Origin of the sequence: Polynucleobacter sp. AP-Reno-20A-A9, from assembly GCF_018882085.1 — a bacterium.
Taxonomy (GTDB): Bacteria; Pseudomonadota; Gammaproteobacteria; order Burkholderiales; family Burkholderiaceae; genus Polynucleobacter.
In genome coordinates this window covers 177,768-288,381 of the sequence record NZ_JACVPB010000002.1, presented here as the reverse complement: position 1 = coordinate 288,381, position 110,614 = coordinate 177,768, and the positions used below count along the sequence as shown (strand labels likewise).

Sequence of the window (110,614 nt, the reverse complement as noted above, 5' to 3'; positions counted from 1 at the left end):
CACTAGATAGAAGGGTTATAGGGGCTCGGGCCATTATCTGGGCGATTTTTAAAGCGCTTATGAACCCAGTAGTATTCGGCCGGCCGCAGACGAATTTCTTTCTCAAAGTATTGATTAAGGCGTGCAGTGTCAGACTTGGGGTCTGCCCCAGGAAAATTCTCTAAAGGCTTGCTGATTTCGCAAAGATAACCTGATTCATCCGCTTTTAATGTGGTGGTCATCAGGCATACGTCAGCGCCAGTAATTTTTGCTAAGCGAGAAATGGTGGTGATGGTGTTTGTTTGAATTCCAAAAAACGGTACAAATTCAGAATCCTTGAGGCCTAAATCAAGATCCGGTGCAATGATGATGAAGTCTCCATTGCGAATTTCTCGGATGATCGCCTTTGCATTGCCTTGGCGATCAATTGAGTTTCCGCCAAAACGATTGCGCCATTCCACAATCCTTTTATTAAAAAAAGGATTCTTCATTCTCTGAAAAAATCCCGAGGTGCGCGGCCAATGCTTTTCTTTGGAGAGCGCACTCAAAATAATGCTGCCCTCAATTCCCGTGAAATGCATGTTTACTAGGATGCGTGGTTTTTTGCTGGAGAGATCAACCGCTGACTTCACCTCAATCATATTGCTCAGTTGCTTAGAGCTGCCGCACCAGATAATGCTTTTCTCTACCAGGCTACGCCCAAGTAATCGCCAGTGCTCTTTAGCAAGACTATCAACTTCAGCTGGACTTAATTTTGGAAAGCATAAGTGGAGATTTGTTTTTACTACTCGATTTCTATCGCTTGGAACACGAGCTGCAATATATCCAAGGCCGTAACCCACCGCAACCAGGAGCCTATAAGGCAGGAGGGCAAGAAGCTTGAGTAGAACGACGACTACTTGGTTGGAAAAAGACTTCAGCAAATTAGTTTTGCTCTGATTCGTAACGCTTTATGGATTTGGCATAGCGCTCAGTCATTTCTTCAATGGAGCTGCTCGACATTCCTAAATCATTTACTAGGCCAGTTTCAAGGCGATATGCCCAGCCATGAACGGTGAGGTCTTGCCCGCGTGCCCAAGCATCTTGCACGATGGTTGTTTCGCATACGTTAACCACCTGCTCAATGACGTTGAGTTCGCAAAGTCGATCTTGTCGTTTAGGGGTTGGAATAGTATCGCCCAAATAACGCTCATGTTTTTGATGTACATCCTTAACGTGGCGCAACCAATTGTCTGCTAAACCAACTCGTCTATCGGTTAGTGCTGCATGGACACCAGAGCAGCCATAGTGACCTACAACTAATATGTGCTTTACCTTAAGCAAATCAATCGCAAATTGAATAACAGACAAGCAATTCAAATCAGTATGAACCACTACGTTTGCAACATTTCGGTGAACGAATAATTCACCAGGAAGTAAGTTCACAATGTCATTCGCCGGCACTCGACTATCAGAGCAACCAATCCACAGATATTCAGGGGCTTGCTGAGAAACGAGGCGTTTAAAGAAATTGGCATCCTCTGCCACCATGCTTTCGGCCCAGGTGCGATTATTGGCAAATAGCTGTTCTAGAGCTTGAGAATTCTTCATCGTCATGCTTTCAGTTTAAAGTACTTTAATGACGCCTATTTGGTTAAAACAAACCCCCGCCGGAATTACCTTAAATTTGCATTGTCAGCCAGGAGCCAAGGTGACTAAGGTCGTTGGCCTGCATGACGGCTGTTTAAAAATTTCTTTACAGGCACCTGCCCTTGAAAATAAAGCGAACGAGCTCTTATTGGCTTGGCTTTCTAAGCAATTAAGGGTGCCTCAAAAACAAATTCAGTTTGTTTCTGGTCAAAATAGCCGCAAGAAACGAGTGGAAATTTGGGGCCCCATCAGTCCCGAGCAAATTGTTCAGTTACTAAGCCCGCAAAAATAAAGTTTGGTTTACCAGAAAATGGCCCACAAAATTCCTAAAATAAGCACCCACTTGCCGATGTAATAAACCGAGCGATGTTTTGCTTTGAGCTTTTTGGCTTGCGCACGAAGATGGTAGAAATAGGTGAACAAAATATTTACGAAGCCCAATTTTTCACCTTCAACATTTTGAGAAGATGCGGCACTCATGACATAGCGCCCAAACCAGCGATTAAATAGAGCAACTGCCCGAGTGTGAACTGGGCGCTCGACATCACAAAATAAGATGATTCTTTGCTGATCGGTTTCGTTGGCTGCGAAATGAATGTAAGTTTCATCAAACATGACCGCTTCGCCATCTTTCCAGAAATAACGCTCTCCATCCACATCAATAAAGCATTTGGGGTCGTTGGGAGTGCTTAGACCAATGTGATAGCGCAAGGAGCCTGCATAGGGGTCACGGTGGCGCACCAGCGTTGCTCCGGGCGGGAGAGACGCGAACATGGCCGCCTTGACTGAGGGGATTGATTTGAGCAGCGCAACCGTTTTGGGGCATCCCGCTTGGGCCGAGGGCACTTCTTTTCCATACCAGCAGAGGTGAAAACGTTTCCACCCAGTGCGAAAGAAAGAGTTAAAGCCAATATCGTTATATCCGGTTGCCGCCGCAATAGAGCCACCTTCTTGCAGTGAAAGCGCTTCTTGCCGAATCATTTCCCAGTTATCTTGAATGGGCTGCATTTCAGGAAATTGATTTACTGGAATAAAAGCACCAGGCTTCACTTTTGAAAATAAATACAAAAGTGCATTTACGGGCGCCAAAAGCACTTGGTAGTCTGTAAGAGATCTAACAATCCCAAAACGAACCTTTCCTCTGAAATAGACATAAACAGCGGATGCTATAAAAATAAAAAAGATGATGTGGCGAATTTCCATAAGCTTTGTCTAGGTGAGGTAATTGTTCATATTTTAATTTGTATGTCAGCCCCAAATTGACTATTTCTTATGCTCGGATGCTCATATACTTAAAACAGAAGGTGTAAAAACCTGCTTAGGGTTTATGTGGAGTTTTGCTAAGGAAGATCTTATGAATAGCTTTATAAAGTGGCTCTTAAGCCTTGTTTTAATTGGGTTAGTAGGGATTTCAGTCTATACGTGGGGGATGCTAACTTGGAGCTATGGAAGTGGGGAGCGCGCAGGATATGTGCAGAAATTCTCAAATCGCGGCTATATATGCAAAACCTGGGAAGGCGAATTAGCCATGGTTTCTATGCCAGGCACGATGTCAGAAAAATTCCTCTTTACGGTGCGTGAAGATGCTGTGGCGCAAAAAATAAATGCTAATTTGGGGAAAAAGGTTGCCCTAAAGTATGAGCAACACATTGGTTTGCCAACTACCTGTTTTGGCGATACCGAGTATTTTGTTTCTGATATCACCGTTTTGGATGAGTAATTTGTAGTCGCAGTAAAAAATTGCTGTAACGCAACTTTATTTTTGTAATTTTTTGTGGTTAAAATCATGTAAGCGTAATGTGCGCTGACATCAATATCTATAAGGAGCTTCACTTGAATAAAGCCGAACTAATCGCAGCGATTGCTGACGACGCGGAGATTTCTAAAGCCAAAGCTGAATTCGCATTGAATTCTGCAATCGACACAATCATCAAGGCTGTTACTAAAGGTGATTCAGTACAACTGATCGGCTTTGGTACTTTTGCTTCAGGCAAACGTGCTGCACGTATGGGTCGTAACCCAAAAACTGGCGAGCCACTCAAAATTGCTGCTGCAAAAACTGTTAAGTTTTCTGCTGGTAAGGCATTTAAAGATTCAGTTAACAAGCGTAAGAAGTAATTCTTCCTTTGTTGATAAAAAAGCCCGGCATGCCGGGCTTTTTTATTTCTGCAAGAATCTCAATCAATCAAACGCATCACCGCGCCGAGTTAACTTTGCACTAATCGACGGTGACGATGGATGCTCATTAATATTCCCGCGCCAAATCCAAGCGTTACCAATGCAGTGCCACCATAACTGATAAATGGAAGCGGCACACCAACTACCGGCAAGAGACCACTCACCATGCCAATGTTGACAAATGCATAGGTAAAGAAAATTAAAGTCACTGAGGCACCTAACAAGCGTGTAAATAAGTTGGGCCCGCTCGCTGAGATTGCTAAACCTCTTTTAATGAGTGCGAAGAACAAAGCAATCAATATCAGGTTGCCTAATAAACCAAATTCCTCAGAGAACACTGCAAAGACAAAGTCAGTATGCTTTTCTGGAATAAATTCTAGGTGGGCTTGCGTTCCTTGAAACCAGCCTTTACCAAAGAATCCGCCGGAGCCAATTGCAATCATAGATTGAATGGTATGAAAGCCTTTGCCAAGTGGGTCACTGGTTGGGTCTAGTAGGGTACATATACGATGCTTTTGATAGTCGTGTACAAATGGCCACACTACATCGTGCGCACAAATAGTGCCGCCAAAAATAATAATTAACAAAATGCCAATAACACCCAAACCTACAAATGGCAGTATCCATTTCCACGGCAGGCCTGCCAAGATGATGACGTATAGTCCTGCTGCAAAAACAAGGAGCGCAGTTCCCAGGTCTGGTTGGCGTGCTATTAAAAAAACCGGTATGGCCAAAATCACCGCAGCAACACCATAGTCCCAAGATTTTTGAATGCCTTCCCGCTTTTGAAAGTACCAAGCAAGCATGAGTGGCATTGCAATCTTCATGATCTCAGATGGCTGAATAACAACTCCAATATTGAGCCAGCGACGAGCCCCTTTTTTAATTAGTCCAAATGCAGCGACTGCAATTAAAAGGGCAATACCAAATCCATAAATCCACACTGCGCCCATCTCCAACCACTTTGGTGGAATGCGTGAGACGATCCACATTACTAAAAATGAGAGCGCAAGATTGCGCAACTCATCTGCAATTTGTACAGGAGTATTTTGACTTGCAGATAAAAAAGTAAAAAAGCCAACGGCCGCTAAGCCAAGCAGAATAAGGCCTAGCTGGCGGTCTAGCCCAGAAAAGATACCGGAGAAAAATCCTTTAACTTTAATTAAGGGGCTCTTTTCCATTCAGGAACCTCCTTGGGCCACTTGCCCTCTATGTAGTAGTCCAGTGCTTTCCGTGCGATCGGAGCGGCATACTGTGCGCCGAAGCCTGCGTTCTCTACAACCATCGCAATCACAATAGTTGGTTTCTCCGCTGGAGCAAAAGCAATATATAAAGCATGGTCACGCAAAAATTCTGCTGTTGCGCCATGTTTATATTCTTTGGAGTTCAAACTAAAGACCTGTGCGGTCCCGGTCTTTCCACCCACTTGATATCCAGTTCCTTTAAACGCTGCAGCAGATGTTCCGGAATTGTTTACCTCGACCATTGCCTTCTTAATCACCTCAATATTCTCAGCATTGAGATCGATGCGATAACTTTCTTTTGGAGTTGTCAGCACTCGGTTGCGAGTAAATGGATCTTCAATGGCTTTGACTAGGTGGGGCTTCATCACAATGCCGTTATTGGCAACGTTTGCCATTGCGTGAGCTAATTGCAAAATAGTGAAAGCGTTATAGCCCTGGCCAATGCCTAAAGAAATAGTTTCACCTTCGTACCATTTTTGCTGCTCAGGTTTTTTGAAGGTATTTTTCTTCCACTCTGTGGATGGCAGAACGCCTCTTGCTTCGCCTTGTAAATCGATACCCGTAATTTGACCAAAGCCCAAAGGCTTCATGAAATCCGCGATCATGTTTACACCCATATCACGCGCCAGCATGTAGTAATACGTGTCACAAGATTCAACAATCGACTTTTGCATGTCGACAATTCCATGCCCACCCTTTTTGTCATCGCGGAAAGTGTGATTGCCAAAGTCAAAGTAGCCAGGATCCGAAATCGTTTGTGATGGCGTGCGCTTTTTATTTTCTAAAGCTGCCAATGCCATGAAAGGCTTGTAAGTTGATCCGGGTGGATAGATGCCTTTCAGTGGGCGGTTATAGAGCGGCTTCTGTGGGGAGTCATTCAGCTCTTTCCAGGTCACCGAATCAATACCCTCAACAAAATCATTTGGATTGAAGTTGGGCTTAGAGACAAAAGCCAATACGTCACCTGTCTCTGGTTCAATCGCAACAAATGCTCCTCGGAAATTTCCATACAGTTGTTCAACTAAATACTGCAGCTTGATATCAACTGATAGAACAACGTTTTTTCCGGGAACTGATGGAGCGCTAGAAAGTGTGCGTACTGGTTTGCCACCCGCAGTAATTTCTACTTGATCGTAGCCAGGTACACCGCGTAAGACAGTTTCATAGCTTTGCTCTAAACCAATCTTGCCAACGTACTGAATGCCGGGTAAAAAAGAGGCTTGCAACGCATCAGGATCATCCGCTTTAGCGCCCTCAATTTCAGTCTGCATCCGCTCTTTGTCGCGCTGCGAAACCCGGCCAATATAGCCAATCAAATGTGAGGCTAATTCGTTATATGGGTACTCCCGAAAGCTCCTAGCCCGGATTTCTACCCCAGGAAAGCGGTAGCGATTGGCCATAAAACGGGCAGTTTCGGTCTCATTGAGCATGGAGCGCAGGGGAAAAGTGCCCATATTGCGGGAATCCTCTAGGGAGCGCTTGAAATTTCGACGATCCCGAGGCGAAATAGCAACGATTTCAGAAAGATCGTTGATGAGCTGATCTACATTCCCTTTGACTTCTTCAGCATTCACATCTAGCGTGAGGGCAGAATAATTTCGGCCAATGACGATGCCATTACGATCAATGATGAGTCCGCGATTTGCCGGGGCTGGAACCAAGGCAATGCGATTACTTTCAGCTAGCAGAGCGTATTTTCCGTGGCTCACTAGTTGAAGCCATACAAGACGAGTGATGAGCAGTAAAAAGCAAAACGTGACAAATAGAGTCGCAATATGAATGCGCTCTTGAAAAGAGTCGAGATCCGGTTTTTTAAAAGAAACCATGCCGCTTCTTAGAGAGGTCGATTGTGATCAACATCTATAGGGCGACGTTGCGGCGCAAGCAAGATGCGGGTGGCTAGTGGCCAAAGTATTGCCTCAATTAAAGCCTGGATCGCACCTGTTAGCGCCCACCAATAGAGCTCACCGCTGAGTAGCCAATGGGCCAACACGGGAAATAGCGATACTAATAAGAAAATAGGAAGCAGGTGCAGGGCCTGCGACAAAACGGTGAGAGCCACAATGCGCCTATGCCATGAGATGGCGAGGTAGGCCACTAGAGAGTAACTAAAGGCATGCAATCCCAATAAATCGGAATTATGTACATCCATCATCAAGCCCAAAATGAAGGCGGTGATGACGCTGACATAACGATGCTGGTGAATGTTCCAAAACACAATGCATAGGATTAACCAGTCTGGCACCCAACCGTAATTACCAATGGGCAATAGGTTTAACAGCAGCGCACAAAATAGGCTGAAATAAATGAAGACCGGGTTTACCGGGCGCAGAATATAGCCGCTCTGGAAATCGATCATTGCATTCCTCGCGTGCGAGTTTGGCGTCTGCCAGGCGTATTGGTTGGTGGTGCACCAGAAGCGGATTTGTTATTCACAGTCGCTGCCTTGGCGTCGAGCTGCGGATCATATAAAAGTGCAAGCGCTTGACGGTAGCGATTTACTGCTGCAACGGGAACGCAAAATACGTTGGAAGAGTTTTTATCGACATTGCGCTCGATTTTGCTAATCACTGCCACTGCGAATCCTGGGGGATAAACACCATCAATGCCCGATGTCAGCAAAATATCTCCGACTTCCAAATCGCTGGCTACCGGTAAATAGCGAAGTTCTAGTGGATTGCCACGCCCTGCGCCAAATACAGCTGCACGAAGGCCGTTGCGAGCCACTTGGACTGGAACCGCAAAATCACGGTCCTCCAGTAGGGAAACCTCAGCAGAGCGCTCATAGAGACGGACCACTTGGCCCAAAATCCCGGAATCATTGGCAATCGGGTTGCCAAGCTTTAGGCCGTCATTACTGCCGCGATTGATCACGATGCGCTGTGAAATTGGATTGGGCGGGTTAAATAAAATTTCTACTGGCAATGTTTTGAACGGAACCTGTTTTTGCAAAGTCATGAGTTCGCGCAGGTTTTGGTTTTCCACCATCAGAAATTCCGACTGATTAGCCAGCAATGAAAGCTCTGCTTGACGCACTTTCATCACTTGGTTTTCTTGATCAAGAGTTGATCGAGTAGTGAAATATTCTGATGTTGCTTCGAAGGCATTACGCGGCGCCATCATGACGTATTCAAGTGGACGCAAAATCCAATTGACGTTATTACGAATGGGGTCGAGTGCTTTGAAACGAAAATCGATCAGCATCAGTGCGATGCTGATCGACAGACAGACAATCAGTTTAAGTAAGGCCGGAATGCCCTGTCTGAAAAGTGGTGGAGCGCTATGTTGCAATTCCCTGGTCGACGTGTATGTCGCTTACTCGTGCGAGAACACTCCGCCTAACTTATCCATGCGCTCTAGTGCGATACCGCAACCACGAGCCACGCAAGTTAATGGATCTTCTGCCACATGAATTGGCAAACCAGTTTCTTCTAGCAAGAGACGATCGAGGTCGCGCAATAAAGCTCCGCCGCCAGTAAGCATCATGCCGCGTTCAGCAATATCGGATGCTAACTCAGGTGGAATCTGCTCAAGAGCTGCTTTTACAGCAGTCACGATTTGATTCAATGGATCAGTCAATGCTTCCAAAATTTCGTTACTTGTAACGGTGAAGCTACGAGGAATACCTTCAGAAAGATTGCGACCCTTAACTTCCATCTCGCGCACTTCAGCGCCAGGGAAAGCGGAACCAATTGTTTTCTTAATCAGCTCAGCAGTTTGCTCGCCAATCAACATGCCGTAGTTACGACGAATGTAATTAGTAATGGCTTCATCAAACTTATCACCACCAACACGAACAGAACCTTTGTAAACCATGCCGCCTAATGACATCACACCAACCTCAGTTGTACCGCCACCGATATCAACAACCATCGAACCAGCAGCTTCTGAAACCGGGAGGCCAGAACCAATTGCAGCTGCCATTGGTTCTTCAATGAGGAATACTTGCGATGCGCCAGCACCCAACGCAGATTCGCGAATCGCGCGACGTTCAACTTGGGTAGAACCACAAGGAACGCAAATGATGATGCGTGGGCTAGGCTTTAGTAATTTGCTTTCATGCACAAGCTTGATAAATTGCTTGAGCATTTGTTCGGTAATGGTGAAGTCGGCAATCACGCCATCTTTCATTGGGCGAATGGCCTCAATATTCCCTGGAACGCGACCCAACATCGCCTTTGCCTCTTTCCCGACGGCCAAAATGGTCTTTTTGCCGTTTGGACCACCTTCTTGGCGAATTGCCACAACAGAAGGTTCATCGAGGACAATACCCCGCTCACGCATATAAATTAAGGTGTTGGCGGTTCCTAGGTCGATGGCTAGGTCATTGGAAAAGTAGCTGCGGAAAAAACCGAACATGATGTAGTGGGAAAATAGAAAGTGTTAATGAAAATATATAGGAATGATACTCTCGTCCCATGAAACTTGATGATGTCCAGCGCATTGCGCACCTATCTAGGCTTGAGTTAAATCAGGCAGAAGCCGAGGCAGTTTTGCCTCAATTGCAGGCCATTTTTTCCTTGGTTGAGGAAATGCAGGCCGTTGATACAAGTGGTCTTGAGCCTTTGGCACACCCAATCCTCTTTTTGCGGGATTTGGCCCAACCCATGCGCGTTGATCAAGTTACCGAGTCAGACCATCGGGCCGAAAACATGCAAACAGCCCCTGCTCAGCATGAGGGCTATTTCTTAGTGCCAAGGGTGATCGAATGAGTTGGCACAACACCCCTATCGCCTTAATGGCAAAAGCACTTGCTGCAAAAGAGGTATCCAGTACAGAGCTAACCCAGTACTTCTTAGACCGTATTGAGGCCGGAAAACAGTGGAATGCCTATCTTGATGTGAATGCTCACTTAAGTTTAGAGCAAGCAAATAAGGCAGATCAACTGATTTCCTCTGGCAATGCTGGAAAGTTAACGGGCATCCCCGTTGCGCACAAAGATGTCTTTGTAACGCGTGGTTGGAAGTCGACAGCTGCCTCCAAAATCTTGGCTGGGTATCAGAGTCCTTTTGATGCCACGGTGGTGGCTAATTTGGGAATTCCCAATGAAAGCAACCCCCATGGTGCTGGCATGGTTTGCCTGGGCAAAACCAATATGGACGAGTTTGCGATGGGCTCCTCCAATGAAAACTCTGCCTTTGGGCCGGTATTAAACCCTTGGAATGCTGCTCACGTAGCGGGAGGCTCGTCCGGTGGCTCTGCTGCAGCTGTAGCAGCGGGCTTGGCTCCGATTGCAACTGGCACAGATACGGGTGGCTCAATTCGCCAGCCAGCAGCATTTTGTGGATTAACCGGCATTAAGCCTAGTTATGGGCGCGTTTCACGCTACGGCATGATTGCCTATGCCTCTTCGCTTGATCAGGCTGGCCCAATGGGTAAGACTGCAGAAGACTGCGCTTTGTTGCTTTCTGCAATGTCTTCACACGATCCGCGTGACTCGACTTCTTTAGCCGATTCTGGAGAGGATTACGGTCGTTACCTCAATCAACATTGGAAAGAGGGCAGTGCCAACTCCTCAAAACCATTGGAAGGTTTACGTGTTGGTTTGCCAAAAGAATTCTTTGCTGAAGGTTTAGCGAGCGATGTTGCTAAATCCGTTAATGAGGCAGCCAAGCTTTTAGAAAATTTAGGCGCTACATTGATTGAAGTGAGTTTGCCAAAAACCAAACTTTCTATTCCGGTGTATTACGTTTTGGCACCAGCGGAAGCGTCAAGTAATTTGAGTCGCTTTGATGGCGTGCGTTATGGATATCGCGCCAATGAGTATCGTGATCTCAATGATATGTATGCCAAGTCACGTACCGAAGGTTTTGGTGCAGAAGTAAAGCGCCGCATCATGATTGGAACTTACGTTCTTTGTCATGGTTACTACGATGCTTACTATCTTCAGGCACAAAAAATTCGTCGCATTATTGCGGCAGATTTTCAAGCGGCATTTAATCAATGCGATGTCATTCTGGGGCCTGTTGCCCCTGATGTTGCTTGGCGTTTGGGCGAAAAATCAAAAGATCCAGTGCAAATGTATCTAGAGGATATCTATACGCTTTCTACAAACTTAGCGGGTTTGCCGGCGATGAGTGTCCCATGTGGGTTTAATGGAATTAATCTACCCATTGGTATGCAACTCATCGGTAATTATTTTTCTGAAGCACGCTTGTTGCAAGTGGCTCATCAATATCAGCAAGCCACTGATTGGCATTTGCGTCCAGCAAGTGAGGTGGCATGATGCAATGGGAAGTCGTTATTGGTCTAGAGACCCACGCGCAGTTACAAACACAATCCAAAATTTTTAGCGGTGCAAGCACCCGCTTTGGCGCAGCCCCAAACACTCAAGCATGCGCAGTTGATTTAGCGCTGCCTGGTGTTTTGCCAGTGCTTAATCGCCAGGCTGTTGAACATGCTATTCGTTTTGGTTTGGCCGTAAATGCGAAGATTTCGCCGGCGAGTATCTTTTCGCGCAAAAACTATTTCTACCCCGATCTGCCTAAGGGTTATCAAATCAGCCAGATGGAGATTCCGGTGGTTGTCGGCGGGCATCTAGAGATCTTGGTGGGTGATGAAATAAAGGTAGTTGAACTCACTCGCGCTCACATGGAAGAGGATGCTGGTAAATCAGTCCATGAAGAAGGCTTTACAGGCCCTCATGGCGAGCCCTCTAGCGGTATTGATCTGAACCGCGCCGGCACACCACTCCTCGAGATCGTGACCGAGCCAGTCATGCGCAGCGCCGCTGAGGCCGTTGCCTATGCCAAGGCTTTGCATGGCTTGGTGGTGTGGCTCGGAGTTTGTGACGGCAATATGCAAGAAGGCTCTTTCCGTTGTGATGCGAACGTATCGGTTCGCCCCATCGGTCAAGTCGAGTTTGGCACCCGTTGCGAAATTAAAAACTTGAACTCCTTCCGTTTTTTGGAAGAGGCCATTCAATACGAAGTGCGTCGTCAAATTGAGTTGATTGAGGATGGCGGTACAGTTGTTCAAGAAACCCGTTTATACGATCCTGATCGTGGCGAAACGCGCAGCATGCGTAGCAAAGAAGATGCTAACGACTATCGCTATTTTCCGGATCCTGATTTGCTGCCAGTAGTGATCGACGATGCTTGGATTGCGGATGTGCGCAGCAAGATGCCGGCATTGCCTGCTCAATTGCGCGAGCAGTGGCAAAGCGAATTTGGTTTAAGTGCATATGATGCGCAACTACTTACGCAGGACCGTGACACTGCAAAAGTATTTGAAGAGCTATTGGCTCTTGTAGGTAAGCCATTAGCAAAAGCAGCCGCCAATTTAATTGCTGGTGAATTTGCCTCGTCCTTAAATCGTGCAGGCATTGTTGCAGCTGATGCGCCATTAAAAGCGGAGCATTTAGCGCCATTACTGACGCGTGTGGCAGATGGCACTATCTCCAATAAGATTGCTAAAGATATCTTCGCTATTCTTTGGGAAGAGGCTGTTGCAGGTAAAGCCATCAGTACGGTTGATCAAGTGATTGATGTCAAAGGCTTGAAGCAAATTAGTGATAGCGGTGCAATTGAGGCCATCATTGATCAGGTGTTGGCGGCTAATCAGAAATCGGTTGAAGAGTTCCGCTCGGGTAAAGAGAAGGCATTTAACGCTCTCGTTGGCCAGATCATGAAAGCCTCTCAAGGCAAAGCAAATCCCGGTCAGGTTAATGAGCTCTTACGTAAAAAACTAAGTTAAGAAAGAAATACATGAGTGCAATTGATCCAAAGCAAGCCGAGCAAGAAGAGTTAGTTGCTGAGTGGTTACGTGTAACCCCAGGCTTCTTTGAGCGTTACGCTGATCTCTTTAATGAGATTCGGATTAAGCATCCACATGAGGATCGTGCGATCTCTTTGCAAGAGCGTCAAATGACGGTATTGCGCACACAAAACCAAGAACTCAATCGTCGCTTAAGCGAGATGTTGCACTTTGGTAGTCGTAACGATAAAACCCAACAAAGTTTGGTTGCTTGGTTATTGCGTTTAATGAGGGCTAACAATAGGGGTGATGTGGAAGCCGCAATTACCTCGGGTTTGGCAGAGGTATTTGAAGTGGAGTCAGCGCAACTGCTTTCACCTAATTCTGCATTTGGCCCTTGGGTTGATGCACCTCTATGCGGCTCTGCCAAGGAGTTGGCAGCAGCTAGCGTAGATTTATTAGCAACCCAGACAACGATTGATCCCGAATGGCAAAGCCTGGTGGCCATTGGCCTTCCTTTGGGCAAGAGTGTTGGCGCCACTCAATCGCCTGCGGCATTGCTATTGGCCAGTAAGGATGAATCCCGCTTTACGGCAGATATGGGTGCTTTCTATTTGCGCCAGATTGCTGAATTAACTGCAGCAGCTTTGGATCGTATCCAGGCTTATGAAATTAAAGTCGACTGAACTACATCCCCTCATGCAGGAGTATTTGCATGAGCTACATGTGTTGCGTCAACTCTCGCCGCATACGCTTAAAGCGTACGGAATGGATCTGAGCGATCTCCAAAATTTTTCCTTAGAAGATTCCATTGAATTATTAAAAGTTAGCAACGGCCACGTGCGTCGTTGGGCTGGCCGCTTGCACTCCAAAGGTAAATCCTCAAGAAGCATTGCGAGAGCGCTTTCTGCATGGCGCGGCTGGTATGACTGGCTTACTGAAAAAGATGCCAGGCGTGATGCACGTGCTGGCAAGGTAACGAGCAACTTGGTTGCCAATCCAGTTGATGATGTGAAGGCGCCAAAACGCTTGAAGTCGCTACCTAAAGCGCTATCAGTCGAGCAGGCCCTCTCTCTAGTTAATCAGGCAGTCAAAGAGGCTGAAGAAAAAAAGGATTTGGAATCCATCCGCGATGCTGCCATTATTGATTTGTTGTATTCCTCAGGCTTACGTCTTTCAGAGCTCTTGGGAATTGATGTAATGCAAAGCAAAGACCGTCAGCATGAATCTGCTGGCTGGTTGGACTGGGATGCTGCAGAAGTAACGGTGTTAGGCAAGGGTGGCAAACGACGTTCAGTGCCTGTTGGCGCGCCTGCAATGAAATCACTTGCTGTGTGGCGAGAGCTGCGCGATGCCGGAAATTATTCAGAAGAATCCATCGCCTTGTTTTTGTCGGCAACAGGCAAGCGCTTGTCGCCGCGTACCGTGCAAGCGAGATTAAGGACTTTGGCTATGCGCGCCGGCTTGCCCACCCATGTGCACCCCCATATGATGCGCCATAGTTTTGCGAGCCATGTACTGCAATCCTCGCAAGATTTGCGTGCTGTCCAGGAGATGTTGGGGCATGCCAGCATCGCTAGCACCCAGATTTATACGTCTTTAGATTTTCAGCACCTCGCTCAGGCATACGATAAAGCGCATCCGCGCGCAAAGGCTGGCAAAGGCTGAGGAACTCGGTAAGATAGAAGGTTTCCCGCTTTGGGAATTGTTGGCTTTTAGATTTTGATTGGATCATCCATGGCATTAATTCCGGTAACGATTTTGACAGGCTTCTTGGGAAGCGGCAAAACCACTTTGCTTAAACATATCCTGACCGAGGATCACGGCAAAAAGATTGCCGTGATCGAGAATGAATTCGGCGAAGAGAATATTGATAACGACATCTTGGTTCAAGACAACCAAGAGAACATTGTGCAGATGAGTAATGGTTGCATTTGCTGCACCATTCGCGGCGATCTTGTAGAGGCGCTAAATGAACTTTGGGAGCAACGCAAAGACAAGAAGATTAGTTTTGATCGCGTTGTCATTGAAACCACGGGTGTTGCCAATCCTGGTCCCGTTGCCCAGACATTCTTTATGGATGATGATGTGGCCGACCATTATGTTTTAGACGCTGTGGTGACCCTAGTGGATGCCAAGCATGGTCAGCAACAACTCAGTGAGCACGAAGAAGCTCAGCGACAGGTTGGCTTTGCCGACCAAATCTTTATTACTAAGACCGATTTGGTTACCCCTGCTGAAGTAGATGCCTTGCGTAATCGCCTCATGCATATGAACCCAAGAGCGCCTATTGCGGGGATTTCTAAGGGCGTGGTGCCCTTGAATGCCGTCTTGGACCTCAAGGGATTCAATCTCAACGCCAAGCTGGATATTGACCCTCATTTCTTGGAGCAGGATGATCATGACCATGAGAATTGTGGGCACGACCACGGACATGACCATGATCACAGTACCTGTGGCCACGATCATAGTCACGACCACCAGCACCAGCACCAGCACCACGGCCATGCTGGCCATACCGATCGTATCCAATCCTTTGTTTTTCGTAGTGATAAACCCTTTAATCACAAAAAGCTGGAAGACTTCCTTGGGGGCATTTTGGAGGTCTTTGGCGAGAAGATGTTGCGCTATAAAGGCGTGCTCTATGTGAAGGGAAGTAGCCGAAAAGTGGTGTTCCAGGGCGTTCACCAGATGATGGGCAGCGATTTAGCCGGTCCATGGGGTACAGAACCCAAGCAAACCCGGATGGTCTTCATAGGCATCGATTTGCCCAAGGACACCCTATTGGCTGGGCTTGAGGGCTGTTTGGCCTAGCAAGATTCGGGTACAATCCGCCGCCACGGCCGATATTGATGAATATTAATAAAAGGGCCGTAAAAGTTTGGCAGAATGAGGCAATAATGCTTCAAACGAGGAAAGAACGAGATGACGGTAAAAACAGCAACAAAACCAGCGACTGCTGCAAAAGCTAACAGTAAAGTTGCGAGCACTAAAGTTGTAAAAGGTGCTCCATTAACTGAGGCGGAATTGCTCAAGATGTCCGATAAGGACTACATGAATGCTGCGCAGTTAGATTTTTTCCGTCAAAAACTGCTCACTCTTAAAGACGACATTTTGAAGAATGCGTCCGAAACAACAGAACATCTGCGTGAAAATATTTTGGTTCCTGATCCTGCCGATCGTGCAACGATCGAAGAGGAGCATGCATTGGAATTGCGCACACGTGATCGTGAGCGCAAGCTACTCAAAAAAGTAGAACAAGCATTGGCGCGTATTGAATCCGGCGACTATGGATGGTGCGAAGAAACTGGTGAGCCAATCGGCTTGAACCGTTTAATTGCAAGGCCTACAGCCAATTTATCTCTTGAAGCTCAAGAGCGTCGTGAACTCCGTCAAAAATTATTTGGCGAATAAATTTTTAAGTAGCGATGACTAAGCATTTACCAACTATTAGTGATATCTCTCCTTTATTAAAGGCAGAGATTCTTGCTGAGGCTTTGCCTTATATCCGCGCGTATCACGGCAAGACCATTGTGATTAAGTACGGCGGAAATGCCATGGTGGAAGAGCGCCTCAAAGAAAGTTTTGCGCGCGATGTTATCTTGTTAAAACTCGTCGGCATGAACCCAGTGGTGGTTCACGGCGGAGGCCCACAAATTGATGAGGCCTTAAAGAAGATTGGCAAGACGGGTACTTTTATTCAAGGCATGCGCGTAACCGATGAAGAAACCATGGAAGTGGTGGAATGGGTTCTAGGCGGCGAGGTGCAGCAGGACATTGTGATGTTGATTAACCACTTTGGCGGGCAGGCTGTTGGCTTGACTGGTAAAGACGGTGGATTGATTCATGCTAAAAAAATGATGATCCCGAGCGATACAGAGCCAGGTAAAAAAATAGATATCGGCTTTGTTGGTGAAATTGAGGCAATTAACCCTGCTGTTGTTAAAGCTCTGCAAGATGACGCGTTTATTCCGGTGATTTCTCCTATCGGCTTTAGTGCAGAAGGTCAGGCTTACAACATTAATGCTGACTTAGTGGCTGGCAAGATGGCTGAAATCCTGCATGCAGAGAAGTTGGTCATGATGACTAATATCCCGGGCGTAATGGATAAAGACGGTAAGTTGCTGACAGATTTAACTGCGCGAGAAATTGATGCGCTGTTTGCCGATGGCACTATTTCTGGTGGTATGTTGCCAAAGATTTCTTCTGCATTAGATGCCGCTAAGAGCGGTGTGAATTCAGTGCATATCATTGATGGCCGCATTGAACATTCTTTATTGCTAGAAATTCTGACCGAGCAAGCGTTCGGCACAATGATCCGCTCTAGGTAGGTAGATAACTATGAGCGAGCCCTTAGAGTCAGCAAACATCAACGACAGCAACGCTGATGCAGGTAAGGTTCGTAAGCGCCCTCGCCCAGGTGAGCGCCGTTTACAGATTTTGCAAGTGCTTGCTGAGATGTTGCAAAACCCAAAGGGTGAGCGCGTTACTACCGCAGCATTAGCAGCCAAGATTGAGGTTTCAGAAGCGGCCCTATATCGACACTTCGCCAGTAAAGCGCAGATGTTCGAAGGCCTAATTTCTTTTATTGAGCAAACTGTTTTTGGATTGATTAATCAAATTAATCAAAAAGAAGAATCTGGTCTTGCTCAAGCGCGCGGCATTTTGCAAATGCTTTTATTCTTTGCTGAAAAGAATCCTGGCATGACTCGCGTTTTATTGGGCGATGCTTTATTTCAGGAAGATGATCGTCTTCAAGAGCGCATTACTCAAGTGCTTGATCGCGTCGAAGCATCTCTTAAGCAAGCACTGCGTATTGCCCAAACCCAAGGCGGTAATTGGGCGCAGCTGGGTCAAGAAGAGGTCAGCATTCGTGCGGCCATGTTGATGAGTTTTGTTTTGGGTCGTTGGCATCGCTTTGCCCGTAGCGGATTTAAGAAGCTGCCAACTGAAGCCTCTGATGTTAGTCTGCGCCTTCTCCTGTCAGAATGAGCGAGCTACACCTCTCTAGAAACACTATTCATTTTGCCGAGCCCCTGCCTTTGCAGAGTGGCGCCATCTTGTCTGGCTACGATTTAGTTATTGAAACTTACGGCAAACTCAATGCAGATAAAAGTAATGCTGTTCTTGTTTGCCATGCACTCAATGCATCTCATCACGTAGCTGGCCCAAGTCCAGAAGATCCAAAAGATATCGGTTGGTGGGACAACATGATTGGCCCCGGTAAGCCGGTAGATACCAATCACTTTTTTGTCATAGGCGTTAATAATTTAGGCTCTTGTTTTGGCTCTACTGGGCCTATGAGCATTAATCCAGAAAATGGCAAGCCATATGGCGCTGATTTTCCAGTCATTACAGTTGAGGATTGGGTAAATACTCAGGCCCGCTTGGCAGACAAATTAGGTATTCGGAAGTTTGCTGCTGTGATGGGCGGAAGCTTGGGCGGCATGCAGGCTATGGCTTGGGCCATTCAGTTTCCCAAGCGGATAGACCATTGCGTTGTGGTGGCATCCACCCCAAGGCTGAGCGCACAAAACATTGCTTTTAATGAAGTTGCGCGCAATGCCATTCTGTCGGATCCTGATTTTCATGGGGGCAATTACTATGAGCATGGTGTTGTGCCAAAACGCGGCTTACGTTTGGCGCGCATGGTTGGCCATATTACCTATTTGTCTGATGATGACATGGCAGAAAAATTTGGACGAGAATTGCAGCGCCCCAATGGCGAGTCCAATGACTACCGTTTTAGCTTTGATGTTGAGTTTGAGGTTGAAAGTTATTTGCGTCATCAGGGTGATAAGTTTTCAACCTACTTTGATGCCAATACCTATTTGCTGATTACACGCGCACTGGATTATTTTGATCCTGCGCGTCGTTACGATGGCAGTCTGAATCGCGCTTTAGCGGAAGTGCAGGCCAAGTTTTTGGTTGTGAGCTTTTCAACCGACTGGCGCTTCCCGCCTGATCGCAGCCGTGAGATTGTGCAATCTTTGCTGAGCAATAAGAGTGAAGTGACCTATGCGGAGATCGATGCGCCACATGGGCACGACGCATTCTTATTAGATGATGAGCGTTATCACAATCTTGTAAGGGCTTACTTTAAGCAAATGCGCGAGGTTAAAGCATGAGCAATTTCAATAAGCGTGCCGATTTTGCTGCCATAGCCAATTGGATTGCACCAAACACTCAAGTGCTCGACCTCGGTTGTGGCGATGGTAGTTTCTTGGAGTTTTTGCAGAAACAAAAACCGGTGCACGCTTATGGCGTTGAGATTGATGATTCACGCGTACTCTCTTGCGTACAAAAAGGCTTAAACGTTATTCAGCAAGATTTAGAGGGCGGCTTAGCGCTCTTTGAGGACAGTAGTTTTGACACGGTTGTGCTGTCGCAAACTCTGCAAACCATTCATCAAACTGAAAAGATTTTGCGTGAAGTAGTTCGTGTCGGTAAAGAGTCAGTGATCTCCTTTCCAAACTTCGGTCATTGGTCTCATCGATTGGCTGTGGGTCTAGGCCGTATGCCAATATCTAAGAGCTTGCCTTATCAGTGGTACAACACGCCTAACGTGCGCGTGCTCACTGTTGCTGACTTTGAGAAGTTGGCCTCAAGCCTTGGTCTGAAGGTTCTTGATCAATGCATCTTGCATGAAGGTCGTCAGGTTACCTTGATGCCAAATCTATTTGGCAGCCTCGCTTTATTCCGCATTCGTCGTGCATAGAATAAAGATTCAAAGGTGTTAGCTGCAGTTCAATCTTGGTTAAAAGACTTTCGGGTTTATCTTGAGTGGCCTTGTTTACGCATGCTTTTCTTGGGCTTCTCTGCAGGCCTGCCTTTATTGCTCATTTTGGGAACGCTGAGTTTTTGGTTGCGTGAAGCTGGAATTGATCGCAGCACCATTGGCTATTTAACCTGGGTTGGTTTGATCTACGCTTTTAAATGGGTTTGGGCGCCTCTCGTAGACCGCCTGCAAATCCCTCTCCTCACTAAATTATTTGGTCGTCGTCGTAGCTGGCTGCTCTTTGCGCAAGCGCTCATCATTCTGGGTCTTGTTAGCATGTCGACTTTAGACCCTAAACTTGCACTTAACTCTATTGTTTGGTGTGCGCTATTGGTGGCTTTTGGCTCTGCTACCCAAGATATCGCATTAGATGCTTTTCGTATTGAGTCGGCCAATAGTGATCACCAGGCGGCTTTAGCGGCTACCTATCAAACTGGATATCGGCTTGCCTTGATCTGGGCTGGCGCTGGCGTGCTCTGGCTTGCCGCCCGGGCTGAAACCGGCAGTGGCTATGACGCAACTGCATGGCAATTTGCCTATCTCTGTATGGCGGCCTCTATTGGTGTGGGCGTAATTACTACTCTTTTAAGTAAAGAGCCAGCAAGATACGAATTGGCTAAAGTGCGCACTTCTAAAGCTTGGCTATATCAAACCTTGGTTGAGCCATTTGCAGAGTTTATTACGCGTTATCGCTGGCATGCCATTTTGATTTTGTCTTTAATTGCCATCTATCGTATTAGTGATGTAGTGATGGGCATCATGGCGAATCCGTTTTATGTTGATATGGGCTACACCAAGGATGAGGTTGCCGCTGTAAGCAAAGTGTTTGGGGTTGTGATGACTTTGGTTGGCGCCTTTGTCGGTGGCGTACTCACATTGCGTTTTGGCGTTTTGAGAATTCTCTTCGTGGGCGCAGTTCTCTCAGCGGTGAGTAATTTATTGTTTGCCTGGTTAGCAACTCAAGGCCACGATTTGCATGGCTTGATCTGGGTGATCTCCGCAGACAACCTCAGTTCTGGTATTGCAAGTGCGGCCTTTATTGCTTTCTTGTCCTCACTTACCAATATCCGTTACTCAGCCACTCAGTACGCTTTGTTTAGCTCGATGATGCTACTCTTGCCTAAATGGTTAGCGGGCTTCTCGGGGGTGTTTGTCGACAACTTCGGATATCCAGCATTCTTCTACGGAACTGCCATCATTGGCGCGCCAGTCCTACTTCTCATTTGGGCAACGATGCATTTCAAGATCGTTCAGATCAAAAAAGAAGGGGAGTAAGGGGGGGGTGGAAGTTCCCCTCGCTACTTATTAAATCTTCCAGTCGTAATCCACTGTAAGTGGTGCGTGGTCTGAAAATTTCTCTTCTTTGTACACGGCAGTTTTCTTAGCTGTAGTAGCAATGCCAGGAGTGGTGATGTGATAGTCAATACGCCAGCCAACATTCTTTGCATAAGCTTGACCGCGATTGCTCCACCAGGTGTAGCAAGTCTCAGTGGCCTCTGGTTCAAGCTGCCGATAGACGTCCACGTAGCCTACTTTGTCAAAGAGATTGGTGAGCCATGCACGCTCTTCCGGTAGGAAGCCAGAATTTTTGAGATTGCCTTTCCAATTCTTCAGGTCAATTTCTTGATGGGCAATATTGACATCGCCGCATAAGACGATTTCACGACCCGATTTTTTTAGAGAAATGAGATGTGGCAGAAAGCTGTCGAGATAGCGGTATTTAGCCTCTTGTCGCTCTGGAGAGCTTGAGCCTGAGGGCATATAGACCGAAATAACAGAAAGCCCTTTAAAGCGTGCCTCTACATAGCGCCCCTCTGCATCAAACTCTTCATTGCCATAGCCGTACAAGACCTCATCTGGTTTATGGGGCGTATAAATACCGCAACCGCTGTAGCCCTTTTTCTCGGCATGATGGAAAAAACCATGCATGCCATCAGGATTAAGGATGGCGCCCTCTAGATCATCGCGCTGAGCCTTGAGCTCTTGCATGCAGATGAAGTCAGCCTTTTGCTTTACAGCCCATGGCAGAAAGCCTTTTTTGACTGCGGAACGGATACCGTTGAGGTTCGCGGAAATGATGCGTAACATGTAGGCCTATGAGCTCAAATAATTCAAATCAAGATAACTTTATTCGTTTTGCCTTGGGGGCAAAGGTTTTGTCCTTCGGGGAGTTTAAAACTAAAGCGGGAAGACTCTCGCCTTATTTTTTTAATGCCGGTGAATTTAATGACGGAGCACGTTTGAGTGCCTTAGGCCGTTACTATGCTAAAGCTTTGCAAGAATCCAAGATTCAATTCGACATGCTATATGGCCCCGCTTACAAGGGGATTACCTTGGCGGCTGCTACAGCCATTGCGCTGGCGGATGATGGCATTAACGTTCCTTATGCTTACAACCGCAAAGAAGCAAAAGATCATGGCGAAGGCGGCATGCTAGTTGGTGCGCCAGTAAAGGGTAAGGTTGTCATCATTGATGATGTGATTTCAGCGGGAACGTCAGTAAGAGAGTCTGTTGATCTTATTCGTAAAGCTGGTGCAGAACCTGCCGCAGTATTAATTGCATTAGATCGCATGGAGCGATCGGGTACTGCAACCGAGATTGGGGATAAATCCGCAGTGCAGGCTGTCGAGCAAGAATTTGGTTTGCCGGTAATTGCGATTGCGAACTTGGCTGGCTTGATGTCATTCTTGACAGCATCAAGCGATACCCAGCTAACAAATTATTTGCCTGCAGTTAAAGCTTATCGCGATAAATATGGAATCTAAGGGCAGCAGCCCTTAGATTGTTGTTTCGCCCTCGAAGACGGTAACGGCTGGACCAGTCATGATGACGGGCTGGACTACGCCATCAATCATTCCGCCCCAAGCAATCTGCAAATCTCCACCGCGGGTGTGCACTTTAACTGGCGAATCTAGTAGACCCCTGCGAATGCCTGAAACCACGGCAGCACAAGCGCCAGTACCACAGGCCAAGGTTTCGCCGGCACCTCGTTCGAAGACGCGTAATTTGATTTCATTGCGATTGATCGCCTGTAGGTAACCCACGTTTACTTTTTTAGGAAACGCCGCAAACTTTTCAATTTCTGGACCTTCTTCTAATACCGGCGCACTATCAACATCGCCAACTACTTGCACGGCATGTGGATTGCCCATCGAGAGAACGCCGACCAAGCTGTCATGTGTCGCAGGATGATTTAAGGGGAGCGCGTACAGCGTTTCTTGAAATTCTTGAACGCTCGCCAAACCAGTCGCATTAAATGGAATATGACTATGGTCGAAAATAGGCGCGCCCATATCCACTTCTACCTGACCATCGGCATGAGACTTAAGAGTGAGAACGGTGTGAGCCACCTCTACTCGTAAAGGATTTTTATTGGATAGACCTTGATCCAATACAAAGCGCACAAAGCAGCGTGAGCCATTACCGCATTGCTCAACTTCCCCTCCATCCGAATTAAAAATCCGATAGCGAAAATCAGCATCTGGGCGCGTGGCTTTTTCAACCAGGAGAATTTGATCTGCACCAATACCAAATTGACGATGGGCTAAGGTTTGCCATTGAGCCTTGGTAATGCCACTCAAGTCTTGATCGATGCCGTTGAGCACAATGAAATCATTGCCAGCACCATGCATTTTGGTGAAGCGTAGCTTGCGTACTGGATTGTTGGTGTTGATACTCAAAATGTTTCCGTTTAATCGTAAAGGCTGGGTTCGCCTTCGGGCCTGTGTTTAAAACGCTTATGAACCCAATAGTACTCTGCTGGTCTTTCTCGAACAAGTTCCTCGATATATTGATTTAAGCGAGCGGTATCTTTTTCGACATCATTGCTGGGAAAGCTCGGTAATGGCTCGCTGATATGGCAGGTATAGCCTTTACGGTCTTTGTTCAAGGTGGTCGTCATCAAACATACTTCAGCCCCGCTGAGTTTGGCCAGGCGAGAGACAGAGGTAATGGTGTTGGTCTGTATGCCAAAGAAGGGCACAAAGACGGAGTCGCGTGGGCCCAAGTCAATATCGGGGGCAATAAAAATAAAGTTGCCTGTTTGAATTTCTCTTATGAGATCACGCAGTCGGCTTTGTCTTTCGATGGACTTACCGCCAAAGCGATTCCTCCACTCAATCATTTTTTGATTGAAGAAAGGATTCTTCATATTTTGATAAAGCCCTGCGCCACGTGGCCAGTCATGTTGATTGGCCAGCACTGACAGCGCCATAAAGCCGCCCTCAAGCCCAACAAAGTGTGGATTAATCAGTAGGCGTGGCTTGCGATCTCCTAAGGTGATCGCTGATTCGATGGTGACGATGTCAGTAATTTGTTTGCCGCTACCAAGCCAGATGCGACTTCTCTCCAATACGCTGCGCCCAAATAATTTCCAGTGCTCAATCGCCAGATCATCAAGTTCTTTTTCACTGAGATTGGGAAAACACAAACGTAAATTGGTCTTCACTACATTGGTGCGACCGTTTGGAATATGGGCAGCAAGCCAACCTAGGCCATAGCCCGCATGGACTGTAATCGTATAAGGCAGAAAAGCAAAGAGGCGCAATAGACTGAGCGCCAAGAAATTGAAAAGGTTTTGTAACCAGGCCATTTCAAAAATGATAACGAATTTATTTAATTGCTTGGTGGCAATTCTGCACCGGCGGGATGCTTATAGCGGTTGTATGACCAAATAAATTGCTCTGGCGCAACCAGAACTGCATTTTCAATGGCAACATTGAGTTCTACGGCGGCAACATTAGCATCTGCAGATAAAGGCGCAAGACGAGTCGCTTGCATGAGCCATCCTTGGCCGATGCCTTTGCGCTTGGCAGTAAACATGACTACCGGCGTGTTATTGCGATTAGCAAGACGCGCCGGCAATGGTGTTGTGTATGCAGGGCGCCCAAAGAATGGGACCCAAACGCCTTCGCCACCACTGGGCACTTGATCTGGAAGAATGCCAATCGCTTCGCCGCGGGTGAGGGCTCTAGTCATTTGGCGTACACCATTAAGGTTAGTCGGCACGAAATGCATATTTGGATAGGCGCGACCCTCTTCTACTACTTCATTGAGCCATTCTTGGCGCGAAGGTCGGTAAAGAATCGTTGCTGGAAAGTGCTGTGCGAGTACGCGTGGAATAATCTCAAAACCACCGATGTGAGGGGTCAACATCACTAAGCCGTGCCCTTCGCCGATTGCCGCATCAACTACATCCCAGTTTTGTACTTCAACTAACTTCAGTGCTTTTGCAGGGTTACGCCAAATCCACAGGCTGTCTGAAAACAGCATTCCAGAGGCTCTTACAGCGCTCCAAAGTCTGAAAGAGAGCTCCCGTGCATTAACGACAGCTTCGTATTGGGGTCTGAAGAGCGCACGATATTGTTTGGACCCAACATAAGCCAGCATACCTAAACAAGCCCCAATTACTTGCACTAGGGCAAGGGGAAGTACGGCAATTGTATTAAGGCAGAGCTTGAGAAGGAGTTTTCGCACCCCCTAATGATATTCAATGCCGCTCTACGTGTGTGGATTTCAGGATGTCTTGCTGAATTAGGCGTTTTTCGGATAGAATCCCTTCATCGCTGAGTTAAGGCAACTTGCAGGGCGATTCATAAATTCTGCTAAAGCGTCGCCGTTGTATTTCCTGGCACGTCGAGTTGTCCCAATGATCGTGTTAATTATTAAAGGAATATGCAATGGCAAACGATTACTTCTTTACCTCAGAATCCGTTTCTGAAGGTCACCCCGATAAAGTAGCAGACCAAATCTCTGATTCGATTCTCGATGCCATCTTGGCTCAAGATCCAACAGCACGCGTTGCTGCAGAAACTTTGTGTAACACCGGTTTAGTAGTTTTGGCTGGTGAAATTACTACTAACGCTAACGTTGACTACATCCAAGTTGCACGCAATACCTTGCGTGAAATTGGTTACGACAACACTGATTACGGTATCGATTACAAAGGTTGTGCGGTATTGGTTGCTTATGACAAGCAAAGTCCCGATATCGCTCAAGGCGTTGATAAGGCTCATGATGATGGCTTAGATCAAGGCGCTGGCGACCAAGGCCTCATGTTTGGTTACGCTTGTGATGAAACTGCAGAGCTCATGCCTTTGCCAATTCACTTGTCGCACCGCTTGGTTGAGCGTCAATCACAATTACGTCGCGATGGTCGTTTGAACTGGTTGCGTCCTGATGCGAAGTCACAAGTGACCTTGCGTTATGTCGATGGCAAGCCTGATTCTATTGATACTGTTGTGTTGTCTACTCAACATGATGAAGAAATTTCTCTCGAAAAATTGCGTGAAGCAGTGATCGAAGAAATCATCAAACCAGTATTGCCTAAGCATTTGATCAAGGGCGCCATTAATTTCTTGGTAAACCCAACAGGTCGCTTCGTAATTGGCGGTCCTCAGGGTGATTGCGGTTTAACTGGTCGAAAAATTATTGTGGATACCTACGGTGGTGCAGCCCCTCACGGCGGTGGCGCGTTCTCTGGTAAAGATCCATCTAAGGTTGACCGCTCTGCTGCATACGCTGGCCGATATGTTGCGAAGAACGTGGTTGCTGCTGGCTTGGCAAGCAAGTGCCTGATTCAGATCTCTTACGCGATTGGTGTTGCGAAGCCAACTTCAGTGATGGTGAGCACTTTCGGTACTGGCAAGATTTCGGATGAGAAGATTGCTCAATTGGTTTCTGAGCATTTTGACTTGCGTCCAAAAGGGATTGTGAAGATGTTGAACCTCTTGCGCCCAATTTATCGTAAGACTGCTGCATATGGCCACTTTGGTCGTGAAGAGCCAGAATTTACTTGGGAGCAAACAGACAAAGCGGCTGCATTGCGTGCGGCAGCGGGCCTGTAAGTAGGAAATACGCAGTTTGTAGATGTATTGAGGCGAAATATGCCGTAATTGTTTACAATTACGGCATACCTTCAAGGAGCGTTGCAAGGAATGCTGAGACCCAGCACTTCCCCAGGCTTGAAGGGAGTGGACTCCTAAACGGAGTTTGCTAATTGCAACCGCGCTCGCTAACCCATGATTCAATGGCTAGCGAGTTTCTACTCCAGCATTGGATCGTATTTAGCTGGAGCATTAATGAATACCGTTTCTGATTTAAATAACTTTGTAGCAACTCGTTGCGCAATTGCTGACATCTCTTTGGCTGACTTTGGTCGTAAAGAAATCGCTATTGCTGAAACTGAAATGCCTGGCTTGATCGCCATTCGTGATGAATTTGCTGCACAACAGCCATTGCGTGGCGCACGCATTACTGGCTCATTGCACATGACTATTCAAACAGCAGTATTGATTGAGACCCTTGAGGCGCTTGGTGCTGAAGTGCAATGGGCTTCTTGCAATATTTTCTCCACACAAGACCACGCTGCTGCAGCGATTGCTGCTAACGGCACACCAGTGTTTGCGATTAAAGGCGAAACGCTTGAGCAGTATTGGGACTTTACCCACCGCATTTTTGAGTGGGCTGATGGCGGCTATACCAATATGATTTTGGATGACGGTGGCGACGCAACACTGTTGTTGCACCTCGGTGCACGTGCTGAAAAAGATCAAGCTTGCTTGAATCACCCAACTAGCGAAGAAGAAACTATTTTGTTTGCTGCCATTAAGAAAAAATTGGCGCAAGATCCAACTTGGTATTCAACACGCTTAGAAAAAGTTAAGGGGGTTACAGAAGAAACGACTACTGGCGTACATCGCCTGTATCAAATGTTTGCTAAGGGCGACTTGAAGTTTCCTGCAATCAACGTAAACGACTCTGTTACTAAGAGCAAGTTCGATAACCTCTATGGTTGCCGCGAGTCCTTGGTTGATGCAATTAAGCGTGCTACTGACGTGATGGTGGCCGGTAAGGTTGCAGTAGTTTGTGGTTATGGCGATGTGGGTAAGGGGTCAGCTCAAGCATTGCGTGCCTTATCAGCTCAGGTTTGGGTGACTGAGGTAGATCCAATCTGTGCATTGCAAGCTGCAATGGAAGGCTACCGTGTTGTAACGATGGATTACGCTGCTGATAAAGCAGATATCTTTGTTTCTGCAACAGGAAACTACCATGTGATTACTCATGACCACATGGCTAAGATGAAGAATCAAGCCATCGTTTGTAACATCGGCCACTTTGATAATGAGATTGATGTTGCTGGCATTGAGAAATACAAGTGGGAAGAAATTAAGCCACAAGTTGACCATGTGATTTTCCCGGCCGCCAATGGTAAGCCTGAAAAGCGCATCATCATTTTGGCTAAAGGCCGCTTGGTGAATCTCGGTTGCGGTACAGGACATCCTTCATACGTCATGAGCTCTTCATTTGCAAACCAAGTGATTGCCCAGATTGAATTATGGAATGCAGTAGGTACAGATAAATACCCAGTCGGCGTTTACACCTTGCCTAAGCATTTGGATGAGAAGGTTGCACGTTTACAGCTCAAGACTCTGAATGCAGAGTTAACTGTGTTGTCAGATCAGCAAGCTTCTTACATTGGCGTAACGAAGGAAGGCCCATACAAGGCTGACCACTATCGTTATTAATCCAATCACTGTTCAATAGATATCTAGGCCCAAAATCATGGAATTAAGCGTCGAATTCTTTCCTCCAAAAACACCTGAAGGTGAGAGTAAGTTGCATCTGGTGCGCGAGCGTTTTTCTGAAACGCTCAAGCCCGCTTTTTATTCCGTGACCTTTGGTGCCGGTGGCTCTACTCAGTCTGGCACATTAAAAGTGGTGAGCGATATTCATGCTGCTGGTGCAGCAGTTGCTCCCCACTTATCTTGTGTTGGTAGCTCACGTGAAAGCGTGCTCGAGATGCTCAAGCAATATCAAGCTTTAGGTGTGAAGCGCATTGTGGCTTTGCGCGGTGACTTGCCCTCTGGCATGGGCCAGTATGGCGAGTTTCATCATGCTAATGAATTGGTGGAATTTATTCGTGCAGAAACAGGCGATTGGTTTCATATCGATGTAGCTGCTTATCCAGAAACGCATCCACAGGCAAAATCACCTGCTAGTGATATCGATTTCTTTGTGCAAAAAATGAAGGCGGGCGCAAACTCTGCCGTCACTCAGTATTTTTACAACAGCGATGCTTACTTCCGCTTCGTAGACGAGGCTTATGAATTAGGTGTTACACAGCCGATCATTGCCGGCATTATGCCGATTACCAATAGCAGCCAATTGCTCCGCTTCTCTGATGCCTGTGGTGCCGAGATACCGCGTTGGATTCGTTTACGTCTTCAATCCTACGGTGATGACATCGCGTCTATTCGTGCATTTGGTGAAGAAGTAGTGACCGACTTGTGTGATCAATTGTTAACTGCTGGCGCACCTGGAATCCATTTCTATTCGCTGAACCAAGCTGATGCGGTTTTGGCTATTGCAGACAACTTAGACTTAACGAAGTAAGCCTGACTCGGTTAACAGCATATCCAAGGGCTCGTCATGTGTTTGAGCGGCCCATTGAGAATCATCTAATTTTTGCCAATCAAATCCAATCCCCATACAAATGAGGGTTGGATTGTCTTTTCGCAGCTGCGCTAGAGTTCGGTCAAAATACCCGCCGCCGTAACCAAGTCGCCAGTAGTGTGCTTTACCACTCACAACAGAGCTAGACCAGCCTACACAGGGAATGAGGATGCAATCAGGAGTGAGTTGAGGTCTAGTAGCGTTTTCTGGATTGGGCTCAGGAACACCATGCGCGCTCGGAATTAATGCATCCCCTGCTTGCCACTCGAAAAAATCAAGGTGCTTATCGAGCCGAGCATAGGGCAGCGATAAGCGACGATGAGCGTCATCCTCCGCCCAGCTTAATAAAGTTGGGCGTAAATCAATCTCATCCTGAATGGGCCAATAAAGGGCAATTGAGCGAATGGTTTGGCCTTCATTAGCCAAAAAATGATTGAGACCTCCAATCAAACTGGTTTTTGTAGATGCATAGCCATTCCCAGAAGCAAATTCTTTGCGTTGTTTTAATAAATCTTGGCGAAGAGTTTTTGGTGAATTACCGTGCATATCGACCATTATCAGGCGAAAATTAAAGGATATAGTAATCAAGTACTGCAAGGCCTCTGGCCTTGCAAATAGAGATAGGGTTGGATCGTAAGAATGAAGTTTGTCACATTTAACAGCAGATTCCCCCAATGGGCCAAAATCCTGGTTTTGGGCCTAGTGCTAGGTGTGTCTAATTCCTATGCCGAAAAGCTGAAGAAGCCAAGTCTACCCAAGTCTTATGAAAGCAAGGCAGCCCCTGCGGAAATTACGGATACCGATCGGATGTTCATTGATTTGCGCGAAGCTGCAAAAAAGAATGATGTATTTCGTACTCAGCAACTTTCATCTAATTTAGTCAATTACCCATTTGATGACTATGTAACCTACTTTCGCATTAAGCCGCAATTATTTGATGGTGCTGGTGGGGCGCGCAATGACTATGGTGCAGATGCCCAAGTAGTTGCATTCTTAAATCAATATCAAGGCACAGCATTGGCTGACCGTATGCGTAATGATTGGTTATTGGTATTGGGTAAGCGTAAGGACTGGGCGCGTTTTGATTTGGAGTACGCTAAGTTTGTATTGGATGACGATACACAAGTGAAGTGCTATTCCTTATTGTCTAAATTATCTCAAGGCGAGAACCCAACTAAATTAGCGATTGATTCTCGAGCAGTGTTGCTTGATCCAAGTTATTTTGGACAAGCATGCCAAGAATTAGTTCCGTCTTTAGTTGCCGCAGGTGGTATGTCTCCAAGTGAGGCCAAAGCTATTGGGCGTGCGGCGAGCGAGAGAGGCTTCGACACCATGGCACGACGTCTTGGTGGTGAAGACCCAATTGCGGATATTGTTAAAGCTGTAAAGGCTGACCCAGCAAAGGCCTACCGTGACTTTTCTCAAAATGCTTCACGCTATAGCAAAGAAAACCAAGCCGTTGCTTGGGGTGTGATCGGACAATTTTTAGCCAAGAAATTAGACTCCAATGCAGATGATGCCTACCGCTTGCAACAAGAGCTAGGCTATAACGAACTTCTTTCAGTCGAATCACAAGAATGGAAAGTGCGCGCAGGCTTGCGCGCTAAAGATTGGATCTTAGTTAAAAATGCGATTGATGGCATGAACCCGGCGGTGCGCGCTAAAGATCCTGCGTGGACTTATTGGTATGGTCGTGCGCTCAAGGCTGAAGGTCAAGATTTAAAAGCTAAAGACAGTTTTGAAATGATTGCTGATCAATATAACTTTTATGGCCAGCTTGCGCGCGAAGAATTAGGTAAATCAAATAATGCGCCTTCTAAAACGAAAGTGACCGAGCAGGAGATTGATGCGATGGCTAGCCGCAAGGGCTTTATTCGTGGCGAACGCTTATATGCCATGAATCTTCGCTTTGAAGGTAATCGTGAGTGGAATTGGGAATTACGCAATATGACTGACAAGCAATTGTTGGCGGCTGCGGAGTATGCAAAGCGAATCAATTTATACGACCGCGTCGTCAACACTGCCGATCGTACAAAGCAGGAACACGACTTTAGCTTGCGTTACCCAACTCCATATAAAGAAGAGCTATCTCCAATTGCGCGTCAAATAGATCTCAATCTTGCTTGGGCTTACGGCTTAATTCGTCAAGAGTCACGCTTCATTATGAACGCAGCCTCTTCTGTGGGGGCTTCTGGATTAATGCAGGTGATGCCGAATACTGCAAAGTACGTTGCAAAAAAGATCGGAATGGCGAATTACACCAATGACAAATTGAGTGATACGAATACCAATTTAACTTTAGGCAGTAATTATCTAAATATGGTTTTGATCGATCTAGATGGATCATGGGTTTTGGCTTCTGCAGCCTATAACGCAGGCCCTTCACGCTCAAAGGCTTGGCGGGAAAAATTATCTGGCCCAACAGAGGGCGCTATTTTTGCTGAAACTATTCCGTTTACAGAGACGCGTGTTTATGTGAAGAATGTGCTTTCCAATGCGAATTACTATTCGTCGGTGATAAATGGTCAGCCACAATCTTTAAAACAACGCTTAGGTGTAATTACACCTAAGGCTGCAACTCAATCTGAGCTTCCTTAAATGATTCATTCCTTGGTAAAGAAAGCTTCTTATGAAATATGACATCCTTCTAATCGGGGGCAATGGATTTGTGGGCCGAGTGATTGCTGCGCAACTTCAGTTAGCGGGTTACTCCGTATTGGTCCCAACTGGCCATTTGGGTGCTGCACGCGAATTGCGCATGTTGCCCAAGGTACATGTCGAAGAGGCTGATGTTCATGAGTTTGATGAGCTGCAGAGCCTCTGTGGGCGCATTAAGCCGAATGGCGCTGTGATCAATTTGGTCGGCGCGCTACACGATAAGCCTGCCAAACCTTATGGAAAAGTATTTAAGGCTGCCCATGTGGAGCTTCCGAAAAACATTATTACGGCAATGCAGTTGCATGGATTAAGGCGTTATTTACATATGAGTGCATTGGGCGCTGACTCTCATGGCCCATCGATGTATCAGCGTAGCAAGGGTGATGGTGAGGCTGCAGTGAAGGCCAGCGATTTGAATTGGACCATCTTTAGGCCTTCAGTCATCTTTGGTGCCCAAGATCAGTTTATTAATTTGTTTTCGAAATTGACTAAGTTATTTCCAGCCATGCCTTTAGCGAATTCCGAGGCGCAGTTTCAGCCGGTGAGCGTAGATGATGTTGCAAGTGCATTTGTTAAATCCTTATCAATGCCTCAAACGATTCATCAGTCCTATGACTTAGTCGGTCCAGCTGTTTACACTATGAAAGAGATTGTTGAGTTTGCGGCGCGTAGGGCTAAAACCTCATGCCTCATCATTCCTGTACCAGCCTTTGTGGGCTATCTACAAGCATTGGCATTTGAATTTTTACCAGGCCCGACATTGATGTCGCGTGACAACATTGCTTCTATGCAATTGCCTAATACCTTGCTAGTAAATGGTGTTGATGCATTGACAGAGGTTTTCAAAATCAGTCGTCGCAGCCTTGAGGGCATGCAGTAATGAAAATCTACGCAGTAGGCGGAGCCATCAGGGACACCCTCATGGGTTTACCTGTGCATGATATTGATTATGTTGTGGTGGGCTCCAGCGTAGAGGAGATGATTGCCAAAGGCTTTCGTCCAGTTGGTAAAGATTTTCCGGTGTTTTTACATCCAGAGACGCAGGATGAATATGCGCTTGCGCGTACTGAGCGCAAGACCGGTAAAGGCTATAAAGGTTTTCATTTTTACGCTGATCCTTCCGTTACTCTGGAGCAAGACTTAGAGCGTCGTGATTTAACAATCAATGCGATGGCGCAAGAAGTGGATGCTAATGGAAGGCAATTTGGGCAGATTATTGATCCTTATAACGGTCAAGATGATTTAGCTGCCAAAGTATTTCGTCATGTCTCGGATGCATTTGCAGAGGATCCATTGCGTCTCTTACGTATTGCTCGCTTTGCTGCGCGTTTCCCTGAATTTAGTGTTGCCGATGAAACACTCGGCGCTTTAAGGGCAATCACTCTATCGGGTGAGCTAAATACTTTATCGGCAGAGCGTATTTGGCAGGAGTTAGCCAGGGGCTTAGTTGCTTCTAAGCCGATGCGCTTGTTTCAAGTCTTATTGGATGCTGGCGCAGCCAAAACGATATTGGCGCCTACATTGACTGCCCAGCTGTCTGAGGAGTCATTTCGTGAAGAGCTCATAGCTTACTTTTCCTTAGCTGGAAATAGTATTGAAGAGCGCTGTGCAATTACCTTGATGAATTTGCCTTCTAGTGAAATTCGTTCATGGGCCGAATGCGTACGCATGCCAATTGATGTGCGAGATTTCAGTGAGATATTCAGTGACCTGAGGATCTTGATCAAGAAATATCCCGATACCGCATATCAGGCGGTAGATGTTTTGGCTTGGTTCAACCGCGCAGATGTTTGGCGTAAGCCAGAGAGAGCGCAAGCGCTTTTAAATCTTGCGGAAAAATTGGAAATGCCCGTATTGCCATTGATTAATGCAATGCGCACCGCTCAGACTATCAATACTGCTGAAATTATTGCTGGCCTTGCTGCAGAAGATCGATCCAATGGTGAGCGCATTGGCAGTGCATTTGAGTCTGCCCGGTTGTCTACAATTACTACTGCTCTAGTGGCTTAAAAAACTTCTATAGTCTATTTCTGCCGCGCAGACCTGGCAGATCCTCAAGTACATATCCCGGTAGTAGGCTTTCTAATTTCTTAGAGAATGCAAAGGCCTTAAAGAGTTCACCCATCTCCGCTTCAGACAATAACTTTTGTAAAGAGTTGGATATCGGTAGAAATGTTTCTGGATTACTTGGGTCGCCAATTTCTAAAGCAATGTCACCAATGCCAGCATCAAGCAGATAAGCGGCCTGGTTCGTAAGATATACATCGTCTACATTTTCAGCTAATGCACTGCGAGCAATTTGCGACCATTCAACGTGCGTTGTTAGGTCGCAAAGACCGGGCAGATGAAATGGATCTTGAATTGCATGATGGCGATGATGGGCCATGAGGGTGCCCTCAAGTCTTTGCGGGTGGTAGTACTCGCTCTCGGGAAATCCATAGTCAAAGGTAAGGAACAATCCAGTTTCCAAGTGCTTAGCAACTTGTTGCATCCAGGCATTTGCTTGCGTGTGCAGTTCAGTGACATAACCTTCTGAGAAATTACCACTGAGAAGGCTTTCGGGAAGCAATTTTTGCTCCACCGGCAAACCTGCCTTCCAAACGAGCTTGTCGCTTTCAAATACAACGCCATACCAATGCCAAAATCCATTTTGATAAATGATGGTATCGCAGGGAATGGCATCAATCACTTCATTAGCCAGAATGATGCCTTTGAAATTTTCAGGAAGCCCCGTTAACCAGTTGCATTGCGTATGGAGGCTGAGTTGCCCGACGGTATTTCCAATTCTTTCTTGTTGTCGCTGCGCTAGGTCGGGTGAAATTTCGATGATGTCATAGCGATCCAAATGAAAGTCGAGATCATTGAGGCGGCTGAGTATTGAAGTGGCGAGCTTGCCCGTCCCAGCGCCAAACTCTAAGATTTGAGTGGGAAAACCTTTTGCCTGGAGCCCCTCAAGCACTGGCAAGAGAGTAGAGCAAATGGCTGCGCCAAATAGGGGGCTTAATTCTGGGGCGGTAGTGAAGTCACCGCCAGCCCCAAGTTTGTGAGCGCCGGCGCTGTAATAGCCCATTCCGGGCTCATACAAGGCCATCTCCATATAGCGAGAGAATGGCAGCCAGCCGCCCTTTAAGGCGATTTGAGAGGCTATTTTGGCCTTTAGAAGCGCACTATGCTCCGTTTCAAGGCTGGTCAAGGTAATATCCATAGCTCGCTAGTCTAAGAGAATTTAATTGAACCCTAGTTCAACGCCCCCACCCCAGCAAGGAAAAGCAGTTTTAGTGACTGGCGCCGCAAAGCGTCTGGGTCGAGAAATTGCCTTGCAGTTTGCCCGTCAGGGCTGGGATGTTGCCGTTCATTATGGGCGATCTGAGCAGGAGGCCCAAGAAACCATCAGAGAAATCGAAATGATGGGTGTGAAAGCCCAAGCTTTCCAAGCGGACTTGGCTGATGAGGCTGCCACTAAAGATCTTTTCTTGGCTGCCAGCAATGCATTCCCTAATTTGGCCTGCTTAGTAAATAGCGCGTCTATCTTTGAATATGACCGCGCAAATTCCAGCACCCCATTAAGTGGGAAAAGTTTGCAAGACCACATGCAGATCAATTTAACTGCGCCTATTTTGTTGTCTCAACTCATGTTTGAGTTTCAAAAAAGTAAGCCAAATAAATCCGATGCGATCTCAGCGATTCCAGCAGTAATTCAATTGCTAGATCAAAAGTTAATTAATCCTAATCCAGATTATTTGTCTTACACATTATCTAAGGCGGCGTTACTTTCTTCAGTTGAATTATTGGCCATGGATTTTGCGCCGCATCTGCGAGTAGTTGGATTGGCGCCCGGGATCTCTTTGCCTTCAGGCGAGCAAACGATTGATGGCTTTTCTAAGGCGCATCAAATGACACCGCTAGGAAGATCCTCAACGCCAGCAGATATAGCAATGACAGCGGTATTTCTGGCTAACTCTAGCGCTATCACCGGAACCACTTTATATGTGGACGGTGGGCAACATTTGTTGCCATCATCACGTGATGTGATGTTCAAAACTAATTAAGTATTTTTAAAAAAGCAAATATACATGCACGCTATTCTTTCTCATCCTGCTCTTGTTGACTGTCGCCGTTTATTTCTTCGCGACTATGAGATCTATATCAATATCGGCGTTCATGACTTTGAGAAAAAAGCAGAGCAACGCGTCATCTTGAATGTGGATTTGTACATTCCCTTGGCGATGAATACGCCAAGCCAAGATCAGTTGGATGAGGTTGTTGATTATGATTTCATGCGTGAGACCATTAAGGCTAGGGCCTCTCAGGGCCATATTCACTTGCAGGAAACCTTCTGCGATGACATCGTGACTGCCATGTTGCTTCATTCAAAGGTGTTGGCTGCGCGTGTAAGTACGGCTAAGCCAGATGTCTATCCAGATTGCCACTCGGTGGGCGTTGAAGTATTTCGTATCAAGACTTCTTAAGCGGAATTTAGAAAAGAACTCTTATGGGCGATATTCGTAAAGTTGTCTTCGAAGAAAACAAGCTAGAGAAAAAACTCTGCCGCTTGGTAGGTCAGGCCATTGGTGATTTTGGCATGATTGAAGACGGCGACAAAGTGATGGTGTGTGTATCGGGCGGTAAAGATAGTTACGCCATGCTCGATATTCTGATGAAGCTGCGTGAGCGTGCGCCAATTCATTTTGAAATTATTGCTGTGAACTTGGATCAGAAACAACCTAATTTCCCTGCAGAAATACTGCCTAATTATTTGAAGGGTTTAGGTGTTCAGTATCACATCGAAGAGCAGGATACTTACAGCATTGTGAAGCGTGTGATCCCTGAGGGTAAAACGACTTGTGGGTTGTGCTCGCGCTTGCGTCGTGGAATTTTGTATCGTGTTGCAGATGAGTTGGGTGCAACGAAAATTGCTTTAGGTCATCACCGTGATGACATCCTAGAAACCTTGATGCTCAACATGTTTTATGCGGGTAAGCTTAAAGGTATGCCGCCGAAGTTGCGCTCAGATGATGGCAAACATATTGTGATTCGCCCCCTGGCTTATGTTCCCGAGAAATTGCTTGAACGTTATGCGGCAGATATGAACTTCCCGATTATTCCGTGCGATTTATGCGGAAGTCAGCCCAATTTGCAGCGTCAGGTCATGAAAGAAATGCTGCGCGATTGGGAAAAAAAGCATCCGGGCCGAGTGGAAAACTTATTCCGTTCCATGCATCACATCGTTCCATCCCATTTGATGGACGGCGAAGCCTTTGATTTCAAAAACCTGGAGATTTCCACTGAGTTAGCGGGTATTGCCGCTAGATCTTCTGGCGACAGGGCAATTGACGAGGCTGAATTGGATGAATTAGCCTGTGGAACCATGATTCAGGGGATTTATAATCCCCCTTTATGAATATCGTCATTTTGGCTGCTGGGCAAGGAAAGCGGATGAAATCCGCCCTCCCCAAGGTATTGCAAACGCTCGCAGGTAAACCCCTGCTCCAGCACGTTCTCAATACCGCGCTTTCACTACAAGACAAGAAGGCTAAATCTGGACCCGTTGTAGTGGTTGGTCATGGCGCAGCAGACGTAAAAACATTCTTAGTAGATGCTAGCAAGGAAGAACCAAGCTTTGGCAAAGTAACCACTGCACTGCAGGCCGAACAAAAAGGAACGGGTCACGCGCTATTGCAAGCCTTGCCTAAATTAGATGTTCAAGAGCAAACTTTAGTTTTATATGGCGATGTTCCGCTCACTACAAAAAAGACGCTGGCTAAATTAGCGAAGTTAGCTGATGGTGTTCGTGGTCAAGACAGTGCACTTGCGCTCCTCACGCAAAACCTTGCCAATCCAACTGGATACGGCCGGATTGTTCGTGATGCATATGGTTCTGTGAAAGAGATCGTCGAAGAGAAGGATGCGACGCCTGCACAAAAAGCAATTCAAGAAATTAATACCGGCATCATGGTATTGCCAACAAACTCGTTAAAGAAATGGCTCAAATCTTTGCGTGCCAGCAATGCACAAGGTGAGTATTACTTGACTGACGTAATTGCTATGGCTGTTAAGGATGGTGTGCCGATTCGCACAACACAAGCTGATGATGAGTTCGAGACGGTTGGTGTTAATAGTCGCGATCAACTCGCTGCATTAGAGCGTGTGCATCAACTCAATATTGCCAATCAATTAATGGATGCGGGAGTATCGCTTGCTGATCCTGCACGTATCGATGTACGCGGTACCTTAGAGTGCGGTACTGATGTATCTATTGATGTGGGTTGTGTATTCGAAGGTTGTGTCACTCTAGATGCTGGTACGAAGGTTGGGCCATATTGCGTCATTCGCAATAGCGTGATCGGTAAGGGTGTAGCTATTCATGCATATAGCCATGTGGACGGCGCAAAAGTAGGCAATCAATCATTAATTGGCCCTTATGCTCGTTTGCGTCCTGGCGCAGATTTATCAAATGATGTGCATATTGGTAATTTCGTAGAAGTGAAGAACAGCAAAATTGCCGCTAATAGCAAAGCAAATCATTTGGCTTATGTTGGCGACTCTATTGTTGGTTCACGAGTCAATATTGGTGCCGGCACCATTACTTGTAACTACGATGGTGTTAACAAACACCAGACCATTATTGAGGATGATGTCTTCATTGGCTCAGATACTCAGTTGGTTGCGCCTGTGCGTGTTGGCCGTGGCGCCACATTGGGCGCTGGTACAACCCTGACTAAAGATGCCCCTGCCAATCAACTGACTGTATCCCGAGCAAAACAAATTTCTTTGCAGTGGCAGCGTCCTGTCAAGCAAGAAAAGAAACCGGTGAAAAAAGCGGCAGTTAAAAAAGTTGCTGCCAAGAAAGTAATCCCCAAAAAAGCAGCAGCAAAGACGGCTGTGAAGAAGGCCGTCAAGAAGACGGTTAAGAAAACTGCAAAGGGTAAAAAATAATGTGCGGTATTGTTGGCGCGGCCTCCCATAAAAATATTGTTGATGTTTTAGTTGAAGGTTTACGTCGCCTAGAGTACCGTGGCTATGACTCTTGTGGCTTTGCAGTAATCAATGGTGAGGATGCTAAGCACCCCATCGAAAGAGCTCGAACTACTGCGCGTGTTTCTGAATTGGGCGAGCAAGGTAAAGATTTCTTTGGCTCCTTGGGTATTGCGCACACACGTTGGGCTACCCACGGCAAGCCAGATACCCAAAATGCACACCCACATACTTCAAACGATTTAATTGCAGTCGTACATAACGGCATTATTGAGAACTATGAAGTTCTACGCGCTGATCTAAAAGCGGCTGGATATGTATTTACCTCTGAAACAGATACTGAAGTGATCGCCCATTTAATTCACCAGCAATATGTTGCTAGTGGACAAAAAGATATTGCGGCATCAGTAAGAGCGGTGCTTCCTCAGTTACATGGTGCATACGCTATTGGTGTAATCGCACAAGATAATCCAAGCACTTTAGTAGGCGCTCGTGCTGGATCTCCTCTAGTAGTTGCTATTGGCGATCATGAGCACTTCTTGGCTTCTGATGCTTTGGCATTGGCAGGACGCGCTCATTCCATGATGTATTTGGAAGAGGGCGATGTTGCTGTTCTCAAGGCGGATGGCGTAGAGGTAATTGACCAAGCAGGCCAGCCTGCCCAAAGAGAGTTGAAGCCTATGCCTGCGCAAGCTGACTCAGTTGATCTTGGCCCTTATCAGCATTACATGCAAAAAGAAATCTTTGAGCAGCCTAGGGCAATTGGCGACACGCTTGCCAATATCACTGACTTTGGTCCTGAGCTATTTGAAGCTAAGCCAGAAGATTGGAAAGCTTTTGAGCAGATTTTGATCTTGGCTTGCGGTACCAGTTACTACTCAGCATGCGTCGCTAAATATTGGTTAGAAGATATTGCGGGCATTCCGACTCAAGTAGAGATTGCGAGTGAGTACCGCTATCGCACCACCGTACCTAATCCAAAAACACTCATTGTGGTGGTTTCACAGTCTGGTGAGACAGCAGATACCTTGGCGGCATTGCGACACGCAAAGAGCTTGGGCCATCGGTATACCTTGGCTATCTGCAATGTAGCCAGTAGCGCCATGGTTCGTGAAACTGATTGGCATTTCTTGACTAAGGCTGGCGCTGAAATTGGTGTTGCTTCAACAAAGGCATTTACTACACAGCTATTGGCGCTCTATCTCTTGGCGGTTTCGATTGCTAAGCGCGATGGCAAAATTTCTGCTGAAAAAGAAAAAGAATTGCTTCGTGACTTGCGCCACTTACCGAAAGCGCTTCATGCGGTTCTAGCCCTTGAGCCACAAATCATTGCCTGGAGCGATGCTTTTTCTAAGTGTGAAAATGCGCTATTCCTTGGCCGTGGAATGCACTACCCAATTGCACTTGAGGGCGCACTAAAGCTCAAAGAAATTTCTTATATTCATGCCGAAGCTTATCCAGCAGGCGAGTTAAAGCATGGGCCGCTTGCTTTAGTTACAGACAAGATGCCCGTGGTTACCGTTGCACCTAATGATGTCTTATTAGAAAAGCTTAAATCCAATATGCAGGAAGTCAAAGCGCGTGGTGGCAAGCTATATGTTTTTGCTGATCAAGATACTCATATCTCAAGTAGTGAAGGCATTAATGTCATAAAGCTGCCTGAGCACTACGGTAACCTCTCACCAATACTGCATGTAGTTCCCCTGCAGCTATTGGCTTATCACACAGCCTGCGCACGCGGCACTGATGTTGATAAACCCAGAAATCTAGCAAAGAGCGTTACGGTTGAATAATTTTTCGCCCGTTTGACATTCGCCTAAAGTTGTGGACAAAATTCAGTAGATAAATCAGGGCTTTACGAAGTCCTGATTGCATTTCTGTGGTCAAATAACTCTTGTAAAAGAGGATATTTGTTGCAACCCATGTTTCTGTCGATGCCCCGTCTTTCAGGTTTGAAATTGCTTCCGCTAATTTGTGCGTTAGTTCTCTCTGCGTGCGCAGTTGGGCCAGACTTTAAGCAGCCTGAGGCGCCCAAGACCTCTTCATATACAGAAACCCCATTAACGAAGACGCTCACCACTGCGCCTGGTGTTCCAGGCGGTACAGGCCAAGAGTTTGTTGAAGGCGCAGATATAGAAGCGCAATGGTGGGAGCTGTATAAATCTCCTGAGCTTGATGCCCTTATCAAAAGAGCGCTCGAGCAGAATCCAAATTTAGGTGCAGCTGATGCAGCATTGCGTGCTGCCCAAGAAAATGTCAACGCACAGATTGGTGGCCAGTACTTTCCAGCAATTGGTGTGGGTGCAAATGCCATAAGACAGAAACAGCCCTCAGCCGTCTATGGCATGAACTACGGCTCTGACACTTATAACCTCTACAACGCCACAGTTAATGTGACTTATAAGTTGGATGTGTTTGGTGGGGCTCGTAGAGCGGTTGAAGGTGCGCGCGCGCAAGCAGAGGTTGCACAGTTTCAATTAGAGGGTGCTTATCTTTCGTTAACAGCTAACGTAGTGACGAGCGCTGTTAAAGAGGCCGCACTGCGTGCGCAGATGCAAGCCACAGAAGAAATTCTGAAAGCCCAAACGAATCTTGCTGAAGTCACTGAAAAGCAATTAATCATTGGTACGGTTTCAAGGGTGGATGTCACTTCACAGCGAACTTTAGTATCGAATTCTCAAGTCGATCTCTTTAACTACGAAAGAAACCTCGCATTTGCTCGCAATCAATTAGCAGTGCTAGTGGGAGAGATTCCGAGCAACGCTAATATTGCAAAGTTTGATTTGGCCAATTTGCATTTGCCAGAGAAGCTGCCTCTATCGGTGCCTTCCAGCCTGGTGCGGCAACGTCCTGATGTTCGGGCGGCTGAAGCCCAGTTAAAAGCTCAAAATGCTTTCGTTGGTGTTGCAACGGCGAACTTATTGCCACAATTTAATATCACGGGATCTATTGGTGCAGCCGCACTGACATCTAACGGGCTATTTGGACCGAACTCTGCATTATGGTCCCTTGGTGGCGGTATCTTGCAGCCACTGTTTCAGGGTGGTCAGCTGTTGGCGCAACGTCGTGGAGCCATTGCCAACTATGAGCAAGCTGCATTTCAATATCAGGCAACCGTCTTAAACGCATTCCAAGAAGTAGCCAATGCATTACGCGCACTAGAGACTGGTGCGCAAGCACTCAAAGCAGCATCGGACGCAGAGCGTTATGCCTATGAAACTCTGGACTTAGTGCAGCAACAGTACAAACTCGGTACAGCTAGTTATTTAGCAGTGCTCTATTACCAAAATCAGTATCAGCAAGCAAAAGTGAAATCTGTTGCAGCACAAGCAACTCGCTTCTCAGATACGGCAGCTTTATTTGCAGCATTAGGCGGCGGCTGGTGGAATCGTGAAGGCCCTGCTTTTAAACCAAAAGACATAGCGAACAAAGATCAAAATGAAACTTCTGGAACAAATTAAGAACAAGCTCGTTGCCTTGGTTCTTGCCTTGTGGGTATGGACACAACGTAAAGCAATTGAATGGAAATTGCGTGAGAGAGTAATTGCTCTGTGGGAAAAGGCAAAAGCCTTTTGGGCGCGCATGGGTCAGAAATGGCGTGGTACCAAGGCCCATGAAAAGCTCATGGCAATGGAGCCCTTGCAGCGTCGTATGACCATCATGCTTTGTGGCGTATTTTTATTATTGGGTTTGATCTTCGCTTTCAATCAATTCAAGACTTTCATGATTAAGCATTTCATCGCGGGCATGGGATTGCCTCCTGCAACGGTATCTACCATGGTGATTGCTAATGCAGAATGGCAGCCCAAGTTAACCAGCGTAGGTAATGTCCGTGCATTTAGAGGTGTTGAGCTCAGCACGGAGATTGGCGGCTTGGTTCAGACTGTGCCGATTAAGTCAGGTCAAGACGTTAAAGAGGGTGAACTCCTCATTAAGTTAAATGATGCATCTGATGTAGCTCAGCTGAACTCTTTAAAGGCAATGTCTGATCTCGCAAAAGTCATCAATGAGCGCGATAGACAGCAGTTGGCCATTCAGGCAATTAGTAAGAACGTATTTGATACGAGCGCCGCTGATTCCAAATCAAAACAAGCTCAGGTTGAGCAGCAAACTGCTTTAGTAGCCAAGAAAAATCTCAAAGCGCCATTTAGTGGTCGTGTGGGCATTGTTTCTATTAACCCAGGACAGTATGTAAATCCTGGCGATAAGTTGCTAACACTACAAACCTTGGATCCTATTTTTGTGGATTTCAACTTGCCGCAAAATAATGCCGAGCTCATTCAGGTTGGGCAAGAAGTTGAAGTGACTACCGATGCATTTAAGGATGCGAGCTTTGTAGGAAAGATTACGGCTGTTAGTCCAAAGGTCGATACCAATACACGTAATATTCAAGTTGAAGCGCAGCTCGCTAATCCGGATAAGAAAATTTTGCCGGGCATGTTTGCTAACGTGAATATCAAGCTGGGCGATCAAGTGAAATACTTGACTCTGCCTCAGACGGCAGTTACCTACAACCCGTATGGCTCGACCATCTTTATTGCTAAACCTACCGGCAAGAAAGATAAACAAGGCAATCCAGCTCTTGAGGCCCAACAGGTATTTGTAACTACTGGATTAACTCGCGGTGATCAAGTTGCAATTTTGAAGGGCGTTGATGAAGGCGCAACGGTTGTCACCAGTGGCCAGCTGAAGCTCAAGAATGGCACACCGCTGATTATTAATAACAAGGTGCAGCCAGCAAACTCACCCGATCCAAAGCCGCAGGAATAAATAGCAGATGAATTGGACTGACATATTCATCCGTAGGCCAGTGCTCTCCATGGTGGTGAGTGCCCTGGTACTGATTTTTGGTTTGAAGGCAATTGGTTCTTTGCCTGTCAATCAATATCCACAAACGCAAAATGCGATTGTGACAATCACTACGGCCTACTATGGTGCCGATCCTGAAACGATTGCAGGCTTTATTACTCAGCCTCTTGAGGCATCTATAGCACAGGCTCAGGGCATTGATTATTTATCTTCTGCCAGCGTGAGTGGGGTCTCCACCATTACTGCAACGCTCAAGCTGAACTATGACTCAAACGCAGCATTAACGCAGATACAGACTCAAATTAGTGCTGTAAAGAATCAGTTGCCACCGCAGGCGCAACAACCTATTTTGACAGTGCAGGTAGGGCAATCTACTGCTGCAATGTATATGGGTTTCTATAGCGATGACATCCCCAACAATGCTATTACCGACTATCTATTGCGAGTTGTAAAGCCAAAGCTGGACTCTGTTGAGGGAGTTCAGAACGCAGAGATCACTGGAGGACGTAAATTCGCCTTACGCGCCTGGTTGGATCGAGAGAAGATGGCTGGTCTTGGTGTGGGCGCCGATGATGTTTATAACGCCATGTCAGCAAACAATTACTTGTCTGCAGTTGGAAGCACCAAAGGCGAGATGGTCTCGGTTGACTTAGTTGCTGGCACCGACTTGCATACTCTGGATGAGTTTCGCAAGCTTGTCATTAAAAAAGATGGCGTGAATATTGTGTATTTAGACCAGGTGGCTAATGTCACCATGGGGTCTGAGGACTACAACACGAACGTTGCCTTTAGCGGTAAGAGATCAGTGTTTATTGCTATTAAAGTTGCGCCGCAGGCCAACCTATTGGACGTAGCGCAAAGGGTTCGCGATGTCGTGCCGGATATTCAGAAGCAATTACCCATTGGCATGACGGGCAAGATTGTTTATGACTCAACGAAATTTATTACCAGTTCCATTGATGAAGTGGTTTCTACTTTAATAGAGGCCTTGGTGATTGTGACTGTGGTGATCTACCTCTTCTTGGGTAGCGCTCGTGCAGTTGCTGTTCCAGTGATTGCAATGCCTTTATCGCTCATTGGTACTTTTTTCCTCATGCAAGTGCTGGGCTATTCGATTAACTTGCTTACTCTCTTGGCTTTGGTATTGGCAATTGGATTGGTGGTAGACGACGCCATCATCGTGGTGGAAAACGTTGACCGTCACATGAAAGAAGGCAAGTCTCCGCTGGAGGCGTCTTTAATCGCTGCGCGCGAATTAGGGGGCCCTATTTTGGCAATGACGGTAGTGCTGATTGCTGTGTATATCCCTATTGGCTTTCAGGGGGGCCTAACTGGCGCACTGTTTACTGAGTTTGCCTTTACTTTGGCTAGTGCAGTAGCGGTTTCGGGATTGATTGCTTTGACGCTTTCCCCGATGATGTGTTCTCGAATCTTTACAGAAGAGCAAGAGGCTTCACCTTTTGTACAAAAGATTGATCGTATTTTTGAGAAGGTACATCACAGCTATCAAACCACTTTGCGTGATTTGCTAAGCACTTGGCAGGTCATCATCGTGATGGGAGTCATCTTGCTAGGCGGTGTAGCTTATTTGTACTCAACTGCGCGTGCTGAATTGGCACCAACCGAAGACCAAGGCATTGTTTTGATGCAAGCATCAGGACCTCCTAACAGTACAGTTACACAAATGCAGACTTATGCAGATCAAATCTACGCAATTGCCGCTGCAGAACCAGAATACGAACAGGCTTTCCAGATCACCAGCCCAACTTCGAGCTTTGGTGGTATCTTGCTTAAAGACTGGGGTGAGCGCAGTCGTAATGCAACCAAGTTCCAAGAAGATATGCAGCAAAAGTGGAACTCTATTGCAGGCGCACGCGTTGCTGCCTTCCAATTTCCGGCCTTACCTGGCGCTCAAGGCTTGCCTGTACAGGTTGTTATTAATACAACAGAATCTTATGCGGCGTTAAATGAAGTCTCACAAGCAGTACTTGATAAGGCACGCCGCAGTGGCAATTTCTTCTTCGTGGATTCTGATCTCAAGATTGATAAGCCACAAGATGTTTTAGAGATTGATCGAGAAAAAGTCGCTGCCTTAGGCATGACTCAGCAACAAGTCGGCTCCGCTTTATCTGCTGCTTTAGGTGGTGGATATGTGAATTACTTCTCAGTAGCTGGACGCTCTTATCGTGTGATTCCGCAAGTGAAGCAAGTGGATCGTCTAAATCCAGATCAAATATTGGATTACTATATTCGCACTCCAAGTGGTGCGATGGTCCAGGCGCGCACTATTGCAACGATTAAGCAAAGAGTTGTGCCACAGTCTATCAATCACTTCCAGCAATTGAATTCAGCAACAATCTCGGGTGTAAGCACTCCATTTATTTCACAAGCAGATTTATTAGAGTACATGCGTCAGACTCTGAAAGAGGTTGCGCCAAATGGTTACACCATGGACTATGCAGGCCCGTCACGCCAATTTATGGCTGAATCTGGTGGGTTCCTAGTAACTATGTTTTTTGCGATCTTGATTGTGTTCTTGGTGCTTGCGGCGCAGTTTGAAAGTTTCCGTGATCCGATTGTGATTTTGGTTTCTGTGCCCCTAGCCTTATTCGGCGCCTTGATTTTTATTAATTTGGGATTCACTACCTTAAATGTCTATACCCAGGTTGGCCTAGTCACTCTGATGGGCTTGATTAGTAAGCACGGCATTTTGATTGTGGAGTTTGCGAATGAGCTTCAAGAGGCGGGGCGCAGTAAGCTCGATGCCATCGTTGAAGCGAGTAGCGTCCGTTTGCGGCCTATCTTGATGACGACTGCCGCAATGGTGTTGGGGGTACTGCCTTTGGTGATTGCTTCTGGGGCTGGTGCCGCAGGACGTAAATCCATGGGCATCGTGATTTTCACTGGCCTATCAATTGGTACGCTGTTTACACTCTTCGTAGTACCTGCAATGTACTTATTTATTGGTGCCGATCATCACGCTAAGAAATTTAAGCAGCAGTAAAAAATAAAAGGCAGGAAAACTATTTAACGATATTAAGTTCTTTTTCAGCAATATCGTTAAAGCAAGTTTCTGTCTCTAAGCGCTTCATCCAAGCGTCAATATTCTTAAGGGCTGCACGCTCGCCAGTATGTTGTGGAAAGGTCTGATTTAGAAGAATCCAGCGGCTGACGCAAAGGGCTAGAACAATATCCCCAATCTGAAATTGATTTCCTGCGCAATAGCTTTGCTTGGATAAGGTTTGATCTAGCAATCCAAGTAGCCGATTTGTTTCTTGATATCCCTTGAGAATCGAGTCGTATTTACGTTCTGACTCTAGTGTTCTAGTGAGACCAAGAAATGCAATGCGCAGCGCTGGCCACATCGTGCCTAATTGCCAATCCATCCACTTCTCGGATTCGTATTGAGTCTTAATATCTGCAGTAAAGCGCCCAGCCTGATCATGCTGGCGGGCTAAATAACGCATGATGGTGTTGGATTCCCAAAGCACCACGTCACCATCTTCCAGTGTAGGTACTAAGCCATTTGGGTTGAGCTTTAAAAACTCCGGCGTATTATTTTTTCCAAATTGAAGACCTGCATCGATCCGCTCAAAGTCTTTACCTTCTTTTAATCCAAGCTCAGCAAAACACCACAATACTTTTTGAACGTTAATAGAACTTTTACGACCCCATAAGCGCATCATGGTGTTTCCTTACAAAGATGAATTGGTATTAACTGGCTTTAGTTTCTGTGAAATCGAGGCCAACAAATTGACTGCGCGCAAAAATGAGCGGCTCTCGTTCGGGATCATTTTTTAGGTTAATGACTTTGGCAACAATGATGTTGTGATCGCCGCCAATATGAACACAAACAGTTTCACATTCGTAATAGGCAACGCAATGATCAATTTGCGTTAGTCCGCTAGCTGCTAACTTGTGATCAATTCCCTTGAATTGATCGGTCTTAACAGTGGCGAAATGCATTGCTAAATTCTCTTGCGAGCGTTCTAGAACATGAATCAGATGTTTCTTACCGAGCTCAACCCAGGGCATGAGGCGCGAATGCTTCTTTAAGCTCCAAAGAATGAGTGGCGGTTCGAGCGAGACGGTATTAAAAGAGCTAATCGTAATGCCGTGGGAATTGTTTTCCTCATCGAGGCAGGTGATAACAGTGACCCCGGTTGCAAACGATGCGAAACCTTTGCGCAGCTCTTGTGAGGTAAATGGGGTCATTAGTCTTTGCTTATTTAGCTTCAGCTTTTGCTGTAGCGGTAAGTGTTGTGCCGGGAATAGGATTCAAAATTTCGTTCTCTTCGGCTTTTACACACTTGAAGCGATATTCTTTTCCTGCCTTGGATAGAAAGCTAGCGCCTTCATAGAAATCATCTTTACAGGTCTTGGTGGCGAAATCCATGACATCCTGCGGTGCAGCGCTAGAGGTGATCAGGCGCATATTGCCCATAGACATATTAATTTGGGTGGAATAGCAGCCCGATAGCACCAAGCCAGAAATCGTAGTTAATAGTAGAATTTTTTTCATGGAAACCTCCATAATCAGCAATGCTCGTTAGGATAAACCTATTAAGCAATTGCTGCGGGGAAATACCTCGTTCTAAAAGGAAGAGACATGTTTAAAGCAATATTGGTAAATAAGGATGATCAAGGGTATCGCGCAGAATTAGCCCAAGTGGACGAGGTCAGTCTCCCAGAAGGCGATGTTCGCATTAAGGTTTTATATTCCACCCTCAATTACAAGGATGGCTTGGCTATCACTGGCAAAGGCCCTGTGGTTCGAAGCTTTCCAATGGTGCCAGGAATCGATTTTGCTGGTGAAGTGATGGAAAGCACTAGTCCCGACTTTAAGGCTGGCGATATGGTGCTTCTCAACGGCTGGGGAGTTGGCGAAGGGCATTGGGGTGGCTTGGGTCAGCAGGCTCGGGTAAAGGCTGATTGGTTGATTCCGCTGCCAAAGGGATTCACTGCTAAACAAGCGTTAGCCATTGGTACTGCAGGCTATACCGCCATGCTCTGCGTTATGGCGCTGCAAAAGCATGGGCTTAAGCCAAGTGATGGTGAGGTTTTGGTGACTGGTGCCGCAGGCGGTGTTGGTAGCTTTGCGATCACACTGCTGAGTAAGCTCGGGTTCACTGTTGTCGCCAGCACTGGTCGCATGGCCGAAGCGGATTATCTGAAAAAATTGGGTGCAGCCGAAGTAATCGATCGTGCAACTCTATCTGCTCCAGGTAAGCCATTAGCAAAGGAGCGTTGGGCTGCAGTAGTTGATAGCGTAGGAAGTCATACATTAGCCAACGCATGTGCACAGACCAAGAGCGATGGTGCGGTAGCCGCTTGTGGGCTGGCTCAAGGCATGGATTTTCCTTCAAGTGTTGCGCCATTTATTTTGCGCGGCGTTACCTTGTACGGCATTAATAGCGTGACTGTGCCACGTGCAAAACGTATTGCTGCTTATGAGCAATTGAGCCAGTTAGTGGACCTGAAAACCTTAGATGAAATCTCTCATGAAATTACTCTTGAAGATTCCATTAAATATGCGCATGAGTTAATGGCAGGAAATGTGCGCGGACGTTTGATTGTTGACGTCAATAAATAAAAAAGAAATAAAGAGTTGTTTTACTGTGGTGCTTGAGGTTTGCGACTAGGAAGTTGCGACCAAACCTCAAGCTTCTCAGGATTCGTGAGAACTGACCAATCAGCAATTTCAGTCAGGGTACGATAGCAGCCACGACAGTAACCATTTTCAGGGTTAATGTCACACCAATTAATGCAAGGCGATGGAACTGTTGTCAAAGCAAACCTAGAAGTAAAAAATTAATCAATAACACTAAACCATGAATACTCAAAACAAAGCAAGCGCTGAAGCTGCAGTTCATTATCCCTTAGGAGAGGCTCTTCCGGAAGTGGGTAGCAGCATAGAGGTTGCGCCAGGTGTGCGCTGGATCAGAATGCGCCTGCCCTTTGCTTTGGATCACATCAATCTTTGGCTGTTGCGCGATGAAATAGACGGCGTATTGGGTTGGACGATTGTGGACTGTGGCATTGCTAATGATGAGACAAGAGCCTCTTGGGAGCAGGTGTTTGCTACTCAACTTGAAGGCTTACCAGTCTTGCGCGTGATAGTGACACATATGCATCCTGACCACGTGGGTCTATCGCAATGGCTCTGTGAAAAATGGAATGTCTCCATGTGGATTTCCATGACAGATTATTTAACTGCCCAATGGTTAAGTTGTAAAGAAGGTGGCGCTGCAGTTGGTTCACGTGCTGGTAGTGGTGGTTCTGCGGATCACTTTCAAAGACATGGCTTAACAGGCTCCGAAGATTTAGAAAAAATTCGAGGACGATCCAATTACTATAGCAATATGGTTCCTGGAGTACCACGTCAATATCGCCGCATTATTGATGGTGAATTGATTTTGATTGGTGGTCGTGCGTGGCAAGTCATCATGGGCTATGGGCATGCGCCTGAGCATGCTTCTCTGTTTTGTAAAGAGCTTGGAGTGCTGATCTCCGGGGATATGTTGTTGCCCCGTATCTCCACTAATGTGAGTGTTTATGATGCTGACCCAGATGCGGATCCCCTAGGCTTATATCTCGACTCTATCGAAAAGTATTTGGTGTTGCCTGAAGATGCATTGGTGCTTCCTTCTCATGGCAAGCCATTTACTGGAATCAGGCCGCGTGTTGCACAACTCAAAGCACATCACGATGATCGCTTGGCGGATACTTTGGCCGCATGTAAAAAACCGGCACATGCTCGAGAGATTGTGCCGGTCTTGTTTAAACGTGAATTAGATATTCATCAACTCACGTTTGCGATGGGTGAGGCTATTGCTCATCTGAATTACCTACTTCGTCGAGGAAAGTTGCATCGCCAGCTTTGCGAGGACGGCGTGTTGCGGTTTTCCGTGGCTTAGCGCTAGTTGTTTTAGTCTTAGATTCTTCTTTTGGAGCGCTTGTTGTTGAGCTGGCTGCTGAACTAGCTGCAGATACGGCATCACCAAAGGATTTGAGTGCCATCATGGTGGCGTGCTGAACTTCAAGACCCTGAATCGTTGATTTGAGGATGTTGAGGTTCAAATTGAGCCAGTTTTCAACGCTTTTCAGGTCCTTAATGCGCTTTTCGAGCTCATCCACATCCAAGCCAGGAAAAGCCGAAGCAAAGCCGCCAGCAGCCTTAGAGGCATCTGCCGTGAAGGGGAACTGTCCAGCCTGACCTGCCGCACCCTGTCCCCACATAGTTTTAAACATTTCTAGGCTTTGATTGAATTCTGGAATGGTTCCAAACATAAGGGCTCCGGGGTAAATGAAAAGTGGCTTTTCCAATAGAATAAGGGATTCTAGAGATTAATCCCGGTTTAAAAATGCAATCTAATGGTTTGTCCCAGCCCTATACCCGTGGTCAAGAGCTCCCCGAGCTTTTGAAGCAGCGCATCCTCATTTTGGATGGCGCCATGGGCACCATGATTCAGCAATACAAGTTAACCGAGGCTGACTATCGTGGTTTGCCGGGGAATACCCGTTTTGCTGATCATCCTGGAGATATCAAGGGTAACAATGAACTTTTGGTTTTGACCCAGCCACAAATTATTAGCAAGATTCATGAGCAATATTTGGATGCGGGCGCAGACATTATTGAGACCAATACTTTTGGTGCCACTTCAGTGGCGCAAGAAGATTACAAAATGGCCGGCTTGGCTCGCGAGATGAATGAAGTCTCTGCCAAATTAGCGCGTGCAGCTTGTGAAAAATATAGCACACCAGAAAGACCACGTTTTGCTGCTGGTGCAATTGGACCTACACCAAAGACTGCGAGCATTTCACCGGATGTCAATGATCCTGGCGCACGCAATGTGACCTTTGATGCATTACGCGCCTCGTATCGCGAGCAGATCGAAGGTTTGTTTGCCGGTGGTGTCGATTTATTTTTGGTTGAAACCATTTTCGATACGCTCAATGCCAAAGCAGCATTGTTTGCTCTCGATGAATTTTTTGAAGAGACTGGCGAGCGTTTGCCGGTAATGATTTCTGGAACGGTGACCGATGCATCCGGACGAATTCTCTCTGGTCAAACGGTTGAAGCCTTCTGGAATAGTTTGCGTCACATCAAGCCACTCACCTTTGGTTTGAACTGCGCATTAGGTGCCGCCTTAATGCGCCCTTATATTGCAGAGCTAGCAAGAATCTGCGATGCAGCAGTCTCTTGCTATCCCAATGCAGGCTTACCTAATCCAATGAGTGACACTGGCTTTGATGAGACGCCAGAAATCACCTCTAACCTAGTAGATGGTTTTGCTAAAGATGGCTTAGTAAATTTAGTGGGTGGCTGCTGCGGTACAACACCTGACCATATTCGTGCAATTGCGAATGCCGTTGCTAAGCGTAAGCCACGTGCCTTCTATCGCGAAAATGCGGAGATATCAGCATGAGCAAGATAGAGAAAAAAGTAATGCCAGCGATGAAGCTCTCCGGCCTTGAGCCATTTAACGTAACCTCTGATGTTGGCTTCGTCAACATTGGTGAGCGCACGAACGTCACAGGCTCAAAAGCATTTTCCCGCATGATTTTGAATAATCAATTTGATGAGGCGCTCGTTGTGGCGCGTCAGCAGGTTGAGAATGGCGCACAAGTCATCGACATCAATATGGATGAAGCGATGTTAGATTCTGAGGCGGCGATGACACGCTTCCTCAATCTGATCGCCTCTGAGCCTGATATTGCACGCGTTCCCATCATGATTGACTCCTCAAAGTGGAGTGTCATAGAGGCGGGTTTGAAGTGTATTCAAGGTAAGCCAATTGTTAACTCAATCTCCCTGAAAGAGGGTGAAGAGCCCTTCAGAAAACAAGCACGTTTAATTCGTCGTTATGGTGCTGCTTCTGTAGTGATGGCTTTTGACGAGGTGGGTCAAGCGGATACGTTTAAGCGTAAGACCGAGATCTGTCAGCGTTGCTATGAGATCTTGGTGAATGAAATTGGCTTCCCAGCTGAAGACATTATTTTTGACCCAAATATTTTTGCAATCGCTACTGGTATTGAAGAGCACGACAACTATGCTGTCGACTTTATTAATGCCACTCGCTGGATTAAAGAAAATCTGCCGGGTGCCAAGGTTAGCGGTGGCGTTTCCAACGTGAGCTTCTCTTTCCGCGGCAATGATCGTGTTCGAGAAGCTATTCATACGGTGTTCCTGTATCACGCTATCCAAGCGGGTATGGATATGGGTATTGTGAATGCTGGTCAGTTGGGTGTGTATGCCGATTTGGATGCTGAGCTGCGTGAGCGCGTTGAGGATGTAGTTCTCAATCGTTTTAAAGAAAAAGATGGCAAGACGCCGACTGAGCGTCTCTTAGATATTGCCGATCAATTTAAGGGTGGTGGCGCTAAACAGGTTGAGAACCTGGTATGGCGTGAAGCCCCAGTGCGCGAGCGTTTAACCCATGCTTTAGTGCATGGCATTACTACCTTTATTGAAGAAGATACCGAAGAGTTGCGCGCTGAAATTATGGGCGCTGGCGGCAGACCTATTGAGGTCATTGAAGGCCCCCTGATGGATGGTATGAATGTCGTGGGCGACTTATTTGGTGCCGGCAAGATGTTCTTACCTCAAGTGGTTAAGAGTGCGCGCGTGATGAAGCAAGCAGTTGCCATCTTGATTCCGTACATCGAAGAAGAAAAGCGTCAACATATTGCGGCGGGCGGCGAAGCTAAAGCTAAGGGCAAGATCGTCATGGCCACTGTGAAGGGCGACGTTCACGATATTGGTAAAAATATTGTGACCGTTGTTCTGCAATGTAATAACTTTGAAGTAGCCAATATGGGTGTAATGGTTCCTTGCGCAGAGATTCTCAAGCGTGCCAAAGAAGAGAATGCAGACATTGTTGGTTTATCTGGTCTGATTACACCTTCGCTAGAAGAGATGACTTATGTTGCACAAGAAATGCAACGTGATGATTGGTTCCGCGAGCGCCAAATTCCATTGATGATTGGCGGTGCAACAACTTCACGCGTTCATACAGCAGTGAAGATTGCCCCACACTACGATGGCCCCGTGGTGTATGTGCCTGACGCATCTCGTTCGGTTTCAGTAGCTTCCAGCTTGCTGTCCGATGAAAGTGCCAAGAAATTTATTCAAGATTTACGCGATGACTATGTGCGTATTCGTGAGCAACATGCAAACAAGAAAGCAGCGCCAACAATTTCTTTATCTGCAGCCCGTAAAAATCGCGAGATGATTGACTGGTCTGCATATGTTCCAGAGAAGCCAAAGTTTATTGGTCGTCGTATATTTAAAAACTTTGCGCTGAGCGATATTGCTAAATATATCGATTGGACACCTTTCTTTCAGACTTGGGATTTGGCTGGCAAGTTTCCGGCGATCTTGGATGATGAGGTGGTTGGTGTTGAGGCGCGCAAAGTCTTTGCAGACGCCCAAGACTTGCTTGATAAGTTGATTAAGGGGCAATGGTTGCAAGCCGATGCGGTAGTGGCTTTCTATCCTGCTAATACAGTGGGTGACGATATCGTTTTGTATAGCGACGAAGCTCGAGAACACCCTTTGTTTGTATGGCATAACTTGCGACAGCAGTCTGAACGTCCGGTAGTAGAGGGAGTACGCAGACCTAATCGTTGTTTAGCGGATTACGTAGCGCCAAAAGATTCTGGTATAGCTGATTACCTTGGCTGTTTTGCAGTGACTACTGGTCATGGTGTTGAAAAGAAAGTGGCTGAGTTTCAAGCAAAGCACGATGACTACAGCGCCATTATGTTGAAGGCTTTGGCTGACCGCTTAGCTGAAGCATTTGCTGAGCTCATGCATCATCGTGTTCGCACTGATCTGTGGGGCTATGCAACAGATGAGGTTTTGACCAATGACCAAATGATCAATGAGGAATACCGCGGCATTCGTCCAGCGCCTGGTTATCCAGCCTGTCCTGCGCATGAAGTTAAAGAAGATTTATTGCGAGTCATTGGCTCTGAAGATATTGGCATGACTCTGACCGAGTCGATGGCTATGAATCCAGCTTCTAGTGTGAGTGGTTTTTATTTGGCTCACCCGGATGCGCGCTACTTTAATGTAGGCAAGCTATCGGATGATCAGGTTGAAGACTTGGCTACACGCCGTGGACAAAGCATTGAGGACACCCGTCGTCAGCTAGCGAGCTTGCTAGATTAAACGCCCCACATGACGGGTTCGTCTTTGGCCTTGGACTGCTTCATGAGTTCTAGAAACGGGTAGGCTCGCTGTCCAAGGCGATCGGCTAGCTTAGGCTTCTCAGCACCCTTCTCGGACTCGTCATTTGCTTTGGCTCGCTCCTCAAGATCTTTGAGGATGGCAGTTTCCAGTGCGGTGATGAGGTCTGGGAGTTGCTCAACAGTCAAAATTCCCCGAGGCTCTAGGGGGCGCCCCAAAATATCAAAAATTCGCTTAGTCAGATCCGCCAGCATGATGACATCTGGACCAGCCTTTGAGCGAAATTGATAGATCATTTCGATAGCTTACCACCTGATAAACTCACTAATCTATGTTGTCGACTAATAAAAATCGCTTAATTGAAATGCTGAGTGCTGCGCTTGCAGGCTTGGCTCAGGAACGCGGCCTAGGAGAGCCTTCAGCCCCCCGTCTAGAGCGCCCAAAGGCTGTTGACCATGGGGATGTCGCTTGTAATATCGCTCTCCAGCTTGCTAAAGCTTGGAAACTGAACCCGCGTGAGCTGGCGCAAGCTTTGGTGGAGCGCTTGCAGCAGCAAGCAGGCTTTAATGAGCTGATTGCATCTTGTGAAATCGCTGGCCCTGGCTTTATTAATTTCCGCCTTAGTAATGCCGCTAAGACTGCTGTAGTTCAGGAGATACTTTCTGCTGGCACGCATTTTGGTGAGTCTGTGCAAGCCGGTGAGTCTGTGCCAAACGCCATGATTGAGTTTGTCTCTGCCAATCCAACTGGCCCATTGCATGTTGGCCACGGTAGACAAGCGGCGTTGGGTGATGCCTTAGCCAATTTATTAGCGACCCAAGGAATCAAAGTTCATCGTGAGTTTTATTACAACGATGCCGGTGTTCAGATTGCTAATTTAGCCTTATCTGTTCAAGCTCGTTTACAAGGTCTCAAGCCTGGAGATGCCAAGTGGCCTGAGCAGGCATATAACGGCGAATATATTGCGGAGATTGCTAGCGCATTTAAAGTCTCTCCAGAATTTAAAGATGATCTTGAAGCAATTCGTCAATTCGCAGTTGCTTATTTGCGCAACGAACAAGACATTGATCTAAAAACCTTCGGCGTTAAATTTGATTGCTATTACTTAGAGTCCTCTTTATATACCGATGGTAGCGTTGCACAAATTGTTGGGGATCTGCAAAGCATTGGCAAGACCTACGAATCCGAAGGCGCTCTTTGGTTGAAGAGCACGGATGATGGTGACGACAAAGATCGCGTGATGCGTAAGTCTGATGGTAGCTTTACCTACTTCGTACCTGACGTGGCGTATCACACCAGTAAGTGGAATCGTGGGTTTCAGAAAGTCATTAACGTGCAGGGTAGCGATCACCATGGCACGATTGCTCGGGTGCGCTCAGGCTTACAGGGCGTGGCACAAAAGCGTGGTTGGGATATCCCTAAAACATACCCAGATTATGTTTTGCATAAGATGGTTACCGTCATGCGTCATGGTGAAGAAGTCAAAATTTCTAAGCGTGCTGGTTCATATGTAACCGTGCGTGATTTGGTTGAATGGTCCGGTGGTGTTACTCCGGAGATGACGCCTGAAGAGAGAGAGTTGGCTTTGCAGCGTGGACGTGATGCCGTGCGCTTTTTCTTGATCTCGCGTAAGGCAGATACCGAGTTTGTTTTTGATATTGATTTAGCCTTGCAGCAAAACGATGAGAACCCAGTGTTCTACGTTCAGTATGCGCATGCGCGAATTAATTCAATCTTGCAGCAGTGGGGTGGCCAAATATCGGATTTAGCTAACGCTGATTTATCGCTCCTACAAAGTAAAGCATCTGATCATTTACTGCGTCGTTTGGCGGAATACCCAGAAGTTCTAACATCCGCTGCCGAAGAATTGGCACCGCATGCATTGGCTTTTTACCTGCGTGACTTAGCTGGTGATTTCCATACCTTCTATAACGCGGATCGTGTATTGGTTGACGATCAGAACTTAAAACAAGCGCGTCTTGCATTACTGCTAGCAACCCGCCAGGTTCTGCAAAATGGCTTAAAAGTACTCGGGGTGTCAGCGCCAATAAAGATGTAATGGCGAGCTATGAAGTGAAGATGTAAGATGAGGAAATGATGAAAACACCGAATCAACAGAATTCCCAATACGGCGGCACTATCCTCGGCTTTATTTTGGGTTTGGGCGTCGGTCTTGGAATCGCCTTTGTCATTGCCTTTTATCTTTCTAAAAATACCCCCCAAGAAAGACCGGGGATGCGTGCCCCAAGTCTGCCTTTGATCATTAAGCCTTCTACAGCACCTGCTGAAGGTGAAACGGCTGCTCCTGCTGAGCCGGTTGATTTAAATAAGCCCCTGCAGGGTAAATCAGCTACTCCAGCCTCAACAGATCCGATAGGTGATTTGGTAAACAGCAAGAAAGCTGCTGATAAGCCAGCAGACGTATCTCCTGCAGGTAAATCAGATTCCATTTATTTCTTGCAAGTGGGCGCATTTACAAAGCGTGCCGATGCAGATGCGCAAAAAGCTAATTTGGCCATTCAGGGAATTCAGGCTCAGTTAAGCGAAGTAACAAGCGACGGTAATACCCTCTGGCGCGTTCGTGTAGGTCCATATAACAGCGTTGATGAGAGTAACGCAGTACGAGATAAATTAAGTGGTATTGGCATTAAACCAACTTTAATCAAATCCAGTAAATCATGATTTCATACAGCAAAAGATTCATTACCTTATTAGCACTTCTTTCTTTAAGTGGTTTTGCTAGTGCGCAAGCTCAAAAAATCGAAGAAGGTTTTGATTACCGCATATTGCCTGTTGCGCAGCCTGTAGAAACCAAGGGAAAAGTAGAGGTTATTGAATTCTTTTGGTACGGTTGCCCGCATTGCTATGACTTTGAGCCTGAGCTCAGTAGCTGGGTAAAGCGCCAACCTAAAGACGTTGTCTTTAAAAGAGTTCCCGTAGCTTTCCGTGACGATTTCTTACCCCATAGCCAAATGTATTACGCACTTGAATCGATGGGTAAGGCTGATGCCTTAAATGAAAAAGTCATGTACGCGATGCACAAAGAAAATAAGCGCCTTTTGACTGAGACAGAGATTGCGGATTGGGTTGCGTCCCAGGGTGTTGATCGCAATACCTTCTTGGCAACTTATCGCTCTTTTGCCGTAGTTTCTAAAGCGCGTGCCGCCAAGCAATTGACCGAAGCCTATCGTATTGATGGCGTACCGACTATTGTGATGCAAGGTAAGTACGTTACTTCACCGTCTATTGCTGGGTCTAAAGCTAAAGCAATCGCAGTAATGGATTACTTGGAAGAGAAAATTCGTAAAGATAAGTACAAGCAGTAACTTCAAAAGAAGTGATGCTGTGTACTGTTTTAGCTCGGCTTAAATTTTGACGAAGCGGCGCACAATCCAAAAGTAGATTGGGTAAGGCAAGATTCTCAGAAACTTTAAGAATCTTGTGAATCGCTTAGGGAAGTGAATATCAAACTCCCCAGTCTGAATGCCAGCCAATATTTCGCTAGCTGCCTCTTCGGCACTGATGAGAGCCGGCATTTCAAAATCATTTTTTGCAGTAGCTTCAGTAGCTACGAATCCCGGCGAAATCATATGTACGCTAACTCCGGTTGGCAGTAAGTCGTAATATAAATTCTCGCAAAAGTTAATGATGGCAGCCTTGCTAGGGCCATACGCCAAGGCTTTCGGCAGGCCGCTATAACCCGCAACACTACCAACAATAGCAATATGTCCTGAGTGAGCTTTAAGCATTTCCGGTACCACTAGGGCAACCGCTCTCATGGGCCCTAAAAGGTTTGCATCAATGGTCTTCTCGGCAACCTTGATATCAAAATTGTCTGCGCGTAGTGGTACATACATGCCCGATACAAAAAGGAGGAGATCAACCCCGCCCCAGGCGCTCACAATGGTTTTATAGCCATCTTGTAGCTGGACATCGTCTGTAACATCCAATGGAATAACGAGGGCTTGATCAACTCCTGCAGTAAGGGCAATTTGATTTAACCGTTCGGCTCTTCGACTAGAAAGCGCTACTTTAGCGCCTTGGAGAAGAAGGGCTTTCGCACAAGCTTCGCCAATGCCACTCGATGCGCCGATGACCCAGACTCTTTTGCCTGAGAAGTGATCAATGCCTTGTTGTTTCATGCGCTTAATGCATCAGAAGATGCTGGTGATGGTTGGTGGCTCAATGTAAATTGCACTACATCGATATTACGCTCTGTGAAGCCGGCGGCGCAATACATGAGGTAGAAGTTCCAAAGGCGTACGAACGCTTCATCAAAGCCAAGTTGACGAACTTCTTGCAGTTTTTGATTAAAGCTATCACGCCACAAGCAAAGTGTTCTTGCGTAATCTCCGCCAAAGGCGAATTCGTCATCAATTTGTAATCCAGCTTTAGCAGCGCTTGCTTTAAAGCTTGCTCTGGAAGGCAGCATACCTCCAGGAAATACATACTGCTGAATAAAATCAGTATTGCGTCTGTAGCGATCAAAAAGATCTTCTGCAATCACAATCGTCTGGATGCAAGCTTTGCCACCCGCCTTGAGGCAATGAGCAATCGTTTCAAAATACTCTGGCCAATGCTTTTCTCCAACTGCTTCAAACATTTCGACGGAAGCAATGCCATCAAATTTTTCTTGGCAATCACGATAGTCCTGAAGACGCACTTCAAATTTGGAAGAGTTGGAAGATTGTGTTTGCACTTTTTGCAAACGCTTCTCTGCAAATGCTTTTTGCTCTGTAGACAGAGTTAGGCCAGTAATCGCTCTATTGAGACGAAGAGATTCTTCCATGACCCCGCCCCAGCCACAGCCAATTTCAAGTATGTGATCCCCTGGCGAGGTTTTTAAGGAGTCCAGAATGCGTCCAATCTTTGCTCGCTGTGCATCAGCTAAAGCCTGCTTATCGCCTTCAGAAAACCAGGCACTCGAATAGCTCATCGTTGGGTCAAGCCACAGCGTATAAAAAGCATTACCTAGGTCATAGTGCGCATGGATATTCTTGCGGCTTCCCGCCTTGCTGTTATCTCGCAACCAATGTTTTAGACGATAAAAGATCGAACCATACCAATTGCCGTAGATGGCTTTTTCCAAAATGGTTCGGTTGCGTATAGCTAGCTCAAGCAGCGCTTTGAGGTCCGGAGTATTCCATTTGCCTTGAATGTAGCTCTCGGCAAATCCAATATCTCCGTGGGACATGATCTCTTTAAATACTGACCACTCCAAGATATGGATTTCAGCATGTAATGTATCGCTTTGAATACCAAACTCGCGCTTCTCGCCATTCGGAAGGGTGAGCTTTAAATGACCACTACCCAGCTTAGTCAGGAGCGTTAGGAGTGCCTTAGCCTTAATTTGGTGTTGCGGCGAAGCGTTATCCCGCTCATGTGGGCGAGAAAAATTGAGTCTGGAGAGAAGGGATTGTCCTGGGCGATTCATCTGCTAACTTCAAGTTCTGGTGGTTTAGGCTTTGAGTGAAAGGGTACACCTTTTACCCATAATTTCAATGCTTGCCAATGTATACGGAAAATGACACCCAAGCTCATTAATGGATAACGTAGTAGCGCCAGAATGAGATTAGCCCGACTTAATGGGCGGCTGGTGCCACTAATACTGGTATTAATAAGGGGTTGGCCGTCCTCATGCAGCTCAATGCGACAGACATTGTTTTTGCCGCTACTGCTATCTTGCGGAAATAAGAAGCGGAAATGGTAGTCTCCACGTACCGCACAAAATGGTGAAACATGAAATACCTTTTTGCTACTGAGTGTTTCGCCTGAGTGCAACGCTTCACCCGAATCTTTAGCTAGTAAATAGCAATGACGCTCGCCAAAGGTATTGTTGACCTCAGCCAGTACCGCTTGTACTTTGCCATCAGCACGCGTGCAGATCCAAAAGCTCACCGGATTAAAGACGTAACCTAATACTCTTGGAAAAGTCTGTAGCCAAATTTCCCCATCGATATCTTGTACATGATTATCCGCAAGAATCTTTTCGATCCAGGCAAGGCTATTCGATTCTCCTAGGCCATGGTCCTTATCAAAAAATGCACAGAGGCCCCAGCGGTTATCGCTTAAGCCGTTTTGACTGAGTAAATTTGGATTAACGCTACGTGCGCGCATAGGGATGGAGATAGTAAATACTCCATAACCAAAGGCATTCTTAGCTGGCCTCAAGCGCTGGTGCTTTACTACTCCGAAGTTAATCTTGGCATCGGACATTAATTACACATCTTGTTCGGTTTTGATCGGTTGACGAATGCTTTCAATTAAAGCTTCTGCAACTAATTCACCGGAACGCAAGCCATCCTCATGAAACCCAAATCCGGTCCAGGCACCACAATACCAAATGGATGATGTGCCCTGAATTAAGGGCAACTCTTTCTGCGCCTGTATTGCATTCATATCAAAGACAGGGTGTGAGTAGTGAATCTCTTGATGCACTAGTTTTGGATCCGGCTCTTCCGAGGGATTTAAGCTCACAATAATTTGCGTATCTTGAAGTTGGTCTGGTAGTGGTTGCAGGCGATTAATTAAGTAGTTAACGCTGACATGTTGTTTTGTATTTGGTTTAGCACCGGATTTAGCGGTGTAATTCCAGGCAGCCCAGCAACGTTTTGCATCTGGCAAAAAACGAATATCGGTATGTAATATTGCTCGATTCTTTTGGTATGGAACTGATGCTAGGATATTTCTTGATTGCTGATCAATGCCATGCACTAAATCTAGGGTTTGATCGCTGTGACAGGCCATGATGACTTCATCGAAATAGGCCGAGCCAGCTTGACTAATAACTTCAACTTGCCCGCCATCATGACCCGTATTTACTCGCAGGACACATTCCCTTTTAATGGCCACCCCATGCTTTTCTAGCGCCGCCACAAGTCGCTTTACATACTCACGCGAACCACCTTTGATGGTTAACCATTGAGGGCGGTTTTGGATTTGTAGCAGTCCGTGGTTATGGCAAAAGCGCACCATGGTTTGAATGGGGAACTCTAGCATCTGTTCGACTGAGCAAGACCAGATGGCACCAATCATAGGGAGAAAGTAATTCTCTTTAAAGCTTTGACTAAAGCGATGGCGCTTTAAAAAATCGGCAATTTTTTCATCAGGCTCTTTGTATAGATGACCAGCTTCAATTTGATCATGTGCTAGCTGAGTGGCTAAACGATTAAAGCGCAAGATGTCATAGGCCATTCTCCAAAATGATGGTGAGAGAAGATTGGATCTTTGTCCAAAAAAAGAATTAATGTCATTACCAGCCCACTCAATCTTTTTTCCTGCCCCAGATTTGGCGGCCGTATCAATCGATACTGAAAAGGACATTTCTGATGGAGCTACTGGCGCCTGAATTTCTTCGAATAAACGCACAAGACGTGGATAAGTCTTGCGGTTGAATACCAGGAAACCAGTGTCTACGCCATGTGTGATGTCTTTGCCACCGATGTTGCAAGTGATATCGACTGTATTGCTGTGACCGCCAATGTGATCGCCAGCTTCATATACGGTAATGTCAAATTCAGGATGTTGTCTTAGGGCGTAGGCGCAGCCTAATCCAGAGATGCCTGCGCCAATAATGGCAATTCTTTTTTTACTCACTGAGCTTTTTCTCCTAAAAGCTTTTCAATTTCATTTGTAATGCTGCTGCTAGTAGGTTTGGTGACGCTTCCAAACGAATCAACCACATTACCATTTCGATCGATTAAATATTTATAAAAATTCCATTTTGGAGTTGTGCCAGTTTTAGCAATCAACATCTTAAATAGGGGGTTTGGGTTGTTGCCAGAAACCGTGCTCTTAGCAAACATCGGAAATTTCACGTCATAGGTGTTCTTACAAAAATCGGCAATCTCTTTATTGCTACCGGGCTCTTGTTGTCCGAAGTCATTAGAGGGAAAGCCTAGAATGACAAAGCCCTGATCCTTGTATTTGGCGTAAATCTTCTCAAGACCCTCATATTGGCTCGTAAAGCCGCAAAAGCTGGCCGTATTGACTACCAATATGACTTTCCCTTGATATTGGCAAAGGCTTTGCGGCGCTTCATCCTGCAAGCGAGGAAAAGTGTGTGAGAGCAGGGGGCTACAACTGGACGCAGCATTGGCAAGCTGAAATCCAGATAAGAAAGCAAATAGCCCAAATAGGCAGTTCATTACAAAACGGGGCATATCGCACCTTTTTTATTCACGAGTGAGAGGCCAAGTCTAAGACATTCTGGCTAATATCGCTGGCCTTGCAAGATTGCCATTAATATTGGGCTATGAGTCATTTACCACCCCCCTCATTTGAAGCAAAAGTCTGCTCACCAGAACAGCTTGCCGCTCGCCTCGAAAAGCTTCCTAGGCCATTGGTATTTACTAATGGAGTCTTCGATATCCTGCACCGCGGCCATGCCAGTTATTTGGCTCAGGCCCGTGCTTTGGGGGCTAGCTTGGTGGTGGGTGTAAATTCTGATGCCTCAGTGAAGATGTTGGGTAAAGGCGATGACAGGCCCATTAATTCTGAGGCTGATCGCCAGGCTTTATTGGCTGCGTTGGAGAGCGTGGATATGACTGTGTTGTTTACCGAACAAACCCCGGTCAATTTGATTGAAAAAATTCGTCCTGATATTTACGTCAAGGGCGGTGATTATGAGATCGATACCTTGGCTGAAACCCAGCTGGTAAAAAGTTGGGGTGGTAAAGCAGTTGCGATACCTTTCCTATACGAGCGCTCAACTACAAGTCTCTTGGGTAAGATCCGCTCTTAAAGGTTTTGCAGTAACCATGCCCAGGTACCGCGAAGTACTAATCCTTCAGTTACTTCCACAGCTTGTTTGATTGGCAAATTAGTTCTTGTAATTTCTTGCCCAAGGACTTTGGCATTTCCGCCATCAAGCCAAATTTTTTCGATGGGAATATTTAATTCTTTTGCATGCTGTATGCCATACAGAATTACGCCAATTTGCGCTGCGTCGCAACCCCCAATAATTGCGTCATTGGTAGAGGATCCAAATCCATGATGTTCCGCACGCTTAGCCAGGCCTAACTGTGCAGTATTGGTTGCCAGACTTTCTTGCATCAATCCAAGGCCGGGCAATATCCATCCGCCGTAATGCACGCCATTAGAGCCCAGTAAATCGATAGTAGTGGCAGTGCCGGCATTCACAATCAAGGTGTTTTTATTCGATAGGGCGCGAGCCCCAATCAGCGCGGCCCAGCGGTCAGCGCCGAGCTTGCTGGGATCTTGATAAAGGCTGCGCATTCCTGTGTAGGCGCTATCCCCCTTGAGTTGCTTCCAATCAAGATCACCCCATTGCGGAAACAGTGATTTGAGATTGGTAATCGCTTCTTGGCCAGCAACGCAGGCAAAACCAATGGCTGCAGGCTTCGGTAAGGTTTTAGAAATATAGTCCGCCAACTCAGCTCGATGTTCTGCTGATTGCAAAGACTTACTACTAATAGAGCCTGAGTATGCCCATAACTTTTTTTGTTGAGCACTGGGATTTTGTGTTGACTCCACAGCCGCCCACTTCAGGCGCGTATTACCAACATCAAAAAATAAATAAAGGCTCATGATTGAATCCGTAATGAAACATCACCTGCATGAATGGCGATGGTTTTATTTTCTTGTTCCAATAGTAATGCCCCTGTCTCATCCACGCCTTTTGCAATGCCATGAATGGGATCTTTTCCGGCCCCAGAAATGCACACCGCTTGATCTCGATAGGCATCCCAACTCATCCAACGTTCTTTGCAGGGCTTAAATCCATTTAGGTCAAATTCGGCAAGACTGTGTTCGAGTGAGGCGATCAGTTTGAGCCAGAGATACTCTGTATCAGGAAGTGATTTTGTTAGTTGAGCAAGTGAACCCACTTTCAGGCCAGTATCCAGATTTGCTTCAATTGCTTCTGCATTACGCAAGTTAATGCCAACCCCAATAATCATCCAAGTAGGGTCACCCGCTTTTGATTGGCCGCCTTCAATGAGGATGCCGCCGAGTTTGTTGTTGTTAAGCAATAAGTCGTTAGGCCATTTCAATTGCAGGCCGGCCTGTTTCAGCCCCTCCTCGCTCAGGTTGCAAGCTTGTGCAATACCTGCGATCACCGCGAGACCAACCAATAGGCTTAGCCCGCTGAGTTCAGCGGGAGTTCTTTTAAATGGAAAGGCGAGAGAGAAGCAAAGAGAGTCTTCGGGGTTGGCTAGCCATGTACGGCCTGCCCTGCCTTTGCCGGCAGTTTGTTTGTGGGCAATACGAGCCACTGGATCAATGAGCTCTCCTGCGCGCCAGCGCACCAAAAGATCATCATTGGTTGATTTGGTCTCGGTAACACGCTCAAGGATGCAATTTGCAGTCATTCCGCCATTGTAGAAAGGTCTGACCTAGAATTGTGGGATGGATCAAAAAGATCAACGACCTCGGAAGCTGGTATGGCCACTACAGGCTATGCCCTTAGCGAGAGCTATGAGCTTAAGCTACGTGCTTTTGATTATCTATGTAAGCCTGAATCCCTTTGACTTTGATTTTCAGAATGGGATCTCTGCTTGGGCTTGGTTGGATGCTCCTTTACCTCGTTTTATGACCTTATTTGATGTGTCAGTCAATATCTTGGCTTACATTCCATTTGGATTTTTGGTGATGTTTGCCGCCTATCCTCGTTGGCGTAACTATGTAGCCCTTGGAATTGCTCTTGGCTTAAGTGCCTCCCTGGCGCTCGGTGTAGAAACTTTGCAGTCTTGGCTTCCTACTCGTATACCGAGTCAGATGGACTGGTGGGCCAATATATTAGGAGGACTGTTAGGTGGATTATTGGCGATTCCTCTGGGACCGCAATGGCTTTCTGGAAGTGCAATTCGTCGGCGTTTTGATCAATGGTTCGGCCTTAATTGGGCGGCGTGTGCCCTGTTCTTATTGTTTCCCTGGTCACAAATTTACCCACAAAGCTCTTGGCTTGGTACGGGCGTATGGGGTCATGCCATATTTGGCTCGGTTGATTGGGGTACCGTAGTGATTAATCAGGTCATCCAAGAGGCCGTAATCACCTCGCTATGTTGGCTTGGGGTGGCCTTGTTGCTATCCCTTGGATTGCGTACCAAAGCCCCCCAGTGGCGCATCCTTAATGGCTTACTTGGTCTAACGGTGATGGTGAAAACTTTATTTACCGCCCTTCAATTTGGTGCCGAGTTTAGTTTGATTTGGCTAACCGCCGGGGCCCTTTGGGGAATGGTAATAGGCAGCATCTTATTAAGATGGACTTTAAGGCTAAAGCAAATGATCAAGTTTTGGTTGGCTTTGATTTGTTTGCTGGGCACCACCATTGCGGTCAATGTTTTACCTGACAATCCGTATTTCATTCTGACGCTTAGGCACTGGTATCAAGGGCGTCTATTGCACTTTAATGAGTTGATGCAATGGGTTTCCGTAGTATGGTTACCTCTGGCACTGATTTGGATGGTTCGAAGTGCCGTGGAATTTAAACCAAAACATTAATGAATATCAGTTCTCTATGAGTTTTTCACACCACCTATTTTTTTGTCTCAATCAGCGCGCTAATGGCGAAGATTGTTGTGATCAGCACAATGCCTTTGCCTTATTTGACTATGCCAAGAAAAGAGTAAAAGAGCTTGGTCTTGCAGGCCCAGGAAAAATTAGAGTAAATAAGGCTGGGTGTTTAGACCGCTGTGCTGACGGCCCTGTCATGGTTATATATCCAGAGGGTGTTTGGTACACCATGGTTGACGTGGATGATGTTGAAGAAATTATCCAGTCCCATTTAATCGAAGGGCGTCCTGTAGAGCGCTTGCAATTAGCCTAGTTATTTCAAATTGTTGAAAGTTTTTTATGAATAGTCGTACAAAAATAATTCATATTGAAGGTATTGTCGGATCAATGGAAATGTCTATTGATCTTCCAGATGAATTAAAAAATGATCCTGCATTTGCTGTGCGTGGCTTGGCCCTCGTTGCTCACCCCCATCCTTTGATGGGCGGTACGATGGATAACAAGGTAGCTCAAACCATGGCACGTGCTTTTAACCAATTGGGTTACGTGAGTGTGCGCCCAAACTTTCGCGGTGTAGGTGGAACTGAGGGTGTTCATGATGATGGTGTTGGTGAGTTAGAGGACTTGCTTCATGTAACCGATTGGATGCGTACACCATCTAGTTGGAGTCAATTTGAGGCAACTGCGAATCAATCCTGGTTGGGGGATGCCAATACCTTGCCGCTAGTAGTCTCTGGGTTTTCTTTTGGAAGCTTTGTCGGTAGTCACTTAGTTCAAAGGCTTTCAGATTTGGGCCGTCCAGCTGAGCGCCTAGTGATGGTGGGTAGCGCTGCAGGCAAATGGACTCTGGCCCCGGTTCCAGCAGATACGATCTTGATTCACGGCGAATTAGATGAAACTATTCCATTGATTGACGTTTTAGATTGGGCGCGCCCCCAAGAGTTGACTGTGCAGGTAGTGCCTGGTGCAGATCACTTCTTTCATCGTCGCCTACATTGCATTCGCAATATCATTACTGGCGCCTGGTTGGGTATGCCAGGTCATCGTAAGTAATTAGAAATAGAAAGACTATATGGCCGAAGAAAAATCATTAATCGAGTACCCATCATTATTTCCTATCAAGGTCATGGGTAAAGCAAATCCAGAATACCTTCCAGCGATAGTGCATATTGCTAAACAATTTGATCCTACGTTTGACGAGAGCAAAGTAGAGCAACGCCCTTCTAAGGATGGAAATTATTTGGGCATTACTTTGCCAATTACCGCGACTAGTCGTGAACAGTTGGATGAGCTGTATAGAACCTTATCGACCCATCCATTAGTCAGTGTTGTTCTGTAATTAATTCATGCCGGCTTTAGTAAAACAACTGGGTTTAGCAGATTACGCCTCTACATATGAGGCGATGAAACTTTTTACTAAAGAGCGCACTAGTGAAACGCCCGATGAAATTTGGGTCCTAGAGCATCCTCCGGTTTTCACTTTAGGTTTGGCAGGTGATGCGGGTAACTTGCATACACCCAGCAATCAAATTCCACTCGTGCAAGTAGATCGGGGTGGAGAGATTACGTATCACGGGCCAGGCCAAATCGTGGTTTATCTTTTGCTAGATCTAAAGCGTCTAGGGATCTTTGTAAAAGAATTGGTCTCTCGTATAGAGCAGGCGCTGATAGATACGTTGTCAGATTTTGGGATTAAGGCTGAAAGGCATCCGGGGGCTCCGGGAATTTACATTTCTGAGCAGTCAGGAGTGCCCTCAGAATGGATTGGCGCTAAGGTGGCTGCCTTGGGCCTCAAAGTCTCCAAAAGCTGCTCCTATCATGGCCTAGCCCTGAATGTCGCTACCGATTTAGAGGCCTTTCAGCGTATCCACCCCTGCGGGTATGAGGGTTTAAAGACCGTCGACATGCAAACCCTTGGGATCAAGGACAATATAGACACTATTAGCCAAAGGCTTTTGCAGCATTTACAAAAGCAACTGATGCCATCATGACTACAAATAAGCCTGACACCAAGACACCTATCGAGGCGCGCCAAGACCTCAATTACGACGCATCACGTAAACAAAAATCGAGCGAGAAAACTGCGCGCATTCCGATCAAAATCATTCCTTTGACAGAGGTATTGAAAAAGCCTGACTGGATTCGGGTGAAGGCGGCCTCAAATAACTCCCGCTTTTCTGAAATCAAAAAGATTTTGCGCGAGAACGAGTTAGTTACTGTCTGTGAAGAAGCCAGTTGCCCGAATATTGGTGAATGTTTTGGTAAAGGAACTGCTACATTCATGATTATGGGTGACAAGTGCACGCGTCGCTGCCCTTTCTGTGACGTAGGCCATGGCAGACCAGATCCTCTTGATACAAAAGAGCCTGCTAATTTAGCGCGTACTATTGCTGCGCTCAAACTGAACTATGTGGTGATTACGAGCGTAGATCGTGATGATCTGCGTGATGGCGGTGCAATGCACTATGTTGATTGCATTTCTCAATCACGTGAACTCTCCCCGAATACTCGTATTGAAGTATTGGTCCCAGATTTTCGTGGCCGCCTAGATAAAGCGTTAGATATTTTTGCTGAGCATGCGCCTAGCGGTTTGCCTGATGTGATGAATCACAACCTCGAAACGGTGCCCCGTTTATACAAACAGGCTAGACCGGGTGCAGATTACTTGCATTCGTTGAAGCTCTTGAAAGACTTTAAAGAACGTTTCCCACATGTCCCTACTAAAAGCGGTTTGATGGTTGGCCTTGGTGAAACAGATGAAGAAATCTTAGAAGTGATGCGCGATATGCGTGAGCACAATATCGACATGCTCACTATTGGTCAGTATCTGGCCCCGTCAGGACATCATCTACCTGTTACGCGTTACGTTCATCCCGACGTCTTTAAGATGTTTGAGGAAAAGGCGTATGAAATGGGCTTCTCTCATGCAGCTGTAGGCGCTATGGTGCGCTCAAGTTATCACGCAGATCAACAGGCGCACGGAGCTGGGGTTGTTTAGACGGGTTTCTAAGGCCGCCACCGTACTAGCGGCTTTCATTTTTCTCATTGCATGTAGTCCTAAATTAGATTGGCGTACAGTCCAAGCGCCGCAAGAAAGATATACCGCTTTATTTCCTGGCAAGCCAGATAAATTAGAGCGCCGCATGCCTTATCTCGATCAAGAACTCTTACAGACACTTGAGGCGGTAAAAATTGATGATGATATTTACTCGGTTAGCACCATCCAGTTGCCGGCCAATCAAAGTGCCTCACTAAGTAAGTTACTTTCGCAATTACAGGCTAACTTAATTGACAGGGCAAAAGCATCTGGTGGCGATGTCACTGTTGAGGATGCTTTTTATAAAACAGCAGATCGACAGCGTTTACCGATTAAAGATTATTTTCTGGATTTGAAATCCAACGGTAAATCGCAGCAACTAATGCGCGTTCGTTGGATTAATCGAGTTGCGCCGAATGGCGATAACTGGATTTATCAGATCTCAGTCTTGCATGCAAATCCAGGTGCAGAGAGTGCAAAAACTTTGTTGTCTAAAGAAGAGTACGAAAATTTCTTTAGTGATTTCTCTCCAGAGTAGCCTGAAGAGAAGATCATTTAATTATTGTTTTTCTAGTACGGCAACTTTAGCCTCAAGCGCCTCTAACTTTTCACGCGTCTTAGCAAGTACTTTACTTTGAAGATCAAATTCTTCACGCGTTACCAAGTCCATCTTCTGAAATCCTTGATTCATCATGGCACGTACGTTCTTCTCAATTTCTTGAGCTGGTGAATTGCGGATCGCATCACCAACTTTGTTTTGCATATCGTTTGCGATACGTTGGATTTGATCGAGAATTTCGCCTGGTTTTTGCATGATGAGGGTTCGCAGTTCTATTGAGAGTTGCAGAAAAGATACATATTTGTATTTTAAGTTGTATGCGTAAAACTGCCCAAAAAGGGGTTAAAACCCGAAAAATGCCCCATATTCACTCATTCGGTGCAATATTTAGCACCAAAAAAGGGCAATTGCCTTATTTGGGGGATTTGTGACAAAGCCATGAACCCCCGGGGATTCAATATCACTCCATGCAATAAGCATTCAACCCATTTTTTTATTACAACCAGTAAGGAGTAGTTCATGAAAACTTTGCAAAAGACAGCAATCTCTGCAGCAGCAGTAGCTTTGTTGGCAGGTCTTTCGACTGTAGCATTCGCGGCTGATGAGCCAGCAGCTGAGGTAGAAGTAAGCCCAATTACAGCGAACGTAAGTCTTGTAAGCGACTATCGCTATCGTGGTATTTCTCAGTCAAATTTAAGACCAGCTATTCAAGGTGGATTTGACTACGCACATGAGAGCGGTTTGTACATTGGTAACTGGAATAGCTCCATTACCTGGGTTAATAACCTTAGCCCTTCAGTTTCTTCTGGCATCGAGATGGACTTTTATGCTGGCTTTAAGAAAGAGTTGATTGCAGAAGGTTTTGCTAGCGATATCGGCGTACTGCAATATTACTATCCAACTAGTGGCAACTTCGTAAGCCCTAACGTTAATCCAAATACTACTGAGATCTATGCTGCCCAGAACTATACATTTGGCCCAGTTACTGGTTTCTTGAAATTTTCTTATGCAGTGACCAATACATTCGGATACAACCAAAGTAGCGGATCTTACTATCCTGATTTGACTGCAAACTATGACACAGGAATTTGGGGTCTTGCAGTAAACGCGCACGTTGGCTACCAGAAGATTGCCGGTCAACAAGTTGTTGCTGGTGTCCCAACTGCTAGCTATACAGACTGGAAGTTAGGCCTAACTAAAGACTTCGGCGGCGGTTTATCTTTGGCTGCTGCATATATTGGCACCAATGCAGCCAAGAGCGGAAGCACATACGCTTACTCAAGCCCATCAGGTAAAAACTTGGGTGGCTCAACAGGCGTACTTAACCTTACAAAAACTTTCTAATTTCCACTCTGAACGGAGAAACACATGAAATTAATTACCGCAATCATCAAGCCCTTCAAGCTTGACGAAGTGCGCGAAGCTCTCTCGGAAGTGGGAGTTTCGGGCATTACCGTCACTGAAGTTAAAGGCTTTGGTCGTCAAAAAGGTCACACTGAGTTGTATCGCGGTGCTGAGTATGTTGTCGACTTTTTACCTAAAGTAAAAATTGAAGCTGCTGTTGAAGATGGCATCTTGGAGCGTGCGATTGAAGCAATTGAAAAATCAGCACGTACTGGCAAGATTGGTGATGGCAAGATTTTTGTCTCTCCAGTTGAGCACGTCATTCGTATTCGTACCGGTGAAACCGGCGCGTCAGCACTTTAAAGAGAGGTTCAAAATGTTAACTTGGATGAAACGACTCGTTGCTGGTGGTGCTATGGCCTTGGCCATTGGTGCTACTGGTGTAATGGTTACTTCGCCAGCGCATGCTGATGAAGTTAAGAAGCCAGCTGTAACAGCTCCTGCAGCAACTCCTGCTGCGGCTGAGCCTGCTCCAGTTCTTTGCTCTGAAAAGTGCAATAAAGCAGATATCGCTTGGATGATGGTTTGTACAGCACTAGTGCTGTTGATGACGCTTCCTGGCTTGGCTTTGTTCTACGGCGGCTTAACCCGCAGCAAGAACATTTTGTCTATCTGCATGCAATGTTTCATGGTCTTCTCCTTGATTACAGTGCTATGGGCTATTTATGGCTATAGCTTTGCATTCACGGAAGGCGGAGCATTTATTGGTGGATTAGATCGTCTGTTCTTGGGTGGCATGAATCCAGAATCAGTAGCAGCAACCTTTAGTAAAGGCGTTGTGATTCCTGAGTATGTATTTATGGCGTTCCAAGCAGTGTTCGCAACAATCACTTGCTGTTTGATCATTGGCTCTTTTGCTGAGCGCGCTAAGTTCTCTGCAATCTTGGTATTCATGGTGATTTGGTTCACTTTGAGCTACTTGCCAATCGCCCACATGGTTTGGTTCTGGCCTGGTCCAGATGACATCAAAGATGCTGCATCACTCGAGGCAATTACTGCTCGTGCTGGTTGGTTGTGGCAAAAAGGTGTTCTCGACTTTGCTGGTGGCACTGTTGTGCATATCAATGCTGCGATCGCTGGTTTGGTTGGCTCCTTTGTTATCGGTAAGCGTTTGGGCTACGGTAAAGAAGCAATGAAGCCACATAACTTAGTTTATGTAATGACTGGTGCTGCTCTCTTGTGGTTCGGTTGGTTTGGTTTCAATGCTGGTTCAGCACTTGAAGCAAACGGTACTGCTGGCTTGGCATTCGTGAACACATATTTAGCTACCGCTGCTGCTGTATTAGGCTGGTCAGTTGCTGAATGGGTTCTCAAAGGCAAGCCATCTATGTTGGGCGCTGCATCTGGTTGCGTAGCAGGTTTGGTTGCAATTACTCCTGCAGCTGGATTTGCTGGCCCAATGGGTTCAATCATTATCGGTTTAATCGCTGGTGTAGTTTGCCTCTGGGGTGTTACTGGTCTCAAGAAGATTTTGGGCTCAGATGACAGTTTGGACGTATTTGGTGTTCACGGCGTAGGCGGTATTACTGGTGCATTGTTGACCGGTGTATTTGCTGATCCAGCATTAGGCGGCTCTGGTATTTGGGATTATGTGGCTAACGCTGTTGCTCCTGATTACTCTATTGCTAGCCAATTGTGGATCCAGGCTCAAGGCGTGATTACCACTGTAATTTGGTCTGGCGTAGTTTCTTTCGTAGCCTTCAAATTGATCGATATTGTGATTGGTTTGCGCGTTAAGGAAGAAGAAGAGCGCGAAGGCTTGGATATCAGCTCACACGGTGAGACTGCTTACGAGTCTTAATCAGTAGATTTACCCCTCACTGGGCGGCTCTGGTTGGCTGCCCAGTTTTAAGCGCGGGATCCTCGGATCCCGCGTCTTTCTTTTAATAATCTTACAATGGTGGAATGGTTCCACATCTCATTACTGCACTCACCGGCCCTTTGCTCGAATTAGAGTCAAAGGTTCTAGAAGCGACCCCAACCATTGAGCGTTGGTTCAGGCTGGAGTGGCAGGAACATACCCCGCCTTTCTACTGTTCGGTCGATTTACGCAATTCTGGCTTTAAATTAGCCCCGGTTGATACCAACCTCTTCCCTGGAGGGTTTAATAACCTTTCACCGCAAATGTTGCCGCTTGCTGTCCAAGCTGCTATGGCTGCCATTGAGAAGATTTGTCCTGAAGCTAAAAATTTATTATTAATTCCTGAGAAACATACCCGGAACACTTTCTATTTGCAGAACATCGCCCGTTTGTCTTCGATTTTGCGTCAAGCCGGATTGAATGTTCGACTGGGTACTTTCTCCGAAGAAATTAAGAAGCCAACTTGGATTGATTTACCTGACGGCAATCGTTTGTTAATGGAGCCACTCTCCCGATTGGGTCTGAAGAAGCAACGCCTGGGTTTAAAAGATTTTGATCCTTGCTCGATCCTGTTGAATAACGACTTATCCGCAGGCATTCCTCCGATTCTGGAGAATATCTATGAACAGTACTTGCTGCCAGGCTTGCACGCTGGCTGGCATGTGCGTCGTAAATCAAATCACTTTGCCGCATATGAAGAGGTGGCGAAGAAATTTGCCAAAGTAGTTGACATCGATCCATGGATGATCAATCCATACTTTACCAGTTGCTCCAATATTAATTTCCACGAGCGCAAGGGTGAAGACGAACTTCAAGCTGCTGTAGAACAAGTCTTGAAAAAGACCGCCAAGAAGTATCGTGAATACGGTATTAAAGAGAAGCCTTATGTCGTCGTAAAAGCTGATGCCGGTACTTATGGCATGGGCGTGATGGTGGTCAATGATCCCGCGCAGTTAAAGGGCTTGAATCGTAAAGACCGCAATAAGATGAGCGTGGTCAAGGAAGGTCTTGAAGTTAGCGATGTGCTCATTCAGGAGGGTGTTTATACTTTCGAGAAGGTCAATGAAGCGGTTGCTGAACCGGTGGTGTACATGATTGATCGCTATGTCATTGGTGGCTTCTATCGCGTTCATACTGACCGCGGCCCTGATGAGAATCTCAATGCACCAGGTATGCATTTTGTACCTTTGGCCTTCGAGCAAAACTCAATGCCTGATCTAGGAGCTAAGCCAGGCAGTGCTGCTCCAAATCGCTTCTACCTGTATGGCGTGGTTGCTCGCTTGGCGCTGCTTGCTGCATCATTGGAGCTAGAGCGAACTGATCCTAATGCTGAAGCTGCATAAATAAAATACTAACCTCTCAATAGAAATAATGAACCTTCTTTTTATTGCAGATCCTTTTGAATCTTTCAAGATTCAAAAAGATTCCACGCTCGCAATGATGCGTGCTGCACAAGAAGCGGGGCACCACTTGTGGTTTTGTCAAAGTCGCAATGTTTTGTGGAGAGATAATTTCGTAGTGGCTGATTGCCAGTCTTTGGTGATTAAGCCTAGCTCCACCAACTGGTTTGAGTTGGGTGATCTTGAGTCTCGAACACTTCAATCTTTTTCTGCTGTGCTCATGCGCACAGATCCTCCTTTTGATATTGAATACCTCAATACCACTTGGTTGTTGTCAGCTGCAGTACGTCAGGGCGCGAAAGTATTTAATGAGCCGAGCGCTGTTCGTGATCATTCCGAAAAATTATCTATTACAGAATTTCCAGAGCTTATTCCGCCGACCTTGGTCACGCGTGAATTAGCTGCGGTAGAGCGTTTTCATCAGGAATATCGCGATATCGTGATTAAGCCGTTAGATGGCATGGGCGGCATGGGTGTATTTAGGGTTGGTGCTGATGGCCTTAACTTGGCGAGCATTGTGGAAACGCTTGGTGAGAATGGTGCAAGAACTCTCATGGTTCAACGTTTTCTTCCAGAAATTGCCCAGGGTGATAAACGGGTGCTCTTAATCGGCGGCGAGGTGGTGCCATTTGCGCTGGCTCGTATTCCTCAGGGCAGCGAAATTCGGGGTAATTTAGCGGCAGGTGGTAAAGGCGTAGCGATGCCTTTAACTGAGACTGAAAAAAGGATCGCTGAAAAATTAGCTCCTGTTTTAAATCAGCGTGGATTATTCTTGGTTGGATTGGATTTAATTGGCGGTTATCTCACTGAAATTAATGTGACGAGCCCCACTTGTTTTGTTGAAATTACCGACCAAAGCAACTTTAATGTTGCGCAATTTTGGTTAGCAGCGCTAGAGAAAGCATTGGCATAAATATGGTTGGAATTGTCATCGTTGCTCACACCCCGGTTGCCAGCGCAATGTTGGGGTTTGCTGAGCATACATTTGGTGTATTGCCTGAGCGTGTTCGGGCAGTTGACATCCCTCCTCATGAAGATACCAAGGCAAGCTTTGATCGCGTGATGAAGGCTGCTTATGGTGTGAACACGGGCAACGGCGTACTCATCCTGACGGATGTGATGGGTGCAACCCCCGCTAATGTAGCCTCTAAGTTAGAGGCCTTGGGCCCTTTATCGGGATTGAATGCGCCCGTCATTGTGCTGGCGGGATTAAATCTGCCTATGCTGATGCGTTGTATTTCTCATCGCGGAGAGGGTCTTGAAGAGTTGGCGCAAAAAGCACTCGCTGGTGGACAGCATGGAATTTTGCGCTTGGGTGCAAAAGTAAATCAAGAATAAATAAGGGCCAGCACACTATGCCTTCGGCAGAAATCGAAATCATCAATAAATTAGGTCTGCATGCTCGCGCATCTGCCAAGTTGTCTCAGTTAGCCGCTCAGTTTCCTTGTGAAATATTCTTGTCACGTAATGGGCGTCAAATTAATGCAAAGAGCATTATGGGTGTGATGATGTTAGCGGCCGGTATCGGCAGTACTGTGACCCTTGAGACTGTAGGCGAAAAAGCGGATGAGGCCATGCAGGCACTCACTGCATTAATCAATGACCGATTTGGTGAGGGTGAGTAAATAGTATGACTTTTGCATTGCACGGAATTCCAGTATCGAAAGGCATTGCCATTGGCAAGGCGGTACTGATTTCTCGCGCAGCATTAGAAGTAAGTCATCACCTGATTGAAGCTGGCAAAGAAGAGGTTGAAGCACAAAAGCTATTGGATGCATTTGATCAGGTTCGTTTAGAGCTTGAACAATTGCGCCAAGGATTGCCAAAAGATGCCCCGCAAGAGATGGCGGCATTCTTGGATGTGCACGGCATGATATTGGCTGACCCAGCTTTGGCTGAGAAGCCGATTAAATTAATTCGTACGCAACGATTAAATGCAGCGTGGGCTTTAACTACTGAGCTCAATGATCTTCTGGAGCAATTTGCAGATATTGAGGACGCGTATTTAAAGGAGCGTGCCAACGATATTCGCCAGGTTGCTGAACGTGTCATTAAGGCTTTAAATGCCCAGAAAAAAGATCCATTAAACGATTCCGATTTTTTGCCAACAAGCGATATCGGTATTGAATCAATCATCGTCGCGCATGACATTGCTCCGCATGACATGCTGCGTTTTAAAGAGCATGCCTTTACCGGATTTGTAACTGATCTTGGCGGCAAGACTTCTCATACGGCGATCGTGGCCCGCAGCATGGAAATACCTGCGGTAGTTGGCGTACGCCATGCGAGTGAAATGATTCGCCATGGCGATTGGTTGGTGTTAGATGGGGATCGAGGGGTTGTTGTAGTTGCTCCGGATGAGCAGCTGCTGGCCGAATATCGCAAGTTACAAACTCAGGTTCTCAAAGAAGCTCGTAAGCTCCAGCAGTTAAAGCATGCGAAAACAGAAACGGCCGACCGTGTTGAGATTGAGTTGTTTGCCAATATTGAATTACCGGAAGACGCTATTCAGGCGGTGAAGTTGGGCGCTGTAGGGGTTGGTTTATTCCGTTCTGAATTTTTATTCATGGACCGTAAGCAAGCGTTGCCAGACGAAGAGCAGCAATATCAAGAATATCGACGCGTAGTGGATTTAATGCATGGTTTGCCTATCAACATTAGAACCATCGACGTTGGAGCAGATAAGGCATTGGGTGGCGGTGGCGATATTTCACAAACAGGTACATCACCGCTGGGATTGCGGGCGATCCGCTGGTCACTTACCGAGCCTGAAATCTTTTTAACACAGCTCAGAGCAATCTTGCGTGCATCAGCACATGGCCAAGCGCGCATCATGATTCCGATGTTGGCACATGCTAAAGAGATCGATGAAACATTTAGGTTGATTGAAAAAGCGAAACAGCAATTGCATCAGCGGGGCAAAGCATTTAATCCGAATATCCAAGTTGGCGCGATGATTGAGATTCCGGCTGCTGCTTTAGTGCTGCCTTTGTTTATTAAGCGATTCGACTTTCTTTCTATTGGAACGAATGATTTAATTCAGTACACCTTGGCGATTGATCGCGCGGATCATGCTGTTGCGCATTTGTATGACCCCCTGCATCCAGCAATATTGAATTTATTGGCAAATATCATTGAGCAGGCTAAACGTGCAAATGTGCCTGTGGCTGTTTGTGGTGAGATGGCCGGTGATCCTGCATTAACCAAGTTACTGCTTGCCTTGGGTTTAACCGATTTCTCAATGCACTTCAGCCAGTTATTGCTGGTTAAGCGGGAAATTCTTCAGGCTAATGTAGGTTTATTAAAAGCCCGCGTTGCTAGGGTCTTGAAGGCGTATGAGCCCGAAGAGCAGGCAAAGGCTTTAGAGCGACTACTGTCTTAATGATTTTGTGCGTTGCCTAGTGGGCTGAGCCGCATACCGAGCAATCAGCATTACGGCTAATGCGGATTTCATCGATTTGGGTCGTGCGCCCATTCCAAAGCAACATACGCCCCACCAAGGACTCTCCAAAACCGATTAATACCTGTAGGGCTTGAGCAGCTTGCATGGCTCCAATGATTCCTACTAGAGGCGAGAAGATGCCCATACTGGAGCAACTGACTTCCTCAAACTCTTCATCGGGAGAGAAGATGCAGGCATAACATGGGGAGCTGGAATTTCGTGCATCAAAGACGCTCACTTGACCATCAAATTTGAGGGCCGATCCAGAAACCAGCGGAGTTTGATGTTTAACGCAGGCAGTATTAATTAGGTGCCTGGTTGAAAAGTTATCCGTGCAATCCAAAACAACATCAACACTTGGCAATAACTCATCGAGCAGAGATGCTGTAGCTTTAGCTTTAATAGTCTCAATCTGAATGCTGGAGTTTAGGCGTTGCAGAAATTCTTTCCCTGACGCCACTTTGCTTTTTCCAATGCTGCTTTCGGTATGCATGATTTGGCGCTGCAAATTGGTGAGTTCTACTTCATCGTGATCCACCAAGGTGATATGGCCAACTCCTGCTGCCGCTAGATAAGGCGCAGCTGCGCTTCCTAAGCCGCCAGCACCGATTACCAATACGTGTGAGTGGAGTAGCTTCTCTTGGCCGGCAACATCAATCTCATCAAGCAGCAAGTGCCTGGAGTATCGAAGTAACTGCTCGTCATTCATATACCGGCCGCAGAGATTAAAAGATTATTCGAGCTTGGATGAAGAACGCTTCACAGGCTGGCCATTAATAAAGGCTACCGCTTGAGAAAGCATGAAGTCATCTGCACTGCCTAGCTCAGGCGGCTTCTTATTCTTATCCTTTTCTTTTTCTTCTGGAGTCTTCTTGGCATTTTTCTCTTCAATGCGCTGTAACTCTTCAAGGCGACGTTGCTCTCGATCTTTAATCAACTTATCTTCGGCAGATTGCTTATTGCGGAGATGTTTCTCGCTATCGATCTCGCGAGTGATTAATACATCATCAGGATCGCCATCTTTATTTTGATCAACTGGAATATCTGGCTTAACGCCAAAAGCCTGAATCGACTTGCCGCTAGGGGTGTAGTAATAAGCAGTAGTAATCTTCAGTGCTGAGTCATTGGTAAGAGGGCGAACGGTTTGTACTGAGCCCTTACCAAAGGTCGTTTTTCCAATAATGGTTGCGCGTTTGTAGTCTTGGAGTGCGCCAGCCACAATCTCTGATGCGGAAGCGGAATAAGCATTTACCAAGACCACCATAGGTAATTTCTTAAATATTGCTGGAACGCCGGCCAAAGGGTCGCCAGAATCATTTAGGCGGTACATCGCTGGTGTTGCATTAAAGATCTGTTTTGAATCTGGAGACTGGCCTTTGGTGGAGACAATGACTGCGTCTGCAGGCAAGAATGCTGCAGCCACCCCTACGGCTCCTTGTAATAGGCCGCCGCCATTGTTGCGCAGATCAAGAATGATGCCTTTGAGCTTGGGATCTTGATTGGCAATATCAGTCAATTTCCTGGCGAGATCAGGAACGGTACGCTCTTGAAAGCTGGTGATGCGTACCCAGGCAATATCGTTATCCAGAATTTTTGTTTTGACTGATTGAACTTTAATTTCTGCTCGAGTGATCGTTACTGGAAAGCTGCGCTCTTCACTTTTACGAAATACCGTCAAAGTAATTTTGGTTCCAGGTTCGCCGCGCATAGTCCGCACAGCTTTGTCTAGAGACATGCCGCGGACAGGTTTGTCATCAAGGCGTGTAATGAGGTCTCCAGCTTGAAGGCCTGCACGTGCAGCAGGACTATCTTCAATTGGATTGAGTACTTTAACTACACCATCTTCAGAAGTGATTTCAATGCCGAGTCCAGCAAACTTTCCAGAAGTCATCTCTTGCATTTCTGCAAAATCTTTTTTATCTAAGAAGGTGGAATGCGGATCAAGACTACTCACCATTCCTTTGACAGCATCTGTTAACAGTTGCTTATCTTCGATAGGCTCAACATATTCGCGCTTAATTTGGGCAAAGACATTGGAGAGCGTGCGCAGCTCATCCAGTGGTAGCTGGGCGCTTTGCTGGGCGGTCGCGGAGAGCTGGATCGTGGCTGCTACGCCGGCGATAAGGCCAACGGCTATCAGGGCGAAATTCTTTAGAAATTGGCGCATATCTCTTTTGCTTTAATCCAAATAAAAGTGTTGAATAGGTTTGAGGTTGTCATCTAACTCATAAACAAGTGGCACACCGTTAGGTACGTTCACTTCCATAATGGCTTCATCAGACATTTGATCTAAATACTTAATGAGTGAGCGAATGCTATTGCCATGTGCTACTAGTAAAACGCGTTTACCAGCCTTTAGTGCAGGTGCAATAGATTCATTCCACAGGGGTAATACTCGCTCAACGTTATCTTTTAAGCATTCGCCCAAAGGAATGTCGGAAGGATTCAGTTTTGAGTAACGGAGATCATTTTTAGGATGACGCTCATCATCATGTTCGAGTAGCGGTGGACGTACATCATAGGATCGACGCCAAATATGAACTTGTTCATCACCATATTTGATTGCTGTTTCAGCTTTATTCAATCCAGTAAGCGCACCATAGTGACGTTCATTTAAGCGCCAACTATGTACTACCGGAAGCCACATCAAATCCATGGCATCTTGAACGTGCCAGAGGGTGCGAATGGCACGTCTCAAAACAGAGGTATAGGCAACATCAAATTCATAGCCTGCCTTTTTGAGGCTTTCACCTGCTGCGATGGCCTGTTCTGCGCCTTTAGGGGTTAAGTCGACGTCCGCCCAGCCAGTGAAGCGGTTTTCAAGGTTCCAGGCGGATTCGCCATGACGAATAAGGACAAGTTGTTTCATAGAGCCATTCTATAATCCGGTGATGAACTTTCTCACTCAAATTGATAATTTAGCGCTTATTGCCCTGCTGTTGGTTTCAGGCATAGCGCTTTTCCTGCCCTCATTATCTACGCTTATTGGCGGAAAAGGCTTATCGCCTACCGAAGCGACGATTTGGATTAATCGCCGCAAAGCATATGTCTTGGACTTGCGCTCGGAAGAGGCTTTCAAATCAGGCCATTTGCCTGGTGCCAAATTCGCCAATGCTGCTGGCTTAACTGCAGCCATTGAAAAGCTCAAGTTAGACCGTAAGCACCCAGTCGTCTTGGTTTGTGAAACGGGTTCTCAGTCACGCAAACTCGTAGCCGAAGCTCAAAAGCTGGGCTTTGCCGAAGTGGGTGCTTTAGATGGCGGTGTGCAGGCCTGGAAAGCAGCAGCCCTGCCTTTAGTGAAGTAAGGAGAAATCGATGTCTTCAGTAACAATGTATAGCACCCAGGTTTGCCCTTACTGCGTCATGGCAGAAAAGTTGCTGGCTAAAAAAGGTGTTGCCAATCTCGAAAAGATTTTGATTGATCGTGATCCAGCTCAACGCGAAGTGATGATGACGCGCACTGGCCGCCGCACTGTCCCACAAATTTATATTGGTGACACGCACATTGGTGGTTATGACGACTTAGTGGCACTGGATCGCGCTGGAAAGCTTGATCCCTTATTGGCTTAATAGATTAAACATACAAAGAAAGTTAGCAATGACTGAACAATCCTCAGCACCTCAGACAAGCGCCGATCAATCTAAAGAGCCTGGATTTCGTATTCAGCGAATTTACTTAAAAGATGTATCTCTTGAGCAACCAAATGCTCCACAGATTTTGTTGGTTGCTTCTGAGCCACAAGTTCAGGTTGAGATTGATATCTCTGTTGCACCATTAAGCGAAGGAATCTTTGAGGTGGCTTTAAGCTCTACCGTGACTGCGAAAGTCGACACCAAAGTTCTGTTCTTGGTGGAAGCAAAACAAGCCGGTATCTTTGAATTTAGCAATATTCCGGTTGAGCAAATCGATCCAATGCTTGGCATTGCTTGCCCAACAATTTTGTATCCATATTTGCGTTCCAATATCGCCGACATAATTAGTCGCGCAGGCTTCCAGCCAATTCATTTGAATGAGATTAATTTCCATGGCATGTATGAGCATCGTTTGATGCAAGCTCAACAAGAAGCTGCCGCTAAGGATGGCGCAGCCGCTGAGAGTAAGCCTCACTAAGCTCAACGAGCGAGCCCACAGATCATGAAAGTGACACTGCTTGGTGCTGGTGCATGGGGAACGGCGATGGCTGCGCAAGCGGCTCGCTATCTCCAAGAGGGTGATGTTGTTTTATGGTCTCGTAGCAAGCAGCAGTTAAAAGAGATTGAAGACAGCGCTGAAAATCGCGCTTATCTTTCAGGGATTCAGTTGCCTGAGGAGCTCAAGTTTGAGAGTGACTTTTCTACTGCTATCAAAAGACTGTCTAGCGATGATTTATTGGTCATCGCTACACCAATGTCAGGGCTTTCAGAAACAATCGCCCAAGCATTAGAAATTGCTGAGCACCCACTCAATATTATTTGGCTCTGCAAAGGTCTTGAACCTAATACCGCTTTATTGCCGCACCAAGTTGTTGAGCGTGAGAGCAAGATTCATTCTCATGGCATTACTCATTCATATGGCGCCTTATCTGGCCCAAGCTTTGCGCGTGAGGTTGGTGAAGGTATGCCTTGCGCTTTAACCGTTGCTAGCAAATCTCCCGGGTTATGTGAAGCAGTGCAGACCGCTTTCCATCACGGCAATATGCGCGTGTATTCAAGCGATGATTTAATTGGTGTGGAATTAGGCGGGGCAATTAAGAATGTTCTGGCGATTGCCGCAGGTATTGGCGATGGCCTAGATTTGGGACTAAACGCACGCGCCGCTGTTCTCACACGTGGTTTAGCGGAGATGATGCGCATTGTGAAAGCTGCAGGCGGCAAATCTGAAACTTGTATGGGATTGACTGGGGTTGGAGACTTAATCTTGACTGCTACTGGCGATCTTTCCCGTAATCGTCGCGTTGGCCTTGAGCTTGCCGCTGGCAAATCACTACCCGAGATTCTTGCAAGCCTTGGTCACGTTGCTGAGGGCGTGCTTTGCGCGGAGGCGGTTGGCGATTTGGCAAAACGCCTAGGAGTTGACATGCCGATTACTGCGATGATGGGTGAAGTGCTCTCCGGAAAATTGAAGCCGCATGATGCTGTTAAAAAACTCATGGGGCGCGATCCTAAAATCGAATCGTAATTACAGTATTTGGGTCAATTTGTTATTGACCGCCAGCAAGGCCATTCTGCCGCCATGCTTCATACACGACGATTGCTACAGTATTTGATAAGTTCAGACTACGACTGCTATCTTGCATCGCCAGACGCATGCGATTCTCAATCGGAATCGAGTCTCTGACTTCATCCGTAATGCCTTTGGTTTCAGAGCCAAATATAAAGTAATCATCGGGCGCGTATTTGCCTTCATGAAACTTTCCTGAACCCTTGGTAGTCAATGCAAAGAGATGCTGAGAATCGGGTTGCTCATCCTTTAAAAACTGCGCCCAATTTTTGTGGACTTTGACGCGTGCAAACTCGTGATAGTCCAAGCCCGCTCTACGCAACTTAGCATCTTCCATCGGAAATCCCAGCGGCTCAATTAAATGTAGCTTTGCTCCGGTATTCGCGCACAAGCGAATAATGTTCCCTGTGTTGGGTGGGATTTCGGGCTCAAATAAAACGATATTAAACATGTGGCACTCTTTAGATTGGTCGCGCAGCTCTGAGTAGGACCCAGTTTATTACGCGAGATACACCATTGTCCTTCAGAATGCGCGCAATTTCATTAAGAGTTGCGCCACTTGTCATCACATCATCAAACACGATCACAGTCTTGTTTGTGAGCTGCTGAACATAACGCTCTTCAAGGTAAAACATTCCCTGAATGGCTAGTTGGCGATTGCTTAAGGTGCTGCCGGCCTGGTGCTCTGCATAATGATGGCGCTGCAGCATATAAGGTGATTTTTGAATATACCCTCCACATTGAATTCGTTTAGCAATTTCCCAACTTTGATTGAAACCACGCTGTGCTAACTTCTCAATACTGAGGGGCACTGGGAGCAAATAATCGGCAGAGATATCTTCAAGCTCCTTACTCAGAAGTAAGTTCCATGTTCTGCCAAGTGCATTAGCAAACGCAATGCGTTTTTGATACTTCAATTCATGTAGCGGAGTTTGTAACAATCCATCGTAGCTATCCAAGCAATAAGTTTCATCAAAGTAGGGCCTCAAGTCTTGGCATTGCATACAGCATTGCTCTGCAACTTCTGAAACCTGAAGTGTTATGCCACATTGGTAGCAGCATTGATAGTTCAATAAACCTTCATCGCGTAATTGATTGAGACAACGATCGCATAGAGATGATTTTTGGAAACCCTGACAAGCAATACAAGCTGTGGGCAAAAGCTGTTCACAAATGGCTTGAAAAATGTTCTCTGGAAATCGCATGGGGCGCTGAGTATACTGAGCCAATGACCCAGCCCCTTAGATGGTTACAAGATGAAATTGCAGATCGCATGCTGCAGAAATTAGACATCGTTAAGCTTGATGTAAAAGGCATATTAGTGGTGCCCGATTTTGCTGGTAAGCATTTAGATACCCTCGCTCAGCGCTATCCAAGGGCGCGCATTTTTAGCATCACCGAAAAAGGTGTTTCAGGACTTCAAATGTGGCGCGCTAAAGCGCTGAGTAATTGGCGATCCTTATTTGCCAGCAACACTAGCCCCTTCGCAAGTTACATCTTGTCTGGAAGATTTGATATTCCCGACAATTCTGTTGATTTAGTGTTCAGTGATCTTTTGTTGCAGGATCTACCTGATCCTAAGCACTTCTTGCAGGAGTGTTGGCGTGTTCTGCGCGAGGGCGGCTTAATCACATTTAGCTATTTAGGGCCCGATACCGGAAAAGAGTTGCGCTCCTTGGATCTTTCAGAATTAAAGCTCAAGAATTTATTAAGCCCTTGGGATATGCACGATATGGGGGATGCCTTGCTTGGTGAGCGGTTTTCTGATCCTGTAATGGACATGGAGTACCTCACTTTGGATTACGAGAAGCCTGCTTTATTGCTGGCAGATATGAGTGCGCTGAAATTGGCGCATTCCACCTCTCCCAAAGCGATGGAAAATGAGGGTTTGCCGCAAAAAATCACTTTAGAGGTGGTTTATGGGCATGCGTGGGTCCTTGGAAAGCACCTTGCAAAGGCAATGGACAACGTCGCTTACATTGATCCAAATCAAATTGGGCGCAAGACTAGGTGAGATTCTGCCTAAGTGTAAGTGCTTACTATCATTTAAACCTTGACCAAGATTGGTTCAAGCTGGGTTAACCCGGTTTGTTCTTGCGCTTAATTAACCCTATAATCACGGCTGTAAGTATTAGCTTGAGACCGTTTTTTGGGCATTTTGTGGCATTTTTGCTGCTTTGCTCACGACAATAAACAGAGAATAAGATGAATTTATTTGGAAAAGTCACTAGGGCTTCGCTCTATTTCGCAGTAGCTTTTGGTACTGCATTTGCTCATGCAGCAGAGAATATGCCTGGTGGCCCAGCTGTTAATCAGCTGAATTTTGCGCCTCCTGCTACCAAAATCATGCAAGAAATCCATTGGTTGCATTGGATGATGTTGGTCATTTGCGCAGTGATTTTTATTGGCGTTTTTGGGGTGATGTTTTATTCCATCTTGAAGCACCGTAAATCATTGGGTCACAAATCCGCTTCTTTTCACGAGAGCACAACTGTTGAAATCATTTGGACAGTTGTTCCATTGCTGATTGTTATCGGCATGGCATTGCCAGCAACAAAAACTGTTGTGGCGATGAAAGACACTACCAACTCTGACATCACTATTAAGACTACTGGTTATCAGTGGAAGTGGGGTTACGATTACATTAAGGGTGAGGGTGAAGGCATCAATTTTATTTCCACTTTGGCAACATCACGTGAAGCAATCAATAACTTAGCACCTAAGTCAGATACTTATTTGATGGAAGTGGATAACGAAATGGTTGTGCCAGTTGGCAAAAAAATTCGTTTAATCACTACTGCTAACGACGTTATTCATGCTTGGACTATCCCAGCATTTGGCGTAAAGCAGGATGCGATCCCGGGCTTCGTTCGTGACACTTGGTTTAGAGCCGATAAGATTGGTACATTCCGCGGTCAGTGTTCTGAGCTATGCGGTGCAGAGCATGCATTCATGCCTATCGTTGTGAGAGTAGTGTCACAAGAGGACTACACCGCTTGGGTTGCTGAGAAGAAAAAAGCAATGGGTGCTGGCGGTGACGATCCATCAAAGGTTTACACCTTGGATGAGCAAAAAGAGCGCGGCGCTAAAGTTTATGCAGCGAACTGTGCAGCTTGCCACCAGCCGAATGGCAAAGGTGCTGGTGCATTCCCTGCATTGGATGGCAGTAAAGTAGTGAACGGTCCTAAGGAGGGTCAGTTCAATATCTTGCTCAATGGTAAAAATGCAATGCCGAAATGGGGTGGTGTTCTTTCTGATGCCGATATTGCTGCTGTAATTACTTATACCCGTAACTCCTGGGGCAATAAGACAGGCGAAGTGATTCAGACCCAAGAAATCATGACCGCACATGGCGGCAAGTAATCCAGATTAACTAATACAGATAAAAACGAAACCGGAGTAATCCATGAGTACAGTCTCTACTACCCACGATCACGCACACGACCACGCGCATGATGATCACATGCCACACGGATGGCGTCGTTGGTTGTTTGCAACCAACCACAAAGATATTGGCACGATGTATTTGCTCTTCTCATTCATCAGCCTATTAGCTGGTGGCACGATGGCTTTGGGTATTCGCCTGGAATTATTCCAGCCTGGTTTGCAATTCTTCCGCCCTGAGTTCTTTAATCAGCTGACAACCATGCATGGCTTGGTAATGGTATTCGGTGCGATCATGCCGGCATTCGTTGGTTTCGCGAACTGGATGGTGCCTTTGCAAATTGGCGCATCCGATATGGCATTTGCTCGTATGAACAACTTTAGCTTCTGGATTCTGCCGGTGGCTGCAACCTTGTTATTGAGCTCATTCCTTGTCCCTGGTGGTGCTCCAGCAGGCGGTTGGACTATGTATGCTCCGCTGACCTCACAAATGGGTCCTGGCATGGACATGGCAATTTTTGCCCTCCACTTATTGGGTGCTTCTTCCATTATGGGTTCGATCAATATCATCGTGACCATCTTGAATATGCGCGCTCCGGGCATGACTTTGATGAAGATGCCAATGTTCTGCTGGACTTGGTTGATTACTGCTTATTTGTTGATTGCTGTGATGCCTGTACTGGCTGGTGCGATCACGATGACTTTGACTGATCGTCACTTTGGCACCTCATTCTTCTCCGCAGTTGGCGGTGGCGACCCAATCATGTTCCAGCATATTTTCTGGTTCTTTGGTCACCCAGAGGTTTACATCATGATTCTTCCAGCATTTGGAATCGTGAGTGAAATTATTCCTGCTTTCTCCAGAAAAACATTGTTTGGTTACAGCTCAATGGTTTATGCAACCGCATCTATTGCGATCTTGTCATTCATCGTTTGGGCTCACCACATGTTTGCAACTGGTATGCCTGTCACTGGCCAGCTTTTCTTCATGTACGCAACTATGTTGATCGCTGTTCCAACTGGTGTAAAGATTTTTAACTGGGTAGCAACAATGTGGAAAGGTTCGATGACTTTCGAAACCCCAATGTTGTGGGCTATTGGTTTCATCTTCGTATTTACGATGGGTGGCTTTACTGGTTTGATCTTAGCAATGGCGCCAATTGATATCGGTTTGCAAGATACCTACTATGTTGTGGCTCACTTCCACTATGTACTGGTAGCAGGTTCATTGTTTGCCATGTTCGCTGGTTTCTACTACTGGTGCCCCAAGTGGACGGGTCGCATGGCTAGTGAAACTCGCGGCAAGATCCACTTCTGGACTTCCATGATTTTCTTTAACATCACATTCTTCCCGATGCATTTCTTGGGTTTAGCTGGTATGCCACGTCGCTATGCCGACTATCCAACCCAGTTTGCTGATTTCAATTTAATCGCTTCGATCGGCGCATTGGGCTTTGGCTTGTCGCAGGTCTATTTCTTGATCTTCGTCGTGCTTCCTGCATACCGCGGCCAAGGTGAAAAAGCACCAATGAAGCCATGGGATGGAGCTAAAGGTTTGGAGTGGACTATTCCTTCTCCAGCACCACACCACACTTTTGAAACTCCGCCTAGTGCTGAGCAAATGCATGAAGCAGGAATTTAATTCTTCAGAGAAACAAGCCCTTGCTGCGAAGAATCGCAGGATGGGCCTCATTCTTTTGAGTGTGTCACTGATATTTTTTATTGGTATTGTGATTAAACGGAGTATGTTGGGTTAATCCCGCAATGACGATGGTTTCAACTCAATCACTAAATCGCCAGATTTTATTAAAGCTCTTAATTGCAGCGGTAATGATGTTTGGATTTGGTTATGCACTAGTCCCAATGTATAAAGCCTTGTGTGAGGTGACTGGGATTAATGTTGTAACGAGCAAAAATGACTATGGTGTCAGAGCCTTTAGCCCAAATAGGGTTGGTAATACCCAAGTTAACTATGCACGTACGGTGACGATCGAGTTTGACTCTAATAGCCGTGGCCCGTTTACTTTCAAACCAGTAAAGAATTTTTTAGAAGTGCATCCTGGTGAAATGACCGAGATTGTTTATGAGGTCACTAATAATCAAAATCGCCAAGTACGAGCACAGGCAATACCAAGTTATGCGCCTAAAAGCGCAACAGAGTTTTTTACAAAGTTAGAGTGTTTTTGTTTTCAAGAGCAGACATTAGCGGCAAATGAGACAAAAAAGATGCCGGTAGTTTTTGTGATCGATGCGGGTCTCCCGGAAGATGTGAAAACCATTACTTTGTCGTATACCTTCTTTGAGTTGGGCGCGGGTGGTACACCACCGGCTCCAAAATCAAAGGTGGTGTCGTGAAGAAAAAAAGTAGTTTTATGCAGTCTATGAAAGCCGTAATGTGGGGCTTCTTGGGGGTGCGTAAACAATCAGGTTTGCAGGAAGATGTTGCTTCACTTAGTTTTGTTCACATTATCATTGCAGGTGTTGTTGGCGCCTTGATTTTTATGGGTGTTCTCCTGTTGATAGTGAAAGCAGTTGTGTCCCATTGATTATTTTTTGATTGAATAGAGAGAATAAGATGTCATCCAATTCAACCCCATACTATTTCGTCCCTGGACTATCTAGACATCCAGCAATGGCCGCACTTGGCTTAGTTGCTTTTGGCTTTGGTATCTCTGGATGGGTAAATCATGCTTCTTGGGGCGCCCCTCTTACCCTTGCGGGCGTGGCATTTGTTATATACGTGCTGTATAACTGGTTCGGCGATACGATTGCTGAGTCCAATGCTGGTAAGAATGGTGTCAACGTTGATATTTCTTATCGCTGGTCAATGGCTTGGTTCATCTTCTCAGAAATCATGTTCTTCGGCGCATTCTTTGCGGCCCTCTTTTACGCACGCAATATTGCAATGCCTTGGATGGGTGACGTTACGAGCAAATTACTTTGGCCTAATTTCCAGGCTGTCTGGCCAAATGATGGTCCTGCTGGATTGGTTGAGAAGTTCACCACCATGGGCCCATGGCCGATTCCAACTATCAACACATTATTGTTATTGAGCTCTGGCGTGACGATTACTATTGCTCACCATGCATTGGTAGCGAACCACATGAAGAAGGCTATTATCGGCTTGGCTGCAACTGTTGGCCTGGGTTTTATCTTCTTGTGCTTCCAGGTTTTTGAGTACTACCACGCTTACCATGAGCTCAATTTGAAGCTCACATCAGGTATCTACGGCTCTACATTTTTTATGTTGACTGGATTCCATGGTTTCCACGTATTCCTTGGCGGCACTATGCTGGCCATCGTATTGCGCCGTATGATTCGCGGTGACTTTACTGCTAAACACCACTTCGCTTTTGAAGGCGCTGCTTGGTACTGGCACTTCGTTGACGTAGTCTGGCTTGGTCTGTACATCGCTGTTTACTGGATGTAGTTTGAATAACAAATCGGGGCTTTAAAGCCCCGATTTGTTTCAGCGCTCTTGTATTGTTCGCTAGCGACTAGTTTGTTCCCACCCTGATGCCGGTAGCTTCAATGAGACCAAAGTAGTGGGCTAGCAAAATTCCTAAAAATAGCGCGACGGACAACCCAATGCGTAGCATCAGTGAATGAACCATACGGGAGCTATTTCCCCTATCTTTCATCATGTAATACAAAGCCGATCCTAAGCTAAAAACAATCATTAGTAGGACAATAGGAATAATCCACTTCATCTCAAATCCCTCAATTGAATAAGCTGTTTTTTGCCCTCGTTGCCAAGCGCATAGTTGCTACTTTATCAGCCTTGCTGGTGATTGCGATCGGCTGTGGTGCTGGGGTCTGGCAACTGAGCAGGGCTAATACCAAAATTGCCTTGGCAGCGAATTTACTGGCCCGCCAACAAATGCCCATCTTAAGTGCTAATGCAACACCATGGACTTTGGAAGAGGCTAGTGAGCGTCGTATGATTGCTCGTGGGCGATATGTTCCTGAGGCAGCAGTTTGGCTGGATAACAGGCCAAGACCTATTCCTCCTGTTGGTAGCGCCACTGCACAGTCCGGCTTTTACCTGATGATGCCTTTGAGGTTGGAAGGGAGGGATGAGGTTCTTTGGGTGAATCGGGGTTGGGCGCCGCGCAATAATGAAAATCGCGAAACCCTTCCACCCGTGCAAACCCCAAATACAGTAGTCAATATTGAAGGCGTTGTATTTGCTCATCCCGGAAAAGTCTATGAGCTTGGGAGCAGCAAGATTTCTGCTGATATAAACAAACCAAGAATTGAGCAAAATTTTGATTTAACAACTGAAGGCAAGTTACATGGCTGGAGTCAAGCGCCCTTTATCTTGCGTGAGATTGAGATTGGCATAGAGGATGGCTTAATCCGCGATTGGGCGCCTCTGACAAGTGGGGTCGATCGCCATTATGCTTATGCATTCCAGTGGTTTGCTTTGGCTTTTGCTGGATTTTTATTTTGGTTGCTAAGTGGCCTGCGGCAATACAAACGACAGGGATTAGTGAATGGGGATCAAGAGTGAGTGATAAAGAGTTATTAATTCCAGCTTCACAGGTGGATGCATCTGCGATTAATGCGCGTACGCGTCGTGGCCGTATTCAGATGTTGTTGTTATTGCTTGCCTGTGCCTCACCAGTTCTCGCCTCTTACTTTGCTTATTACGTAATTAAACCTGAGGGTGGAAAAACCAATTTCGGAACACTCGTATATCCAGCCCAAGAGTTCAATGCGGCGTGGCTTGACGCCCCCCTCCAGGGTAAATGGACTCTCTTGGTTGCTCGTCCAGCTGGTGAATGCCACATCAAAGATGAGAAATGTATTGAAGCTTTATTTCTGATGCGCCAAACCAAAGTTGCCATGGGTAGAGAAAGCGAACGCTTGCAGTTAATCTGGGTTAATACAGATGGTAAGCCTGTTGACCCTCAAGTCCTCAAGATTTATGACGAAAAGACGGCAGGGCTTAAGGTGCTTACGTTGCCTTCAGACCCAAAGCAGAAGGCGGATTTTGAGGCTTGGTTAAATAAAGAGGGCGTAGGACAGCAAATTCAGTTGATTGATCCAAGCCCGGCAAAGATGATGTATTTCCCAGTGACCAATTCACCTAAAGAATTTTCTAGTATGAAGAAAGACTTGGAAAAGCTTCTGAAGTTAAATCACAAAGGCGAGAATTTGTAATGCCCAGTTTCCTTTTATTTCTGGAACTGGCAGCCATCGCTATTATTTTTGCTGGCCTACCACTCTTCTTCATTTGGAAAAAGCCTGGCTATAGCTTGTTGCAAAAACTCAATTGGGTCTTGGTCTTCATGACCTTTGATCTAATTGTATTTGGCGCATTTACACGCCTCACTGACTCAGGGCTGGGCTGCCCTGATTGGCCTGGATGCTACGGTACTTCCAATCCTTTTCATGCGCTAACCGATATACAACAGGCACAGATTGCTTGGCCTACTGGGCCGGTCACAATTATTAAAGCCTGGATTGAGATGATTCATCGCTATTTAGCCATGACAGTAGGTACATTGATTTTGGTACAAGTGGCTATTGCATTTTCTAAACTAAAGTCCTTGGGAAAAAATCCTTTGCTCGGCAGCTTGGGCTTGCTTTTATTGGTCTGCATTCAAGGCGCCTTTGGTGCTTGGACTGTCACCCTGAAATTGCAACCGATCATTGTTACAACACACCTGATGTTGGCCTTAGTCTTGTTGGCTTGCTTAACGGCGTATGCGCAGCAGTCATGGGAGGGTAGGTCCTCTGCAATTCGCACCATTCGGGTACGGCCGCTTTCTGCGCAACTCCTCGCCCTTTCTTTTATGGTTTTATTCATCCAAATTTTTTTAGGTGCGTGGGTGAGTACTAATTACGCAGTACTAGCCTGTCCTGATTTCCCGATGTGTTTAGGAGGTGCTTGGCCTGAGACCAATTGGAGTGAGGGTTTTACTCTTTGGCGTCAGTTAGGCCTGAATGCGCAAGGAGAATTTATCTCCCCTGCGGCCCTGCAAACAATCCACTGGGCACATCGCCTCTTTGCCATGCTGGTATTGGTTGTACTTGGTACTCTGGGCTGGAGTGCTCTTGCGCTGGCAACCCCAGTTCTATCAAGCCTTAGTCAAGTGGCTAAGCTATTGCTAGGAGTGCTTTTATTGCAAGTCATCACTGGTATTTCTAATGTGGTGTTTCAGTGGCCGTTGTTAGCGGCTTTATTGCACACTGCCGGCTCTGCGGCTTTGATATTCTGTTTGGTCAGAATGAGTTATTGGGCTTCTTGGAAGCCTTTCATTCAAAAGAAGATAGCGTAAATATGAGCGACTCTAAAACAAGCGCACCAGTGGCTATGCCACGTTGGCGTCAATATTGGGTTTTAACTAAACCCAGAGTGACTCAGCTCGCCGTTTTTTGTGCAGTGATTGGTATGTTCTTAGCGACGCCTGGCATGGTTCCGTATCCAGTGCTTTTTGGCGGCATTGTAGGTATCTGGCTTTTGGCGGGTGCTGCATTTGCGGTGAACTGTTTGATTGAGCAAGCCGTTGATGCCAAGATGAAGCGCACTGCTTGGCGTCCATCAGCCACTGGCGAAGTCACACCTTTTCACATCATTATTTTCTCAATCATTCTGGGCTCGCTCGGAATGATTATTTTGTGGAATTTTTGTAACCCATTAACAATGTGGCTAACGCTTGCTACCTTCGTTGGTTATGCAGTGATCTATACCTGGTTACTAAAGCCTGCCACGCCACAGAATATTGTGATTGGCGGTTTATCCGGTGCAATGCCGCCGGCTTTGGGCTGGGCTGCAGTGACTAATACACTTTCGGCAGAAGCCTGGCTTTTGGTTCTGATTATTTTTGTGTGGACCCCTCCACATTTCTGGGCACTGGCTTTGTATCGTCGCGATGACTATGTTCAATCGGGCTTGCCAATGCTGCCAGTGACCCATGGCGAGCGTTTCACACTTCTGAATATCGTTCTCTATACCCTCATCTTGATTGCAGCTACGATGCTGCCTTATATCTATGGCATGAGTGGTGTGGTGTATTTAGTTTCGGCAATCGTCCTAGGTTTAATGTTCCTGGCCTATGTCATTGCCTTGTTTATTTCCTACAGTGATGCTTTAGCCAAAAAGACCTTCCGCTTTTCTATTACCTATCTTTCGCTACTCTTTGCAGCGCTTTTGATAGACCATTATTTCCTCTGAGAGTCATATGAATTTTTTGCGCATTTGCTTTTTAGCAATTCTTTGTTTCGTATTGATTGCTTGCAGCCCAAAACCAGAGTTTAAAAATATTGATATCACTGGCAGCACTGCTTTTGGCAAAGACTTTAGTTTGGTGGATCCCGACGGCAAGGTCAGAACCTTGGCGGACTTTAAGGGCAAAGTGGTGGTAATGTTTTTTGGTTACACCCAGTGCCCTGATATTTGCCCAACCACCTTAACTGAAATGCAGCAAGTCATGACTCTCTTGGGGCCCCAGTCCGATAAGGTGCAAGTACTTTTTGTCACCGTAGATCCTGAGCGCGATACCGCAGAGATTCTCAAGCAGTACGTCCCTGCGTTTGATCCTCGTTTCTTGGGTTTGCGTCCCGCAGATGAGGCAGCCTTGGAGAAGGTGACCAAAGACTTCAAGATTTATTACAAGAAGGTTCCGGGATCTAAGCCGGGCTCTTACACCATGGATCACACAGCGGGTAGCTATGCATTTGATCCTGAGGGTCATCTACGTTTGTATATCAAGCACGCTCAAGGTCCAGAGACCTTGGCGCATGATTTAAAAGAACTATTAGAGTGAGGGAATTAAAGAAGTTTGCTACCTGCAAACTTCTTGATTGATTAAGCTGCTTGCAACAGGCCGCGCATCTTTTTTAGAGCAGCGGTTTCAATTTGACGAACGCGTTCTGCGGAGATGCCATATTCGCTAGCAAGATCATGTAACGTCTTAGTACCATTGCCTTCGGCATCCATAGCCAGCCAACGAGATTGCACAATATTGCGACTACGCTCATCTAAAGCCATGAGTGCCTGGTCTAGTTTGGGACCTTGCAAGGCATCTGCTTCAGCGCTGGCAATGCGAGCAGTAGGCTCTTGTGAGTTATCCGCTAGCCATTGAATAGGGGCGTAAGCAGATTCATCATCGCTGTCATCGCCTTCTAGAGCGACATCGCCACCAGCAAGGCGCATTTCCATTTCTTTAACATCAGAACCTTTGACATCCAGTGCTTTAGCCAAGGCTTCAACTTCGCTCGGAGTAAGCGCACTCAAGGTGGGCTTGTTGCTGCGTAAGTTAAAGAATAATTTGCGTTGTGCTTTAGTCGTTGCAGTTTTAACTAAGCGCCAATTCTTAAGAATGTACTCATGAATTTCTGCTTTGATCCAATGTATTGCATACGACACTAAACGCGCGCCATTATTTGGGTCGTAACGTTTCACGGCCTTCATCAAGCCAATATTGCCTTCTTGAATTAAGTCAGCATGCGGAATGCCGTAGCCAAGATATTGACGAGCAACTGAAACTACCAAGCGTAAATGAGAGAGCACTAAAGTTTTAGCGGCATCGACATTTTCAGTGCGACGAAATTCCTGCGCAAGATGTAATTCTTCTGCAGCACTAAGCATCGGTACGCGATTAACGTACGAAATGTATGAATCGAGAGTGCCAACCCCAAGAGTTGGCAGCATCGGAAATGCAGACGCCGACGCAGTCTGCGCGACTGGCAGCGTTTGCAAATTCGGTTTGTCGGATTTCTTTTGAACCATTTTTTCTTATAAATATGAGGTGTTAATAGAGATCTATTTTAGCACTCTTGTCAAGAGAGTGCTAATGGTTTTGACGTTCTTTTAATGCGCTATAAGCTATTGATTTAATTGAATAATTCAGATGAATATTGCCCTGCTGTAAAGGGGGCTAAATCATTAATCCCCTCGCCTTTACCTAAGGCTAGAACGGCTGGTTTTGGGCCATCTTGTAGGGTGTGGGCGAGGGCGCAGATCACTCCGCCCTTCGCTGTCCCATCAAGCTTGGTAACAATGATTCCAGTGAGGCCAAGAGCAGCATGGAAGGCCTTGACCTGGCTCAAGCCGTTCTGTCCGGTATTGCCATCCAAAACAAGCAGAGTGTGGTGAGGCGCCCCAGGAAGTGCTTTACCAATGACACGTTTTACTTTCTTGAGCTCTTCCATGAGGTTGTCCTGGGTGGCGAGACGGCCTGCAGTGTCAATGATGAGAATATCGTTCTTGCGAGAGATGGCAGCATGAATGGCATCGTGTGCAACGGCTGCTGCATCACCACCTTCTTGAGTAATAACGTCAACCTGGTTGCGTCCACCCCACTCCTGAAGCTGGTTACGTGCCGCAGCTCTAAAGGTATCGCCAGCAGCTAAAAGAACTGACTTACCTTGAGACTGAAAGAGTCGGCAGAGTTTGCCAATAGTCGTAGTTTTGCCGGCTCCATTTACCCCTACAACCAACCACACCTCTGGGGTGTTAGGCTTATCACTTGTAAAGAGTGGGTTTGGTAAAGGTTCAATAGCAGTTAATAGGGCGCTGACTTCTTGAATGAGAAGGGCTTGCAACTCCTCTGGACTAGAAGCCTTTTCAGACTTGGCTGCTTTGCGTAGTTTGGTGATGAGTTGTTCAGTCGTAGGTAGACCCACATCACTTTGAATGAGTGATTCTTCTAAAGTTTCAAACCAAGATTCATCAACCTTGCTTGATTTGAAAAGGGATCCGAGGGTTTTACGTAAGCCGAACATAATCGATACAATTTAAACCTTGCATCTTATCAATTTAATTCTAGGGATATGGTGATTTAGCAGATGCTTTCCAATTTACTCCGAATTTCCTTTTTATTCTTTGTATTTACCCAGCTGACTTGGGCTGCTGGTCCTGATTCAGGAGATACGAATGAGTATCAGCTGAGCAACGGCCTCAAATTGATTGTCAGGGAAGATCATCGTGCGCCAACGGTAGCTCATATGGCTTGGTATCGTGCTGGCTCCATGGATGAGGTCAATGGTAAGACTGGAGTGGCTCACGTGCTTGAGCATATGATGTTTAAAGGCACTGACAAAGTAAAGGCAGGCGAATTTTCTCGCTTGGTAGCCGCGGTCGGTGGGCGCGAAAATGCATTTACCTCGCGCGATTACACAGCTTACTTTCAGCAAGTTGAAAAATCAAAATTAGAAGACGTGATCAAGCTTGAAGCAGATCGTATGTCTAACCTCAATTTTGATGATGCAGAATTCTTAAAAGAAATTCAGGTCATCATGGAAGAGCGTCGCTTACGAACAGAAGACAATCCTAGTAGTTTGCTCAACGAATCATTAATGGCAACCGCTTATATGAGTTCTCCATATCGCCATCCGGTGATTGGTTGGATGAATGACTTAGAGAATATGAAAGCATCCGATGCGCGAGATTGGTATCGCAGTTGGTATAAGCCAAACAATGCAACCGTAGTCATCAGCGGTGATGTGGATGCTAAAAAAGTGTTGAATATGGCGGAGAAGTATTACGGTGCTGCCGCTGCTCATGAGTTGTCAGTGCGTAAGCCACAAATTGAGCCCCCTCAAAAAGGGATTAAGCAGGTTCAGGTAAAGGCGCCAGCTGATAGCGCTCAACTAACCATGGCTTGGAAGGTGCCCCGTATCGAGCCTGGCAAGCTGGATGACCCCGAGCCATATGCCTTAGAGCTTCTGACAGCAGTGCTGGATGGTTATGACAATGCCCGCTTAAATCGCACGCTCGTTAAGCAGGAAAAAGTAGTGAATGATGTGGGTGTTGGCTACGACATGATTTCTCGTGGACCGGAACTATTTTTAATTAGCGCCACTATGGCTAAAGGAAAAACAGTCGATCAGGCTCAGGTAAGCATCCGGAAGGCGCTTGACGAATTAAAGCAAAAAGGGATTCTGGAGTCTGAGCTCAAGAGAATTAAGGTGCGCATTCTGTCTGAGCAAATCTATAAACGCGACTCTATCTTTGGTCAAGCAATGGAAATTGGCAGTACAGAGATGGCAGGATTTTCTTGGAAGGACATCGATTACATACTGGAGAAAATGCAAACCATTACACCTGAGCAAGTGCAAGCAGTTGCAAAAAAATATCTGGTTGATGAGGGTTTGACGATTGCGGTATTGGATCCTCAGGCGCGTCAAGCTGCAGGTAAGGAGAGCAAGTGATGAATCTCTTTGTTAAAGGTATTTCAGTTTGCCTCTTTGCTTTTGGCTTGCTTAGTAACGCGCACGCCATCTTACCGATCGAGAAGTTAGATTCTTATAAGGGTGCCAAGGCATATTTAGTGCAAACCAAAGCGCTGCCGATGGTAGACATTGAAGTGAGCATTGATGCAGGCGATCGCTATGACCCTGCTGGCAAAAGTGGCCTAGCCGATATGGTTGCAGGCCTCATGAATTATGGGGTTAGGGGTAAAAAAGGGGCTCTCACTGAAGCTCAAATAGCTGATGAAATCGCTGATCTTGGAGCCAATATTGGCCTATCGGTGAGCGGTGAGCGAGCAATCTTGCGCATTCGCAGTTTGAGTCGAAAAGACTTGCGCGATAGAGCGGTACAACTAGCCTCTGCTATGTTGAGCGAGCCGACTTACGATTCAAAAATTGTTGAGCGTGAGAAACAAAGAACGATAACAAGTTTGCTTGAGGCAGAAACTAAACCCGAGTTTGTTCTAGAGCGTCGTTTTAAAAAGTCAGTGTATGAAAACTATCCTCTAGCTGATTCGCCAACAATAAAATCAGTTGCTGCTGTAAGCGTAAATGACTTAGTGCAATTTCATAAGCAGTTTTATCGCGGTGATCGCATGATTGTGAGTATTGTTGGCGATGTTGACCGTGCTCAAGCAGAAGAAATCGTTAAAGCTTTGTTAAAGCAGATTCCAGCTTCGGGTCAGCCCATCGCAAAGTTGCCCGAACTCGAGCGCTCTCCTGTAGAGCCTCTGGCGCAACGAGAAATTCAAATTCCTTTTGACTCTCAGCAGGCCCACATTGCCATGGGGATGACGGCGGTTGCTCGCAACAACCCTGATTACTTCCCATTGCTGGTTGGTAACTATGTTTTGGGCGGCGGCGGTTTTGTTTCTCGTTTGATGGCTGAGGTGCGCGAGAAGCGCGGTCTTGCGTACAGCGTGTTTAGCTATTTTATTCCTGGAAAAGAGAATGGCATTTTTCAAGCGGGCCTACAAACCAAGAGTGATCAGGCTGCGCTGGCTTTAGAGGTGATGAGTTCTACCACTGCTCAATTTATTGCTGATGGACCCACTCCATCTGAGCTTTTGGCTGCTAAAGCAAACCTAGTGAATGGTTACCCATTGCGGATTGATAACAATCGCAAGTTGTTGGACAACCTCTCTTCAATTGCATGGAATGGCTTGCCGCTCGATACGATGGATGTATGGACAAAGCAAGTTGAGGCGGTAACTTTGGAGCAGGTCAAGACTGCATTCCAAAAATACCTTGCAATGGATCGTATGAAGATTATTGTATTGGGAGCAAAAAATAAATAAGCCCAATAAAGTAAGCAAGCCTTTAAAGACTGAGCCGCCGAAGAAGGTGCGGATTATTGGTGGTAATTGGAGAAGTCGTTTGCTAACGGTTTTGGACCTGCCTGGCCTACGCCCTACAACTGATCGCATTCGGGAAACGCTCTTTAATTGGTTGGGACAAGATTTAACAGGTTTACGATGCCTAGATCTTTTTGCGGGTACCGGTGCTTTGGGTTTTGAGGCCGCATCAAGAGGCGCTGCATTGGTTGTGTTGCTGGAGAAAGAAAAAAAGGCTTACATAAATTTAACAGCCAATTTTGCTTTATTGCAGTCTTCACCAGCTGCTGGCCTTGTAGAAATTTTGCAGCGAGATAGCCTTGAGTTTCTGAAGCAGCAGGCAGATCGTTCTAGCAATTTAATTTTTATTGATCCACCATTCCAGGATTCGGGTTTATTAGATCGCGCCGTTATTCAGGCAGCTAGGGTTTGTGATGACTCGGCAGGCGGTGGTATTTATGTGGAATTTCCCTCTAGTCGACCACGCGAGGAGGTGGAGGCCCTACTACCGGACTGGCATTGTGGAAAATACTTAGAGGCTGGACAGGTAAAAGCCTGTCTATTTCGGGGTGGAAGAGGCTAAACTCTTGCCTGTAGCCGATAAAGCCTTAGGAACGTTATGACAGTTGCCGTATACCCTGGAACATTTGATCCATTTACTCGTGGTCACGAGGACTTGGTCCGCCGCGCATCGAGCATTTTTACGGAGTTGATTGTGGGTGTTGCCGACAGTCGCAGCAAACGTCCATTCTTCAATTTAGAAGAGCGCATTGCTATCGCCAAGGAAGTACTTGGCCACTATCCGAATGTAAAAGTCGTTGGCTTTACTGGCTTATTAAAAGATTTTGCACGCGAGCATCAAGCGCGCGTGATCGTGCGGGGGTTACGTGCTGTATCTGATTTTGAGTATGAGTTCCAAATGGCAGGCATGAATCGTTACCTGCTTCCTGACGTTGAAACTTTATTCTTAACCCCATCCGATCAGTATCAATTTATCTCAGGCACTTTCGTGCGTGAGATAGCTTCAATGGGTGGTGATGTGAGTAAGTTTGTTTTTCCATCAGTGGAAAAATGGCTCGTCAGAAAAATTGCTTCAGGCACTCAGAATAAAGAGTGACCAAATGAAATTTGGCGAGTAAATCATGGCATTAATGATCACGGACGAATGCATTAACTGCGATGTCTGCGAGCCGGAGTGTCCAAATGATGCTATTTACATGGGTCTGGAGATTTATGAAATCAATCCCGATAAATGTACCGAATGCATAGGTCACTATGATGCCCCCCAATGTCGCCAGGTCTGTCCAGTCGACTGCATCCCATTTAATCCTGAGCACACAGAAACTCAAGAGCAGTTAATGGTGAAGTTCACGCGTTTAACTGCTGCCAAAAAAGCCAATACAGCTTAACTGAGCAGCTTAGTTCAGTAATTAGCCCTTGGAGTGCAACTCCATCATAGCGTTTTGAGTGTCGCCTTTTAAAAAGAGCGGCAAAATTTGCAGGCTATTTTCAATGCTGATATCAATAAGTTTTTGCTCGTCCAATTGAGGTCTACGCAATACATAATCTGCAACATCCATCGGGCGTCCATCACCAGCTAAATCTCTGGGGTGGCCAATGCCTAAGCGTAAGCGCCAATAATCTGGGGTACTTAAATGCGCTTGGATATCTTTCAAGCCATTGTGACCGCCAGTGCCGCCACCTAACTTCAGTCGTGCAGTACCAGGCTTCAAATCCAGTTCATCTTGGACTATCAAAATATCCGCAGGAGTGATTTTGTGAAAGCGGCATAGCGCGCCAACCGATTGCCCACTCAGGTTCATGTAAGTGCTTGGCTTGAGTAAGTAAAGATCTTCGCCTTCCCATTTAGCTTTAGCTACTTTGCCATGAAAGCGTTTTTCAGATTCAAAACGAGTGCTTAGTTGTTTTGCCAAGACGTCAACAAACCAGAAGCCAGCATTGTGCCGATCTTCTTTATGCTCATCTCCAGGATTGCCTAGGCCAACAATTAATTTAGTCATGTTGAGAGTTTAAAGATATAAAAGTATTTCGCCAAAAAAGAGTGAAAACTTAGGGCAATAAAAAAGGCCCGCTTGCGCAGGCCTTCTTGTACAAGCGATTGAGCTAAATAATTAAGCTTTATCTTTTGGCGCCTCAGCTGCAGAGGCTGCGGCTGCTGGTGCAGCAGGCGCGTCTGTAGGCTCAGCACCTTTAACTGCTGGGATACGTGCGTTAGCAAGTACTGGATTCTCTTGCTCAACATGCAATACCAAGGTAACGCCTTTTGGCAATGCGATGTCTTTAGCGTGAATACCGTGTCCAACTTCAATCTTCGCCAAGTCCACTTCAATGAACTCAGGCAAGTCTGCTGGTAAGCAAGAAACTTCGAGTTCGGTGAGGATGTGGCTAATAACAGCGCCTTGCAATTTCACAGCAGCTGAAGTGTCAGCGTTTGTGAAGTGCAATGGAACGCGCATATGAACCTTCTCAGTCGCGGATACGCGCTGGAAGTCAATGTGCAATACCAATGGCTTAAATGGATGCATCTGGTAATCGCGCAACAACACTTTTTGTGTCTTGCCGCTAATTTCCAAATCCAAAATGGATGAGTGGAATGCTTCCTTACGGAGAGCATGGAACAATGCGTTGTGGTCTAACTCGATGACCAAGGCTGGATCTTTACTACCGTAAACGATTCCCGGAGTTTTTCCGGAATTGCGCAGACGGCGGCTCGCACCCGTTCCCTGTACGCTTCTTTCAAAGGCAACTACTTTCATGATGATTTCCTAGTTAAGGTTAATTTCCGTTCGCGACCAAACAGAAAAGCCTTCAATTATATCGTGGGAAAGGATGTTTTCGCCTACAAAAGACTTAAAACTGCCAAAAACCGGGGTAAAACGGTATTTTTTGGCTTATTCAGCAAACATTGACATCACTGAATCACCCTTGCTAATACGGGAAAGAGTTTCAGCTAGTAGCGGGGCTACGGTCAATTGGCGAATTTTGGACACTTTCATTGCTTCTGCGGTCAGAGGGATGGTGTCGGTGACGACGAGCTCATCCAATTCAGAAGCAGCAATACGGGCCACAGCACCGCCTGAGAGCACTGCATGAGTACAGTAGGCGGTAACGCCCTTAGCACCACGCTCTTTAAGTGCTTCAGCGGCTTTACAGAGGGTTCCGCCGGTATCAATGATGTCATCCATGATGACGCAATGGCGGCCTTCTACTTCGCCAATGAGGTGCATTACTTCGGATACGTTTGCCTTAGGGCGGCGTTTATCAATAATCGCCAAATCAGTGCCTAATTGCTTGGCCATTGCACGGGCGCGTACTACGCCGCCAATGTCTGGGGACACAATGATCAGATCTTTTTTGGTTTTTTGCGCTTCTAGGTCAGCTAAAAGAACTGGAGAGGCATAGATGTTATCTACCGGAATATCAAAGAAACCCTGAATTTGGTCGGCATGCAGATCCATTGTCAAAACGCGCTCAATGCCAGCAACTGACTGAAGCATGTTGGCCACAATGCGAGCCGAAATAGCTACGCGAGCAGAGCGAGGGCGGCGGTCTTGACGGGCATAGCCGAAGTAAGGAATCACTGCGGTTATACGGCTTGCAGAGGCTCGTTTCAGGGCATCAATCATGATCATGAGTTCCATCAAGCTGTCATTTGTAGGTGCACAGGTTGATTGGATCACCACGACATTCTTGCCGCGGACGTTCTCTTGAATTTCTACTTGAATCTCACCATCAGAGAATCTGCCAACAAAGGCTTTTCCCATGGGGAGTTTAAGTTCTTTGGCTACAGCCTCAGCCAAAACGGGATTTGCGTTGCCTGTGAAAAGAGTCAATAAATCTGCGTTTGTGGAGGACATAGTCTTAGGGTTTTGTGAGGTCAAAAGGTTATCTTTATCGTTTCTACAGTACTTGGCAGGGGAAGAAGGATTCGAACCTTCGCATGCTGGAATCAAAATCCAGTGCCTTAACCAGCTTGGCGATTCCCCTACAGGTCAATCTGAAGAAATCAAATTGTAAGCGGGATTTTTATTTAGCCCCCGAACAACCCGACCTACCCACCCTTCAGGAAGATTTTGCAGAAGATTTTCTAGTTTTGCGGTATCAGTCTTAGGGTCTAAGACTGCAAAAACGCTACTTCCAGAACCAGACATTCGGGGCTGTGAGCCCGGTACTGCCTGGGTAATCCAATCCAAAGCTTGCTTCACTTCAGGGCAAATCCGCATCGCTACCGCCTGACAATCATTCGATTGATATAACAATGGCGATGCAAGAAAGCCATCAATTGTAATCTGAGCGTGATCTCGGGTCAATTCCGAGTCTTGAAAAATGCTAGCAGTCGCAATCCCTTGATTGGGAAATATCACCAAAAAATCAGGGGTTTGGAGGGAAATTTCTTGAATTTTCTCCCCGATGCCTTCAACAAAGGCATTTTTTCCAAAAATGAAGAAGGGGACATCGGCCCCGAGCTTGAGTCCTAGGGTGCAAAGCGTTTCTTTAGAAAGCTGAAGATTCCAAAGGGCGTTTAGACCAATCAATGTGGTTGCTGCGTCAGAGGACCCGCCCCCCATGCCTGCACCCATCGGAATTTCTTTGTGAAGATCGATTTCAACCCCAGCCTCAATCTTGCAAAAATCTTTTAGTAAGTTTGCTGCGCGAACCACTAAGTCTTGTTCGGGCGGAACTCCGGGAATAGGATTAATGCGGCGCACTTCATTTTCAGAAATTCTTTTTAAGTGGATGGTGTCGCACCAATCAATCAGTTGAAAGACGGATTGGAGTAGGTGATAGCCATCTGCTCTACGTCCGACGATGTGCAAAAAAAGATTGAGCTTAGCGGGCGAACGAAGAGATAAAGAATCGAGTTTCGCCATTGATATTTTGCTTAGTCATTCGGGCGGTCAAACACGAGGCGAATATCAATCGAGCCGATATTCGAGCTGCGTGTCATGGTGAGTTTTTCGAGACGATTGGTGTTGCTCCATGTGTATACCAAGTCCCAGCCATCCTGACTAATTTTGTTCACTTGGCCCTTCGCGTTTCTATCAACGCTTGCTTCACTTCCTGGGCGTACTTCACCTCTTAACCAGTTTGATAATCCGCGCGCAGGAAGTGGTAGGCCCAATGTGTTTTGCATCAAGGTATCTGCATCAATTGCAGTAATTACTTTGCCATCACTTTCAAGAGTGGCTTCACCGGGCGTAATCGTAATTTTTGCAATCGATCCACCCATAGGATTGCGTATCTCTAAAACATCTTTTAAAGCTTCTTGGGTTAAGGTGAAGCCACCGGAGCCGCCTTGGTTTTGTGACTCGGTTAGACCAATGACTTTGACGGCAAAACGTCCATCCCATGAGCCTTTAGAGGATTGATCATCTCTTGTCCAGTCTGGCTTTAAGCGCTGTAAGGTTTCTTTCAGGGTTGGATTATTAGCGTCTAATTTTTGTCCCTGACGCCATATATCTTCAGCTTCAGCGCGACGATTCATGACCCACAATACTTCACCAGTATGACCAGCAATATCAGCTTCTGGTTTCATAGCGAAGGCTTGTTGTAATTGCTCTAACGCAAGGGCGTTTTTACCAAGACGAAAATTCACCCAGCCTAAGCTGTCCAAAATAAAACTATCTTTTGGAGACAGTTGATGTGCTTTGCTGATGAGTGCAAATGCTTCTGGCAATTTCATATTGCGATCTGCTAGTGAGTAGCCGAGAGCATTAAGAGAATTCACATCGTTTGGGTTCTTGCGCAAAATGTCACGCAAGGTTTTTTCCATCACATCCATGCGACCTACTTTTTCAGCAGACATGGCATAGGTGTAAAGCAGGCCAGGATCTTTAAGTGGAATCTTGACAGTCGATGCGATTTCATAAAAAGCGCGCAAGGCGTCTGACTCATCTTTTGCTTTAGCAAGCAATGTTTGTAATTGCAAAAGAGTGTTTTCTTGTTCAGTGGGAGTTTGTTGGCGCAATAAGGCAATTGCGGGCTTGATAGCATCAGACCAACGGTTACTTAAGATCAGCAGTGTTACTAGGACTTCTTTAGGTTTGGTGTCTGAGGTTGGCGAGAGTTCATCCCAAGTTTTAGCTGCTTGCATGGCTAAGTCTGGGGAGCCTCCTGCAATCGCAATTTCCATGGCTCTTTGAGCAAGTCTTGGATCCTGGTATTGCCGCGCCATCTCCAAATAGGTGTTGTAAGCCAGGCCAGCCTCACCCCGCTGCAGGGCGATTTCGGAGGCGAGTACCTCAAAGACGGCCTCACCGGTTTGTAATCCATTTGCCTGGGTCTGGGCATGGGCTGATGAAATGACTCCACCAGCCAAGGCCGCCAGGAATAAACCCTTTAAAAGGGGTTTCAGTGTGAATTTACTCATAAGCACATTCTAATCCGCGAATCTACAATCCATTTATGCCAGAACTTCCAGAAGTAGAAGTCACCCGATTAGGAATCGCCCCCCATCTGGAGGGGCGTAAGGTCAGTGCCGTCAAAATTATTGATGGACGTTTGCGTTGGCCAGTACCTGCAAGCCTCTCTAAAAGCTTACCTGGGCAAAAAGTGCACGCCATTGAGAGGCGGGGGAAGTATCTTTTATTAGAAATGGATACGGGCTACTTGTTGATTCATTTAGGGATGACGGGAACTTTGCGTGTCCTCCCAAGCTCAGATCCTCTCAAGATTCATGATCGAGTAACGCTGGAGTTTGGTAAGTTGAGTTTGCGTCTGCATGACCCACGAAAATTCGGCGCAGTCTTATGGCACCCCAAATCAAAAGGTCCTATTGAAACGTTTGCGCTATTGCAAAAGCTAGGAGTTGAGCCATTTTCTCCAGAATTTGCGGGTGAGTTGGGCGCAGACATTTTGTATCAAGCGTCACGTAAGCGCAGTGTTGCTGTAAAGCAGTTTCTTTTGGCGGGGCAAGCGGTTGTCGGTGTCGGCAATATTTATTGTTCTGAAAGTTTATTTGAGGCGGGTATTCATCCAGCTAAAGCCGCAGGAAAGCTGACCAAGCCACAATGTTCTCGTCTGGCTGAAGCGGTAAGATTGATTTTGAAAAAAGCCATTGCAGCCGGAGGTAGTAGTTTGAAAGATTTTGTGAACAGCAATGGTGATCCTGGACACTTTATGGTTCAGACCAAAGTCTATGACCGCAAAGGCCTGCCGTGTAAGGTTTGTAAGTCACCCATTAGTCAGATAGTGCAGGGTCAACGTTCCACCTATTTCTGCGCTCAATGTCAAAAACGCTGACCAACACATTTGCAACAAAGCTCGTTGCTTGGCATGCGGTCAGTGGGCGCTCAGGATTGCCTTGGCAAGGCAATCGCGACGCTTATGCAGTGTGGGTTTCAGAAATCATGTTGCAACAAACTCAGGTAGCCACTGTCTTAGAGCGCTACCCACGTTTTATGAAACGTTTTCCAACGGTTAAAAAATTAGCCACTGCTGACATTGACGAAGTATTGGCTGAGTGGGCAGGCTTAGGTTATTACTCGCGAGCTAGAAATCTACACGCTTGCGCAAAGCAAGTCATGACAGAGTTCGATGGAAAGTTTCCACGTGATCCTATCTTGCTTGAGCAGTTGAAAGGTATCGGCCGCTCTACTGCAGGTGCGATTGCTGCTTTTGCTTTTCATGAGCGTGCTCCTATTTTGGATGCTAATGTGAAACGCATTCTGGCGCGTTTATTCGGAGTTGAAGGCGCAATACAAGATAAGCGGGTCAATGATCGTCTATGGGATTTAGCGGTTGATTTACTACCAACTAAGCCTACGGATATGCCGGTGTACACCCAGGCTCTGATGGATTTTGGAGCTACTTGGTGCACATCGCGCAAACCGGTGTGTTTGGGGTCTGAAAAAAAATGCCCCTTCGCAAAAGACTGCCAAGCCAATTTAAGCGATCAAGTGCTTTCGCTTCCGCAAAAAACCAAGAAGACAAAGTCCCCAGAATTTAATTGCAATATGTTGTTAATGCGCTCGGGTAATTCCATCCTCTTGCAAAAGCGGCCAAGTAAAGCCATTTGGGGCGGTCTTTGGTCTTTGCCTGAAGGGTCGTGGACCCCTAGAGTGTCTAGTGCTAAAGATGTCCAGATAAGCCCGCAGGAATTATTTGCAGCTACATTGCCTGAAGAAAAATTTGCAGCGCTTGCAAAGGTATGTCAATCCATAAAGCAGGCCGAAGAAATTAAGCATGTCTTTACGCACAGACGTTTATGGATGCAGATATGGCAGGCAAACACTCCGAAAGAGTCGGCTTTCTCAAATCCAGATCTGAAGTGGGTACCCTTGACTCAGCTAGGGCGCTATGGCTTGCCGCAGCCGATTAAGCTTTTGCTACAGGGATTGAATCTAGTTCGCGGTGACGATCTAAAAAATTAAGCTGCAAGTCAATGAGATCTTTTTGGGCGCGAAAGTGTTCGCTCAGGCGGCCTACGAGATAGACGGAGCGATGTTGCCCGCCAGTGCAGCCAATGGCAACTGTTAAATAACTGCGGCCGTCAGCAATGTAATGAGGCAACCACTTGTTAATAAATTGGGTGATGTCTGATTCCATGCTCATGACCTCTGGAATTTTTTCTAAGAATTCCTTCACAGGCTTGTCATTGCCAGTGAGCGGCCTGAGCATTTTGTCATAGTGAGGATTTGGTAGACAGCGCACATCAAACACTAAGTCCGCTTCGCTGGGCACACCCTTTTTAAAGCCGAAGGATTCAAATACTACGGTAAGGCCTACAGGCTTGTCTTTGAGAAGATCCTGAATCCAGGAGCGCAATGCATGCGCAGGCAGATTGCTGGTATCAATGCTGTGCGCTTGGGCGCGCAAAGGCTCTAGCAAATTACGTTCTTTATCGATTGCCTCAATCAGAGTTGCTGATTGAGGCTGCTTGGCATTGGTAGATAAAGGATGGCGGCGACGGGTTTCCGAGAAGCGTTGCACCAAGGTATTGGTATCGGCATTCAGGAAAACTACTCTTACCTGATGATTTTTGCGCAAGTTCTCCAGAATGGACGGTAAGTTTGCAATGGATTGCCCACGACGAGCGTCTATGGCAACTGCAACTTGCTCACACTTTTCTTTTTCAAGAGTAGAAATAAGGTTTTCTAGAAGCGAGACGGGAAGATTGTCTACGCAGTCATAGCCCGCGTCTTCAAAAGCCCTCAGGGCTACTGATTTACCTGAGCCTGAGATTCCGGTAATCAGATTGATCTGCATGGTTTAGAGTAGGCGCCCTTGAGACTTTGAGGATTCTGACTCAGCATTCATCTGAACACGTTGACGCTCAATAAACTCTTTTAAGGTATCGATACCGCGCAATTGCAAAATAGTATTGCGTACAGCGGCTTCAACTAGTACGGCTAAGTTGCGACCAGCAGCCACCTGAATTTTGACTGTGCGAATGGGAACACCCAGTACATCAATATGTTGGGCTTCAAGGGGTAGGCGTTCGAATTCGCCATCGGTTCTGCGAACGAGCTGAACAATGAGGCGTAGTTTTAATTTACGGCGCACTGCTGTTTCACCAAAGATGGTCCGAATATCCAGCAATCCCAGTCCACGCACCTCAAGCAAGTTCCGCAATATAACGGGGCAACGACCCTCAATGTAATCGGACCCAAGGCGTGCAAAGTCAACCGCATCATCGGCTACCAATCCATGCCCACGAGAAATGAGTTCAAGGCCTAGTTCACTTTTGCCGAGGCCTGATTCACCAGTGAGGAGTACACCCAAGCCCAGAATGTCCATGAAGACACCATGCATGGTAATTTGAGGTGCACCAATTTTGGTTAAGTAAATTCGTAAATGATCAATTACTTCCGCAGCAGAAATTGCAGTGGTGAATAGCGGTGTTGAAGATCGCTGGCAGAATAGTTGTAAGTCTGGATCTGCGCTCTTACCATCAGCCACAATGACACAAGGAGGCATCTTGGAGATCAAGCTGGCAATTTGCTCTTGCCTTTGTTTTGGTTCTAGATCTGCGTGATATTCAATCTCTTGTTCACCGAAGATTTGAATACGACTTGGGTGAATGAGGTTTAAGTGACCCACTAAGTCTGAGCTGGCTGCTGCGACTTTTACAGCTTCTGGCGGGAAGGTGCGGTCTGCGCCTTCGAGACCGCCGATCCAGGACAGCTTTAATTCTGAAACGTTGTCATCAAAAATCTGCTGAGCAGTTACTCCCTCTAGGAGTAATGGCTGAGTCATTTTGCTGTACCCCAGTTTTGTAAGAGTTCACAAACCTTTAAGGGGTCTGCAGTAGACGATAAGGTCTGGCGAGCATCAGCATCTGACAGTAGCTGAGCAATCGAAGACAAAATTTCTAAATGTTGTTGGGTGGCTTTTTCAGGCACCAGCAAGAAAATCAAGATGGACACCGCTTCACCATCCGGAGCTGCAAACTCAATTGGGTTTTGCAGCCGCATAAAAGCTGCACTTGGTTGCTTTAAGCCTTTCACGCGACCGTGAGGGATGGCTACACCTGCGCCGAGGGCGGTGGAGCCTAGATCTTCACGAGCATTGAGGAACTCTATAACGGAGTTGGCTGTGATTCCTGTTTGTTTAGAAAACAGTTCTCCAGCGGCTGCAAATGCATCAGCCCTGCTTGTGGCAGAGACGTCCAATGCAATGCAGTCGGGAGTAAAAAGATTGGTCAGGGCATTCATGTGAATTGATTATAGGTGTCCTGACAAACTTCATCACTCAAAATGCTTTTCGTGATGATGATCTTGGATCTTTTCTTTGTGTTTAACAACTTGACGCTCTAGCTTATCAACCACTGCATCCATAGCGTGATAAAGGTCGGCATTGTGTGCTTCAGCGAACAGATCTTTCCCTTTGAGATGAATGGTGATCTCGGCGCTTTGACGGAGGTCCTTCTCTTTGGCCTTGTCCACTACCAGGAATGCAGACGCATCAATGACGTGATCGAAGTGCTTACGAATTTTGGCTAGCCCCGCCTCAAGATGAGAGCGCATGGCAGGGGTAACTTCCACATGACGGCTATTAATTTTTAAATTCATTAGCGACTCCTTTTATAGATGCTATAGATGCGTGCGCATGATCATGCCTGGGGTGCGCAGCAAGCCCCTGAAATTTTTTGTGCTGTTTTTTTTGGAAAATAAACCATGAACCTCCAGCGTATCAGTGAATGTGCTGAAAACCAATAGGGAAGTGCAATTTTTATTACTTTAGAAGCGCGAAACCTTGATTGGCTTACATCCGGAAGTTTTCGCCCAGATAGACTCTACGGACAGCATCGTTCTGAATAATCTGATCAGGCTTACCTTCGGCCAATACGCTACCTTCGCTGATGATGTAAGCGTGGTCACAGATGCCCAGGGTTTCGCGGACGTTGTGGTCGGTAATGAGCACTCCAATTTGGCGGTCCCGCAGGAAGCGCACAATGCGCTGGATTTCCCCAACGGCAATAGGGTCAACACCGGCAAAGGGCTCATCTAGCAAGATAAATTTTGGTTGGGAAGCTAGGGCCCTAGCAATTTCTACCCGCCTCCGTTCGCCACCCGATAGGGATAGGGCTGGGTTATTGCGCAGATGACTAATTTGGAGTTCACCTAAAAGTTCATCTAGGCGGTTGGCAATTTCGGCTTTAGTCAGAGGCTTGCCACCTTGAGCTTGAAGCTCTAGGACTGCCTGAATATTTTCAGCGACATTGAGCTTTCGAAATACAGAGGCTTCTTGCGGCAAATAAGA

Annotated in this window: 122 protein-coding genes, 1 tRNA gene and 1 riboswitch (1 of these 124 running past the window's edge); of the genes, 76 read left to right on the top strand and 47 right to left on the bottom strand. The window is 46.4% G+C overall.

Annotated elements, in window-relative coordinates:
• Positions 1 to 2: 2 nt before the first annotated feature.
• Together ICN39_RS03150 and can are read right to left on the bottom strand one after the other, a co-directional pair.
• Complete coding sequence (locus ICN39_RS03150) at positions 3 to 902, bottom strand: lipid A biosynthesis acyltransferase (protein WP_216232640.1); 900 nt, start codon at positions 900 to 902, stop codon at positions 3 to 5.
• A 1-nt stretch (position 903) separates the two neighbouring features.
• Positions 904 to 1,575 (bottom strand): carbonate dehydratase, encoded by a 672-nt coding sequence (can, locus tag ICN39_RS03145; RefSeq protein WP_216232639.1) that lies wholly within the window; start codon positions 1,573 to 1,575, stop codon positions 904 to 906.
• Positions 1,576 to 1,597: 22 nt separating this feature from the next.
• Here can and ICN39_RS03140 point away from each other — a divergent pair, with 22 nt between their 5' ends.
• Entirely contained in the window at positions 1,598 to 1,900 is a 303-nt protein-coding gene (locus tag ICN39_RS03140) for a DUF167 domain-containing protein (protein WP_216232638.1), read from the top strand.
• An 8-nt stretch (positions 1,901 to 1,908) separates the two neighbouring features.
• On the opposite strand, the gene ICN39_RS03135 is transcribed toward ICN39_RS03140, so the two are convergent.
• Entirely contained in the window at positions 1,909 to 2,805 is an 897-nt protein-coding gene (locus ICN39_RS03135; RefSeq protein WP_216232684.1) for an aspartyl/asparaginyl beta-hydroxylase domain-containing protein, read from the bottom strand.
• Positions 2,806 to 2,962: 157 nt separating this feature from the next.
• On the opposite strand from ICN39_RS03135, the gene ICN39_RS03130 reads away from it, so the two are divergent.
• Both ICN39_RS03130 and ICN39_RS03125 read left to right on the top strand, forming a co-directional pair.
• Entirely contained in the window at positions 2,963 to 3,328 is a 366-nt protein-coding gene (locus tag ICN39_RS03130) for a hypothetical protein (RefSeq protein ID WP_215360481.1), read from the top strand.
• Positions 3,329 to 3,405: 77 nt separating this feature from the next.
• Positions 3,406 to 3,726, top strand: a complete 321-nt coding sequence (locus ICN39_RS03125; protein ID WP_011903860.1) for an HU family DNA-binding protein — start codon at positions 3,406 to 3,408, stop codon at positions 3,724 to 3,726.
• 89 nt (positions 3,727 to 3,815) lie between these two features.
• Here the strand turns inward: ICN39_RS03125 and rodA are convergent, their stop codons facing one another.
• From rodA to ICN39_RS03100, 5 genes are read right to left on the bottom strand one after another with little or no spacing between them, the layout of a single operon-like run.
• The gene (gene rodA, locus ICN39_RS03120; RefSeq protein ID WP_216232637.1) at positions 3,816 to 4,967 is read right to left on the bottom strand and encodes a rod shape-determining protein RodA; all 1,152 of its coding nucleotides are present in this window, start codon (positions 4,965 to 4,967) and stop codon (positions 3,816 to 3,818) included.
• A complete protein-coding gene (mrdA, locus tag ICN39_RS03115) occupies positions 4,949 to 6,856 on the bottom strand; it encodes a penicillin-binding protein 2 (protein ID WP_216232636.1) in 1,908 nt (635 codons plus the stop codon). Before mrdA ends, rodA begins: the two co-directional genes overlap by 19 nt.
• Positions 6,857 to 6,864: 8 nt before the next feature.
• The gene (gene mreD / locus ICN39_RS03110; protein WP_216232635.1) at positions 6,865 to 7,389 is read right to left on the bottom strand and encodes a rod shape-determining protein MreD; all 525 of its coding nucleotides are present in this window, start codon (positions 7,387 to 7,389) and stop codon (positions 6,865 to 6,867) included.
• On the bottom strand, positions 7,386 to 8,321 hold the full coding sequence (mreC, locus tag ICN39_RS03105; RefSeq protein ID WP_216232634.1) for a rod shape-determining protein MreC: 936 nt from the start codon (positions 8,319 to 8,321) through the stop codon (positions 7,386 to 7,388). Before mreC ends, mreD begins: the two co-directional genes overlap by 4 nt.
• 24 nt (positions 8,322 to 8,345) lie before the next feature.
• Entirely contained in the window at positions 8,346 to 9,389 is a 1,044-nt protein-coding gene (locus tag ICN39_RS03100) for a rod shape-determining protein (RefSeq protein WP_068319852.1), read from the bottom strand.
• Between the two features lie 59 nt (positions 9,390 to 9,448).
• Here ICN39_RS03100 and gatC point away from each other — a divergent pair, with 59 nt between their 5' ends.
• The 12 genes from gatC (at position 9,449) to ICN39_RS03040 (ending at position 20,778) form a co-directional block, all read left to right on the top strand.
• Positions 9,449 to 9,742, top strand: a complete 294-nt coding sequence (gatC, locus tag ICN39_RS03095; protein WP_216232633.1) for an Asp-tRNA(Asn)/Glu-tRNA(Gln) amidotransferase subunit GatC — start codon at positions 9,449 to 9,451, stop codon at positions 9,740 to 9,742.
• Positions 9,739 to 11,256: an Asp-tRNA(Asn)/Glu-tRNA(Gln) amidotransferase subunit GatA gene (gatA, locus tag ICN39_RS03090; protein WP_216232632.1), complete on the top strand. Its 1,518-nt coding sequence runs from the start codon at positions 9,739 to 9,741 to the stop codon at positions 11,254 to 11,256. The genes gatC and gatA overlap by 4 nt, the downstream gene beginning before the upstream one ends.
• On the top strand, positions 11,256 to 12,725 hold the full coding sequence (gene gatB, locus ICN39_RS03085; RefSeq protein WP_216232683.1) for an Asp-tRNA(Asn)/Glu-tRNA(Gln) amidotransferase subunit GatB: 1,470 nt from the start codon (positions 11,256 to 11,258) through the stop codon (positions 12,723 to 12,725). Before gatA ends, gatB begins: the two co-directional genes overlap by 1 nt.
• A gap of 11 nt (positions 12,726 to 12,736) precedes the next feature.
• Positions 12,737 to 13,411: a DUF484 family protein gene (locus ICN39_RS03080; RefSeq protein WP_216232631.1), complete on the top strand. Its 675-nt coding sequence runs from the start codon at positions 12,737 to 12,739 to the stop codon at positions 13,409 to 13,411.
• Positions 13,392 to 14,393, top strand: coding sequence for a tyrosine recombinase XerC (locus ICN39_RS03075; protein ID WP_216232630.1), 1,002 nt, complete (start codon positions 13,392 to 13,394; stop codon positions 14,391 to 14,393). Before ICN39_RS03080 ends, ICN39_RS03075 begins: the two co-directional genes overlap by 20 nt.
• A 69-nt stretch (positions 14,394 to 14,462) precedes the next feature.
• Positions 14,463 to 15,539 (top strand): GTP-binding protein, encoded by a 1,077-nt coding sequence (locus ICN39_RS03070; RefSeq protein WP_216232629.1) that lies wholly within the window; start codon positions 14,463 to 14,465, stop codon positions 15,537 to 15,539.
• Between the two features lie 222 nt (positions 15,540 to 15,761).
• Positions 15,762 to 16,139: an RNA polymerase-binding protein DksA gene (gene dksA / locus ICN39_RS03065; RefSeq protein WP_050747259.1), complete on the top strand. Its 378-nt coding sequence runs from the start codon at positions 15,762 to 15,764 to the stop codon at positions 16,137 to 16,139.
• A gap of 14 nt (positions 16,140 to 16,153) precedes the next feature.
• Positions 16,154 to 17,056, top strand: coding sequence for an acetylglutamate kinase (gene argB, locus ICN39_RS03060; protein WP_072582606.1), 903 nt, complete (start codon positions 16,154 to 16,156; stop codon positions 17,054 to 17,056).
• Positions 17,057 to 17,066: 10 nt separating this feature from the next.
• Positions 17,067 to 17,717 (top strand): nucleoid occlusion factor SlmA, encoded by a 651-nt coding sequence (gene slmA / locus ICN39_RS03055; protein ID WP_216232628.1) that lies wholly within the window; start codon positions 17,067 to 17,069, stop codon positions 17,715 to 17,717.
• Positions 17,714 to 18,853, top strand: coding sequence for a homoserine O-acetyltransferase (locus ICN39_RS03050; RefSeq protein ID WP_216232627.1), 1,140 nt, complete (start codon positions 17,714 to 17,716; stop codon positions 18,851 to 18,853). Before slmA ends, ICN39_RS03050 begins: the two co-directional genes overlap by 4 nt.
• Complete coding sequence (gene metW / locus ICN39_RS03045) at positions 18,850 to 19,443, top strand: methionine biosynthesis protein MetW (protein ID WP_216232626.1); 594 nt, start codon at positions 18,850 to 18,852, stop codon at positions 19,441 to 19,443. Before ICN39_RS03050 ends, metW begins: the two co-directional genes overlap by 4 nt.
• A 15-nt stretch (positions 19,444 to 19,458) precedes the next feature.
• Positions 19,459 to 20,778, top strand: a complete 1,320-nt coding sequence (locus ICN39_RS03040; protein ID WP_370623663.1) for an MFS transporter — start codon at positions 19,459 to 19,461, stop codon at positions 20,776 to 20,778.
• Positions 20,779 to 20,808: 30 nt separating this feature from the next.
• Here ICN39_RS03040 and ICN39_RS03035 read toward each other — a convergent pair whose 3' ends face one another.
• Entirely contained in the window at positions 20,809 to 21,591 is a 783-nt protein-coding gene (locus ICN39_RS03035; RefSeq protein ID WP_216232625.1) for an exodeoxyribonuclease III, read from the bottom strand.
• A gap of 8 nt (positions 21,592 to 21,599) precedes the next feature.
• On the opposite strand from ICN39_RS03035, the gene pyrE reads away from it, so the two are divergent.
• Positions 21,600 to 22,268: an orotate phosphoribosyltransferase gene (gene pyrE / locus ICN39_RS03030; RefSeq protein WP_216232624.1), complete on the top strand. Its 669-nt coding sequence runs from the start codon at positions 21,600 to 21,602 to the stop codon at positions 22,266 to 22,268.
• Between the two features lie 12 nt (positions 22,269 to 22,280).
• Here the strand turns inward: pyrE and dapF are convergent, their stop codons facing one another.
• Genes dapF through ICN39_RS03015 form a run of 3 tightly spaced genes read right to left on the bottom strand, consistent with a single transcriptional unit; the run spans position 22,281 to position 24,918 of the window.
• Positions 22,281 to 23,135 (bottom strand): diaminopimelate epimerase, encoded by an 855-nt coding sequence (gene dapF, locus ICN39_RS03025; RefSeq protein WP_216232681.1) that lies wholly within the window; start codon positions 23,133 to 23,135, stop codon positions 22,281 to 22,283.
• 59 nt (positions 23,136 to 23,194) lie between these two features.
• The gene (locus tag ICN39_RS03020; RefSeq protein ID WP_216232623.1) at positions 23,195 to 24,094 is read right to left on the bottom strand and encodes a lipid A biosynthesis acyltransferase; all 900 of its coding nucleotides are present in this window, start codon (positions 24,092 to 24,094) and stop codon (positions 23,195 to 23,197) included.
• A 23-nt stretch (positions 24,095 to 24,117) separates the two neighbouring features.
• Positions 24,118 to 24,918, bottom strand: a complete 801-nt coding sequence (locus ICN39_RS03015; RefSeq protein ID WP_370623666.1) for a lipid A biosynthesis acyltransferase — start codon at positions 24,916 to 24,918, stop codon at positions 24,118 to 24,120.
• Between the two features lie 263 nt (positions 24,919 to 25,181).
• Here ICN39_RS03015 and metK point away from each other — a divergent pair, with 263 nt between their 5' ends.
• The 3 genes from metK (at position 25,182) to metF (ending at position 28,896) form a co-directional block, all read left to right on the top strand.
• On the top strand, positions 25,182 to 26,348 hold the full coding sequence (gene metK / locus ICN39_RS03010; protein WP_215362362.1) for a methionine adenosyltransferase: 1,167 nt from the start codon (positions 25,182 to 25,184) through the stop codon (positions 26,346 to 26,348).
• 67 nt (positions 26,349 to 26,415) lie between these two features.
• Positions 26,416 to 26,521, top strand: a riboswitch (S-adenosyl-L-homocysteine riboswitch).
• A gap of 61 nt (positions 26,522 to 26,582) precedes the next feature.
• Entirely contained in the window at positions 26,583 to 28,028 is a 1,446-nt protein-coding gene (gene ahcY, locus ICN39_RS03005; protein ID WP_216232680.1) for an adenosylhomocysteinase, read from the top strand.
• A gap of 37 nt (positions 28,029 to 28,065) precedes the next feature.
• The gene (metF, locus tag ICN39_RS03000) at positions 28,066 to 28,896 is read left to right on the top strand and encodes a methylenetetrahydrofolate reductase [NAD(P)H] (protein ID WP_216232621.1); all 831 of its coding nucleotides are present in this window, start codon (positions 28,066 to 28,068) and stop codon (positions 28,894 to 28,896) included.
• Here the strand turns inward: metF and ICN39_RS02995 are convergent.
• On the bottom strand, positions 28,885 to 29,502 hold the full coding sequence (locus ICN39_RS02995; RefSeq protein WP_255532264.1) for a 5-formyltetrahydrofolate cyclo-ligase: 618 nt from the start codon (positions 29,500 to 29,502) through the stop codon (positions 28,885 to 28,887). The two genes, metF and ICN39_RS02995, sit on opposite strands and share 12 nt — an antisense overlap.
• 93 nt (positions 29,503 to 29,595) lie before the next feature.
• Between ICN39_RS02995 and ICN39_RS02990 the strand changes: the two genes are divergently transcribed.
• From ICN39_RS02990 to ICN39_RS02980, 3 genes are read left to right on the top strand one after another with little or no spacing between them, the layout of a single operon-like run.
• A complete protein-coding gene (locus tag ICN39_RS02990) occupies positions 29,596 to 31,554 on the top strand; it encodes a lytic transglycosylase domain-containing protein (RefSeq protein WP_216232619.1) in 1,959 nt (652 codons plus the stop codon).
• A 31-nt stretch (positions 31,555 to 31,585) separates the two neighbouring features.
• Positions 31,586 to 32,494, top strand: coding sequence for a complex I NDUFA9 subunit family protein (locus ICN39_RS02985; RefSeq protein WP_216232618.1), 909 nt, complete (start codon positions 31,586 to 31,588; stop codon positions 32,492 to 32,494).
• Positions 32,494 to 33,624 (top strand): polynucleotide adenylyltransferase, encoded by a 1,131-nt coding sequence (locus tag ICN39_RS02980; protein ID WP_216232617.1) that lies wholly within the window; start codon positions 32,494 to 32,496, stop codon positions 33,622 to 33,624. Before ICN39_RS02985 ends, ICN39_RS02980 begins: the two co-directional genes overlap by 1 nt.
• A gap of 7 nt (positions 33,625 to 33,631) precedes the next feature.
• Here ICN39_RS02980 and ICN39_RS02975 read toward each other — a convergent pair whose 3' ends face one another.
• A complete protein-coding gene (locus ICN39_RS02975) occupies positions 33,632 to 34,819 on the bottom strand; it encodes a class I SAM-dependent methyltransferase (RefSeq protein ID WP_216232616.1) in 1,188 nt (395 codons plus the stop codon).
• Positions 34,820 to 34,844: 25 nt separating this feature from the next.
• On the opposite strand from ICN39_RS02975, the gene ICN39_RS02970 reads away from it, so the two are divergent.
• The 8 genes from ICN39_RS02970 to ICN39_RS02935 all read left to right on the top strand — a co-directional run bounded on the left by ICN39_RS02970 (position 34,845) and on the right by ICN39_RS02935 (position 46,402).
• Positions 34,845 to 35,663 (top strand): SDR family oxidoreductase, encoded by an 819-nt coding sequence (locus ICN39_RS02970; RefSeq protein WP_216232615.1) that lies wholly within the window; start codon positions 34,845 to 34,847, stop codon positions 35,661 to 35,663.
• 24 nt (positions 35,664 to 35,687) lie between these two features.
• Positions 35,688 to 36,083: a dihydroneopterin aldolase gene (locus tag ICN39_RS02965; RefSeq protein WP_216232614.1), complete on the top strand. Its 396-nt coding sequence runs from the start codon at positions 35,688 to 35,690 to the stop codon at positions 36,081 to 36,083.
• A gap of 23 nt (positions 36,084 to 36,106) precedes the next feature.
• Entirely contained in the window at positions 36,107 to 37,015 is a 909-nt protein-coding gene (ttcA, locus tag ICN39_RS02960; protein WP_216232613.1) for a tRNA 2-thiocytidine(32) synthetase TtcA, read from the top strand.
• Positions 37,012 to 38,550: a bifunctional UDP-N-acetylglucosamine diphosphorylase/glucosamine-1-phosphate N-acetyltransferase GlmU gene (glmU, locus tag ICN39_RS02955; protein ID WP_216232612.1), complete on the top strand. Its 1,539-nt coding sequence runs from the start codon at positions 37,012 to 37,014 to the stop codon at positions 38,548 to 38,550. Before ttcA ends, glmU begins: the two co-directional genes overlap by 4 nt.
• Positions 38,550 to 40,382 (top strand): glutamine--fructose-6-phosphate transaminase (isomerizing), encoded by a 1,833-nt coding sequence (gene glmS / locus ICN39_RS02950; RefSeq protein ID WP_216232611.1) that lies wholly within the window; start codon positions 38,550 to 38,552, stop codon positions 40,380 to 40,382. The genes glmU and glmS overlap by 1 nt, the downstream gene beginning before the upstream one ends.
• Positions 40,383 to 40,523: 141 nt before the next feature.
• Complete coding sequence (locus ICN39_RS02945) at positions 40,524 to 42,050, top strand: efflux transporter outer membrane subunit (protein ID WP_255532263.1); 1,527 nt, start codon at positions 40,524 to 40,526, stop codon at positions 42,048 to 42,050.
• Positions 42,051 to 42,219: 169 nt separating this feature from the next.
• Positions 42,220 to 43,359: an efflux RND transporter periplasmic adaptor subunit gene (locus ICN39_RS02940; protein WP_216120592.1), complete on the top strand. Its 1,140-nt coding sequence runs from the start codon at positions 42,220 to 42,222 to the stop codon at positions 43,357 to 43,359.
• 7 nt (positions 43,360 to 43,366) lie between these two features.
• Positions 43,367 to 46,402 carry an efflux RND transporter permease subunit gene (locus ICN39_RS02935; RefSeq protein ID WP_215321137.1) on the top strand — a complete coding sequence of 1,012 codons (3,036 nt, stop codon included), beginning with the start codon at positions 43,367 to 43,369 and terminating at the stop codon, positions 46,400 to 46,402.
• 19 nt (positions 46,403 to 46,421) lie between these two features.
• Here ICN39_RS02935 and ICN39_RS02930 read toward each other — a convergent pair whose 3' ends face one another.
• From ICN39_RS02930 to ICN39_RS02920, 3 genes are read right to left on the bottom strand one after another with little or no spacing between them, the layout of a single operon-like run.
• The gene (locus tag ICN39_RS02930; protein WP_216232610.1) at positions 46,422 to 47,084 is read right to left on the bottom strand and encodes a glutathione S-transferase family protein; all 663 of its coding nucleotides are present in this window, start codon (positions 47,082 to 47,084) and stop codon (positions 46,422 to 46,424) included.
• Positions 47,085 to 47,112: 28 nt separating this feature from the next.
• The gene (locus ICN39_RS02925; protein ID WP_216232609.1) at positions 47,113 to 47,613 is read right to left on the bottom strand and encodes a flavin reductase family protein; all 501 of its coding nucleotides are present in this window, start codon (positions 47,611 to 47,613) and stop codon (positions 47,113 to 47,115) included.
• 10 nt (positions 47,614 to 47,623) lie between these two features.
• The gene (locus tag ICN39_RS02920; protein ID WP_216232608.1) at positions 47,624 to 47,920 is read right to left on the bottom strand and encodes a hypothetical protein; all 297 of its coding nucleotides are present in this window, start codon (positions 47,918 to 47,920) and stop codon (positions 47,624 to 47,626) included.
• An 87-nt stretch (positions 47,921 to 48,007) separates the two neighbouring features.
• Between ICN39_RS02920 and ICN39_RS02915 the strand changes: the two genes are divergently transcribed.
• Complete coding sequence (locus ICN39_RS02915) at positions 48,008 to 48,991, top strand: MDR family oxidoreductase (protein ID WP_216232607.1); 984 nt, start codon at positions 48,008 to 48,010, stop codon at positions 48,989 to 48,991.
• Between the two features lie 20 nt (positions 48,992 to 49,011).
• On the opposite strand, the gene ICN39_RS02910 is transcribed toward ICN39_RS02915, so the two are convergent.
• Positions 49,012 to 49,188, bottom strand: a complete 177-nt coding sequence (locus ICN39_RS02910; protein ID WP_216232606.1) for a DUF1289 domain-containing protein — start codon at positions 49,186 to 49,188, stop codon at positions 49,012 to 49,014.
• 41 nt (positions 49,189 to 49,229) lie between these two features.
• Here ICN39_RS02910 and ICN39_RS02905 point away from each other — a divergent pair, with 41 nt between their 5' ends.
• Complete coding sequence (locus ICN39_RS02905) at positions 49,230 to 50,315, top strand: MBL fold metallo-hydrolase (protein WP_216232605.1); 1,086 nt, start codon at positions 49,230 to 49,232, stop codon at positions 50,313 to 50,315.
• Here ICN39_RS02905 and ICN39_RS02900 read toward each other — a convergent pair.
• Positions 50,227 to 50,688, bottom strand: a complete 462-nt coding sequence (locus ICN39_RS02900) for a PhaM family polyhydroxyalkanoate granule multifunctional regulatory protein (RefSeq protein ID WP_216232604.1) — start codon at positions 50,686 to 50,688, stop codon at positions 50,227 to 50,229. The two genes, ICN39_RS02905 and ICN39_RS02900, sit on opposite strands and share 89 nt — an antisense overlap.
• Positions 50,689 to 50,762: 74 nt before the next feature.
• Here ICN39_RS02900 and ICN39_RS02895 point away from each other — a divergent pair, with 74 nt between their 5' ends.
• Together ICN39_RS02895 and metH are read left to right on the top strand one after the other, a co-directional pair.
• Positions 50,763 to 51,827 carry a homocysteine S-methyltransferase family protein gene (locus ICN39_RS02895; RefSeq protein ID WP_216232603.1) on the top strand — a complete coding sequence of 355 codons (1,065 nt, stop codon included), beginning with the start codon at positions 50,763 to 50,765 and terminating at the stop codon, positions 51,825 to 51,827.
• A complete protein-coding gene (gene metH / locus ICN39_RS02890; protein ID WP_216232602.1) occupies positions 51,824 to 54,574 on the top strand; it encodes a methionine synthase in 2,751 nt (916 codons plus the stop codon). Before ICN39_RS02895 ends, metH begins: the two co-directional genes overlap by 4 nt.
• Here metH and ICN39_RS02885 read toward each other — a convergent pair.
• On the bottom strand, positions 54,571 to 54,888 hold the full coding sequence (locus ICN39_RS02885; RefSeq protein WP_072582639.1) for a DUF1840 domain-containing protein: 318 nt from the start codon (positions 54,886 to 54,888) through the stop codon (positions 54,571 to 54,573). The genes metH and ICN39_RS02885 overlap by 4 nt on opposite strands.
• Before the next feature lie 35 nt (positions 54,889 to 54,923).
• On the opposite strand from ICN39_RS02885, the gene argS reads away from it, so the two are divergent.
• From argS to ICN39_RS02870, 3 genes are read left to right on the top strand one after another with little or no spacing between them, the layout of a single operon-like run.
• The gene (argS, locus tag ICN39_RS02880) at positions 54,924 to 56,651 is read left to right on the top strand and encodes an arginine--tRNA ligase (protein ID WP_216232601.1); all 1,728 of its coding nucleotides are present in this window, start codon (positions 54,924 to 54,926) and stop codon (positions 56,649 to 56,651) included.
• Between the two features lie 35 nt (positions 56,652 to 56,686).
• Positions 56,687 to 57,274, top strand: a complete 588-nt coding sequence (locus ICN39_RS02875; RefSeq protein ID WP_216232600.1) for an SPOR domain-containing protein — start codon at positions 56,687 to 56,689, stop codon at positions 57,272 to 57,274.
• Positions 57,271 to 57,918 (top strand): thiol:disulfide interchange protein DsbA/DsbL, encoded by a 648-nt coding sequence (locus ICN39_RS02870; RefSeq protein WP_216232599.1) that lies wholly within the window; start codon positions 57,271 to 57,273, stop codon positions 57,916 to 57,918. The genes ICN39_RS02875 and ICN39_RS02870 overlap by 4 nt, the downstream gene beginning before the upstream one ends.
• Positions 57,919 to 57,957: 39 nt before the next feature.
• Here the strand turns inward: ICN39_RS02870 and ICN39_RS02865 are convergent, their stop codons facing one another.
• From ICN39_RS02865 to ICN39_RS02845, 5 genes are read right to left on the bottom strand one after another with little or no spacing between them, the layout of a single operon-like run.
• On the bottom strand, positions 57,958 to 58,734 hold the full coding sequence (locus ICN39_RS02865) for an SDR family oxidoreductase (protein WP_216232598.1): 777 nt from the start codon (positions 58,732 to 58,734) through the stop codon (positions 57,958 to 57,960).
• Positions 58,731 to 60,026 carry a cyclopropane-fatty-acyl-phospholipid synthase family protein gene (locus ICN39_RS02860; protein WP_216232597.1) on the bottom strand — a complete coding sequence of 432 codons (1,296 nt, stop codon included), beginning with the start codon at positions 60,024 to 60,026 and terminating at the stop codon, positions 58,731 to 58,733. The genes ICN39_RS02865 and ICN39_RS02860 overlap by 4 nt, the downstream gene beginning before the upstream one ends.
• Positions 60,023 to 60,808 carry a DUF1365 domain-containing protein gene (locus ICN39_RS02855; RefSeq protein ID WP_216232596.1) on the bottom strand — a complete coding sequence of 262 codons (786 nt, stop codon included), beginning with the start codon at positions 60,806 to 60,808 and terminating at the stop codon, positions 60,023 to 60,025. The genes ICN39_RS02860 and ICN39_RS02855 overlap by 4 nt, the downstream gene beginning before the upstream one ends.
• A gap of 3 nt (positions 60,809 to 60,811) precedes the next feature.
• The gene (locus tag ICN39_RS02850) at positions 60,812 to 62,188 is read right to left on the bottom strand and encodes an FAD-dependent oxidoreductase (RefSeq protein ID WP_216232595.1); all 1,377 of its coding nucleotides are present in this window, start codon (positions 62,186 to 62,188) and stop codon (positions 60,812 to 60,814) included.
• Positions 62,185 to 62,739, bottom strand: a complete 555-nt coding sequence (locus tag ICN39_RS02845) for a glutathione peroxidase (RefSeq protein WP_255532270.1) — start codon at positions 62,737 to 62,739, stop codon at positions 62,185 to 62,187. Before ICN39_RS02845 ends, ICN39_RS02850 begins: the two co-directional genes overlap by 4 nt.
• Positions 62,740 to 62,846: 107 nt before the next feature.
• Here ICN39_RS02845 and rfaE2 point away from each other — a divergent pair, with 107 nt between their 5' ends.
• Complete coding sequence (gene rfaE2, locus ICN39_RS02840) at positions 62,847 to 63,335, top strand: D-glycero-beta-D-manno-heptose 1-phosphate adenylyltransferase (RefSeq protein ID WP_216232593.1); 489 nt, start codon at positions 62,847 to 62,849, stop codon at positions 63,333 to 63,335.
• On the opposite strand, the gene ICN39_RS02835 is transcribed toward rfaE2, so the two are convergent.
• Together ICN39_RS02835 and ICN39_RS02830 are read right to left on the bottom strand one after the other, a co-directional pair.
• Complete coding sequence (locus ICN39_RS02835) at positions 63,332 to 64,141, bottom strand: type III pantothenate kinase (RefSeq protein WP_216232592.1); 810 nt, start codon at positions 64,139 to 64,141, stop codon at positions 63,332 to 63,334. The two genes, rfaE2 and ICN39_RS02835, sit on opposite strands and share 4 nt — an antisense overlap.
• Positions 64,138 to 64,923 carry a biotin--[acetyl-CoA-carboxylase] ligase gene (locus ICN39_RS02830; RefSeq protein ID WP_216232591.1) on the bottom strand — a complete coding sequence of 262 codons (786 nt, stop codon included), beginning with the start codon at positions 64,921 to 64,923 and terminating at the stop codon, positions 64,138 to 64,140. Before ICN39_RS02830 ends, ICN39_RS02835 begins: the two co-directional genes overlap by 4 nt.
• A 106-nt stretch (positions 64,924 to 65,029) precedes the next feature.
• On the opposite strand from ICN39_RS02830, the gene ICN39_RS02825 reads away from it, so the two are divergent.
• The 7 genes from ICN39_RS02825 to ICN39_RS02795 are packed head-to-tail and all read left to right on the top strand — an operon-like array spanning position 65,030 to position 69,642.
• The gene (locus ICN39_RS02825) at positions 65,030 to 66,055 is read left to right on the top strand and encodes a VanZ family protein (protein ID WP_255532262.1); all 1,026 of its coding nucleotides are present in this window, start codon (positions 65,030 to 65,032) and stop codon (positions 66,053 to 66,055) included.
• A gap of 16 nt (positions 66,056 to 66,071) precedes the next feature.
• On the top strand, positions 66,072 to 66,380 hold the full coding sequence (locus tag ICN39_RS02820) for a ferredoxin (RefSeq protein ID WP_216232589.1): 309 nt from the start codon (positions 66,072 to 66,074) through the stop codon (positions 66,378 to 66,380).
• A 26-nt stretch (positions 66,381 to 66,406) separates the two neighbouring features.
• Entirely contained in the window at positions 66,407 to 67,120 is a 714-nt protein-coding gene (locus tag ICN39_RS02815; protein ID WP_216232588.1) for an alpha/beta hydrolase, read from the top strand.
• 19 nt (positions 67,121 to 67,139) lie between these two features.
• Positions 67,140 to 67,406: a DUF493 family protein gene (locus ICN39_RS02810; RefSeq protein ID WP_072582654.1), complete on the top strand. Its 267-nt coding sequence runs from the start codon at positions 67,140 to 67,142 to the stop codon at positions 67,404 to 67,406.
• A 7-nt stretch (positions 67,407 to 67,413) separates the two neighbouring features.
• Positions 67,414 to 68,058: a lipoyl(octanoyl) transferase LipB gene (gene lipB / locus ICN39_RS02805; RefSeq protein WP_216232587.1), complete on the top strand. Its 645-nt coding sequence runs from the start codon at positions 67,414 to 67,416 to the stop codon at positions 68,056 to 68,058.
• Complete coding sequence (lipA, locus tag ICN39_RS02800) at positions 68,055 to 69,065, top strand: lipoyl synthase (protein WP_215321111.1); 1,011 nt, start codon at positions 68,055 to 68,057, stop codon at positions 69,063 to 69,065. Before lipB ends, lipA begins: the two co-directional genes overlap by 4 nt.
• Complete coding sequence (locus ICN39_RS02795) at positions 69,058 to 69,642, top strand: hypothetical protein (protein ID WP_216860938.1); 585 nt, start codon at positions 69,058 to 69,060, stop codon at positions 69,640 to 69,642. The genes lipA and ICN39_RS02795 overlap by 8 nt, the downstream gene beginning before the upstream one ends.
• A 21-nt stretch (positions 69,643 to 69,663) precedes the next feature.
• Here ICN39_RS02795 and ICN39_RS02790 read toward each other — a convergent pair whose 3' ends face one another.
• Entirely contained in the window at positions 69,664 to 69,918 is a 255-nt protein-coding gene (locus tag ICN39_RS02790) for an accessory factor UbiK family protein (protein WP_216232586.1), read from the bottom strand.
• Positions 69,919 to 70,182: 264 nt separating this feature from the next.
• Here ICN39_RS02790 and ICN39_RS02785 point away from each other — a divergent pair, with 264 nt between their 5' ends.
• The 8 genes from ICN39_RS02785 to ptsP all read left to right on the top strand — a co-directional run bounded on the left by ICN39_RS02785 (position 70,183) and on the right by ptsP (position 77,710).
• The gene (locus tag ICN39_RS02785; RefSeq protein WP_216232585.1) at positions 70,183 to 71,007 is read left to right on the top strand and encodes a TorF family putative porin; all 825 of its coding nucleotides are present in this window, start codon (positions 70,183 to 70,185) and stop codon (positions 71,005 to 71,007) included.
• A 24-nt stretch (positions 71,008 to 71,031) separates the two neighbouring features.
• Positions 71,032 to 71,370 carry a P-II family nitrogen regulator gene (locus ICN39_RS02780; RefSeq protein ID WP_011903792.1) on the top strand — a complete coding sequence of 113 codons (339 nt, stop codon included), beginning with the start codon at positions 71,032 to 71,034 and terminating at the stop codon, positions 71,368 to 71,370.
• A gap of 13 nt (positions 71,371 to 71,383) precedes the next feature.
• The gene (locus ICN39_RS02775) at positions 71,384 to 72,868 is read left to right on the top strand and encodes an ammonium transporter (protein ID WP_215391721.1); all 1,485 of its coding nucleotides are present in this window, start codon (positions 71,384 to 71,386) and stop codon (positions 72,866 to 72,868) included.
• A gap of 104 nt (positions 72,869 to 72,972) precedes the next feature.
• Entirely contained in the window at positions 72,973 to 74,271 is a 1,299-nt protein-coding gene (gene gshA, locus ICN39_RS02770) for a glutamate--cysteine ligase (RefSeq protein WP_216232584.1), read from the top strand.
• Positions 74,272 to 74,299: 28 nt separating this feature from the next.
• Positions 74,300 to 75,241 carry a glutathione synthase gene (gshB, locus tag ICN39_RS02765; protein ID WP_216232583.1) on the top strand — a complete coding sequence of 314 codons (942 nt, stop codon included), beginning with the start codon at positions 74,300 to 74,302 and terminating at the stop codon, positions 75,239 to 75,241.
• 2 nt (positions 75,242 to 75,243) lie between these two features.
• On the top strand, positions 75,244 to 75,666 hold the full coding sequence (locus tag ICN39_RS02760) for a PTS sugar transporter subunit IIA (RefSeq protein WP_216232582.1): 423 nt from the start codon (positions 75,244 to 75,246) through the stop codon (positions 75,664 to 75,666).
• 17 nt (positions 75,667 to 75,683) lie between these two features.
• Complete coding sequence (locus ICN39_RS02755; protein WP_215358706.1) at positions 75,684 to 75,953, top strand: HPr family phosphocarrier protein; 270 nt, start codon at positions 75,684 to 75,686, stop codon at positions 75,951 to 75,953.
• Positions 75,954 to 75,958: 5 nt separating this feature from the next.
• Positions 75,959 to 77,710, top strand: a complete 1,752-nt coding sequence (gene ptsP / locus ICN39_RS02750; protein ID WP_216232581.1) for a phosphoenolpyruvate--protein phosphotransferase — start codon at positions 75,959 to 75,961, stop codon at positions 77,708 to 77,710.
• A gap of 16 nt (positions 77,711 to 77,726) precedes the next feature.
• Here the strand turns inward: ptsP and ICN39_RS02745 are convergent, their stop codons facing one another.
• Genes ICN39_RS02745 through gpmA form a run of 3 tightly spaced genes read right to left on the bottom strand, consistent with a single transcriptional unit; the run spans position 77,727 to position 80,639 of the window.
• Entirely contained in the window at positions 77,727 to 78,479 is a 753-nt protein-coding gene (locus tag ICN39_RS02745; protein WP_216232580.1) for a HesA/MoeB/ThiF family protein, read from the bottom strand.
• A 24-nt stretch (positions 78,480 to 78,503) separates the two neighbouring features.
• Complete coding sequence (locus tag ICN39_RS02740) at positions 78,504 to 79,937, bottom strand: S41 family peptidase (RefSeq protein ID WP_216232579.1); 1,434 nt, start codon at positions 79,935 to 79,937, stop codon at positions 78,504 to 78,506.
• Positions 79,938 to 79,949: 12 nt separating this feature from the next.
• Positions 79,950 to 80,639 (bottom strand): 2,3-diphosphoglycerate-dependent phosphoglycerate mutase, encoded by a 690-nt coding sequence (gene gpmA, locus ICN39_RS02735; RefSeq protein ID WP_216232578.1) that lies wholly within the window; start codon positions 80,637 to 80,639, stop codon positions 79,950 to 79,952.
• Between the two features lie 22 nt (positions 80,640 to 80,661).
• On the opposite strand from gpmA, the gene ICN39_RS02730 reads away from it, so the two are divergent.
• The 4 genes from ICN39_RS02730 to ICN39_RS02715 are packed head-to-tail and all read left to right on the top strand — an operon-like array spanning position 80,662 to position 82,928.
• Entirely contained in the window at positions 80,662 to 81,075 is a 414-nt protein-coding gene (locus ICN39_RS02730; protein ID WP_215358701.1) for a rhodanese-like domain-containing protein, read from the top strand.
• A gap of 10 nt (positions 81,076 to 81,085) precedes the next feature.
• Positions 81,086 to 81,340 carry a glutaredoxin 3 gene (gene grxC / locus ICN39_RS02725; RefSeq protein ID WP_216232577.1) on the top strand — a complete coding sequence of 85 codons (255 nt, stop codon included), beginning with the start codon at positions 81,086 to 81,088 and terminating at the stop codon, positions 81,338 to 81,340.
• 28 nt (positions 81,341 to 81,368) lie between these two features.
• Complete coding sequence (secB, locus tag ICN39_RS02720; RefSeq protein WP_216232576.1) at positions 81,369 to 81,881, top strand: protein-export chaperone SecB; 513 nt, start codon at positions 81,369 to 81,371, stop codon at positions 81,879 to 81,881.
• A gap of 24 nt (positions 81,882 to 81,905) precedes the next feature.
• Positions 81,906 to 82,928 (top strand): NAD(P)H-dependent glycerol-3-phosphate dehydrogenase, encoded by a 1,023-nt coding sequence (locus ICN39_RS02715; protein WP_216232575.1) that lies wholly within the window; start codon positions 81,906 to 81,908, stop codon positions 82,926 to 82,928.
• Positions 82,929 to 82,950: 22 nt separating this feature from the next.
• On the opposite strand, the gene trmL is transcribed toward ICN39_RS02715, so the two are convergent.
• Both trmL and ICN39_RS02705 read right to left on the bottom strand, forming a co-directional pair.
• The gene (trmL, locus tag ICN39_RS02710; protein WP_216232574.1) at positions 82,951 to 83,421 is read right to left on the bottom strand and encodes a tRNA (uridine(34)/cytosine(34)/5-carboxymethylaminomethyluridine(34)-2'-O)-methyltransferase TrmL; all 471 of its coding nucleotides are present in this window, start codon (positions 83,419 to 83,421) and stop codon (positions 82,951 to 82,953) included.
• Between the two features lie 10 nt (positions 83,422 to 83,431).
• A complete protein-coding gene (locus ICN39_RS02705) occupies positions 83,432 to 83,974 on the bottom strand; it encodes a ComF family protein (protein WP_255532261.1) in 543 nt (180 codons plus the stop codon).
• Between the two features lie 224 nt (positions 83,975 to 84,198).
• Between ICN39_RS02705 and ICN39_RS02700 the strand changes: the two genes are divergently transcribed.
• From ICN39_RS02700 to ICN39_RS02670, 7 genes are all read left to right on the top strand, one after another.
• Positions 84,199 to 84,984 (top strand): methyltransferase domain-containing protein, encoded by a 786-nt coding sequence (locus tag ICN39_RS02700; RefSeq protein WP_255532260.1) that lies wholly within the window; start codon positions 84,199 to 84,201, stop codon positions 84,982 to 84,984.
• Positions 84,985 to 85,175: 191 nt separating this feature from the next.
• Entirely contained in the window at positions 85,176 to 86,333 is a 1,158-nt protein-coding gene (coxB, locus tag ICN39_RS02695; protein WP_216155381.1) for a cytochrome c oxidase subunit II, read from the top strand.
• Positions 86,334 to 86,376: 43 nt separating this feature from the next.
• Positions 86,377 to 87,996, top strand: coding sequence for a cytochrome c oxidase subunit I (gene ctaD / locus ICN39_RS02690; protein ID WP_216232571.1), 1,620 nt, complete (start codon positions 86,377 to 86,379; stop codon positions 87,994 to 87,996).
• Positions 87,896 to 88,111 carry a cytochrome oxidase small assembly protein gene (locus tag ICN39_RS11255; RefSeq protein WP_370623660.1) on the top strand — a complete coding sequence of 72 codons (216 nt, stop codon included), beginning with the start codon at positions 87,896 to 87,898 and terminating at the stop codon, positions 88,109 to 88,111. The genes ctaD and ICN39_RS11255 overlap by 101 nt, the downstream gene beginning before the upstream one ends.
• A gap of 13 nt (positions 88,112 to 88,124) precedes the next feature.
• Positions 88,125 to 88,709, top strand: a complete 585-nt coding sequence (locus tag ICN39_RS02680; protein WP_216232677.1) for a cytochrome c oxidase assembly protein — start codon at positions 88,125 to 88,127, stop codon at positions 88,707 to 88,709.
• Between the two features lie 17 nt (positions 88,710 to 88,726).
• Entirely contained in the window at positions 88,727 to 88,900 is a 174-nt protein-coding gene (locus ICN39_RS02675) for a DUF2970 domain-containing protein (protein ID WP_083564235.1), read from the top strand.
• 29 nt (positions 88,901 to 88,929) lie between these two features.
• Positions 88,930 to 89,784, top strand: a complete 855-nt coding sequence (locus ICN39_RS02670; protein WP_216232570.1) for a cytochrome c oxidase subunit 3 — start codon at positions 88,930 to 88,932, stop codon at positions 89,782 to 89,784.
• Between the two features lie 67 nt (positions 89,785 to 89,851).
• On the opposite strand, the gene ICN39_RS02665 is transcribed toward ICN39_RS02670, so the two are convergent.
• On the bottom strand, positions 89,852 to 90,064 hold the full coding sequence (locus ICN39_RS02665; protein WP_072582679.1) for a twin transmembrane helix small protein: 213 nt from the start codon (positions 90,062 to 90,064) through the stop codon (positions 89,852 to 89,854).
• A gap of 14 nt (positions 90,065 to 90,078) precedes the next feature.
• Between ICN39_RS02665 and ICN39_RS02660 the strand changes: the two genes are divergently transcribed.
• Genes ICN39_RS02660 through ICN39_RS02640 form a run of 5 tightly spaced genes read left to right on the top strand, consistent with a single transcriptional unit; the run spans position 90,079 to position 94,129 of the window.
• Entirely contained in the window at positions 90,079 to 90,867 is a 789-nt protein-coding gene (locus ICN39_RS02660) for an SURF1 family protein (RefSeq protein ID WP_255532259.1), read from the top strand.
• A complete protein-coding gene (locus ICN39_RS02655; protein WP_215321088.1) occupies positions 90,864 to 91,520 on the top strand; it encodes a hypothetical protein in 657 nt (218 codons plus the stop codon). Before ICN39_RS02660 ends, ICN39_RS02655 begins: the two co-directional genes overlap by 4 nt.
• Positions 91,520 to 92,641 carry a heme A synthase gene (locus ICN39_RS02650; protein WP_216232569.1) on the top strand — a complete coding sequence of 374 codons (1,122 nt, stop codon included), beginning with the start codon at positions 91,520 to 91,522 and terminating at the stop codon, positions 92,639 to 92,641. Before ICN39_RS02655 ends, ICN39_RS02650 begins: the two co-directional genes overlap by 1 nt.
• 2 nt (positions 92,642 to 92,643) lie before the next feature.
• Positions 92,644 to 93,537 carry a heme o synthase gene (gene cyoE, locus ICN39_RS02645; protein WP_216232568.1) on the top strand — a complete coding sequence of 298 codons (894 nt, stop codon included), beginning with the start codon at positions 92,644 to 92,646 and terminating at the stop codon, positions 93,535 to 93,537.
• A gap of 7 nt (positions 93,538 to 93,544) precedes the next feature.
• Positions 93,545 to 94,129 carry an SCO family protein gene (locus ICN39_RS02640; protein ID WP_216232567.1) on the top strand — a complete coding sequence of 195 codons (585 nt, stop codon included), beginning with the start codon at positions 93,545 to 93,547 and terminating at the stop codon, positions 94,127 to 94,129.
• 41 nt (positions 94,130 to 94,170) lie between these two features.
• Here the strand turns inward: ICN39_RS02640 and rpoH are convergent, their stop codons facing one another.
• Together rpoH and ftsY are read right to left on the bottom strand one after the other, a co-directional pair.
• A complete protein-coding gene (gene rpoH / locus ICN39_RS02635; protein ID WP_216232566.1) occupies positions 94,171 to 95,094 on the bottom strand; it encodes an RNA polymerase sigma factor RpoH in 924 nt (307 codons plus the stop codon).
• 104 nt (positions 95,095 to 95,198) lie between these two features.
• Positions 95,199 to 96,089 (bottom strand): signal recognition particle-docking protein FtsY, encoded by an 891-nt coding sequence (ftsY, locus tag ICN39_RS02630; RefSeq protein ID WP_216232565.1) that lies wholly within the window; start codon positions 96,087 to 96,089, stop codon positions 95,199 to 95,201.
• Between the two features lie 63 nt (positions 96,090 to 96,152).
• On the opposite strand from ftsY, the gene ICN39_RS02625 reads away from it, so the two are divergent.
• From ICN39_RS02625 to ICN39_RS02605, 5 genes are read left to right on the top strand one after another with little or no spacing between them, the layout of a single operon-like run.
• Positions 96,153 to 97,517, top strand: a complete 1,365-nt coding sequence (locus ICN39_RS02625; RefSeq protein ID WP_216232564.1) for a pitrilysin family protein — start codon at positions 96,153 to 96,155, stop codon at positions 97,515 to 97,517.
• Positions 97,517 to 98,854 carry a pitrilysin family protein gene (locus ICN39_RS02620; RefSeq protein WP_216232563.1) on the top strand — a complete coding sequence of 446 codons (1,338 nt, stop codon included), beginning with the start codon at positions 97,517 to 97,519 and terminating at the stop codon, positions 98,852 to 98,854. Before ICN39_RS02625 ends, ICN39_RS02620 begins: the two co-directional genes overlap by 1 nt.
• 46 nt (positions 98,855 to 98,900) lie before the next feature.
• A complete protein-coding gene (gene rsmD, locus ICN39_RS02615) occupies positions 98,901 to 99,473 on the top strand; it encodes a 16S rRNA (guanine(966)-N(2))-methyltransferase RsmD (protein WP_323482711.1) in 573 nt (190 codons plus the stop codon).
• Positions 99,474 to 99,509: 36 nt separating this feature from the next.
• Complete coding sequence (gene coaD / locus ICN39_RS02610) at positions 99,510 to 100,007, top strand: pantetheine-phosphate adenylyltransferase (RefSeq protein WP_072582688.1); 498 nt, start codon at positions 99,510 to 99,512, stop codon at positions 100,005 to 100,007.
• A gap of 25 nt (positions 100,008 to 100,032) precedes the next feature.
• Positions 100,033 to 100,299: a YfhL family 4Fe-4S dicluster ferredoxin gene (locus ICN39_RS02605; RefSeq protein WP_215321080.1), complete on the top strand. Its 267-nt coding sequence runs from the start codon at positions 100,033 to 100,035 to the stop codon at positions 100,297 to 100,299.
• A 21-nt stretch (positions 100,300 to 100,320) separates the two neighbouring features.
• Here the strand turns inward: ICN39_RS02605 and pth are convergent, their stop codons facing one another.
• The 6 genes from pth to ICN39_RS02575 form a co-directional block, all read right to left on the bottom strand.
• Positions 100,321 to 100,911, bottom strand: coding sequence for an aminoacyl-tRNA hydrolase (gene pth / locus ICN39_RS02600; RefSeq protein WP_215321079.1), 591 nt, complete (start codon positions 100,909 to 100,911; stop codon positions 100,321 to 100,323).
• A 111-nt stretch (positions 100,912 to 101,022) separates the two neighbouring features.
• Entirely contained in the window at positions 101,023 to 101,667 is a 645-nt protein-coding gene (locus ICN39_RS02595) for a 50S ribosomal protein L25/general stress protein Ctc (protein WP_216232562.1), read from the bottom strand.
• A 135-nt stretch (positions 101,668 to 101,802) separates the two neighbouring features.
• Positions 101,803 to 102,768 carry a ribose-phosphate pyrophosphokinase gene (locus ICN39_RS02590; RefSeq protein ID WP_216232561.1) on the bottom strand — a complete coding sequence of 322 codons (966 nt, stop codon included), beginning with the start codon at positions 102,766 to 102,768 and terminating at the stop codon, positions 101,803 to 101,805.
• A gap of 53 nt (positions 102,769 to 102,821) precedes the next feature.
• A tRNA-Gln gene (locus tag ICN39_RS02585) sits at positions 102,822 to 102,898 on the bottom strand.
• A 5-nt stretch (positions 102,899 to 102,903) separates the two neighbouring features.
• Positions 102,904 to 103,782: a 4-(cytidine 5'-diphospho)-2-C-methyl-D-erythritol kinase gene (gene ispE, locus ICN39_RS02580; protein ID WP_216232560.1), complete on the bottom strand. Its 879-nt coding sequence runs from the start codon at positions 103,780 to 103,782 to the stop codon at positions 102,904 to 102,906.
• Positions 103,783 to 103,793: 11 nt separating this feature from the next.
• Complete coding sequence (locus tag ICN39_RS02575) at positions 103,794 to 105,281, bottom strand: outer membrane lipoprotein LolB (RefSeq protein ID WP_216232559.1); 1,488 nt, start codon at positions 105,279 to 105,281, stop codon at positions 103,794 to 103,796.
• A gap of 35 nt (positions 105,282 to 105,316) precedes the next feature.
• Here ICN39_RS02575 and mutM point away from each other — a divergent pair, with 35 nt between their 5' ends.
• A complete protein-coding gene (gene mutM, locus ICN39_RS02570) occupies positions 105,317 to 106,153 on the top strand; it encodes a bifunctional DNA-formamidopyrimidine glycosylase/DNA-(apurinic or apyrimidinic site) lyase (protein ID WP_216232558.1) in 837 nt (278 codons plus the stop codon).
• Positions 106,138 to 107,283 carry an A/G-specific adenine glycosylase gene (gene mutY / locus ICN39_RS02565; RefSeq protein WP_216232557.1) on the top strand — a complete coding sequence of 382 codons (1,146 nt, stop codon included), beginning with the start codon at positions 106,138 to 106,140 and terminating at the stop codon, positions 107,281 to 107,283. Before mutM ends, mutY begins: the two co-directional genes overlap by 16 nt.
• Here the strand turns inward: mutY and rapZ are convergent.
• The 5 genes from rapZ to lptB all read right to left on the bottom strand — a co-directional run.
• Entirely contained in the window at positions 107,228 to 108,118 is an 891-nt protein-coding gene (rapZ, locus tag ICN39_RS02560; RefSeq protein ID WP_216232556.1) for an RNase adapter RapZ, read from the bottom strand. The genes mutY and rapZ overlap by 56 nt on opposite strands.
• Before the next feature lie 3 nt (positions 108,119 to 108,121).
• Positions 108,122 to 109,108, bottom strand: coding sequence for an HPr(Ser) kinase/phosphatase (gene hprK, locus ICN39_RS02555; protein WP_216232555.1), 987 nt, complete (start codon positions 109,106 to 109,108; stop codon positions 108,122 to 108,124).
• Entirely contained in the window at positions 109,105 to 109,566 is a 462-nt protein-coding gene (locus ICN39_RS02550; RefSeq protein WP_216232554.1) for a PTS sugar transporter subunit IIA, read from the bottom strand. The genes hprK and ICN39_RS02550 overlap by 4 nt, the downstream gene beginning before the upstream one ends.
• Before the next feature lie 33 nt (positions 109,567 to 109,599).
• Positions 109,600 to 109,923, bottom strand: coding sequence for a ribosome hibernation-promoting factor, HPF/YfiA family (gene hpf / locus ICN39_RS02545; protein WP_012358449.1), 324 nt, complete (start codon positions 109,921 to 109,923; stop codon positions 109,600 to 109,602).
• Positions 109,924 to 110,116: 193 nt separating this feature from the next.
• Positions 110,117 to 110,614: the 3' portion of an LPS export ABC transporter ATP-binding protein gene (gene lptB, locus ICN39_RS02540; protein ID WP_216232553.1), read on the bottom strand. It continues 270 nt past the right edge of the window; 498 of the gene's 768 nt are visible here — the last part of the coding sequence; its start codon lies beyond the right edge, outside the window; it ends in the stop codon at positions 110,117 to 110,119.

Coding starts and splice junctions, on each gene's coding strand:
- ICN39_RS02650 (WP_216232569.1), top strand. CDS start 91,520: ATGCCCAGTTTCCTTTTATTTCTGGAACTGGCAGCCATCGCTATTATT.
- ICN39_RS02830 (WP_216232591.1), bottom strand. CDS start 64,923: ATGACTGCAAATTGCATCCTTGAGCGTGTTACCGAGACCAAATCAACC.
- hprK (WP_216232555.1), bottom strand. CDS start 109,108: ATGACTCAGCCATTACTCCTAGAGGGAGTAACTGCTCAGCAGATTTTT.
- can (WP_216232639.1), bottom strand. CDS start 1,575: ATGACGATGAAGAATTCTCAAGCTCTAGAACAGCTATTTGCCAATAAT.
- ICN39_RS02575 (WP_216232559.1), bottom strand. CDS start 105,281: ATGAGTAAATTCACACTGAAACCCCTTTTAAAGGGTTTATTCCTGGCG.
- rodA (WP_216232637.1), bottom strand. CDS start 4,967: ATGGAAAAGAGCCCCTTAATTAAAGTTAAAGGATTTTTCTCCGGTATC.
- ICN39_RS02900 (WP_216232604.1), bottom strand. CDS start 50,688: ATGTTTGGAACCATTCCAGAATTCAATCAAAGCCTAGAAATGTTTAAA.
- mreD (WP_216232635.1), bottom strand. CDS start 7,389: ATGATCGATTTCCAGAGCGGCTATATTCTGCGCCCGGTAAACCCGGTC.
- ICN39_RS02715 (WP_216232575.1), top strand. CDS start 81,906: ATGAAAGTGACACTGCTTGGTGCTGGTGCATGGGGAACGGCGATGGCT.
- ICN39_RS02780 (WP_011903792.1), top strand. CDS start 71,032: ATGAAATTAATTACCGCAATCATCAAGCCCTTCAAGCTTGACGAAGTG.
- cyoE (WP_216232568.1), top strand. CDS start 92,644: ATGAGCGACTCTAAAACAAGCGCACCAGTGGCTATGCCACGTTGGCGT.
- gpmA (WP_216232578.1), bottom strand. CDS start 80,639: ATGAAACAACTTGTCCTTATTCGTCATGGCGAATCCGCCTGGAACCTT.
- hpf (WP_012358449.1), bottom strand. CDS start 109,923: ATGAATTTAAAAATTAATAGCCGTCATGTGGAAGTTACCCCTGCCATG.
- ICN39_RS02825 (WP_255532262.1), top strand. CDS start 65,030: ATGAGCTTAAGCTACGTGCTTTTGATTATCTATGTAAGCCTGAATCCC.
- ICN39_RS02865 (WP_216232598.1), bottom strand. CDS start 58,734: ATGAAACAACAAGGCATTGATCACTTCTCAGGCAAAAGAGTCTGGGTC.
- ICN39_RS02740 (WP_216232579.1), bottom strand. CDS start 79,937: ATGCGCCAATTTCTAAAGAATTTCGCCCTGATAGCCGTTGGCCTTATC.
- ptsP (WP_216232581.1), top strand. CDS start 75,959: ATGACTTTTGCATTGCACGGAATTCCAGTATCGAAAGGCATTGCCATT.
- ICN39_RS02835 (WP_216232592.1), bottom strand. CDS start 64,141: ATGAGCCTTTATTTATTTTTTGATGTTGGTAATACGCGCCTGAAGTGG.
- ICN39_RS02590 (WP_216232561.1), bottom strand. CDS start 102,768: ATGTCCTCCACAAACGCAGATTTATTGACTCTTTTCACAGGCAACGCA.
- ICN39_RS02870 (WP_216232599.1), top strand. CDS start 57,271: ATGATTTCATACAGCAAAAGATTCATTACCTTATTAGCACTTCTTTCT.
- ICN39_RS02965 (WP_216232614.1), top strand. CDS start 35,688: ATGCACGCTATTCTTTCTCATCCTGCTCTTGTTGACTGTCGCCGTTTA.
- ICN39_RS02925 (WP_216232609.1), bottom strand. CDS start 47,613: ATGACCCCATTTACCTCACAAGAGCTGCGCAAAGGTTTCGCATCGTTT.
- pyrE (WP_216232624.1), top strand. CDS start 21,600: ATGAGCTCAAATAATTCAAATCAAGATAACTTTATTCGTTTTGCCTTG.
- ICN39_RS02680 (WP_216232677.1), top strand. CDS start 88,125: ATGGTTTCAACTCAATCACTAAATCGCCAGATTTTATTAAAGCTCTTA.
- ICN39_RS02975 (WP_216232616.1), bottom strand. CDS start 34,819: ATGGATATTACCTTGACCAGCCTTGAAACGGAGCATAGTGCGCTTCTA.
- ICN39_RS02595 (WP_216232562.1), bottom strand. CDS start 101,667: ATGAAAGTAGTTGCCTTTGAAAGAAGCGTACAGGGAACGGGTGCGAGC.
- ICN39_RS02775 (WP_215391721.1), top strand. CDS start 71,384: ATGTTAACTTGGATGAAACGACTCGTTGCTGGTGGTGCTATGGCCTTG.
- argS (WP_216232601.1), top strand. CDS start 54,924: ATGTTGTCGACTAATAAAAATCGCTTAATTGAAATGCTGAGTGCTGCG.
- gatB (WP_216232683.1), top strand. CDS start 11,256: ATGCAATGGGAAGTCGTTATTGGTCTAGAGACCCACGCGCAGTTACAA.
- grxC (WP_216232577.1), top strand. CDS start 81,086: ATGTCTTCAGTAACAATGTATAGCACCCAGGTTTGCCCTTACTGCGTC.
- ICN39_RS02625 (WP_216232564.1), top strand. CDS start 96,153: ATGCTTTCCAATTTACTCCGAATTTCCTTTTTATTCTTTGTATTTACC.
- ahcY (WP_216232680.1), top strand. CDS start 26,583: ATGAATACCGTTTCTGATTTAAATAACTTTGTAGCAACTCGTTGCGCA.
- ICN39_RS03140 (WP_216232638.1), top strand. CDS start 1,598: ATGACGCCTATTTGGTTAAAACAAACCCCCGCCGGAATTACCTTAAAT.
- ftsY (WP_216232565.1), bottom strand. CDS start 96,089: ATGTTCGGCTTACGTAAAACCCTCGGATCCCTTTTCAAATCAAGCAAG.
- ICN39_RS03070 (WP_216232629.1), top strand. CDS start 14,463: ATGGCATTAATTCCGGTAACGATTTTGACAGGCTTCTTGGGAAGCGGC.
- coxB (WP_216155381.1), top strand. CDS start 85,176: ATGAATTTATTTGGAAAAGTCACTAGGGCTTCGCTCTATTTCGCAGTA.
- ICN39_RS02940 (WP_216120592.1), top strand. CDS start 42,220: ATGGAGCCCTTGCAGCGTCGTATGACCATCATGCTTTGTGGCGTATTT.
- dapF (WP_216232681.1), bottom strand. CDS start 23,135: ATGCATGGTGCTGGCAATGATTTCATTGTGCTCAACGGCATCGATCAA.
- ICN39_RS02845 (WP_255532270.1), bottom strand. CDS start 62,739: ATGAACTGCCTATTTGGGCTATTTGCTTTCTTATCTGGATTTCAGCTT.
- gshB (WP_216232583.1), top strand. CDS start 74,300: ATGAACCTTCTTTTTATTGCAGATCCTTTTGAATCTTTCAAGATTCAA.
- gatA (WP_216232632.1), top strand. CDS start 9,739: ATGAGTTGGCACAACACCCCTATCGCCTTAATGGCAAAAGCACTTGCT.
- ICN39_RS02670 (WP_216232570.1), top strand. CDS start 88,930: ATGTCATCCAATTCAACCCCATACTATTTCGTCCCTGGACTATCTAGA.
- ICN39_RS02760 (WP_216232582.1), top strand. CDS start 75,244: ATGGTTGGAATTGTCATCGTTGCTCACACCCCGGTTGCCAGCGCAATG.
- ICN39_RS02875 (WP_216232600.1), top strand. CDS start 56,687: ATGATGAAAACACCGAATCAACAGAATTCCCAATACGGCGGCACTATC.
- ICN39_RS02920 (WP_216232608.1), bottom strand. CDS start 47,920: ATGAAAAAAATTCTACTATTAACTACGATTTCTGGCTTGGTGCTATCG.
- ICN39_RS02855 (WP_216232596.1), bottom strand. CDS start 60,808: ATGTCCGATGCCAAGATTAACTTCGGAGTAGTAAAGCACCAGCGCTTG.
- argB (WP_072582606.1), top strand. CDS start 16,154: ATGACTAAGCATTTACCAACTATTAGTGATATCTCTCCTTTATTAAAG.
- rfaE2 (WP_216232593.1), top strand. CDS start 62,847: ATGAGTCATTTACCACCCCCCTCATTTGAAGCAAAAGTCTGCTCACCA.
- ICN39_RS02755 (WP_215358706.1), top strand. CDS start 75,684: ATGCCTTCGGCAGAAATCGAAATCATCAATAAATTAGGTCTGCATGCT.
- ICN39_RS03035 (WP_216232625.1), bottom strand. CDS start 21,591: ATGTTACGCATCATTTCCGCGAACCTCAACGGTATCCGTTCCGCAGTC.
- ICN39_RS03080 (WP_216232631.1), top strand. CDS start 12,737: ATGAGTGCAATTGATCCAAAGCAAGCCGAGCAAGAAGAGTTAGTTGCT.
- gshA (WP_216232584.1), top strand. CDS start 72,973: ATGGTTCCACATCTCATTACTGCACTCACCGGCCCTTTGCTCGAATTA.
- ICN39_RS02665 (WP_072582679.1), bottom strand. CDS start 90,064: ATGAAGTGGATTATTCCTATTGTCCTACTAATGATTGTTTTTAGCTTA.
- ICN39_RS02620 (WP_216232563.1), top strand. CDS start 97,517: ATGAATCTCTTTGTTAAAGGTATTTCAGTTTGCCTCTTTGCTTTTGGC.
- glmU (WP_216232612.1), top strand. CDS start 37,012: ATGAATATCGTCATTTTGGCTGCTGGGCAAGGAAAGCGGATGAAATCC.
- ICN39_RS02815 (WP_216232588.1), top strand. CDS start 66,407: ATGAATAGTCGTACAAAAATAATTCATATTGAAGGTATTGTCGGATCA.
- ICN39_RS02705 (WP_255532261.1), bottom strand. CDS start 83,974: ATGCAATGCCAAGACTTGAGGCCCTACTTTGATGAAACTTATTGCTTG.
- ICN39_RS03020 (WP_216232623.1), bottom strand. CDS start 24,094: ATGGCCTGGTTACAAAACCTTTTCAATTTCTTGGCGCTCAGTCTATTG.
- ICN39_RS02820 (WP_216232589.1), top strand. CDS start 66,072: ATGAGTTTTTCACACCACCTATTTTTTTGTCTCAATCAGCGCGCTAAT.
- ICN39_RS11255 (WP_370623660.1), top strand. CDS start 87,896: ATGGAGCTAAAGGTTTGGAGTGGACTATTCCTTCTCCAGCACCACACC.
- pth (WP_215321079.1), bottom strand. CDS start 100,911: ATGACTAAATTAATTGTTGGCCTAGGCAATCCTGGAGATGAGCATAAA.
- lipA (WP_215321111.1), top strand. CDS start 68,055: ATGACTACAAATAAGCCTGACACCAAGACACCTATCGAGGCGCGCCAA.
- metW (WP_216232626.1), top strand. CDS start 18,850: ATGAGCAATTTCAATAAGCGTGCCGATTTTGCTGCCATAGCCAATTGG.
- lipB (WP_216232587.1), top strand. CDS start 67,414: ATGCCGGCTTTAGTAAAACAACTGGGTTTAGCAGATTACGCCTCTACA.
- dksA (WP_050747259.1), top strand. CDS start 15,762: ATGTCCGATAAGGACTACATGAATGCTGCGCAGTTAGATTTTTTCCGT.
- metK (WP_215362362.1), top strand. CDS start 25,182: ATGGCAAACGATTACTTCTTTACCTCAGAATCCGTTTCTGAAGGTCAC.
- mrdA (WP_216232636.1), bottom strand. CDS start 6,856: ATGGTTTCTTTTAAAAAACCGGATCTCGACTCTTTTCAAGAGCGCATT.
- rpoH (WP_216232566.1), bottom strand. CDS start 95,094: ATGGTTCAAAAGAAATCCGACAAACCGAATTTGCAAACGCTGCCAGTC.
- mutM (WP_216232558.1), top strand. CDS start 105,317: ATGCCAGAACTTCCAGAAGTAGAAGTCACCCGATTAGGAATCGCCCCC.
- ICN39_RS02895 (WP_216232603.1), top strand. CDS start 50,763: ATGCAATCTAATGGTTTGTCCCAGCCCTATACCCGTGGTCAAGAGCTC.
- ispE (WP_216232560.1), bottom strand. CDS start 103,782: ATGGCGAAACTCGATTCTTTATCTCTTCGTTCGCCCGCTAAGCTCAAT.
- gatC (WP_216232633.1), top strand. CDS start 9,449: ATGAAACTTGATGATGTCCAGCGCATTGCGCACCTATCTAGGCTTGAG.
- ICN39_RS02930 (WP_216232610.1), bottom strand. CDS start 47,084: ATGATGCGCTTATGGGGTCGTAAAAGTTCTATTAACGTTCAAAAAGTA.
- ICN39_RS02730 (WP_215358701.1), top strand. CDS start 80,662: ATGAACTTTCTCACTCAAATTGATAATTTAGCGCTTATTGCCCTGCTG.
- metF (WP_216232621.1), top strand. CDS start 28,066: ATGGAATTAAGCGTCGAATTCTTTCCTCCAAAAACACCTGAAGGTGAG.
- ICN39_RS03050 (WP_216232627.1), top strand. CDS start 17,714: ATGAGCGAGCTACACCTCTCTAGAAACACTATTCATTTTGCCGAGCCC.
- ICN39_RS02675 (WP_083564235.1), top strand. CDS start 88,727: ATGCAGTCTATGAAAGCCGTAATGTGGGGCTTCTTGGGGGTGCGTAAA.
- ICN39_RS02995 (WP_255532264.1), bottom strand. CDS start 29,502: ATGCACGGTAATTCACCAAAAACTCTTCGCCAAGATTTATTAAAACAA.
- ICN39_RS03075 (WP_216232630.1), top strand. CDS start 13,392: ATGAAATTAAAGTCGACTGAACTACATCCCCTCATGCAGGAGTATTTG.
- ICN39_RS02810 (WP_072582654.1), top strand. CDS start 67,140: ATGGCCGAAGAAAAATCATTAATCGAGTACCCATCATTATTTCCTATC.
- mutY (WP_216232557.1), top strand. CDS start 106,138: ATGTCAAAAACGCTGACCAACACATTTGCAACAAAGCTCGTTGCTTGG.
- slmA (WP_216232628.1), top strand. CDS start 17,067: ATGAGCGAGCCCTTAGAGTCAGCAAACATCAACGACAGCAACGCTGAT.
- ICN39_RS02860 (WP_216232597.1), bottom strand. CDS start 60,026: ATGAATCGCCCAGGACAATCCCTTCTCTCCAGACTCAATTTTTCTCGC.
- ICN39_RS02980 (WP_216232617.1), top strand. CDS start 32,494: ATGAAAATCTACGCAGTAGGCGGAGCCATCAGGGACACCCTCATGGGT.
- ICN39_RS02550 (WP_216232554.1), bottom strand. CDS start 109,566: ATGAATGCCCTGACCAATCTTTTTACTCCCGACTGCATTGCATTGGAC.
- secB (WP_216232576.1), top strand. CDS start 81,369: ATGACTGAACAATCCTCAGCACCTCAGACAAGCGCCGATCAATCTAAA.
- ICN39_RS02640 (WP_216232567.1), top strand. CDS start 93,545: ATGAATTTTTTGCGCATTTGCTTTTTAGCAATTCTTTGTTTCGTATTG.
- ICN39_RS02915 (WP_216232607.1), top strand. CDS start 48,008: ATGTTTAAAGCAATATTGGTAAATAAGGATGATCAAGGGTATCGCGCA.
- trmL (WP_216232574.1), bottom strand. CDS start 83,421: ATGTTTAATATCGTTTTATTTGAGCCCGAAATCCCACCCAACACAGGG.
- ICN39_RS02745 (WP_216232580.1), bottom strand. CDS start 78,479: ATGAATGACGAGCAGTTACTTCGATACTCCAGGCACTTGCTGCTTGAT.
- metH (WP_216232602.1), top strand. CDS start 51,824: ATGAGCAAGATAGAGAAAAAAGTAATGCCAGCGATGAAGCTCTCCGGC.
- ICN39_RS02785 (WP_216232585.1), top strand. CDS start 70,183: ATGAAAACTTTGCAAAAGACAGCAATCTCTGCAGCAGCAGTAGCTTTG.
- ICN39_RS03100 (WP_068319852.1), bottom strand. CDS start 9,389: ATGTTCGGTTTTTTCCGCAGCTACTTTTCCAATGACCTAGCCATCGAC.
- ICN39_RS02605 (WP_215321080.1), top strand. CDS start 100,033: ATGGCATTAATGATCACGGACGAATGCATTAACTGCGATGTCTGCGAG.
- glmS (WP_216232611.1), top strand. CDS start 38,550: ATGTGCGGTATTGTTGGCGCGGCCTCCCATAAAAATATTGTTGATGTT.
- ICN39_RS02945 (WP_255532263.1), top strand. CDS start 40,524: ATGCCCCGTCTTTCAGGTTTGAAATTGCTTCCGCTAATTTGTGCGTTA.
- ICN39_RS03125 (WP_011903860.1), top strand. CDS start 3,406: ATGTGCGCTGACATCAATATCTATAAGGAGCTTCACTTGAATAAAGCC.
- ICN39_RS02935 (WP_215321137.1), top strand. CDS start 43,367: ATGAATTGGACTGACATATTCATCCGTAGGCCAGTGCTCTCCATGGTG.
- ICN39_RS02990 (WP_216232619.1), top strand. CDS start 29,596: ATGAAGTTTGTCACATTTAACAGCAGATTCCCCCAATGGGCCAAAATC.
- ICN39_RS02905 (WP_216232605.1), top strand. CDS start 49,230: ATGAATACTCAAAACAAAGCAAGCGCTGAAGCTGCAGTTCATTATCCC.
- ttcA (WP_216232613.1), top strand. CDS start 36,107: ATGGGCGATATTCGTAAAGTTGTCTTCGAAGAAAACAAGCTAGAGAAA.
- ctaD (WP_216232571.1), top strand. CDS start 86,377: ATGAGTACAGTCTCTACTACCCACGATCACGCACACGACCACGCGCAT.
- rapZ (WP_216232556.1), bottom strand. CDS start 108,118: ATGCAGATCAATCTGATTACCGGAATCTCAGGCTCAGGTAAATCAGTA.
- ICN39_RS02985 (WP_216232618.1), top strand. CDS start 31,586: ATGAAATATGACATCCTTCTAATCGGGGGCAATGGATTTGTGGGCCGA.
- coaD (WP_072582688.1), top strand. CDS start 99,510: ATGACAGTTGCCGTATACCCTGGAACATTTGATCCATTTACTCGTGGT.
- ICN39_RS03130 (WP_215360481.1), top strand. CDS start 2,963: ATGAATAGCTTTATAAAGTGGCTCTTAAGCCTTGTTTTAATTGGGTTA.
- ICN39_RS02790 (WP_216232586.1), bottom strand. CDS start 69,918: ATGCAAAAACCAGGCGAAATTCTCGATCAAATCCAACGTATCGCAAAC.
- ICN39_RS02700 (WP_255532260.1), top strand. CDS start 84,199: ATGACCCAGCCCCTTAGATGGTTACAAGATGAAATTGCAGATCGCATG.
- ICN39_RS02885 (WP_072582639.1), bottom strand. CDS start 54,888: ATGATCTATCAATTTCGCTCAAAGGCTGGTCCAGATGTCATCATGCTG.